This window comes from Salinarchaeum sp. IM2453 (assembly GCF_019693215.1).
In the GTDB taxonomy this organism is placed as follows: Archaea; Halobacteriota; Halobacteria; order Halobacteriales; family Salinarchaeaceae; genus IM2453.
In genome coordinates, this window is record NZ_CP081183.1 from 2,245,107 (window position 1) to 2,360,449 (window position 115,343).

Annotated in this window: 101 protein-coding genes and 2 pseudogenes (2 of these 103 cut by a window edge); 61 read left to right on the plus strand and 42 right to left on the minus strand. The window is 45.9% G+C overall.

The annotated features are described in order from the left end of the window. Positions 1 to 1,292, plus strand: the 3' portion of a protein-coding gene (locus K0C01_RS10715) for an L-lactate permease (protein ID WP_221169689.1). It extends 463 nt beyond the left edge of the window; 1,292 of the gene's 1,755 nt are visible here — the last part of the coding sequence; its start codon lies off the left edge, out of view; its stop codon occupies positions 1,290 to 1,292. Positions 1,293 to 1,470: 178 nt separating this feature from the next. Next, positions 1,471 to 4,551 (plus strand): FAD-binding and (Fe-S)-binding domain-containing protein, encoded by a 3,081-nt coding sequence (locus K0C01_RS10720; protein WP_221169690.1) that lies wholly within the window; start codon positions 1,471 to 1,473, stop codon positions 4,549 to 4,551. A gap of 145 nt (positions 4,552 to 4,696) precedes the next feature. On the opposite strand, the gene K0C01_RS10725 is transcribed toward K0C01_RS10720, so the two are convergent. Beyond that, positions 4,697 to 6,424 (minus strand): L-lactate permease, encoded by a 1,728-nt coding sequence (locus tag K0C01_RS10725; RefSeq protein ID WP_221169691.1) that lies wholly within the window; start codon positions 6,422 to 6,424, stop codon positions 4,697 to 4,699. Positions 6,425 to 6,714: 290 nt separating this feature from the next. On the opposite strand from K0C01_RS10725, the gene K0C01_RS10730 reads away from it, so the two are divergent. The 3 genes from K0C01_RS10730 (at position 6,715) to K0C01_RS10740 (ending at position 11,690) form a co-directional block, all read left to right on the plus strand. Then, positions 6,715 to 7,227 carry an LUD domain-containing protein gene (locus K0C01_RS10730; protein ID WP_221169692.1) on the plus strand — a complete coding sequence of 171 codons (513 nt, stop codon included), beginning with the start codon at positions 6,715 to 6,717 and terminating at the stop codon, positions 7,225 to 7,227. Continuing rightward, on the plus strand, positions 7,220 to 9,421 hold the full coding sequence (locus K0C01_RS10735; protein WP_221169693.1) for an LUD domain-containing protein: 2,202 nt from the start codon (positions 7,220 to 7,222) through the stop codon (positions 9,419 to 9,421). The genes K0C01_RS10730 and K0C01_RS10735 overlap by 8 nt, the downstream gene beginning before the upstream one ends. Positions 9,422 to 10,241: 820 nt before the next feature. Continuing rightward, positions 10,242 to 11,690 carry an RtcB family protein gene (locus K0C01_RS10740; RefSeq protein ID WP_221169694.1) on the plus strand — a complete coding sequence of 483 codons (1,449 nt, stop codon included), beginning with the start codon at positions 10,242 to 10,244 and terminating at the stop codon, positions 11,688 to 11,690. Between the two features lie 110 nt (positions 11,691 to 11,800). Here the strand turns inward: K0C01_RS10740 and K0C01_RS10745 are convergent, their stop codons facing one another. After that, positions 11,801 to 13,057, minus strand: coding sequence for a saccharopine dehydrogenase family protein (locus K0C01_RS10745; RefSeq protein ID WP_221169695.1), 1,257 nt, complete (start codon positions 13,055 to 13,057; stop codon positions 11,801 to 11,803). 563 nt (positions 13,058 to 13,620) lie between these two features. On the opposite strand from K0C01_RS10745, the gene K0C01_RS10750 reads away from it, so the two are divergent. From K0C01_RS10750 to K0C01_RS10760, 3 genes are all read left to right on the plus strand, one after another. Next, positions 13,621 to 13,947 carry a hypothetical protein gene (locus tag K0C01_RS10750; protein WP_221169696.1) on the plus strand — a complete coding sequence of 109 codons (327 nt, stop codon included), beginning with the start codon at positions 13,621 to 13,623 and terminating at the stop codon, positions 13,945 to 13,947. Positions 13,948 to 14,041: 94 nt separating this feature from the next. Then, a complete protein-coding gene (locus tag K0C01_RS10755) occupies positions 14,042 to 14,257 on the plus strand; it encodes a hypothetical protein (RefSeq protein WP_221169697.1) in 216 nt (71 codons plus the stop codon). Positions 14,258 to 14,526: 269 nt separating this feature from the next. Next, a complete protein-coding gene (locus K0C01_RS10760; protein WP_221169698.1) occupies positions 14,527 to 15,114 on the plus strand; it encodes a DoxX family membrane protein in 588 nt (195 codons plus the stop codon). A gap of 178 nt (positions 15,115 to 15,292) precedes the next feature. Here the strand turns inward: K0C01_RS10760 and K0C01_RS10765 are convergent. Continuing rightward, positions 15,293 to 16,690 (minus strand): annotated as a pseudogene (locus tag K0C01_RS10765) (RNA-guided endonuclease TnpB family protein). A gap of 839 nt (positions 16,691 to 17,529) precedes the next feature. Here K0C01_RS10765 and K0C01_RS10770 point away from each other — a divergent pair. Both K0C01_RS10770 and K0C01_RS10775 read left to right on the plus strand, forming a co-directional pair. Further along, on the plus strand, positions 17,530 to 19,704 hold the full coding sequence (locus tag K0C01_RS10770; RefSeq protein WP_221169699.1) for a hybrid sensor histidine kinase/response regulator: 2,175 nt from the start codon (positions 17,530 to 17,532) through the stop codon (positions 19,702 to 19,704). 57 nt (positions 19,705 to 19,761) lie between these two features. Further along, complete coding sequence (locus tag K0C01_RS10775) at positions 19,762 to 20,157, plus strand: hypothetical protein (protein WP_221169700.1); 396 nt, start codon at positions 19,762 to 19,764, stop codon at positions 20,155 to 20,157. A gap of 8 nt (positions 20,158 to 20,165) precedes the next feature. Here the strand turns inward: K0C01_RS10775 and K0C01_RS10780 are convergent, their stop codons facing one another. From K0C01_RS10780 to K0C01_RS10805, 6 genes are all read right to left on the minus strand, one after another. Further along, positions 20,166 to 21,173: an NAD(P)/FAD-dependent oxidoreductase gene (locus K0C01_RS10780; RefSeq protein ID WP_221169701.1), complete on the minus strand. Its 1,008-nt coding sequence runs from the start codon at positions 21,171 to 21,173 to the stop codon at positions 20,166 to 20,168. An 86-nt stretch (positions 21,174 to 21,259) separates the two neighbouring features. Then, on the minus strand, positions 21,260 to 21,808 hold the full coding sequence (locus K0C01_RS10785; protein WP_221169702.1) for a MogA/MoaB family molybdenum cofactor biosynthesis protein: 549 nt from the start codon (positions 21,806 to 21,808) through the stop codon (positions 21,260 to 21,262). Positions 21,809 to 21,865: 57 nt separating this feature from the next. Then, positions 21,866 to 23,107 (minus strand): digeranylgeranylglycerophospholipid reductase, encoded by a 1,242-nt coding sequence (locus K0C01_RS10790; RefSeq protein WP_221169703.1) that lies wholly within the window; start codon positions 23,105 to 23,107, stop codon positions 21,866 to 21,868. Between the two features lie 144 nt (positions 23,108 to 23,251). Then, positions 23,252 to 23,992 (minus strand): bacteriorhodopsin, encoded by a 741-nt coding sequence (locus K0C01_RS10795; protein WP_221169704.1) that lies wholly within the window; start codon positions 23,990 to 23,992, stop codon positions 23,252 to 23,254. After that, positions 23,992 to 25,515, minus strand: coding sequence for a methyl-accepting chemotaxis protein (locus K0C01_RS10800; protein ID WP_221169705.1), 1,524 nt, complete (start codon positions 25,513 to 25,515; stop codon positions 23,992 to 23,994). Before K0C01_RS10800 ends, K0C01_RS10795 begins: the two co-directional genes overlap by 1 nt. Positions 25,516 to 25,636: 121 nt before the next feature. After that, complete coding sequence (locus K0C01_RS10805; RefSeq protein ID WP_221169706.1) at positions 25,637 to 27,085, minus strand: PAS domain S-box protein; 1,449 nt, start codon at positions 27,083 to 27,085, stop codon at positions 25,637 to 25,639. Between the two features lie 311 nt (positions 27,086 to 27,396). On the opposite strand from K0C01_RS10805, the gene K0C01_RS10810 reads away from it, so the two are divergent. Beyond that, on the plus strand, positions 27,397 to 27,819 hold the full coding sequence (locus K0C01_RS10810) for a universal stress protein (RefSeq protein WP_221169707.1): 423 nt from the start codon (positions 27,397 to 27,399) through the stop codon (positions 27,817 to 27,819). 226 nt (positions 27,820 to 28,045) lie between these two features. Here K0C01_RS10810 and K0C01_RS10815 read toward each other — a convergent pair whose 3' ends face one another. Further along, positions 28,046 to 28,786: a DUF429 domain-containing protein gene (locus K0C01_RS10815; RefSeq protein ID WP_221169708.1), complete on the minus strand. Its 741-nt coding sequence runs from the start codon at positions 28,784 to 28,786 to the stop codon at positions 28,046 to 28,048. A gap of 487 nt (positions 28,787 to 29,273) precedes the next feature. On the opposite strand from K0C01_RS10815, the gene rdfA reads away from it, so the two are divergent. From rdfA to K0C01_RS10830, 3 genes are all read left to right on the plus strand, one after another. Then, the gene (rdfA, locus tag K0C01_RS10820; RefSeq protein ID WP_221169709.1) at positions 29,274 to 29,882 is read left to right on the plus strand and encodes a rod-determining factor RdfA; all 609 of its coding nucleotides are present in this window, start codon (positions 29,274 to 29,276) and stop codon (positions 29,880 to 29,882) included. Between the two features lie 126 nt (positions 29,883 to 30,008). Continuing rightward, positions 30,009 to 31,940, plus strand: a complete 1,932-nt coding sequence (locus tag K0C01_RS10825; RefSeq protein ID WP_221169710.1) for an archaea-specific SMC-related protein — start codon at positions 30,009 to 30,011, stop codon at positions 31,938 to 31,940. 352 nt (positions 31,941 to 32,292) lie between these two features. Next, complete coding sequence (locus K0C01_RS10830; RefSeq protein ID WP_221169711.1) at positions 32,293 to 33,045, plus strand: IclR family transcriptional regulator; 753 nt, start codon at positions 32,293 to 32,295, stop codon at positions 33,043 to 33,045. A 3-nt stretch (positions 33,046 to 33,048) separates the two neighbouring features. Here the strand turns inward: K0C01_RS10830 and K0C01_RS10835 are convergent, their stop codons facing one another. After that, positions 33,049 to 33,996: an HpcH/HpaI aldolase/citrate lyase family protein gene (locus K0C01_RS10835; protein WP_221169712.1), complete on the minus strand. Its 948-nt coding sequence runs from the start codon at positions 33,994 to 33,996 to the stop codon at positions 33,049 to 33,051. Positions 33,997 to 34,069: 73 nt separating this feature from the next. Here K0C01_RS10835 and K0C01_RS10840 point away from each other — a divergent pair, with 73 nt between their 5' ends. Then, entirely contained in the window at positions 34,070 to 34,786 is a 717-nt protein-coding gene (locus tag K0C01_RS10840) for a class I SAM-dependent methyltransferase (RefSeq protein WP_221169713.1), read from the plus strand. 47 nt (positions 34,787 to 34,833) lie between these two features. Here the strand turns inward: K0C01_RS10840 and K0C01_RS10845 are convergent, their stop codons facing one another. After that, positions 34,834 to 36,000, minus strand: a complete 1,167-nt coding sequence (locus tag K0C01_RS10845) for an acyl-CoA dehydrogenase family protein (protein ID WP_221169714.1) — start codon at positions 35,998 to 36,000, stop codon at positions 34,834 to 34,836. A 179-nt stretch (positions 36,001 to 36,179) separates the two neighbouring features. On the opposite strand from K0C01_RS10845, the gene K0C01_RS10850 reads away from it, so the two are divergent. From K0C01_RS10850 to K0C01_RS10890, 9 genes and pseudogenes are all read left to right on the plus strand, one after another. Then, positions 36,180 to 36,401, plus strand: a complete 222-nt coding sequence (locus tag K0C01_RS10850; protein WP_221169715.1) for a twin-arginine translocation signal domain-containing protein — start codon at positions 36,180 to 36,182, stop codon at positions 36,399 to 36,401. Between the two features lie 21 nt (positions 36,402 to 36,422). Beyond that, positions 36,423 to 37,751, plus strand: coding sequence for an IS4 family transposase (locus tag K0C01_RS10855; protein ID WP_221169716.1), 1,329 nt, complete (start codon positions 36,423 to 36,425; stop codon positions 37,749 to 37,751). Between the two features lie 24 nt (positions 37,752 to 37,775). Next, positions 37,776 to 38,897, plus strand: a pseudogene (locus K0C01_RS10860) (ABC transporter substrate-binding protein); the annotation flags it as partial. Positions 38,898 to 38,900: 3 nt separating this feature from the next. After that, positions 38,901 to 39,728: an ABC transporter ATP-binding protein gene (locus tag K0C01_RS10865; protein ID WP_221169717.1), complete on the plus strand. Its 828-nt coding sequence runs from the start codon at positions 38,901 to 38,903 to the stop codon at positions 39,726 to 39,728. Positions 39,729 to 39,731: 3 nt separating this feature from the next. Next, a complete protein-coding gene (locus tag K0C01_RS10870) occupies positions 39,732 to 40,568 on the plus strand; it encodes an ABC transporter ATP-binding protein (protein WP_221169718.1) in 837 nt (278 codons plus the stop codon). A 2-nt stretch (positions 40,569 to 40,570) separates the two neighbouring features. After that, complete coding sequence (locus K0C01_RS10875; protein ID WP_221169719.1) at positions 40,571 to 42,616, plus strand: AMP-binding protein; 2,046 nt, start codon at positions 40,571 to 40,573, stop codon at positions 42,614 to 42,616. Further along, positions 42,609 to 43,526: a branched-chain amino acid ABC transporter permease gene (locus K0C01_RS10880; RefSeq protein WP_221169720.1), complete on the plus strand. Its 918-nt coding sequence runs from the start codon at positions 42,609 to 42,611 to the stop codon at positions 43,524 to 43,526. The genes K0C01_RS10875 and K0C01_RS10880 overlap by 8 nt, the downstream gene beginning before the upstream one ends. Positions 43,527 to 43,608: 82 nt before the next feature. Next, complete coding sequence (locus tag K0C01_RS10885; protein ID WP_221169721.1) at positions 43,609 to 44,643, plus strand: branched-chain amino acid ABC transporter permease; 1,035 nt, start codon at positions 43,609 to 43,611, stop codon at positions 44,641 to 44,643. Positions 44,644 to 44,704: 61 nt separating this feature from the next. Continuing rightward, positions 44,705 to 45,568: an amidohydrolase family protein gene (locus tag K0C01_RS10890; RefSeq protein WP_221169722.1), complete on the plus strand. Its 864-nt coding sequence runs from the start codon at positions 44,705 to 44,707 to the stop codon at positions 45,566 to 45,568. Between the two features lie 82 nt (positions 45,569 to 45,650). Here the strand turns inward: K0C01_RS10890 and K0C01_RS10895 are convergent, their stop codons facing one another. Further along, complete coding sequence (locus K0C01_RS10895) at positions 45,651 to 46,817, minus strand: phenylacetate--CoA ligase family protein (protein WP_221169723.1); 1,167 nt, start codon at positions 46,815 to 46,817, stop codon at positions 45,651 to 45,653. A 141-nt stretch (positions 46,818 to 46,958) separates the two neighbouring features. Between K0C01_RS10895 and K0C01_RS10900 the strand changes: the two genes are divergently transcribed. Further along, entirely contained in the window at positions 46,959 to 47,357 is a 399-nt protein-coding gene (locus K0C01_RS10900) for a universal stress protein (protein ID WP_221169724.1), read from the plus strand. 16 nt (positions 47,358 to 47,373) lie between these two features. Here the strand turns inward: K0C01_RS10900 and K0C01_RS10905 are convergent, their stop codons facing one another. The 3 genes from K0C01_RS10905 to K0C01_RS10915 form a co-directional block, all read right to left on the minus strand. Next, a complete protein-coding gene (locus K0C01_RS10905) occupies positions 47,374 to 48,528 on the minus strand; it encodes a CaiB/BaiF CoA transferase family protein (RefSeq protein WP_221169725.1) in 1,155 nt (384 codons plus the stop codon). Positions 48,529 to 48,585: 57 nt separating this feature from the next. Further along, complete coding sequence (locus K0C01_RS10910; protein ID WP_221169726.1) at positions 48,586 to 49,359, minus strand: enoyl-CoA hydratase/isomerase family protein; 774 nt, start codon at positions 49,357 to 49,359, stop codon at positions 48,586 to 48,588. Between the two features lie 128 nt (positions 49,360 to 49,487). Then, positions 49,488 to 51,116 carry an acetate--CoA ligase gene (locus K0C01_RS10915; protein ID WP_221169727.1) on the minus strand — a complete coding sequence of 543 codons (1,629 nt, stop codon included), beginning with the start codon at positions 51,114 to 51,116 and terminating at the stop codon, positions 49,488 to 49,490. Between the two features lie 744 nt (positions 51,117 to 51,860). Between K0C01_RS10915 and K0C01_RS10920 the strand changes: the two genes are divergently transcribed. The 5 genes from K0C01_RS10920 to K0C01_RS10940 all read left to right on the plus strand — a co-directional run bounded on the left by K0C01_RS10920 (position 51,861) and on the right by K0C01_RS10940 (position 59,598). After that, on the plus strand, positions 51,861 to 53,846 hold the full coding sequence (locus tag K0C01_RS10920) for an AMP-binding protein (RefSeq protein ID WP_255568295.1): 1,986 nt from the start codon (positions 51,861 to 51,863) through the stop codon (positions 53,844 to 53,846). Positions 53,847 to 53,942: 96 nt separating this feature from the next. Further along, positions 53,943 to 55,631, plus strand: coding sequence for an acetate--CoA ligase (locus K0C01_RS10925; protein ID WP_221169729.1), 1,689 nt, complete (start codon positions 53,943 to 53,945; stop codon positions 55,629 to 55,631). Positions 55,632 to 55,637: 6 nt separating this feature from the next. After that, a complete protein-coding gene (locus tag K0C01_RS10930; RefSeq protein ID WP_221169730.1) occupies positions 55,638 to 57,386 on the plus strand; it encodes an acetyl-CoA carboxylase biotin carboxylase subunit in 1,749 nt (582 codons plus the stop codon). A 5-nt stretch (positions 57,387 to 57,391) separates the two neighbouring features. Then, positions 57,392 to 59,110: an acyl-CoA carboxylase subunit beta gene (locus tag K0C01_RS10935; protein WP_221169731.1), complete on the plus strand. Its 1,719-nt coding sequence runs from the start codon at positions 57,392 to 57,394 to the stop codon at positions 59,108 to 59,110. Positions 59,111 to 59,130: 20 nt separating this feature from the next. Next, positions 59,131 to 59,598 carry a MaoC family dehydratase gene (locus tag K0C01_RS10940; protein ID WP_221169732.1) on the plus strand — a complete coding sequence of 156 codons (468 nt, stop codon included), beginning with the start codon at positions 59,131 to 59,133 and terminating at the stop codon, positions 59,596 to 59,598. Position 59,599: 1 nt separating this feature from the next. Here the strand turns inward: K0C01_RS10940 and K0C01_RS10945 are convergent, their stop codons facing one another. Then, a complete protein-coding gene (locus K0C01_RS10945; protein WP_221169733.1) occupies positions 59,600 to 61,210 on the minus strand; it encodes a class I adenylate-forming enzyme family protein in 1,611 nt (536 codons plus the stop codon). Positions 61,211 to 61,752: 542 nt separating this feature from the next. On the opposite strand from K0C01_RS10945, the gene K0C01_RS10950 reads away from it, so the two are divergent. Further along, positions 61,753 to 63,453, plus strand: coding sequence for a methylmalonyl-CoA mutase family protein (locus K0C01_RS10950; protein WP_221169734.1), 1,701 nt, complete (start codon positions 61,753 to 61,755; stop codon positions 63,451 to 63,453). A gap of 77 nt (positions 63,454 to 63,530) precedes the next feature. Here K0C01_RS10950 and meaB read toward each other — a convergent pair whose 3' ends face one another. Both meaB and K0C01_RS10960 read right to left on the minus strand, forming a co-directional pair. Next, positions 63,531 to 64,556 (minus strand): methylmalonyl Co-A mutase-associated GTPase MeaB, encoded by a 1,026-nt coding sequence (gene meaB / locus K0C01_RS10955; protein WP_221169735.1) that lies wholly within the window; start codon positions 64,554 to 64,556, stop codon positions 63,531 to 63,533. After that, a complete protein-coding gene (locus tag K0C01_RS10960) occupies positions 64,553 to 64,966 on the minus strand; it encodes a cobalamin B12-binding domain-containing protein (protein ID WP_221169736.1) in 414 nt (137 codons plus the stop codon). The genes meaB and K0C01_RS10960 overlap by 4 nt, the downstream gene beginning before the upstream one ends. 219 nt (positions 64,967 to 65,185) lie before the next feature. Here K0C01_RS10960 and K0C01_RS10965 point away from each other — a divergent pair, with 219 nt between their 5' ends. After that, complete coding sequence (locus K0C01_RS10965) at positions 65,186 to 66,310, plus strand: acyl-CoA dehydrogenase family protein (protein ID WP_221169737.1); 1,125 nt, start codon at positions 65,186 to 65,188, stop codon at positions 66,308 to 66,310. Between the two features lie 54 nt (positions 66,311 to 66,364). Here K0C01_RS10965 and K0C01_RS10970 read toward each other — a convergent pair whose 3' ends face one another. The 3 genes from K0C01_RS10970 to K0C01_RS10980 all read right to left on the minus strand — a co-directional run bounded on the left by K0C01_RS10970 (position 66,365) and on the right by K0C01_RS10980 (position 68,888). Next, complete coding sequence (locus tag K0C01_RS10970; protein WP_221171261.1) at positions 66,365 to 67,228, minus strand: 3-hydroxyacyl-CoA dehydrogenase family protein; 864 nt, start codon at positions 67,226 to 67,228, stop codon at positions 66,365 to 66,367. Positions 67,229 to 67,344: 116 nt separating this feature from the next. Continuing rightward, entirely contained in the window at positions 67,345 to 67,725 is a 381-nt protein-coding gene (locus tag K0C01_RS10975; protein WP_221169738.1) for a Zn-ribbon domain-containing OB-fold protein, read from the minus strand. Beyond that, positions 67,722 to 68,888: a thiolase domain-containing protein gene (locus K0C01_RS10980; protein WP_221171262.1), complete on the minus strand. Its 1,167-nt coding sequence runs from the start codon at positions 68,886 to 68,888 to the stop codon at positions 67,722 to 67,724. Before K0C01_RS10980 ends, K0C01_RS10975 begins: the two co-directional genes overlap by 4 nt. 410 nt (positions 68,889 to 69,298) lie before the next feature. On the opposite strand from K0C01_RS10980, the gene K0C01_RS10985 reads away from it, so the two are divergent. Continuing rightward, positions 69,299 to 70,444 carry an acyl-CoA dehydrogenase family protein gene (locus K0C01_RS10985; protein ID WP_221169739.1) on the plus strand — a complete coding sequence of 382 codons (1,146 nt, stop codon included), beginning with the start codon at positions 69,299 to 69,301 and terminating at the stop codon, positions 70,442 to 70,444. Positions 70,445 to 70,448: 4 nt separating this feature from the next. Here the strand turns inward: K0C01_RS10985 and uvsE are convergent, their stop codons facing one another. Together uvsE and K0C01_RS10995 are read right to left on the minus strand one after the other, a co-directional pair. Further along, a complete protein-coding gene (gene uvsE, locus K0C01_RS10990) occupies positions 70,449 to 71,354 on the minus strand; it encodes a UV DNA damage repair endonuclease UvsE (protein ID WP_221169740.1) in 906 nt (301 codons plus the stop codon). Between the two features lie 193 nt (positions 71,355 to 71,547). Next, positions 71,548 to 72,222: a nitroreductase family protein gene (locus K0C01_RS10995; RefSeq protein WP_221169741.1), complete on the minus strand. Its 675-nt coding sequence runs from the start codon at positions 72,220 to 72,222 to the stop codon at positions 71,548 to 71,550. A 146-nt stretch (positions 72,223 to 72,368) separates the two neighbouring features. On the opposite strand from K0C01_RS10995, the gene K0C01_RS11000 reads away from it, so the two are divergent. The 8 genes from K0C01_RS11000 to K0C01_RS11035 all read left to right on the plus strand — a co-directional run bounded on the left by K0C01_RS11000 (position 72,369) and on the right by K0C01_RS11035 (position 82,744). Next, complete coding sequence (locus K0C01_RS11000) at positions 72,369 to 72,590, plus strand: DUF3311 domain-containing protein (protein ID WP_221169742.1); 222 nt, start codon at positions 72,369 to 72,371, stop codon at positions 72,588 to 72,590. Next, positions 72,587 to 74,134 carry a sodium:solute symporter family protein gene (locus K0C01_RS11005; RefSeq protein ID WP_221169743.1) on the plus strand — a complete coding sequence of 516 codons (1,548 nt, stop codon included), beginning with the start codon at positions 72,587 to 72,589 and terminating at the stop codon, positions 74,132 to 74,134. The genes K0C01_RS11000 and K0C01_RS11005 overlap by 4 nt, the downstream gene beginning before the upstream one ends. An 818-nt stretch (positions 74,135 to 74,952) precedes the next feature. Beyond that, entirely contained in the window at positions 74,953 to 77,823 is a 2,871-nt protein-coding gene (locus tag K0C01_RS11010) for a helicase C-terminal domain-containing protein (RefSeq protein ID WP_221169744.1), read from the plus strand. Positions 77,824 to 78,142: 319 nt separating this feature from the next. Continuing rightward, a complete protein-coding gene (hemQ, locus tag K0C01_RS11015; RefSeq protein WP_221169745.1) occupies positions 78,143 to 79,522 on the plus strand; it encodes a hydrogen peroxide-dependent heme synthase in 1,380 nt (459 codons plus the stop codon). A gap of 412 nt (positions 79,523 to 79,934) precedes the next feature. Then, on the plus strand, positions 79,935 to 80,228 hold the full coding sequence (locus K0C01_RS11020) for a 2Fe-2S iron-sulfur cluster-binding protein (protein ID WP_221169746.1): 294 nt from the start codon (positions 79,935 to 79,937) through the stop codon (positions 80,226 to 80,228). A gap of 566 nt (positions 80,229 to 80,794) precedes the next feature. Beyond that, positions 80,795 to 81,706: a DMT family transporter gene (locus K0C01_RS11025; protein ID WP_221169747.1), complete on the plus strand. Its 912-nt coding sequence runs from the start codon at positions 80,795 to 80,797 to the stop codon at positions 81,704 to 81,706. 55 nt (positions 81,707 to 81,761) lie between these two features. Beyond that, positions 81,762 to 82,067, plus strand: a complete 306-nt coding sequence (locus tag K0C01_RS11030; RefSeq protein WP_221169748.1) for a hypothetical protein — start codon at positions 81,762 to 81,764, stop codon at positions 82,065 to 82,067. Between the two features lie 140 nt (positions 82,068 to 82,207). Then, complete coding sequence (locus K0C01_RS11035; RefSeq protein WP_221169749.1) at positions 82,208 to 82,744, plus strand: cob(I)yrinic acid a,c-diamide adenosyltransferase; 537 nt, start codon at positions 82,208 to 82,210, stop codon at positions 82,742 to 82,744. A 74-nt stretch (positions 82,745 to 82,818) separates the two neighbouring features. Here K0C01_RS11035 and K0C01_RS11040 read toward each other — a convergent pair whose 3' ends face one another. Then, positions 82,819 to 84,372 (minus strand): FAD-binding domain-containing protein, encoded by a 1,554-nt coding sequence (locus tag K0C01_RS11040; protein ID WP_221169750.1) that lies wholly within the window; start codon positions 84,370 to 84,372, stop codon positions 82,819 to 82,821. Positions 84,373 to 84,535: 163 nt separating this feature from the next. Between K0C01_RS11040 and K0C01_RS11045 the strand changes: the two genes are divergently transcribed. The 3 genes from K0C01_RS11045 to K0C01_RS11055 all read left to right on the plus strand — a co-directional run bounded on the left by K0C01_RS11045 (position 84,536) and on the right by K0C01_RS11055 (position 85,835). Then, positions 84,536 to 84,700 (plus strand): hypothetical protein, encoded by a 165-nt coding sequence (locus K0C01_RS11045; protein ID WP_221169751.1) that lies wholly within the window; start codon positions 84,536 to 84,538, stop codon positions 84,698 to 84,700. 314 nt (positions 84,701 to 85,014) lie between these two features. Further along, the gene (gene lysW / locus K0C01_RS11050; RefSeq protein ID WP_221169752.1) at positions 85,015 to 85,203 is read left to right on the plus strand and encodes a lysine biosynthesis protein LysW; all 189 of its coding nucleotides are present in this window, start codon (positions 85,015 to 85,017) and stop codon (positions 85,201 to 85,203) included. A 167-nt stretch (positions 85,204 to 85,370) separates the two neighbouring features. Continuing rightward, complete coding sequence (locus K0C01_RS11055; protein ID WP_221169753.1) at positions 85,371 to 85,835, plus strand: DUF8743 domain-containing protein; 465 nt, start codon at positions 85,371 to 85,373, stop codon at positions 85,833 to 85,835. A 25-nt stretch (positions 85,836 to 85,860) separates the two neighbouring features. Here K0C01_RS11055 and K0C01_RS11060 read toward each other — a convergent pair whose 3' ends face one another. After that, positions 85,861 to 87,246, minus strand: coding sequence for a cryptochrome/photolyase family protein (locus K0C01_RS11060; protein WP_221169754.1), 1,386 nt, complete (start codon positions 87,244 to 87,246; stop codon positions 85,861 to 85,863). Positions 87,247 to 87,290: 44 nt separating this feature from the next. On the opposite strand from K0C01_RS11060, the gene K0C01_RS11065 reads away from it, so the two are divergent. Continuing rightward, positions 87,291 to 87,467: an ArsR/SmtB family transcription factor gene (locus tag K0C01_RS11065; RefSeq protein WP_221169755.1), complete on the plus strand. Its 177-nt coding sequence runs from the start codon at positions 87,291 to 87,293 to the stop codon at positions 87,465 to 87,467. A 184-nt stretch (positions 87,468 to 87,651) separates the two neighbouring features. Here the strand turns inward: K0C01_RS11065 and K0C01_RS11070 are convergent, their stop codons facing one another. Continuing rightward, positions 87,652 to 88,092, minus strand: a complete 441-nt coding sequence (locus K0C01_RS11070; protein ID WP_221169756.1) for a GNAT family N-acetyltransferase — start codon at positions 88,090 to 88,092, stop codon at positions 87,652 to 87,654. A gap of 272 nt (positions 88,093 to 88,364) precedes the next feature. Between K0C01_RS11070 and K0C01_RS11075 the strand changes: the two genes are divergently transcribed. After that, complete coding sequence (locus K0C01_RS11075; protein ID WP_221169757.1) at positions 88,365 to 88,691, plus strand: hypothetical protein; 327 nt, start codon at positions 88,365 to 88,367, stop codon at positions 88,689 to 88,691. Positions 88,692 to 88,913: 222 nt separating this feature from the next. On the opposite strand, the gene K0C01_RS11080 is transcribed toward K0C01_RS11075, so the two are convergent. After that, entirely contained in the window at positions 88,914 to 89,642 is a 729-nt protein-coding gene (locus tag K0C01_RS11080) for a small multi-drug export protein (protein WP_259372370.1), read from the minus strand. A 57-nt stretch (positions 89,643 to 89,699) separates the two neighbouring features. On the opposite strand from K0C01_RS11080, the gene K0C01_RS11085 reads away from it, so the two are divergent. Beyond that, a complete protein-coding gene (locus K0C01_RS11085) occupies positions 89,700 to 90,401 on the plus strand; it encodes an SDR family NAD(P)-dependent oxidoreductase (RefSeq protein WP_221169758.1) in 702 nt (233 codons plus the stop codon). A 48-nt stretch (positions 90,402 to 90,449) separates the two neighbouring features. Here the strand turns inward: K0C01_RS11085 and K0C01_RS11090 are convergent, their stop codons facing one another. Continuing rightward, positions 90,450 to 90,719 carry a hypothetical protein gene (locus K0C01_RS11090; protein ID WP_221169759.1) on the minus strand — a complete coding sequence of 90 codons (270 nt, stop codon included), beginning with the start codon at positions 90,717 to 90,719 and terminating at the stop codon, positions 90,450 to 90,452. A gap of 107 nt (positions 90,720 to 90,826) precedes the next feature. Then, positions 90,827 to 91,840, minus strand: coding sequence for an aldo/keto reductase (locus K0C01_RS11095; protein WP_397541160.1), 1,014 nt, complete (start codon positions 91,838 to 91,840; stop codon positions 90,827 to 90,829). A gap of 128 nt (positions 91,841 to 91,968) precedes the next feature. Between K0C01_RS11095 and eif1A the strand changes: the two genes are divergently transcribed. Both eif1A and K0C01_RS11105 read left to right on the plus strand, forming a co-directional pair. Then, positions 91,969 to 92,250, plus strand: coding sequence for a translation initiation factor eIF-1A (gene eif1A, locus K0C01_RS11100; protein WP_221169760.1), 282 nt, complete (start codon positions 91,969 to 91,971; stop codon positions 92,248 to 92,250). A gap of 98 nt (positions 92,251 to 92,348) precedes the next feature. Further along, positions 92,349 to 92,804 carry a DUF302 domain-containing protein gene (locus K0C01_RS11105; protein WP_221169761.1) on the plus strand — a complete coding sequence of 152 codons (456 nt, stop codon included), beginning with the start codon at positions 92,349 to 92,351 and terminating at the stop codon, positions 92,802 to 92,804. 88 nt (positions 92,805 to 92,892) lie between these two features. On the opposite strand, the gene K0C01_RS11110 is transcribed toward K0C01_RS11105, so the two are convergent. Then, a complete protein-coding gene (locus tag K0C01_RS11110; RefSeq protein WP_221169762.1) occupies positions 92,893 to 93,930 on the minus strand; it encodes a zinc-dependent alcohol dehydrogenase family protein in 1,038 nt (345 codons plus the stop codon). Positions 93,931 to 94,032: 102 nt separating this feature from the next. Here K0C01_RS11110 and K0C01_RS11115 point away from each other — a divergent pair, with 102 nt between their 5' ends. Further along, positions 94,033 to 94,416 (plus strand): OsmC family protein, encoded by a 384-nt coding sequence (locus K0C01_RS11115; protein ID WP_221169763.1) that lies wholly within the window; start codon positions 94,033 to 94,035, stop codon positions 94,414 to 94,416. Between the two features lie 852 nt (positions 94,417 to 95,268). Here the strand turns inward: K0C01_RS11115 and K0C01_RS11120 are convergent. The 4 genes from K0C01_RS11120 to K0C01_RS11135 all read right to left on the minus strand — a co-directional run bounded on the left by K0C01_RS11120 (position 95,269) and on the right by K0C01_RS11135 (position 99,261). Continuing rightward, positions 95,269 to 95,907: a DsbA family protein gene (locus K0C01_RS11120; protein ID WP_255568297.1), complete on the minus strand. Its 639-nt coding sequence runs from the start codon at positions 95,905 to 95,907 to the stop codon at positions 95,269 to 95,271. A 1,469-nt stretch (positions 95,908 to 97,376) separates the two neighbouring features. Then, positions 97,377 to 97,592 carry a hypothetical protein gene (locus K0C01_RS11125; RefSeq protein ID WP_221169765.1) on the minus strand — a complete coding sequence of 72 codons (216 nt, stop codon included), beginning with the start codon at positions 97,590 to 97,592 and terminating at the stop codon, positions 97,377 to 97,379. 253 nt (positions 97,593 to 97,845) lie between these two features. Continuing rightward, positions 97,846 to 98,883, minus strand: a complete 1,038-nt coding sequence (locus tag K0C01_RS11130) for a tyrosine-type recombinase/integrase (protein ID WP_221169766.1) — start codon at positions 98,881 to 98,883, stop codon at positions 97,846 to 97,848. Between the two features lie 6 nt (positions 98,884 to 98,889). Then, complete coding sequence (locus K0C01_RS11135; protein ID WP_221169767.1) at positions 98,890 to 99,261, minus strand: DUF5805 domain-containing protein; 372 nt, start codon at positions 99,259 to 99,261, stop codon at positions 98,890 to 98,892. Positions 99,262 to 99,488: 227 nt separating this feature from the next. On the opposite strand from K0C01_RS11135, the gene K0C01_RS11140 reads away from it, so the two are divergent. Then, the gene (locus K0C01_RS11140; protein ID WP_221169768.1) at positions 99,489 to 100,493 is read left to right on the plus strand and encodes an ornithine cyclodeaminase family protein; all 1,005 of its coding nucleotides are present in this window, start codon (positions 99,489 to 99,491) and stop codon (positions 100,491 to 100,493) included. A gap of 108 nt (positions 100,494 to 100,601) precedes the next feature. Here K0C01_RS11140 and K0C01_RS11145 read toward each other — a convergent pair whose 3' ends face one another. From K0C01_RS11145 to srp19, 3 genes are all read right to left on the minus strand, one after another. Next, a complete protein-coding gene (locus tag K0C01_RS11145) occupies positions 100,602 to 101,729 on the minus strand; it encodes a presenilin family intramembrane aspartyl protease PSH (protein ID WP_221169769.1) in 1,128 nt (375 codons plus the stop codon). Between the two features lie 253 nt (positions 101,730 to 101,982). Then, on the minus strand, positions 101,983 to 102,216 hold the full coding sequence (locus K0C01_RS11150) for an H/ACA ribonucleoprotein complex subunit GAR1 (RefSeq protein ID WP_221169770.1): 234 nt from the start codon (positions 102,214 to 102,216) through the stop codon (positions 101,983 to 101,985). Beyond that, on the minus strand, positions 102,216 to 102,497 hold the full coding sequence (gene srp19, locus K0C01_RS11155; RefSeq protein ID WP_221169771.1) for a signal recognition particle subunit SRP19: 282 nt from the start codon (positions 102,495 to 102,497) through the stop codon (positions 102,216 to 102,218). Before srp19 ends, K0C01_RS11150 begins: the two co-directional genes overlap by 1 nt. 217 nt (positions 102,498 to 102,714) lie before the next feature. On the opposite strand from srp19, the gene K0C01_RS11160 reads away from it, so the two are divergent. The 8 genes from K0C01_RS11160 to K0C01_RS11195 all read left to right on the plus strand — a co-directional run bounded on the left by K0C01_RS11160 (position 102,715) and on the right by K0C01_RS11195 (position 109,519). Beyond that, on the plus strand, positions 102,715 to 102,852 hold the full coding sequence (locus K0C01_RS11160; protein WP_221169772.1) for a hypothetical protein: 138 nt from the start codon (positions 102,715 to 102,717) through the stop codon (positions 102,850 to 102,852). Between the two features lie 127 nt (positions 102,853 to 102,979). Next, positions 102,980 to 103,126 (plus strand): hypothetical protein, encoded by a 147-nt coding sequence (locus K0C01_RS11165; protein WP_221169773.1) that lies wholly within the window; start codon positions 102,980 to 102,982, stop codon positions 103,124 to 103,126. A gap of 682 nt (positions 103,127 to 103,808) precedes the next feature. Further along, complete coding sequence (locus K0C01_RS11170; RefSeq protein WP_221169774.1) at positions 103,809 to 104,711, plus strand: ABC transporter ATP-binding protein; 903 nt, start codon at positions 103,809 to 103,811, stop codon at positions 104,709 to 104,711. Further along, the gene (locus tag K0C01_RS11175) at positions 104,689 to 105,471 is read left to right on the plus strand and encodes an ABC transporter permease subunit (RefSeq protein ID WP_221169775.1); all 783 of its coding nucleotides are present in this window, start codon (positions 104,689 to 104,691) and stop codon (positions 105,469 to 105,471) included. The genes K0C01_RS11170 and K0C01_RS11175 overlap by 23 nt, the downstream gene beginning before the upstream one ends. A gap of 61 nt (positions 105,472 to 105,532) precedes the next feature. Beyond that, positions 105,533 to 106,315 carry an ABC transporter permease gene (locus K0C01_RS11180; RefSeq protein ID WP_221169776.1) on the plus strand — a complete coding sequence of 261 codons (783 nt, stop codon included), beginning with the start codon at positions 105,533 to 105,535 and terminating at the stop codon, positions 106,313 to 106,315. A gap of 276 nt (positions 106,316 to 106,591) precedes the next feature. Further along, positions 106,592 to 107,167 carry a DUF7978 family protein gene (locus K0C01_RS11185; RefSeq protein ID WP_221169777.1) on the plus strand — a complete coding sequence of 192 codons (576 nt, stop codon included), beginning with the start codon at positions 106,592 to 106,594 and terminating at the stop codon, positions 107,165 to 107,167. A 481-nt stretch (positions 107,168 to 107,648) separates the two neighbouring features. Further along, positions 107,649 to 108,074 carry a V-type ATP synthase subunit I gene (locus tag K0C01_RS11190; RefSeq protein WP_221169778.1) on the plus strand — a complete coding sequence of 142 codons (426 nt, stop codon included), beginning with the start codon at positions 107,649 to 107,651 and terminating at the stop codon, positions 108,072 to 108,074. 161 nt (positions 108,075 to 108,235) lie between these two features. Continuing rightward, positions 108,236 to 109,519, plus strand: coding sequence for a CobW family GTP-binding protein (locus K0C01_RS11195; protein WP_221169779.1), 1,284 nt, complete (start codon positions 108,236 to 108,238; stop codon positions 109,517 to 109,519). Between the two features lie 11 nt (positions 109,520 to 109,530). Here the strand turns inward: K0C01_RS11195 and K0C01_RS11200 are convergent, their stop codons facing one another. The 4 genes from K0C01_RS11200 to K0C01_RS11215 form a co-directional block, all read right to left on the minus strand. Further along, on the minus strand, positions 109,531 to 110,226 hold the full coding sequence (locus tag K0C01_RS11200) for a hypothetical protein (protein ID WP_221169780.1): 696 nt from the start codon (positions 110,224 to 110,226) through the stop codon (positions 109,531 to 109,533). Positions 110,227 to 110,370: 144 nt separating this feature from the next. Beyond that, the gene (locus K0C01_RS11205; RefSeq protein WP_221169781.1) at positions 110,371 to 110,898 is read right to left on the minus strand and encodes a DUF2441 domain-containing protein; all 528 of its coding nucleotides are present in this window, start codon (positions 110,896 to 110,898) and stop codon (positions 110,371 to 110,373) included. Between the two features lie 207 nt (positions 110,899 to 111,105). Further along, complete coding sequence (locus K0C01_RS11210) at positions 111,106 to 111,441, minus strand: 4a-hydroxytetrahydrobiopterin dehydratase (RefSeq protein ID WP_221169782.1); 336 nt, start codon at positions 111,439 to 111,441, stop codon at positions 111,106 to 111,108. Positions 111,442 to 111,768: 327 nt separating this feature from the next. Next, positions 111,769 to 112,395: a TetR/AcrR family transcriptional regulator gene (locus K0C01_RS11215; protein ID WP_221169783.1), complete on the minus strand. Its 627-nt coding sequence runs from the start codon at positions 112,393 to 112,395 to the stop codon at positions 111,769 to 111,771. Between the two features lie 1,039 nt (positions 112,396 to 113,434). Between K0C01_RS11215 and K0C01_RS11220 the strand changes: the two genes are divergently transcribed. After that, the gene (locus K0C01_RS11220) at positions 113,435 to 114,691 is read left to right on the plus strand and encodes an RNA-guided endonuclease InsQ/TnpB family protein (RefSeq protein ID WP_221169784.1); all 1,257 of its coding nucleotides are present in this window, start codon (positions 113,435 to 113,437) and stop codon (positions 114,689 to 114,691) included. Positions 114,692 to 114,828: 137 nt separating this feature from the next. Beyond that, positions 114,829 to 115,343, plus strand: the 5' portion of a protein-coding gene (locus tag K0C01_RS11225; protein WP_221169785.1) for a CPBP family intramembrane glutamic endopeptidase. Its footprint extends 289 nt past the window's final position; only the first 515 of its 804 coding nucleotides appear in the window; the start codon lies at positions 114,829 to 114,831; its stop codon lies off the right edge, out of view.

Sequence of the window (115,343 nt, forward strand, 5' to 3'; positions counted from 1 at the left end):
CAACGGTCTTTGGGGCCGTTGGAACCCCTATTATTGTTGGCTACCAACAGCCATTAGAAAGTGTTGAGCCAGAAATCGTTGCAGAAGGGATGAGCGTTGCTGGATATTCGGCGTCGGCAGCTGGATGGGCAGCAGTTTTTAACGGGCTACTCGGTATTTTGATGCCACTGTTTGCCGTCGGAATGATAACATATTTCTTCGGAGAACAACGTTCACTTGCACCGATATGGGGTGTGCTTCCCCTTTGCCTGTTCTCCGGTGCTGCATTCGCGGTCCCATATATGTTGACAGCATGGTTTATCGGGCCAGAGCTGCCATCGCTTTTTGCCGCGATGGTTGGAGGTGCAATTGTTGTTGCTGTCCTGCGGGCCGGGTACCTTGAACCGAGTGATACTTGGACGTTCCCACCACGGAACGAGTGGCCAGAGTACTGGGTCGGGACAATTGAACCAGGGAGTGATGAGACCACAGCTGATGGGTCGGGTTCAATGTCACTGCTTCGAGCTTGGTCTCCATATGTTGTGCTTGTCATCGTTCTTATCGGAACGCGGGTAATCGAACCAGTTGCAGACACCCTACAAGGCGGCCCGATTGCTACCGTTAGTACTCCGATTGGTGACTTTTCATTTGGACCAATTATTGAATGGTCTGGGATTCTTGGCACTGAGCTCAGCGGAGCAGTTGAATGGGCATACGTGCCAGGAACGTGGCTTTTACTTAGCGCGTTGATTGCCATTCCGATATTCAGCATGAACTCCGAAGACATTGTGGATGCATGGCGTGAAGCTGGTAGCAAAATCATATCACCACTAATTGCGCTTGTCTTTGTCATTGCGATGGTTGAGATTATGCTCGAAACAAACGCCCATGTTCAGGCCGGTGTAACAGCCGCCGAGGCAACTCCTGATGGAAGTATGATTGTTATACTCGCTGATGCAACGGCAGCGACAATAGGTCCTGCATATCCGATGATTGCACCAATCGTCGGCGCATTGGGCGCATTTATTGCTGGCTCAATTACAGTGAGTAACATTACATTCAGCGCGTTCCAGTTTGAAGTCGCCCGCAGCCTTGATATGCCAACTCAGATTCTGGTTGGTGCACAGTCTGTTGGTGGTGCGATTGGTAATGTAATCGCTATTCATAATGTCATTGCTGCACTAGCAACAGTTGGATTAGTCGGAAAAACAGGCCGGGTTATTCGTCTAAATCTTATACCAGTTGCGTACTATCTGATTGCTGGTGGTATATTGGCGACCGTATCTGTATACCTGTTCCCAGCTGTGTTTTGAACCAGTAATATCATATATCTACAACCAAAGAAAACGGAAGTTATTAACACGACATAAGTCATTAATTTTTAGCGTAAACTGTATTGCAACACAATCCTAATCCAAATCAGCAAACAAGATAATTCACATTGGTATAGGTCGGGAGAGATACCAAATTAAGCAAAACTCACCGCATCATATGACAGCTACACCACCTCTTTACGACGATCCTGCAGATGATCCGCGCGCAAACTACGATTATCAAAGTAATACACTTGAGCACACTGATCTGGTCGACCAACTCGACCAGCGTATTGACGGAGACGTTCGGTTTGACACGTACTCTCGTCAGCTATATGCGACCGATGCTAGTATTTACGAGGTAACGCCGATTGGCGTTATTTATCCAAAGACAACGGCAGATGTCGCAGGTGTCGTTGAGCTCTGTGCTGAGAAGAATATCCCTGTTCTTCCCAGAGGTGGTGGCACAAGTCTCGCCGGACAGACAGTCAACGAGGCGGTTGTTCTTGACTTTACGAGATATATGGATAATGTCATTGATATTGACGCTGACAATCGCCTTGCAACCGCACAAGCTGGGATTTATCTTGAGTCACTGAATGAGGCACTTGAATCACATAATCTAAAGTTCGCTCCGGATCCAGCGTGGGGGGATAAAAGCGCACTTGGGGGTGCGATCGGAAACAATTCTACGGGAGCACATTCACTCCAATATGGAAAAACAGACGCGTACATCGAAGAGGTTGAAGTGGTTTTAGCTGATGGAACAACTACAACATTCGGCGAAGTCGATATTAGTGATCTTCCCAAGTTAGCTGAAGGGGACAGTCTTGAGTCTACAATATATGCAGAGGTTGCCAGGATTATTGACGAAAAAAGTGATTTGATCGAGGAAGTATATCCAGACCTCAAACGTAATGTTTCAGGGTATAACTTAGATTGGCTGATTGAGGATGCACAGGGAGCCCAGAGAGGTATTGGTGAACCAGATGCAGAAGGCGGCACAGTAAATATTGCAAAATTACTCTGTGGCAGCGAAGGAACATTAGCAATTGTTACCGAAGCAACAGTCTCTCTTGAGCCGATTCCGGAAGAAAAGAGCATGGCGTTACTCGCGTATGATACTGTGCTTGATGCGATGGATGACGTGGCGCCAATCACTGAACATAATCCTGCCGCTGTTGAGGTTCTTGATAATGTAATGATAGACTTGGCGCAGGAAACACCCGAGTTTTCCTCTGTCGCTGATATGCTCCCAGAGGGAACAGCAGCAGTTCTTATTGTTGAGTTTTATGCCGACAGCGTTGAGGAAGGCAAACAAAAAGTCGCAAATCTGTTAGCTGATCGGTGTCCGACTGTTGAGCCGGAAAAGAGTGCTGATTCAGATGAAGATCGCCTCGTTACAGATGCGGAGGCACTTGCATTTGACGCACTTGAGGCATACGACGCTGATCGACAAAAGAAAATCTGGAAATTACGAAAGTCTGGACTTCCAATCCTACTGTCTCGAACCACCGATGAAAAACACGTTGCATTCATTGAAGATACTGCAATTCCACCAGAGAATCTCCGTAATTTCGTTGCGGACTTCCAAGACGTGCTTGAGGATCATGATACCTACGCGAGCTTCTATGCACACGCTGGGCCTGGAGTTCTCCACATTCGGCCCTTAGTAAATACAAAAACACAGGAAGGTGTAGAAATGATGGAATCAATTGCTGACGCTGTAACCTCTCTGGTGGTGAAGTATGATGGCTCTGTGTCGGGAGAACATGGAGACGGACGAGCACGAACTCAATGGAACCGAAAGCTCTACGGTGACGAGATGTGGGAGGAGTTTAAAATATTAAAAACTGCATTCGACCCAGAATGGCTTCTGAATCCAGGACAAGTGGTTTTCCAAGAGAATAACCCAACAGACATGAAGGAAAATCACCGATTTGGACCAGACTATTCATTTGATGCTGGCTTCGACCCTGAACTAGAGTGGGACAATGATAACGGCTTCCAGGGGATGGTTGAGCTGTGTCACGGTTGTGGCGGCTGTCGGGGAGAACAATCAACCACCGGCGGTATAATGTGTCCGACTTTCCGGGCTGAGGAAGAGGAATTACTCTCTACTCGTGGTCGTGCCAATGCGCTACGTGAAGCCATGCGCGGTGGTCTGTCTGAAGAGGAGCAGTTTAGTGACGAATTTGTTGAAGAAGTACTGGACCTTTGTATTGGCTGTAAGGGGTGTAAGCACGACTGTCCAAGTGGCGTGGATATGGCTAAGATGAAAGCAGAGCTCAAATATGAACATCACCAGCAGAATGGAACACCACTTCGGGATCGAATGTTTGCAAATTTCGAGACATTAGCTAAGCTAGGCTCTGCAACTGCACCACTTTCGAACTGGGCAACAAAGGTCCCGGGAAGCGGCTTTATTACAGAAAAGGTTCTTGGAATTTCTCGAGAACGGGATTTGCCAACGTTCCGCCGCAACACATTTGCCAAGCGGACATCTGACTATGAGCCTACAGTACCCCAAGAAGCAGCGGAACACAAAGTTGTCCTTGTTCCTGATATATATACTAACCACGAGCATCCACAGGTCGGAGAAGCAGCACTTTCCGTTCTTGAAGCAGCAAATACCCATGTTGAACTTCTGCAGCCTCGCGATGTGGGCCGTCCAGCATATTCAAAAGGAATGATTGGTAAGGCTGCTGAAAAGGCACGAGAGACAGTCGATGAACTCCTTCCATATGTCCGGTCCGGTTACGATGTAGTGCTAATCGAACCGTCAGACGCTGTTATGGTTCAATCAGATTATCTTGATATCTTCGATCATGATGAAGTCAAGTTGGTTGCTGAGAACACATACGGAATCTGTGAGTACCTTGACCGGTACAAGCTTGATCGGGAAGTCTCATTTGATGCACCAAATGAGCATCTTGCATATCACGGGCACTGCCATCAGAAGTCACATGCAAAAGATCATCACGCTGTTGGGCTTCTGCGACGAGCGGGATATGCTGTTGATCCACTTGATTCCACATGCTGTGGAATGGCCGGCTCGTTCGGATACGAAGCTGAGCATTACTCAATGAGTAAATCCATTGGAGAAGTCCTCTATGATCAAATTAGAGAAAGTTCAGGAGATCGTGTTGTAGCACCGGGCGCGTCGTGCAGAACTCAGCTTGAAGATAGACCAGAAGCGGACGAAAGTCCGCCTACACCTATCGAAGCACTCGCCAAAGCACTTGGCGAACAACAGTAAGACCAGCGTTCGCACTTGAATTAGCGGGGGACGGTCTGTTTTCACATTTAACTTTTGCAGGCTACGTCCCCATCCTCAAGGAACGAACCGCGTCAGCGGTGAGTGAGTAGGCAGGGGTAGTTCACAATAGTATGGCTATGCTTAATCAGAAGACATCAGGGAAGAACACATAGCTAAACAGCAAGGCAAGAACTCCAGTAACAACTGCATAGTATACAAGTGGAATTAAATTCAGCCGCATAACACGACCTTCCTGTCCAACAAGACCCACTGTTGCCAACGCAGCAACAACATTATGAATTGCTACAAGATTACCAATTGCTCCACCAACTGCTTGTGCACCAACAATAATCTGCTTTGGCAAATCAAGCTGATCAGCAGAAACAAACTGGAAATTTGAGAATGTAATGTTCGAAACGGTAGCAGATCCAGCCATTGCAGCTCCGAGCGCTCCGATTAATGGGGCAATAAACGGATACCCATCTCCAGCGATGTCTGCCGTCGTAATTGCAAGTGCCTCAATCATGCTAACACTGGTTTCTTCATCCTCTACAATCATCTGAAGTGCTGCTTCATGTCCACCAGACTGTAACATCACCTGCACCATTGCGATCACAAAAATAAGTGCAATAAATGGTGCGGCGATCTTTCTCCCTGCTTTGCTCCATGCCGCTTTGACATCGTCAGTAGACATTCCGTACAGTGGAATAGCAATAAGAGCACTCAGAATTAGCCAGAACCCGGGGACGTTCATCCACTCAATGCTCTCATCTAGACCAGTACCAAGGATATTCTCATACTGTATTGTGAATACTGACTGAGTGATAAAGTCGGCAGCAGGCTCCCAAATTCTAGTAACAATAAGTAACGCAATTAGCACAATGTATGGGGCCCATGCCTTGAGGATCGGCATATCCAGCGTTTCATCCGCACTATCGTTTGATTGCCCAGGTTCAATGGTTCCAACCCAGTGGTCTGGCCATTCTTCGCGAGCGGGGAAATCCCATTCGTCTTCCGGTCTGAAGTATCCAGCTCGCAGTGCTCCAACAACGATTGCTCCACCAACCATTGCACCGATAAGTGCTGGGAACTCAGCTGTCAAGAACCATGCAGATGCCCAGTATGGAATAGCAAATGCGATCCCCGCAAACAGACATAGTGGCGCTACTTCTAGTGCTGGTTTAATTGACCGTTCTTCACCGAAGAAGTACACAATCATCCCGACAGCAAATAGCGGCATTATAAATCCGGCAATTGCATGATACGTTGCCGCCCATGCCGCAACCTCAATAGCGAAGTCGGCCACTTCAATACCCTCTGCTTGAATTGCCTCTCTTGTCGTGTCAACATCGCCGAGCGGGGACTCAACTCCGACAATAATCGGCGTGCCAACAGCACCGTAGGTGACAGCAATAATATGACCGATGAGGGCAGCAATAACTGCTGCAAGGGCTGGGAAACCAAGTGCAAGTAATAACGGCGCAACAACTGCAGCTGGTGTTCCAAATCCAGCTGCCCCCTCAATAAACGTTGCCATGAAAAATGCCAGTAAGATAATTTGAACACGCCGATCGTCACTGACAGCCGCAAATCCTGCATTGATCCGATCAAACGCCCCTGTTTGCATCAATGTATACAATAACACGAGCGCTCCAAATACAATCCAGAGAATCTCTAACGCGGTCATAACGCCCACAATCGATGCCCCAGCAAGCCATTCCCAGGGCATGTTCCACACTACGTAACCAACAACGAGTGCAGTTACCCATGCAACAGGCATTGCCCGAGTTGCCGGCCAGAAAAAGCCAACCAACAGGACTGCTGCAATTACAAGTGGAATCGTTGCAAGTAGTAATTCTACAGTTCCAACCATACTCTCACCCAGTTATTTACTAAACAATGCATACCGTTATCATGCTTCATATGCATGTCCACTGTTATATGTGGAGAGGTAACTCAAATAAGTTTCCATTTCTTAAGTAATAATTATTATATAATGCGTGTTTGGGTGAAATAAAGATTATGTATAATATATTGGTTCACCGCGCGCGCAAAATTTATAATTTTGTACATTTCGCCCTACTGAGTAAAATATAAGCAATAAGTGTACAACTGTTAGGGGACAGAACGCACAAATACGGTCAGTCAAAACGTACAATCGGAATGAGTCAATCTGCTGTTGAGACCTTTCGGTCTTCATTAAATGATCATGGGATCTCGTTATATCATACTTCTCCTGAAGCATGTGCTGATCTGATTGAGGAGCATTTGGTTCAGCCTGCCACTGGCGTTTCGCTGCCGTTCGACGGTGTAACGCTTCCTGATTCAATTAGTACAGATATCACCGCTGGTGAATTAAAGGAAGCACATACCGGTGTGACGCCTGCTGCTGCTGGTGTTGCAGATTATGGGAGCGTATTAATTGAGTCCACGCCTGAAGGAACCGAGCCGATTAGTCTTTTTAATAACCGTCATATTGTTGTGCTGCATGAGGACGATCTTTTAGCAAGTATGCGGCAGGCGATTACGTGGATTGGTGGTAGAACTCAAGAGAGTGATGCATCCTTTGTCGTTGCCACGGGGCCAAGTGCTACGGCAGACATGGGAGGACTTGTTCAGGGTGCACACGGACCGGAGGAAGTAATCGTTATTATGATCGGGGAAAACAATGAGTAGCAAACGATCTGATATCGCTGAGCACATTCGTAGACACATGGAAGCAGAGGGCGACGCAATTGCTGAAAATACTCGGGGATTCAATCAGGGGAGATATGAAACGACATCCCAACTGGAAGATTATGAATCACTGAAAGATGAAGCCAGAGAGATCAAGGAAGAAGCAATTGAGCAGCTTCCGGAATTGATAGATACAGTAACAGAGACGATTGAACAGCGGGGAGGATCAGTCTACATCGCCGAGGACGCAGCTGACGCAAATCGATATATTTCAGAAGTGTCTACCAATGCGGATCGGGTTGTTAAGTCTAAATCGATGACGTCTGAGGAATTAGAAGTCAATGACGCGTTAGAATCATCTGGTATCGACGTTGTTGAAACAGACCTTGGTGAATGGGTCTTACAGCTTGCAGAAGAAGCACCATCCCACATTGTTGCCCCAGCAATCCACAAGTCCCGAGAAAGTATCAGTGAGTTATTCGAATCAGAGTTTGATCCGGATGAACCTCTTGATACGCCAGAGGATTTGACTGCATTTGCCAGAGAAAAGCTTGGGAATCTGATTGAAGATGCCGACGTAGGGATCACTGGTGCAAACTTCATTGCCGCCGATTCAGGCACAATCGCACTCGTGACAAGTGAAGGAAACGCAAGAAAGACAGTTACTGCTCCAGACACTCATATTGCTGTAGCCGGTGTCGAAAAATTAGTTCCGTCTGTTGAAGATATTGCCCCGTTTGTTGAACTAATTGGCAAGTCTGGAACTGGTCAAGATATTACGTCCTATGTGTCTTTCTTTACTCCACCCGTTGAAACCCCAATTCCTAACTTCAATAACCCAGATAGAAAGCTACAGTCAGAAACAGACCGAGAATTTCATCTTGTGCTTGTTGATAACGGTCGCATGTCGATGCGTGAGGATCCTGATCTCCGTGAAACATTGTACTGTATTCGTTGCTCCGCCTGTTCTAACGTATGCGGGAACTTTCAGAGTGTTGGTGGTCATGTATTCGGGGGTGAAACATACTCAGGTGGGATTGCAAGTGGATGGGAAGCAGGAGTTGAAAGTCTTGATGTAGCGGGCGAATTCAATGATCTTTGTACTGGCTGCTCTCGATGTGTTGAGGCATGTCCTGTGAAGATTGATATTCCGTGGATTAATACAGTTGTTCGTGATCGGCTCAACCACCAGAATCATGATTCAAGCGAATATGGCTGGGTATACGAGCCTTTACTTCCTGACGAGGAACCAGCCAGAATGGATCTAACAAAGCGAGTTGCTGGTAACTACGAACAACTTGTCAAGCTTGGATCGATGTTCGCGCCTGTGTCGAATTGGATCACGGACTTGTCACCTACGCGATCTATAGCAGAAAAAATCACTGGATTTGATAGCCAGCGTGATTTACCTAGGTTTGCAACGACAACATTTACCGAGTGGTTTGAGCAACGGGGAAATGCGAAAGTTCCGGCTGAAGATGCCACTCGTGAGATTGTTTTGTATCCTGATCTATATACAAATTATACGAACCCAGAGCGCGGGAAAGCTGCCGTGTTTGTACTTGAGGCATTAGATGTTCATATCAAAGTTCCCGAGGTTGGTGGAAGCGGTCGTCCACCCCTATCTCAAGGAATGGTGGCTACCGCTCGAAGAAAAGCAGAAAACGTGTATGCTGTTCTTGCTGATCATCTTGACGCTGGCCGAGACATCGTTATCATTGAGCCAAGTGATGTAGCGATGTTCACTTCTGAATACGAGCGTCTTCTTAACAATCGAGACGTAACTCAACTCCAACAATCTTCATACGAAATTATGGAGTACGTCTACGGGCTACTTGAAAATGGTGCCGATCATGATGCTCTTGCCCCACCAACAAACAACTCCGATATCGCGTACCACCCGCACTGTCAAGCCCGTACGATTGGTGTTGCAAAATACACCGATGCTGTGTTCGAACGGCTTGGATATGATGTAATTCGTTCTGATACTGAGTGCTGTGGAATGGCTGGTTCGTTTGGATATAAGTCCGACTATTATGATCTAAGTATTGATGTCGGTGAGCCACTCGTCGAACAGTTTGGAGACACTGACAGAACAATAGTTGCAACGGGAATCTCTTGTTCTGAACAACTACACGCACTAGTTAACCAATCTGTTTCACATCCGATTGAGGTCATTTCTCCCCGTCTATAGGCTAAAACGGACGTTCCACATCTAACCTATGTTCACAGAAAATTAATGAGATGCCAGGGACATGATTCCGAGAGAGTTGATAGCTAAGTCAAATTTCAACGTGTACACCGACCATTTTGGTTAGAAGCCGCATTCACTGTCAGGCCCCATGTCACTGCGCACCAATCCGTTGACAATTGTAGCAGGCTAAGACTGGTAGGCTCTAATTCCCGTTTAATCTCCTTCCCGACTGAAGTCGTGGGATTCCTCCGTGGGTAATCCAACCAGATTGATTACCCCGGCTGTGAACGTGCGGGTTCGCTGATGCACCTCCGGCCCACACGGTGTAGGTGTGGCGTGTTGGGTATCCGCTCGATGTTGCCCTCCAATAATGGAGTGACACTCACAGGCGTCCAGCGCCGTGAGCAGCAGGCCGGGCCATCGGCCCCACTCCCCGTTACAGCCACACGTGGGGAGCGCTTGGGTGACATGCCAACCGCTGCTGGTTGGGCTGCAAAGGTGTGTAAGTTGTGTAAGAGTTGAGACGCACTCGTGGCCATCTTGAGCATGAGTGCGTTCCCCGCAGCAGCATGTCGCATGTCTATCGTTGTATGATAACTCGGATACAATCACTGTTGGGATTACAACCAGCCTATGTCACGTGGTTCGTGGCATATTACGTCGGCTTCAGCCCACGTTCACAAGACCGAAGGTCTTGTGCAGCCCATCAGAACGCGAAGCGTTCTGAGGACGGCGAAAGCCAGTGGGCGTTCGCCTTGCTACCGCTGTAATCACAAGGCTATGGCACACAGTTATTCTTCTCTGACACTAACTATCTTCGATGACAATTATACTCGACGGAGAATACACAACAGCTGAAATACTGGTTGACGATGAGTCTTTGATCGAAGAAAACTGCATAGAGCAGATTAGAGAGCTAGTTAATCACCCTGCATTCACCAAGCCAATACGAATAATGCCCGACGCCCATTGGGGGGCTGGTGCACCGGTTGGATTCACAATGGAACTGCCAGACAAGATCGTTCCAAACATTGTTGGTGTTGATGTCGGGTGCGGAATGACAGCAACGAATATTGGCGATGAATTACCACTTGATGCACCAATCCGTGACCGTTGTATTCGTGAGGCTGTGCCGATGGGACGAGAGGTACATGACTACAATGAATCACAACACCTGATCAAACAGTTCCCATTTAGGCGCGCAAACGCCGTTTTCAGCAGATTTGCGGCCGCATATCAAGATCGATTTGGTTATGAGATTGATCCGCTAGAATTTGAGTTCAATGGTTATGATGGTGAATATTTCAAGGAATTGTGCCGCCGAGTGCTTTCACAGCAGCGTCGAGGGATCGGCCATGTCATCCGTAGCGCAGGGACGCTTGGGGGTGGAAACCATTTTATTGAGTTTGCGCAGGCACGTGAATCAGGTGATTATTGGGTAGTGGTTCACAGTGGATCAAGATATTTAGGAAAGTCTGTTGCTGAATTCTGGCAACATAAAGCCTGTCAATATCGTAGCGCTGATGCAATTCGTGACGCGATTCCAGCAAAATACACTGAGTTTCTTAAGTTCGACCCATATCAGGTTAGCGATCACGATCTTTATGAGTGGGTGACTGGAGGTAAAGGTGAATCTCATCTTCGAAAAGAACGTATAAGAGAGACATTCGATGGTAAGAAGGTTGAAGAAGTGTTTAATATACTTTCACAACCAGAGGAATCTCTGAGAGCCCGAAACGAAAATCTTGACTGGTTAAATGGGAAGGAAGCTCATGGATACTACGTTGACATGTTGTTTGCACAGCAGTATGCTCGCTGGAACCGAGATTTGATAACTGAAGCAATCTGTGACGTGCTTGGGGTTGAGCCTATGGACCAGATTGAGTCGGTTCACAACTACATCGACTTTGAGGACATGACAATTCGAAAGGGAGCAACTCCAGCACGCGAAGGACAGCGACTTATTATTCCGTTTAATATGGCGGAAGGATCGATGCTGGCACGTGGAAAAGGGACTGATGCGTGGAATCATTCTGCCCCCCATGGTGCCGGTCGTATAATCGGGCGAAGTGACGCCCACGAACAATTTAGTGTGGAAGATTTCAAGAAGGCGATGAGTGGAGTCTATTCTGAATCAATTGTCGAAAGCGTGGTTGATGAGGCTCCAATGGCGTACAAATCAACTGAGTCTATTGCAAATGCAATTGAGTCCACTGCAGAGATTATCGACTGGCTCGATGTTGTTCATAACCTCAAGGCTACAAAGTGATTACTGTTCAGCACTTCTTGGGGACTGCTCTGCCTCAGAGTCAATAAGTGTAGCCTAACAATCGGTTACTTTTTGCTGTAGGTCAAAGAGTGGCCAGAAGAGGCGATGAACTATTCGTTGAATTGACCAACACTGACGGTTAATCCAGCATTTTGAAGTCGATCAGATAGTGGCATTCCGATTCCAGATGCAGGTGTTAGAACTCCTCCGGACAGAGGGGATTCAATCTCGTTATTCACCAAGCACATAGCTGCCTCGCTTACCATTCGGGCTGTTGCTCCGTACCCGGGCCCCTGATCAGCGCTAATCCGACCCTGCACGCTAAATGGACCATCAACGGAGACTCCTGATCCAAGAATACGAACAGTAAAACTACCTCGCGCAGTCTCTTCTCTCGTTGGCCCTTTTCCTGGATCTGGAAAGACAAACCGTTGTAGAGCTGATCGAAGTGGCTCGATCGATAATCCCGCCTTTCCAGCTGCAAGTCCGCCAGTAATTATTACCGCTTTGAGAGCCCCTTCCGCTCCATGCCCAGTTGGGACAACTTCACTACATTGAAAATCACGTCCCCATGGATATTCCAAAAGTGCATTACTTCGCCGGATAACCCGTTCATTTACGATTGCCATTGGTGACGGGGCGGTCCATTCTGATGTAATAGAGTCTTTTTGTGGCATCCGCTGTATCCCGGTGTCAATACCGGTCCGTTCATCAGGTGGTGCTAGTGAGTATGGATTTTCTAACGTTGCACGTGCTATCGGATTTTCCGAGACTGCTTTGAAGACTTCAACAGCACTTGCCAGCGTCCCTCCGCTGATTCCGCCTTTTCCATCTTCTATGTAGATTCTTACAATAGTACAGGGTCTGTCGTATGTTTCAATTGCAAATGCTTGAACAAGTAATGTTCCGAGATCGGCCGGGACTGAATCAAATCCGCAACTGTGAATAATTCGTACATCTGCGTCGGCTGCTCTATCATGATATCGATCGACCATCTCTCGTATCCAGTTGACTTCTCCGGTAAGATCACAATAATCAGTGCCAGTAGATATACAGGCCTCCACCAGTGGAGTTCCATACTTTGTGTACGGCCCTACCGTTGTACACACAACCTGTGTTTGTTCGGCCATCTCCTCAAGACTTTCTGGATCTTCAGCATTGCCAAGTATCACTGGCAGTTTGTTCCACTCTGTTTTCTCTACAACATCTCGCCTTACCGCATCCAAGCGATTCTTATTCCTCCCGGCGATGGCAAGTGCAAGTTCAGACGGCGTATATTCTTCGGTAAGGTAATCTACAACAAGTTTTCCTGCTACTCCGGTTGCTCCCCACACAACAAGATCATATGGGCGGGCAGTTACAGACATTGATATTACTAAAGGTATGAGTCGAGGCGATACAACTGTTTGGACGACTACAGTAGATAGTAACAGTATATCCCGATAAACTTGGTAAGTAGATGTAATTTAGTACTCTTCAATGAATACAATGTTCCACCTATTTGAGTCAGAGTTGAATTCACTGACAAGCCCCGCGCCACCGTGCGCGGGGCAGTTGACATTCGGCAGCGCTCGAAAGAAGTATTGACTGCTTGGGAAGCTACATCCTGAGTTGACCGTGTTTGTTGGAATTCACTACCGACGGTCCGAGGGAGGACTCACTCAGATGTGGTGTGGTCCGAATTCCGATATTCCCTATTTCCTTGCTCGACAAAATCCCACTGGTCTGCCAAATATGCATTCTATACGAAAATAATCCAGTCCTGTTGTTTGACTCTTAGTTGTCGAACTTATCAACACTTCTTAAGAAAGAGGTTTTGTCTTGCTACCGCTGTGATTCTCCAAGCTGTAGTTTCCGTGTTGCAGTAAGATATTTTTGTTACCAAGAGTGATATAACATATACCTTATCAGATATGCAGAGGTGTCACTCATGAAACGTAAATTGCAAGCGATTAACCTAGAAGACGAGTTAGTGCAATTAATTGTCAGAGAACTTGTTGAAGCTGGTCTGGATTCACCCCTCCGTGAAACAATTATTGAAGCAGTCGAAGGTGAGGTTGATAGACCATCTGAGTTAATCGGTGATCGACACCAAGACAGCGATCAAGAATCCGATAAGACAATAGAGGAACCGACTGCTGAGCCAGAACATAGCCATCTTACGAAGTTAGTACAAGGAGGAACTGTTTTTGTTATTATGTTCGTTATCCTGTATTTTATATTTCGGCAATTAACGAGAGATAACAACTCTGAGTAGCCTCATACAGATATCCATGTCATTTTACTAGTTTTTAATTTAACCATTACCAGCGCTAATGTTATATATGTGAGACGGTAACACATTAATAGACATGGACTCTGCCGGTCGGTCCCCCACTGACCTGCCTAAGACGTACTGTCTCACAGATGAAAATCAGGAAGAATTGTTAGCAAAAATTCGACTGCTCTCCATCGATGATAACAAAGGATACGGAGTAAAGTACTCCACAGGTAACCGAGTTGTGATAGAGCCAATTGACGAGTACCTCCAAAACGGTCGGCTTCACGAAGATTACTGCTCCGTTTGACTGCCTTCTCCGGTTACAACGTGACCGTTCGTCTTGCTGTGAGATAACTTCCCGTTTTGCTTATAATCCAGATATGAGAGTTTTCTTTGCTACATACTTTATCAATTCTGAGCCCTGACAGTGAGCCGTTTGACTTAGTCTCAAATTGAGTTATTAACTGATTGGGCGTTCAACTACTTGCTGTTAATACTTACAGCAAATGAAATTAAATGATTATGTCCACTAAAGGTGACAAAACATAAGAATTCCCTTGTTATATGGGGTAATGTATGTCAGCTGAACGTGCCTCTGAGAAGAAACAACTTAACACTGAGGTCTTTGGTCGAGATGTATCGTTCGCCTACTCTGAGACGTGGGTTGGATATTCGCTGGTTGGCCTCCGCCTCGTGATGGCATGGATATTTCTGACAGCCGGTTTTGGGAAATGGGCTGAAGACGGATGGAGCGATCCATTAGCGTGGTCCTCTGCCAACTTCCTTGAGAATGCTGTCGCAGACGCAAACCCATTGCACGGCTTATTTATGTGGTTCGCTGAGTATACAGCTGTTGTTGACCCACTAGTTATCTTTGGACAGGTACTCATCGGGCTGGCACTCCTGCTTGGTGTAGTACTACGATTTGCTGCGCTCATGGGTGGATTGCAGATGTTACTGTTTTGGACCGCTGCTTGGGAAGGCGGGGTCTTAGCAGGTCTTCCAGTTGAAAATGGATACGTATTCGACAGTTCATTCGTGTACTTATTATTACTATTCGCTCTTGGTGCATGGGGTGCTGGAAGAATTTTGGGGGTAGATGCAAAACTCGAAGAGACACAATTTGTCCAGAATAATCTATGGTTGAAGTATCTTCTCGGATAGTATTCTGTATAGCTGTCTTGTAGTCTATGTTGTGCTCACGGGGTTCCCATCAAGTCTAGGTTTAGCTTGACCGTCCGAGTCTCTATTCTCGAAGGGGAGAACAAGGATAGCCTACCTTTTTGACCTCCTCCCACGACTGAAGTCGTGGGATTCCTCTGTGGGTAATCCAACCAGACGATTACCCCGGCTGTGAACGTGCGGGTTCGCTGAGGCTGGGTTGGTCGAGTGAACGCGACTGTTCCTCAACATCGGCAGGTATCCAGTCGTGTTCGTTCCACTGCCAGTACGCCCCCTCGTGGGGTGCGTCCCTGCCGCGTTCAGCAGACAGGGCAGCAGGCCGGGCCATCGGCCCTCCTTCTTGCTGCAAGATGTTCCACGCCCCTGCCACGTCACTGTGAGCATCCAATTCACAGTCGTGACACCGGAACGAATCGCCTGTTCGAGTTACATCACTACTTCCACACTCGGGACACTCGCTACTCGAATCGGCTTCGTTCACTTCCTGGAACACAATCCCCACATCACCGAGTGTCAGTTCTACCCGCTCCAGTATTTGTCGGTGTGACCAGAAGGCATGATTCTTCTCGTTCACCTCAGCACTCCAGTGCGTGTTCAACACCCCGGTCAAGTCACCAACGTACACAGTATCGACATTCCGTTCGAGCAGCCAGTCAGCGGCGTGTTTCACCGCCGCATCACGACTATGATCGCGTTTGCGTGATCGAGCGTCGTAGTGTCGCTTGATGCGATTGCTCGTGTATTCATCCTCTGGAAGTTCCGACTGGAGTGTGGCGATTCGCTCGGAATAGCTCTGGAACCGCTCGAATCCCGGGCGGGCATGGTAGACCGCCGTCTCACCAGGTTCAGTGACGACAGCCAGTGTATTGTTTGCACCTACGTCGATGGCGGCTGCCTGCGTCGTGTTCTCGGTGTCGAGCGTGTGAGTGAAGGCATCCTCCCGCTGTTGTTGAAGATTGTCTGGTTGAATGCGGACAGGATGCTGGACACGAAGCTGGTCAGCGTGCTCCTCGTAGATGAGCTCAAGTCGGCTGTCGTCACCGCTCCACTGTGGGTTGCCGTTGACTTCGAGCGTGACACGCTCGTTGTACTCGAAGTCGTAGCGGTCTTCGAGTACATCACCGACGCCAAATTCAAGCGTGCTCTTGATCTCGTTCCAGTCGAGCGTATAGAGGTCGCTTCGGACGAGGCCGTGCAACTCGTAGCCTTCTTTTCGGTTCCCCCAGTAGCCCGGTGGTGACGGTTTCTCAGTTATCGCTGGGTTGGAGTCGTCGTGGTACTGGTCGAGCAACCGGAAGTGACTGCGCTATGCTTTGCTGTTCTTGCGAGCGATCTGCTGGCAGATTGCTTTGCCAAGAATTGACGCGTAGTCGTAGAGGTAGGTGTACTCGGCGTCCCACACGTCACCGTCACCGCTGAAGTATTGGTGTCGGCGTCGGTAGGTGATCTGATTCCAGAGCAGGGCGTGGGCGGCCAGCCAGTCGAACAGACACTGCCGGTACCTGTCGCTGGGTGCTTCAGCAGTGTAGGTATTCGTTCGTTGTGGCCGGTCGCTCAAACAGTTCGTTATGTGATAGATTATCGTAAACGTTGGGATTACAACCAGCCTATGTCAGGTGGTTTGTGGCATATTATGTCGGCTTCATCCACACCCCTGAAGGGGTGGGCTTTCGCCTTGAACTGCTGTAATCTAGCTAATCACGAAGGATTAGACATATACGGTACATAATTGGCTGGACGGTCGAATGGCATATTTGAGCTATAACTAGTGAACGGCCTCAAGGTCAATCCCAAAGGCACTCCGTTCGTCCCGCCTGTGAGATCTCTTGGGAAAGCCCGAGGCTTCACCGTTTAACGTCAGCACTGTACGCAAGTCAACGGCCTCGGGATGAAGCGTCTTGTCATCAGGGGAATCTTCGATCTCTGTACGACCCCGAGGTTTGTCAGTGGACTCTCGCTCTACCAGACCGTAGTTCGGTAGGTCTGGTCTGACCAGTCACGTTCACTGCCCCTAAGTTAAGAGCTAGTCAACTGGTGGCCCATCCACCGCGAGACATCTGCTCGTAATGGATACATCTATCTCCCAAATCACTATCAGATAAACGTTTATACAGTAGAGAGAACCAGCCCCACTGTTGAACGTTGTTGGCGCCATCGAGTATCGGCCGCCTCCACGGGGGTAAGCTCCGTGGCATCCGCCTTGATCCCTCTGTGAACGTAATTCCCTCCGCTCCTTCCATACGGAGTCGACTGGAGTTCACGCCAAAACACAGTGCTATGTCCCTGAAGGTCGGTGGCTCCACCTCCGCCAGACAACTTCTGTTATATTCTTCCGGACTACTGTTGTTATTCTCCGAGTGACAAATTTTTATGTCAGACAGTAACTAATAACAAGTTGTGACTGCCCTCCCGCCTGAAGTAGTTCCCAAAGTTCCTGACACTGTTGAGATACTCCAAGTAGATGACGACCCTCAGTTCCTTGAAGTTAGCTCTGAACTCCTTGAGCGACAACATGACTCGTTTGATGTCCGGACATTTACAGATCCACAGGTAGCCTTAGAACAACTCAACGATGACACTGACTGTATCCTGAGTGATTATGAGATGCCAAACATGGACGGAGTTGAGTTATTAGAGGAGGTACGCAGTATATATCCAGATCTCCCATATATTCTATTTACCGGAAAAGGTAATGAGGAAATCGCCAGTAAGGCCATGTCGGCTGGTGTAACGGACTATTTTCAAAAACGGCAAGGCTCCAGTCGATACAAAATTCTGGCTAATCGTATTGAGAACGCTGTCGAACAATATAATGCACAGCAAGCTCTTGCCAACAGCCAACAGCGACTGTCGTTGTTTTTTGAACAAACCCCGCTTGGGGTTATTGAGTGGAATAAGGATTTTACTGTCCGCCGCGTTAACGATGCTGCAGTCGATATTCTTGGATACACAGAGGAAGAATTACGCGGCGAATCATGGGAAAAAATTGTTCCTGAATCGGATCGAGATGATGTTCAAAAGGTTGTTTCACTAATACTGGAGAATCGAGGGGGATACCAACACACGAATCAAAATCTTCGAAGCGATGGGGAAGAAATTATATGTGAATGGCACAATCGCGTAGTAACTGATGACGGAGAAATCATTGGAGTATTCTCACAGTTTCAGGACATTACAGACTGGAAAGAAGATAAACGCCGGCTTGAAGCCTTGACAGATAATATCCCTGGCTTGGTCTGTCAGTTCTATGACAGACCTGGATGGCCAGTTGAGCTATTGCGTGGTTCCGCAGAAGATGTGTTCGGTTATACAACTGAAGAGATTTTATGGAAATTCTCCCGTTTGAGGACATTAATTCATCCAGATGATCTAAGCCGGGTTAGAAAAGAAGTAAACGAGCAACTAGCTAAACGTGGAGAGTATGAAGTAGAATACCGAATTATCCACAAAGACAACGACCACCGATGGATTTGGGACCGAGGACAGTATGCAAACATTCCAGCGGAAGAAGAGCCACAAATATTGGAAGGTATCCTGATGGATATTACATCACGAAAACAGCAGGAACGGGATCTAAAGGAAACAAATACAATCTTATCAGCACTTCTTGAGAACCTACCGGTCGGGATTCTTGTTGAAAACACGGAGGGAGAAATTATCAATGGAAACGTAGCATTCTGTGAGTTGCATGGAGTTGATGTGCGGCTTGATGAATTTATTGGGGTCCACCGTGAAGATGTAGCCGAGTACCTTGCGGATAAATTTACTGATCCAGAGGCAATCAGAGCAGAGAACAAAGAGCTCATTCAAGACAAAAGTACAACTAAAGGTGACATCGTTGAACTGACTGACGGACGAATGCTTGAACGGCACTATATACCATATGAACATCCAAATGGAACGGCTAATATCTGGATGCTTCGGGACATAACAGAACAGATTAACCGTCAGCAAGAACTTGAAGAGCAGAACCAGCAACTTGAGGAGTTTGCACATACTGTTTCTCACGACCTTCGCAACCCTCTCAATGTAGCCGAAGGGCGGTTGGAAATGGTACAACAGTCCGACAATGCCCATATCAAGGAAGCAAAAGAAGCAATTGACCGTTCACAGAATTTGATCGATGATCTACTTGCGCTGGCACGGGAAAAAGATACACTTCAACAAACGACAACGGTGTCTATTGAAAACGCTGCTTATGAAAGCTGGCAGAATGTATCAACAGGAAGTGCGAATCTTGATGTGACAAGTGACCGATTGATCGAAGCAAATCCTCAACGTCTACAGCAGCTATTTGAGAATCTAATGCGGAATGCCACTGATCACTGTGGTAATTCCGTTACAATACAAATCGGCACAACAACAGACGGATTCTTTATATCTGATGATGGGCCGGGCGTACCTCCAGACCAGCGAGAAAAAGTGTTCGAGCGAGGGTACACTACATCTCCAGAAGGAACCGGATATGGCCTTTCAATTGTTCAGCAAATTGTGAATGAACATGGTTGGAGAATCTCTATAGAAGAAAGCAAGGGTGGCGGTGCAAGATTTCTGATTAGAACGAATGTGTAGTGAGTCAACTCAAGACAAACAATACGATTAACATAGTAGTCTTTCTAATGTACAAGTATGGTGCGGGCTATCTTTGCAATGGTTGGCGCGATCACGGCGCTGTTCCCGGATCGTGTCCTTGACGCTGTTGAACGGTATGCTATTGAGCAGGGTGAAAAGCATCAACGAGAATCCCATGTACGACCAGCAATACAGGTTGAAGGTGTAGCAGTAGCTGCTGCGAGTATTCTCGGTGGCAAAGCATATAGCTGGATGATGAGTCTTACTGGTATATTTGGAGTCCTGATTGTCTTTTTCCCTGATCACTATCTTAATGTAGCAGCAAAATTCGTGTACGAAGATCCTGAAAAAGTTACGTGGAAGAAGCGGTTCATCGCAGGGCTGCGTATCATCGGCATATTCTACCTACTTATATCGTTGAAAGCGCTTATTGACGAACAACAAGAAAAATAAAGAGTCAGCTAGTCATCTGAAGCTGCTGGCGTGGTTGAGTCAGCTGTTTTGTGTGAGAGTTCTTCAAGTGACTTTGGATATGTTCGAAGGTCCTTGTGAATTGCAATACCTGCTTTTGCTCCTTGTCCCATCGCGATCGGAATTTGATTGTGACCTGGTATAAGATCACCAACCGCGTATACCCCGTCAACGGTTGTTTCATTGTGCTCATCTACGACTACCGTTCCATCGTCGTTTAGCTCACAGCCAAGTCCCTCGGCAAGTCCATTATTATATTTAGATCCATACAGTGCGAAGCCGCCAGTATACTCTCGAATCGTTCCATCAGCAAACTCAAACCCGCCGAGCCATGCTGGGTCTTCTTTATCTTTGAACATACCTGTGATCTCTTCATCAATAATGTTGACAGGATGTGCATGTAGTAACTTTTCTGTGTGCTCATCCCATGTTGGCTCGTCTCCTCTGAGTAGCAAATCCACACTGTCGGTAAAATTAAGCATAATCATCGCAACGTATGCCGCTGAATTACTGTGTCCCATCACATATACTGGTTCATCCTGAAACATGTATCCGTCACAGTGAAGACAGTAGTGTAGCCCATGACCTGTCCGAGGCAAAGGCGGATCTGGCTTTTTATCAGCAAATCCAGTTGCAAGCACGACCCGATCTGTGTAGAGCGTTTCTTCATTTAATGCAATCTCAAATTCATATCCTGACGCCTGAGATTTAGAAACGTCTGTTGCGATATCACGATAGAACTCGGTCCCGTAGTACTGTAGTTGATCACGTGCTGTCTGCAGGAATTCATTTCCTGAAGTTTCTTCTGGAACCCCAATAACATTGTGCGTATCAACCATCATTGCTGACCGCCCACCCCCCCGGTCAACCAATGCTGTATCATGATTAAGTCGAGTTGTATATAGAGCCGTGCTAAGTCCAGCTGGCCCTCCACCTATTATGACAACTTCATGTGTCTCACTACTTTCAGACGATGGTGATCCAGAATTTTTTGGCATTGTGTTATATGCACAATAGCGGTCCTGGGTTTAAACGGTTGTTTGTTCACGGCTTTGTTTGCCAGTTTTGAATTTCCGCAACAATGTTATTCTATTTGATGGCTACTAGCTAGTCCAGCAAGGTGTGGTGCCTCTGGCAGAATTAGCTTCGACATGCCTGTTTGAACTGCTCCTTTGCTACCTGGAAGACAGAATACTGGGGTATTGATGACAATTCCAGCAGTTGCTCTGGAAGCCATTGCTCTGTGTCCAATCTCTTCGTATGATATTTGTCGAAATAACTCACCAAATCCAGGGATATCACGCTCAAACAACCGGCTACAGGCTTCAGGTGTTACGTCATCAACTGTAACTCCAGTACCACCGGTTGTCACAACACAATCAACATATTCACTACGAGCAAGCGACTTGACAGTTTTTTGAATTTCTGCAACATCGTCTTGCACAACCTCCCGTCGGGTAACCACCCCGTTTTGGTTATCAACCAATTCTTCAGCCTTGTCTCCCCCCGGGTCATTTTGTATATCTCTGGTACTTGTTACAGTGATAATACCGACATATAGCGGTTGTAATATGTCATGCCCATCTGAGTCGGTTTGTCTGCGTTCATTTGGTGGAAGTAAGTTATCGGACATTGATACACCGTTTCAAAATATAGCACTATAGATATTTGTCTTCGTTGCTGATGTATATCAAATTGAGTTCTCAATGTAATACTCTTTGAGGAATTGCCCAAGTAGCGGTGCGTCTGACATCTGGAATAGTTTTGCCATCCCCAGTGGATTACCTTTGTTTGCTGCCGATAGTGCGTCCACATCAAGATCTTTGAGATCTGCCATCAACTGATCGTAGCGCTCGTTTGGTGCATAATAAAGTAGTTTTGTCATCAGTAGTCGTCGGTCTGCTCGTGGAGCAACACGCTGATGCCAAAGATCCTCATAGAGGGAGATCCGATCTGCTGAGGTGTCAGGCGATGAGAGTGATAAACAGTGGTCAATTGTTGTTGCTGCTGCCCTTGCTGACCTCATCCCTTTGTCGATTCCCTCTCCCCACAGTGGATCAATCGTTGGGACTGTGTCTCCAATAGCAATGAATGAATCTGTTGTCATTTGTTCCGGTTTTTGGATGTGTGCCGAGCCTCGATGATGCTCTTCTTCAATTCGCTCTGCATCAGTAAAGCGAGGGTCTTCGTCAAGCCAGTGATCAAGATAGTCATCAATTCGATCAAACTCATCACTATGCCGCCGATATCGCTCGTTTTGGATATATGTAACTCCGACCTTGGCTGTGTCTTCCCCCGTGTGGAATATCCAAGCATAACCGCCAGGTGCATACCGCTCATCGAGTCGTAGCATCATTGACGATGAAACGTCTGCATAGTCTGGATGGTCTAATTCGACCCCCTCAAATAGGTACTCGACCCCAACTGCCTGATTAGTTCGTTCAAGATCACTCACACCTAGCTTCTGTGCTAGTGGAGCAGCTGGACCTGTAGCATCGATAATTACATCAGCATACACTTCCTGATCCCCGTTATATTTTACACCAACAACGTCTCCCCCGCTGGTTATTGGTGCAGTAACATGTGCGTCAAACCAATATTCAGCACCGTTCTGTTCACTGTCTTCAACAAGGAAATTTTTGAAATCTGCGAACTCAAGGACGGCTCCCGGTTGCTGTTTCACAAAATAGTTATCTGGTGACTCAAGAACAACTTTGTCAGTAAACTTCATTACCACCTCATCTGGGATATTGAATGCAGACATCATCGACGGGAATGTCCCGCCAGTTGACTTATTACTTTGCTGTGGAAATCCGTCCCGAGATTCTCGCTCAAGAACAACAACATCGTAACCTCGTGCTGTGAGATCACGCGCACATTGTGCACCGGCGGGCCCGGCTCCGGCAATGACGACATCGTACTGTTCAGCCATATGCTCTCGTAAGGAGACTACCGGATTAGGAGTATCGATATGGGAAGCAATATAGCGACATATCAATGAAAGCAAGTCGTATGTTGTTGTAGTTTTACTCCTGAGATAGTTAATACGCTTTGTCTGTGAGAATATTATAGCGATTTAGTCGTCTGCTGGCACCGATTGTTTACTCACTGGTTGAGTGGGCTGTTGTTGATCAACTGAGAAGATATCTTTACGTAAGTAGAAGAAAAGTACATATGGTACTTTGGCGATTGCATCAAGAAATGCATACATGAGACTTGCTCCAAGGAAGGACACATATCCTAATCCAGTTGGAGCAAGCATCCAAACAAGAGGATATGCTAACCAGAGCAGGCCAATGTGATGTTTTAGTAGCTGAAAAAATCCGGTTTCTCGCGGAGTATCTGGGTATTTAGGAAGAACCAGATACAGATAGAAGAACAAAATAACATGAAATCCTGCCGACACTGTAAAGAGTACCCACTGCAGTATTCCATCGGCCATCACGGCTCCCGCTCCAACAATAATCATCATAGCATCAGCGGTCATAATCTGCAAAATACGCTTTCTTGGTGCTTGCGCAACATATGCAACTAATCCAACGAGGATTGGGGTTGTCACCAGCCAGTCTACGTATCGCATACCAACGAGTGTCACCTCAGATGAGAGAATACTGATAGTCCCTAGATCAACTGTCCCAATTCCGAGCGCCATAATTAGATATGATATGCCTGCAAATGCTGGAATTATCACAAGCCCTGCTGCAGCAAGCTTATGCTTCTGATCTGCAGACTGATAAACAAAATACGCAATTAAGACCCCCGGGATGAATGCTATTGCGGTGAACAGATACGCTGCTTGTATGATCGGATCCACCATTATTTATCACCTCCTGCAACCATTGGCTGTGTGGGTTGTTCATTTGCTGTTTCAAGCTGCGCTGTATTTGCTGTTGTTTGTGACTCTGTTAATTCGGACTCAAGCGTAAACTGATCGACTGTGGTAAGTAATTGATCGACGGTTGACTGCTCAAACTTTTGTATCCGATCTGCGATTACCGTTACTGTTTTCTGTTGTTCCTCAAGTTGCGATACTGTCTCTGACGCGGTATCTGCTGTCTCCTCCCCAAGCGAAGCAACGCGTTCAACACCTTGTGCTGTTTGTTGTACTGTCGCAGCTTGATTTGATGTTGCGTCACGAATTTCCGCGATAGAAGTTGAAATCTCTTCGACCGATTCAGTGATCGTCTCAATGTCCTCTAGCGTTGATTCAACAGTTTCAGACTCACGCTCAACGCGCCGATCAGTTTCCTGTATTGACGCTGTGACCTCATCGATCTGCGTTTGCACAGTCTCAATTGTCTCTTCGATATCATTTGCCCGATCCTGTGTTCGCTCAGCCAGTTCTTTAATCTCATCTGCAACGACGCTAAATCCAGCTGTGTCTGCTTGTTCAGTTTGTGCTGAATTTCGGGCTGCTTCAATTGATGCGTTCAATGCCAGCATATTTGTTTGTTCTGCGATATCCGAGATCACATCAGCAATTCCTGTAATTTCATCCGCTTTCTCTGAAAGTTGTTCGACCTGATCTACGACCTCTTTGACATCCGTTCGAACGTTTTCCATTTCCTCAAGTGCCTGTTGCGAAGATGTTTGTGCATCTGCACTGGCAGCGGATGCACTTTGGCTTCTATCTGAAAGGTTCTCCACGGTCGCCGCTATCTCTTCAGCTGAAGCACTCACCTGTTCAATATCTTGTGAGATTGAAGACAATTCATCTTGCTGCTGTGTAGCTTGCGTCTGAATCTCGGTTGCTGCGTCAACCGCTTCATTCATTACCTGATTTGCTCGTTTACTCTGTTGTTGAATTGAATCAGTTTCATCTTGGATTGTTTCAACACTCGCAACAACTGTTTGAAGTGTATCCTCAAGATTATCCATCATCCTATTGAATGACGTTCCGATTCGCTGCAGGGCCTCATGCTCCTCGTTGACATCAACTCGCTGTGTTAGATCACCGTTTGCCCCTGCCTCCATCACTTGACTGTAATCCTGTGCAATCTCTTTGTATTCCTGTGCGACATTTTCATACTCTTGTGCTACTTCCTCGTATTCATTTTGTCGGCGAACCAGTGTTTTTCGCATTGTTTCAATAGAATCCGCTAGTTCACCAAACTCATCAACTCGCGTTGACTGAATGTCTGACTCAAAATCACCTTCTGCAATTTGCCTTGTTTGCTGATTTAATTCCTTGATTGAGCCGAGTGTTTCTGCCGCATTGAGTGATCCCAACGCAAGTAACCCAACTATACCAGCGACAATTGTTGCATTCGCTTCTCCAGTAGCGAGACCAACGATGAGTATAAATGATCCAACTGCAACATATCCCAGCCCAAGCTTCACTGCATATGAACTGCGAAGTTCCCGTAACATGGCCTACTTCTAGAATTGTCTGGATACTGAAATTGGTTTTGCAAACAGGGATGCTTTCCCCTACTCAAATAAATATAATATATTTTATCAATCAGTGGCTTATACAAGGTATTTCAATTTCTAATGTATCTGCATCAAGAGTATCTGGAACTTCAATATTACCCCCTATTGCAGTTGTCACGAGACATGCTTGCGCGATATCTAATCCCTCTTCGTGTCGGACAGCTGTTTCCCGGCCAAGTTCTATCAATGCCCGATCAGAGTCTGGTAAAAGAGCCTCGTCAGCTGAGATCGTGACCTCAACATAATGAGGGTTAACGTTAATATCAAGCATTACCGTGGCTACATCTGGCTGGCTGTCAATTCGTTGACCCAGTGCCCTGATGATCTGTTCGCTTTCCCGTGGAACTAAAGTTTCATACCTGTCTTCTGGTTCACTTAGGTGTGTCGTGATCTCTTTGTTACCGGTTACCTCTGTGAAGCTTTCTTCCAGCTCAAATACTGTAGTAGATGTCGACTGCTCCTGAGCGTTTTTGACGAGTTCTCGAGTTTCTCGTGCTTGTTCGCTCAATTCAATCAGCTCATTGACGCCTGCAATGATAGTTTCTGCCGCATCTCGAATCTGCCGCTGTTCGGCTACTTTCATTTCGGCTTTTTCCCGTTCAACTCTATCTATAAGCCATTCTGCAGATCCTTGTACAACATTGAGTTTGTTTCGGAGATTATGCCGAAGAACCCGGTGAAGAACATCGAGCATTCGATTCTGCCTTTTTTTCTCAGTAATGTCAATTGCTGAACCAACAATTCCTGTCAGGACCCCATCTACGTACACTGGCTGCACATATATTTCCACATGTAGAATAGCACCATCTTTTGAGCGATGTATGGTTTCATATCCGTTGATCGGGTTTCCTTCTAACACTCGATCTAGCTGCTTTGTTAGCTCTCCATGATCTGTGAATAACGGATATAGCTCTCCGGCGATTTCGTCTTCTGTATATCCATATGTTTCTTCAGCAGCTTGGTTCCACAATTCAACCGTTCCATCCAGATCAAGGACTGCTGCTGGCAACGGTACTGCATCTAGGAATGCTTCAAACCGGGATGAAAAACGCTTAAGTCTCTGTTCTCGCTTCACCTGCTGTTCGATTTTTCGGAATACTGCAAGAATAATTTCACCCGTCTCGGATTGTATTGATTGTACATTTATTTCGACAGGGACCTTTTCACCTTCAAATGTTTCAATATACAATGGTTGGCCGTCCTGTCTTCGACTAATCTGTTCCTGCTCAAATCCTGATTCAAGCCGACTCTTTATTTCTTCTGCACTATCTTTGGTACACGTCAAGAAGGGATCTGTCTCCTCAAGTTCTTCTGGGGAGCACGCAAATAACTCACCGGCTGCTTCGTTTGCCCGAATCGTCTCTTGATCCTCCAAGTCGATAACAAGGAGAGCATCGGGCACCATTTCGACAATCATATCAGACGAGATACCCTTTTGCGAAGGCTGACCATCAGCAGGGCCATCGGCTTTCGACATACGTTATTATCCAACACAATACATTTGATTGATATTAAACTGTTGGTATAATTTCGATATATGTGATATAAAAAAGGCTATAATAAATGCCGTCTGCCATTTTGTAAATATAATCTATTACAACACTTAACTGAAACCCTCATATGTATTTATTCAGGATTGTATTGAATATTTAATTTGACAGCTGATGTTGTTGACTGAGGAATTATTCTGTATGCACATGCTCATATCTAATAGCTTAAAACAACATATGTGTAATTTTTGTTTCATGATAGAATAGATTTATACTCATCAATGTTGAATAATATTGTATGTACGATAAAATATTGGTGCCAACAGACAACAGCGACCCGTCTCGACGAGCGATTGAGCACGCAGTTCACGCCGCTTCACAGTCTGGCTCAGAATTACATGGGCTTTTTGTCACCGATAGTGGAACTGTTGAGAATCTTGCAGGACGATATCCTCAACAGGAGGATGCATTAACTGCAATCGGCGAGGACGCACTTGAACACGTAAAGGCTGCTGGAGAAGATCATGGTGTGTCTGTTAAAACTGAGATTGTATCTGGTGTTGCTCATGAAGAGATCATCAATTACGCAGAAGAGAATGACATCGATGTTATTATTATGGGGACACATGGACGAAGGGGAATCGAGCGTGTTCTTATGGGATCAGTTACAGAACGTGTTATCAAAACTGCTGACATACCCGTCATGGTAATTGGAGATTAGTGTATTGATCAATGTCCTCGAAGTTGAACCATTGTATCGTCCTTGGCTGTCCTATGAATACATCCATATTCCTACTCCGACTCCACAGTAACTTGTTGAACTCAAAACGCTTGCCCAGTTTACCCACTAACCGTGAAATAAATTAGCTAATTAGTACAAAATTGGTGATAGTAAGGGGCATATCACCGGCACACTAAAAAATGATCTCTCACAGAAGATAATTTCATTACGATTCTGTGTACACAATCTGCATTGGTAATCCAGTCTTGTCCGTAGGTGGATCATCAGGTAGCGTACTAAGATTTTCTGTAGCAAGCTTCGCAGTCACAGCAAGAGCCAGTGCGTCTACCAGGTCATCACGGTTTGATTTTCCAATTCGTCTAGACCACTGTGGTAAACTGGTAATGTATCTATCAACAAAATTTTCGTAAATCGCTGTTGCAGATGTATAGTTATCTAGAATAGCTAGCCGCTGGTCAAAGCCGTCACCGTCAAGCTTTGATGATATCGAGATATTTGATCCACTGCTTAGTGCAGTGAAGCAGACTTCCGGATGTGACTCAAGAATGGTCTTCCTCGCCACCTTGCTGTCCCGTAATAGACAATCAACTTCCTGGATTCGCGGAAGGATGTGCCAGGTTTGACTCGAGATTTTATTCCCCCTACGCTTGTGGTTAATTTGCTTGGCTTCTTCGTATGTCATCGCGTTAAGTACATCCCGGCACGGCGTCCAGAAGACGCTACTTGCTCTATCTGTACCAATATACTCTTTTGCTTGCTGGTCACATACTCGTCGCTGACTCTCAGGAAGCCCAATTGGGATATCAATGAGTATGTTCTGTGCATGTCGATATGAAAACCAAACACTATGAATTGAAGGATGCATTTCAGCTTTCCAATCGCCGTCCTCGTGAACAACAGCTACCCATCCTTTTGAGGCCCAGTCAACACCAACGTAGGTACTCATATTGTACGTTATCAGTATTTATTCCTGAATAAGGCATTTCATTTCTACTGGCAGAACAAACTAGACACATGAGAGTTAAGTCTGGGGCGCTTCACTAAACATGAATCTCTCTGAGTAAATCCCAATAATGAATAAATGTCGAACTATGATCGTATTTTAATTCGAATATAATCCATATGTTTGGAATTAATATATGATATAAGCAATTTATGCGATTTACTAGTTATCTCTGAACTCTTCTGGAGTATTGGTTAAAATACTATTATTACTATCGATAAATATACTTTTACTACTCATATCCGGCGTTTTGAGCGCTTTTAATTCCCAAAAGACATTTTTTATTACCGCATAATATAGTTAGATATAATTAGTATTTTATAACAGTATTCAACGTCTTATCTTGTCCGAGATTGGTTGTCTGATTTCCACAATTTTTCCAGACATATGGTTGGAAAATCTTTTGTATTTGGTTTCTCTACCAAGATACATGAGTGATCGTTGTAAGGTCTGTAACGCGATAGAGAAGTATGGTCTATCTGGATTCGACGAGAAACTTATTAACAAGAGAACTGTTGAAGAAATGAGTCTTCGCGATCTAACTGACTACACAAATAAAGAGATACTCCGCGTCGGTCTCTCAGATTCAACTATTCAATCTACAGCGAATATCTATGGATCTCTTCCAGGAAATAACGCCGTTGAGACTATTTATCAGCTCTTACATGATAAAGACGGGACAGCAGACCAACGTGCCCGTATTCGAACACAGCTGCAACAAGAAGATATCGACATCGGTTCCATAGAATCTGACTGGGTAACCCATCCAACAATACGTAAACACCTTCAGGAGTGTCTTGATGTGGATACAAGCAGGACAGTTGAGATTACCATCTCGGATGGCGTCGATACCATTGAATGGGGACGAACAAGGTGTCGAGGTGTGGTAGACCAGACGATTCAGCGACTTATGTCTGCTGATAAACTGGATATCGATTCTCCTCGAGTTACTGTTGATATTCAAATCACATGTGAACAGTGTAATCGAACATACCGTCCTGATGAGCTACTCGAAAGCGGTACATGTGATTGTCAGTAACTATTAGATTGAGTGTTAAAATAGACAAATACTCCAAATCCGGCCTTAACGTTGTTTCCAGAATCTAGTCTTAACAGCGTTAGATATGTGTATATTTATATGCTTGCGTAATCAGACAGTAGGTGTATGGACAATCAAGAAGCACAAACGTCTAGTGCAGTATCTGGGCCCCTTTCCGTTGATGTTACAAATATTGGAGGGATAGATCAGTGCTCAATTATATTAAAACCGGGTGTAAACGTTTTAGTAGGTCGAAATGCAACAAATAGAACCAGTTTTCTTCATGCAGTTGCCAGCGGCCTTGGAGGAAATAAACCAAATCTAAAAAGTGATGCAACAGAGGGACTAGTAACACTAAAAGCAGATAATCAACAGTATGCCAGACAACAATACCGACGGAATGACACTATTCATGTTGAGGGCAATGGGTACACAACTAAATCATCATTAGTTGATTTGTTTGTTGCAACGCTAGAAGAGAACCCAGTTCGATCGGCGGCACGCCGGGGTGATAATCTTCGGGAAATTATTATGGATCCAATTGACACTGAACAGATTAACCGCAGAATCCGTGACCTTCGGCGTAATAAATCGGATCTAGAATCACAACAGCAAAAAGTGACCCAACGCCGAAGTCAGCTGCCGAAGCTGGAAGAGCGTCGTCAAAAACTCAAAAGCGAACTTGAGTCAATTGACCAGCAAATTGAATCCCATCGGACTGAACTGTCCGAGTACCAATCAGATTTGGATCAAACAGACAATACTGAACTTGTTAATCGACTAGAAAACCGCCGACAGCAACTAAATCAAGCAAAGGATCGTCTCGAAGTTTTAGAGGCTGAGCTAAAAGCATTAAACGAAAAAAGAGACTCATTACTTGAAGACGAAGAATCGCTTTCCGGGCGTTCACAGGGAGATCTTGATCAAGTGCAACGTGACTTGCGGTCCCTCCGCCAGAAGAAACGTGAGTTAGAAGGAACCATTTCGGACTTAACAACGATTGTTGATTTCAATGATAATTTAATTGAAGGAGAAACCGAACTTCCTGACGAAGTCCATCCTTCGGACACGACACTTGACCAACTGGCTCCAGAGGAAGATCGTCCAGTCTACTGCTGGACATGCGGGTCAGAGACAACAATTGGGTCAATAAAGAGTCAACTACAGTCGCTCCGCCAGATAGTACAGGAAAAAAGAGATGACCGCACCAGTATTGAACAACAAATAAATGAATTACAGGCTGAAGAGAAGGAAATTAGAAAGGCAATCGACAAACAGCAAAGCATCGAAAATAATATCGATCAGACAACGCGTAAAATTAGGGAAAAAGAAAACCAGGTAGACCAAACACGTGATCGAATTACAGCACTAAAGGATGAAGTCGCAACGCTTGAGAAACAGGTTGCAGATGTAGAAGCTGTTAATGAGGACGCTGCGCTTGAGATACATGAAAAAATTAGTGAACTTCAATATCAGCGAGGCCAGGTTGAAGAAAATCTCCAGCGCGTAGAAGAAGATATTAATGAAATTGAGGCCCTTCCGGATGAAGAAGAAATTCTGGACCAGATAGGCCAGATACAGGACCAATTAGAGGATGAACGAGCACGCATTCGGGATATCGAGAATGAAGTGGTTGAAGAATTTAACAACCATATGGATGTAATATTGGAGTTATTGGATTATCAAAATATTGAGCGCGTTTGGATCGAACGCCATGTAAGAGATGCAGAAGATACTTCATCCACATTTGAACTACATATTGTCAGAACAGACGCCTCTGGGGCTGGATACGAGGACTCCATCGAGAACCTAAGTGAAAGTGAACGGGAAGTTATCGGACTAATATTGGCTCTTGCTGGGTTCCTTGCGCATGAAGTCTACAAAGATGTCCCATTTATTCTTCTGGATTCGCTTGAAGCAATTGACGCTACGAGGATTACTAATCTTGTTGAGTACTTTGCAAAGTACACTGAATACCTAATTGTTGCACTGCTACCGGAAGACGCAGGTGATATTACAGGAGAAGCCAACTACATCTCAGCAGACAAATTATCGTAAACTGTTCTGATGTTAATCCCTGAAGCAAATCTTTGTATTTAGATTAGATCAACCATCCTAAACACAATCTGAAATGATTCATCTTGTCTGTTCGTCCACATTTCTATGACGCATGTTTATTTCGACTAGGTTCGCTGTTAGGAAAAGTTGAACATAATATTTGAACATTAGATATAGAATTCACTAATTCAAAATAAAAAGAGGCGTTTCAGGGAATATCAGTTATTTTCTGTGTATTTAGGTGACTATCCACTTTCTAATTCACTAATATTGAATGTTTTCTACGGATGAAACTAGATATGGTCCAATTGTGCCGATAAATATATACAAATCGCTCTGTCACGTAAACCAAATGCACTCAAATGACTCATCGCGGCAGATTCAGTCGGTCGCGACAGCGTTTGAAATCCTCTCTTTTGTCCAGAGGCAAGGCAGTGTTACACTTCAGAATGTATCTGATCGCTTTGATATTGCTAAAAGCACGGCTCATAATCACTTGAGTACTTTACATGCGATGGGATATGTTTCATCAGAGGGGAATACATACCGTCTGGGTCTCCGGCTTCTAACACATGGAATGGCTGCTAGAGAAGCTATCCAATCGAAAGAAATGATCAGGGATGTACTTGCAACAGTAGCATCCAGTATTGATTTTCCGGTCTGGTGGATTGTTGAGGATCACGGCCGTGGTATCTTCGTCGAGAAAATGGGAGATGCTGATGAAAGTTATGGACGCGTCGGAAAACGCTCGTATCTCCACACACATGCACCAGGAAAAGCAATCTTAGCTGAACTGTCTGAAAAGCAGGTGCAAAATATTATCGATATACATGGACTTCCGGTTCACACGGCACAGACAATTACAGATCCCGATGAATTGTACGGTGAGCTAAAGTCGATTCGGAAGCAAGGATATGCGCGTTCAAGCGATGAGGCAGCACTTGGAATTGAGTCACTTGGTGTAGCATTTTCAGGAGAATATAACCGAGTTCATGCAATTGGAGTCTTTGGATATTCGCACGGCTTTGGGGAGAAACAGCACAGCACTGCTATTGTTGACGAGTTAGTGCGTGCTAAACAGGAACTAACTGAGAAGCGCTCCTGACTATCAGCTTATTTGTTGCTCAACCGTTTCCATGTCCGGGATTTCCCGGTCAAGATCAAGCTCGTGTTCAAACATCGCAGCTCGCTGTAACTGTTGTTTAGCTGTTTTCATGGTGGCAGTATCGATCATATCACCATTGTACCGAACTGCGCTTTTCCCTTCAGAAATTGCAGCAGAAAGTGCCTGATACGCACCAATCCAATACTCAACTGTTTCCTCCTCAGGCAAAAAAATATCATTTGCGGGCTCCACATGAGACGGATGAATAATCGTATAGCCAGTATACCCTATCTCCCGTGCAAAGTTCATATCTTGCTGTAATCCATCGATATCATCGATGTCAACGTACGGACCTGATAGCGGATATTGGACGCCAGCGGCCTTAGCATCCATTAATACTTTTTCCCGAAGATGTAGTGTCTCAAGTCCTTCTCTTCCAGGGCCAGTCCATTCGAAGCCCAATGAACGAGCTGTGTCAGCCCCTTTTACTGCCCCGCACGCAATGGCGCCAATTCGATTCGATTCTTTACAGATTTCATATGTTTGCTTCATACCTTCGGCTGTTTCGATAAGCACAGCTAATTCTGTCGGAGAAAGGTTTTCTCGTCGCTCGATATGTTTCATTATTGTTTCTAAGCGTGCAATCTCATCAGGAGAGCTCACTTCAGGAACAAGTAGTGCTTCAACTTCGAGTGGTAGAACAGATTCAAGATCTGCTGTTACTTCTAGACTGCTTTCTGGCGTGCCGTTAATTCTGACAAATATGCGCTGGCCCTTATCTTGCAATGTGGGAATTGTATCCTCAAGCGTATCTCGTGCTTGCTGTTTTTCTGCTGGCGGTACAGCGTCTTCTAAATCAAGAATAATAGCATCTGACCCATGCTGATGCGCTGAACGAATCCATTCCTCTCTGTTACCAGGAACATATAGTGCTGATCGAATCGGCTGCATATTGATATACGATATTCTACAGAAAAATATAACTACGGGATTAAACATTGACATATTGTACAGCATTGACAACATGAAAGAAGCAATTGAGAGGAATTTTGATCTCAGTGTTGAGAAATATGTCCAATATGAGCAAACAGCGGGAGTGTTCCAGTCACTCGCAGACAAGCTTGTTCAAGAGGTGAGTGCTGCTTCTACCTCTGCCCCTGAGATAGTCATCGAACTCGGGGCTGGAACAGGGGCTGGAACAAACATCTTACTTGAGCAAGTTGGATGTCCTGTTGCAATAGACCTTAGTGAGAATATGCTTCAGTCAAATCCATCACCGATCCGGATACAAGGCGATTTTGAGCAACTTCCAATCGCAAATTCATCCACCGACTGGACTATATATACCGCCTCGTTGTTTCTCGCTGAACATCCGGATAAAGCAGCAGCAGAGGCTTGTCGTGTCCTCCGACCGTCAGGAGTAATTGGTGCAACTGCTCCAGTTGGATGGTACCGTAATGATCAACCGATATTTGCGAGCTTAGATGTCACATCCCAGTCGCCCAGCTCTGCGGAAGAAATTCATACCACCCTAAAAGAATATTTTGACTTGAGAACTGGTAATTTTGAAATTACTGTATCAGCGGAAAGTTTTCGTGATTTCTTCTCTATTCCAGCACTGGCTGCTCGATTATATCCCAGATTGCCTCCTGACGAACGTGTTAACAAAGCAAATAAAGTATTAGCTGACATTAATGGTCCAGTCAACCAACGCTGGAAATGGTTTGTGGGTAGGAAATAGACGAATACGAGTGCAGAAGTAGCTAACTAAGAAAAGACATACTGCAGTTAGTATGAACGGGGAAATCCAATCTGCTGGCTAATGTGATTGTATGCCATCTGTTGAGTCACTGGTGCAAGTCGGGCAAGATTGATCTCTCGCCACCACCGCTCGACATCGTACTCTTTGGCGAATCCCCATCCCCCAAACGCTTGCATTGACTGTTTAACGGCCTCAATTCCAGCTTCAATGGATGTTGCCTTAGCGACGTTTGTTTCGTAGCCACACTCCTTATCATTATCATATAGCCACGATGCCTTTCGCCGCATCAGTGATGCTGTTTCCATCCGTGCGTACGCTTTGGTTATTGGGAATGAAACTGCTTGATGCGTTCCAACGGGTGCATCGAATACCTCTCGTTCATTCGCATAATCAATTGCTTCACGAGCTGCCAATTTGCCGATTCCTGTCGCGGCGGCAGCGAATCCAATTCTTTCGGGGTTGATCATCTCTAAAAGAGGCTTCCAGCCTTGGTCTTTTTTACCGAGAATATTCTCTTCTGGCACTCGCACATCATTAAAAAACACTTCACAAGATTTTGAATAATTCATGGCATGCTTCGGTATAGGTGACACTTCGATGCCAGGACTATCCATATTAACAATGAATAGACTGATTCCGTCTGTTTTTCGATCTACATCTTCAATCGGAGTTGTCCGGGTGACAGCGATCATGTTATCAGCCCGATCAGAAAAAGTGATCCACGCTTTTTGTCCATTAATTACGTATTCGTCGCCGTCTTTCTCTGCGAACGTTTCAGTGTTTAGCGTGTTTGTTCCTGCTTCTGGTTCTGTGATGCCGATTGAAAAGTTTCGTTCGCCAAGCGCAATATCAGTAAGGTAGTTTCTTTTCTGTGCTTTTGTGCCGTACTCTTTAATGCCAACAGTAGCCATTCCAGCAGTCAGAACTAAATACCACGTCCCAGCCATTCCGCATCCTTCTGCGCAGAGTGTTTCCATCGCTGTTCCCATCTCTTGCATTCCCATACCAGCCCCTTCGTACTCGATTGGCACCATCAACCCGTGAAAACCAGCATCGCTAAGAGCATCCCAGAACTCTTCTGCAAACTCTTCGTTTTCTTCTTTTTCTCGCCAGTATTCCGGGCCATATTCATTCGCAATTTCTGTCGCTGTCGATTCGATCATAGAATGCTCTTCCGAACGGCTAAAATCCATGGTAATTCTAACCAAGAATGTGGGCTTGATGTATTAATAGTTTTTGAACAGCGATATCTCATGGTAATTGTTCAGTTTCACGTCCAAGAAAAAGAAGATTAATCCGAATTTTATTTCATTGAATCTAAAAGTACGGAAAGTTTTAAATATTCATAGCATATTTCTTGTCTTGAGATACCATGTCGAATGGTAACAGTAGATCTGAGACTTCTAGATATAACCGTCGATCCTTTCTAGCAGCTACAGGAACGGCTGCTGTTGGGGCGGGAGTATCGACTGCAGGTTGTATTGATGCTTTGACCAGCGAGGAGATTGAAGGGATCCTTATTCCGGGACTCATTCGTTCTAGTTTAGGCAGCGAACCAGCAGACGTGGCTACGGAAATCGCTGAAGCTACATGAGTAAGGAACCCGGTAGGAGATATGACCTACTCTCCACCGGATTCGGTAGTAGTTGAGCGAATCAAAAGAGCGTTTCCCTCCGATGAATTGCGCGACCGCGGTCGCGCAATGACAGAACGTGACCGAAAATTCGACTTCGTCGCACTGTTCTACACACTCTCGTTTGGATTTGCTGCTGGGTCAGATCGGTCTCTTCAGGCGTTTCTTGAACGCTACGTGGAGATGGCTGACTGTGATTCTCTCTCATATCCCTCCTTCTACGAGTGGTTCTCACCAGCGTTCGTTGCACTCCTTCGAGAGATCCTCGATGACGCTATCGAGGATCTCGACCCCGGCAGAAACGACTTGAGAGGGCGTCTCGAACACTTTCGAGACGTTCTCATCGTTGACGCAACATTCATCTCACTCTACCAAGACGCTAAAGATGTCTACAGAGCAACTGGTGATGACCAAGCTGGGCTGAAGTTACACTTGACCGAGTCGCTTTCGACCGGCCTTCCAACCCGGTTTCGAACCACCGATGGAGCGACCCATGAACGGAGTCAGCTACCCACCGGCGAGTGGGTAGCTGACGCCCTCATCCTGTTCGATCTCGGGTTCTACGATTTCTGGCTGTTCGACCGTATAGACGCCAATGACGGGTGGTTTGTCTCCCGCGTCAAGTCCAATGCTAACCCGAAGGTCGTCGAAGAGTTACGAACATGGCGGGGCAACAGTATCACGCTGGAAGGGAAGTCGCTGAAGGGCGTCCTCGACGACCTTCAGCGACAGGAGATCGACGTTCTCGTGGAATTGGAGTTCGACCGCAAACGTGGTTCTTCAGCCACTGCAACACGTCAGTTCAGATTGGTTGGGCTGCTCAACGAAGACGAAGACGAGTACCATCTCTACTTCACGAATCTACCGCGTAACGAGTACTCCGCGCCCGATATCGCGCAACTCTATCGGGCGCGGTGGGAAGTAGAGCTACTGTTCAAAGAGCTGAAATCGCGGTTTGGACTCGATGAGATCAACACGACTAAACCTTACATCATCGAGGCATTGGTGATCATGGCGGCGATTTCGCTGATGATCAGCCGCGAGATTGTCGATGAACTCCACAAGCTGGACGCGAAACGACGTGAGGCCGCGGACGCCGACGAGTCGGCGTCGCGGCTTCCTCCTCGTCGTGGTTCACTGGCGGTTGAGCGACATTCCCATCTGATTCAGTTGTACTTGATGCTTGAGCTGGGCTACGAACTGCCAGATCTGGACGAATTATTGTTGTGGGCGTCGCAGAATCCAAATCCACACAGGGAACGGTTACGCAGAGAGGTTGAATCGGGTGAGTTCGCCTTTGACCGCGACTAAACTAGAACGAATGTTCCGGGACTATACGATCTCAGTGGTGGAACCGCTGATGTCGGTGAACCAACGGCAATTGGTTCCCGAGATGCAATGAAGTGGATTAACGAAAACGGAGACCTAGAGAACAATTTAGATCACCGCTGGATTGATTATGAATACGAGGAATCTGAAGCTCAGGAACACTATGATGAATACATCGAGGATGATCCACCGGCAATCATCGGCTGGGGAACAGCTGACACCGAATTACTTGCCGGCGATGCTGCTGCCGATGAAGTTGTATACATCTCAGCATCATACAGTGATGAACTGCTTGATCCTGATACTGATTATAATTTCTTCACCAATCTGGACTACACAAGCAAAGCCCGTGCACACATCGATTGGATCGCAGACAATGATCCCGACGCCACAATTGCATTTATTCGAAATGGTACTGCTTTCGGTACTACCCCGGTAGCAGGGGGAGAAGCTTATGCTGAGGAGCAAGGTCTTGATGTCGCTGAAGAAGGAGGTATTGAGCTAGCACTTGATGCCAGCGACGCTGACACAGAAGTATCTAGTGCGGAGAATGCAGGCGTAGATTACCTTATTCACCAGAATACGGGGGCCCCAATGGAAGTACTAATGAACTCAGTTGATAGTCGAGGGTCAGATATTGATGTCATGGGCTTAACTTGGACAGTTGACGAGTATCGTGCTGCGCAGAACGACGATATATTTGAAGGTGTACGCTATGTGAACTCAAACATCTCCTTTACCGAAGCTAGAGAAGACGAGCCAGACGGGTGGGAAATTATTGAAGACTCATTCGAACGAGAGGATCGGGATATGGATGATCTGGAAGTTGCAAATATCAACTATGTTCGAGGAGTTACGCATACACTGCTACTCGCTGAAGCGATAAGCCTCGCAGAAGAAGATGATGACCTCGATCCGTATGATGGATCTGATGTCCGCGAAGCGATGCTTATGCTCGATGATTTTGATGCTTGGGGCTTACTTGTTGACACGGTGGACTTCCAGGATGATGACCGTCGCCCAACGATGACCGGCCGAATGTACGTTGTCGAGGACGGAGATCTCAACCCAGAAGAGGACATCGAGTTATCACGAGACGAAGGATGGATACCACCATTTGATTTCTAAATTATGAGCAAAGCACGAAGACGAGATACACATGAAACTCCGGTTGTTGAGCTTGACAATGCTGAGATTGTCTATGATCGGCACTTCCTTGCTGTCCAAGGAGTGTCGATGAAAGCCCATGAAGGGGAGATTGTTGCACTGCTCGGACCAAATGGAGCAGGGAAGTCGACCATTTTGAAGATGATCTCAGGGATAGGACGCACAGAACGAGGCGAAGTGACAAGAGGGTCAATTCATTATGAAGGCGATGACATTACTAATGCAAAAACCAAGGACATGGTCGACCGGGGAGTAACGCATATTTTAGAGGGACGCCGTGTGTTTCCGGACCTAACCGTGGAAGAAAACCTGCGCTGTGGCCTCTACCGAGAAGGAAGGCGGCTCCGTTACGATGAGTCCGATTATGAACTTGCATTTGAATACTTCCCACAACTTGAGGACCTATTGGATGTGAACGCTGGATACACAAGTGGTGGTGAGCAGCAGATGTTGGTTATTGCTCGAGCATTAATTCACCGTCCCAAGTTATTGCTGCTTGATGAACCGTCGCTTGGACTTGCACCACAGCTTGTCCAAGATATCTTCGAGACGATGCGAGAGATTAACCGCAAGGAAGATATCACGATGATTGTTGCAGATCAGAATGCCAAACGAACACTTGAAATTGCTGATTACGGCTATGTTCTTGAGAATGGACAAATTGAGTTGCATGATCCTGCTGACGAGCTAGCAGAACGCGAAGAGATCAAAGAGTTCTACCTTGGAGCAACAAGCGACGAAAGCAGGTACTCGGATGTTAGACATTACAAGATTCGAAAGCGATACAACTGAATTATGTCGATGGCAAAAAAAGACCCCGATCTACGATCCGGGCCGCATGTTAAGCCTGAAGAGGCTGCTCTGGGTTGCCGAAATGTGACAAAAACATTCGGAGCAATTACTGCAGTCGATGATGTCTCAATTGGAATCGAACAAGGTGAGTGGATTTCAATTGTTGGTCCGAATGGTGCTGGAAAGACGACGCTACTGAATATTCTCAATGGCTTCTATGAGCCCGACAAAGAAAACAATGAGCAAGATGGACGTGTGTTCCTCAAAGGAGAAGATGTCACTGATGATGCTGCATACAAACGAGCAAGAAATGGACTCGGGCGTACGTTTCAAGGCCTTGAGCTATATGAAGAAGAAGATGTTCTTGAAAATATTATGACGATACAGTCGGTGAAACAACGTCCCAGCCTCCTCTCTTCGGTTGCTTACTTCGGATTAGGGAGATCTACCGAAGCAGATAATATGCGCCGCGTTGAGGAGATTATCGACTATTTGGAACTATGGGAATACAGACATAGCAAGGTTGCGAGCTTGCCTCTTGGTATTCAACGACGAGTGGACTTAGCTCGGACGTTGGCACTGGACCCAGATGTAATGCTCCTTGACGAGGCAATGAGTGGTCTTACGTTTGATGAAAAATATGATATGTACCGGTTCTTAGCTGACCTACATGAAGAAGAAGACATTACTCTGGTCATGATTGAACACGACCTTGAGGTTGTAACAGACGTATCGGAACGTATGATTGTACTGGACCAAGGAGGGGTCGTTGCACGGGGAGAGCCTGAGCGTGTCGTCAACGATCCAGAAGTTCAGACAATCTACACGGGGGTCGATTGAATATGAGTGGCCAGCAAGAAACCTCAGAAGCAAGCTCACGAACCGAAGGACCAACGATTGAGCGTATCGTTTCTGCTCCTGAGGGAGATATTGACATAGTTGATGATAAGGCGCTGCCTGAGGTTTTACTTGATCACGTTCAAGAGAATCGGTCAGATATCGCTCTCCGGTGGAAACAGTACGGTGTTTGGAATGAGTTTACGTGGGAAGAATACTATGAGCGTGTCAAGCACTTTTCACTTGGGTTAGAAACGCTTGGTTTTGGTGAAGATGATGTATTGTTTACAATCGGCTATAACCGTCCACATCAGCTCTGGTCTTGGATGGGTGCGCAAGTCCTTGGGGGCGTTGCAGCACCGAACTATGAGGATATGCTACCAGATGCAATTGGAAATCAACTGGAATTACTCTCTCCAAAGGTAGCATATGCAGAAGACCAAGAAATGGTTGATAAGCTCCTTGAAGTGGCAGACCGGGCTCCGTCGCTTGAAGCAATTATTTATCGCGATGAGAAAGGAATGTTCCGGTACGATAATACGTCTCCAAAGGTCATAAGCTACGACGAAATTGAGCGACGGGGGCAGGAACGACTGAGCAGCGGCGAGATAAGTGACTCAACATTTGAGGAGCGGTTGCGAAGCGTGAACCCAGAGTCACCAGCGATTATGCCACCAACATCTGGAACAACGGGTATGCCAAAGCGAGTTAAGCTATCACATGTAAACTTCGTCAATCTAGCACACGCCGCAATTGAAATTGATCCGTTACCAAAGGAATCTGATTACTTCTCGTACCTGCCAATGGCTTGGGTCGGTGAACAGATGATTCTCATGGCAGCTGCCTTTGTTGGTGGTTGGACTGTCAATTTCCCCGAGCAACCAGAAACAGAGAGCGAAGACCTCCGTGAGATTGGTCCTGAGATAATCTTTTCATCACCAAACACATACGAGGGTTGGGTTGCGGATATCAAGGCTAAAATTGAGAACACAACCCGATTAAAACGATGGGCCTACAAGCAAGCTATGAGTATTGGAGAAAAATACGCCGAATACGTTAGTGGTGAAAAACGGGACTCAGATCCACCGCTAACTCTTCGACTCAAACATCGGATTGCACACTGGCTTGTGTACAGACCACTGCTTGATAAAATTGGGTTAAAGAGAGCAAAGAACGTGTACAGTGGCGGTGGGCCACTTGGTGAAGAGCATTTCCAATATTATCATGCCCTTGGTGTTCCACTCAAGCAGATCTGGGGACAGTCAGAAGTCTGTGGGTTCGTAACGATGCACCGCAATGACGACATTCAAGTTGACACCGTCGGAGAAGTGTTCCCAAATGTAGAGGTTGGGATTACCCCTGAGGGGGAACTGGTTGTTCGTGGTCCTGTCGTTACATCTGGATATTTCAATCAGCCGGAAAAAACTGAGGAAGCGCTCGATGGAGAATGGTTGCATACTGACGATTTCGGAGAGATCACCGAAGACGGACACATCAAAGTGCTTGACCGGATGGATGATGTAATGGAGCTAAACGATGGAAGTGCAATTGCTCCGATTAGTGTCGAAACTAAACTGAAATTTAATCCATATGTAAAGGAAGCGCTGATTGTTGGGGATGGTCGGGATTCGCTAGCCGCAGTCTTGAACATCAGATACGATAACGTTTCTGAGTGGGCAGACCAGCGTGACATCCAGTACTCTGGTTACAAAGAACTTACTCAGAAACCACAAGTCCTTGAACTCCTCCGACAGGAAGTACAGGATGTAAACGAGAAACTTGGAGAACATCCAATCGAGAGATTTGTTGTTTTGTTCAAAGAATTTGATGCAGATGACGGCGAACTTACACGAACTGGTAAGATCCGGCGTGAAGTTGTAACAAACAAATACCAGTCTATGATCGATGGCATCTACGCAAATAACGACTTTGTTGAGATGGAGGTCACTATTACATATCAAGATGGTCGTGAATCGGTTGAGAGCGGGAAAATGCAGGTCGTAGATATTGACAAAAAAGTAGAAACGAAGAGAGGTGAAAACAATGGTTGATCCAGCAAATATACTCGAACAATTCGCAATCGGCCTTGGACGAGGGTCACTTTATGCTCTCGTCGCAATTGGATTTGCACTGATCTACAAAGTAACGGGCGTGTTGAACTTCGCACAAGGCTGGTTCTCAGCACTTGGAGCATACGTTGTTGTTTTCCTGTCGACACCTGTGCTGATATCACTTGAAATACCGGCTATCGCGTCCGTTGCGATAGCCGTTGTTATAGGGCTATTGCTTGGAATAATACTTGAACGAGGGATTTTCAGATACTTCATTGGGGAGCCCGTGCTGTCAGTCATTATTGTTACGCTTGCATTAGGCTCGATTATTGAGGGCTTACTCCGGTATCTCGTAGGACCAGGTTTCTACTCATATCCCGACGCTCTTCAGCCAGACTGGAGTGTGCCACTTCCACTAGGCGTTGAGCTGAGTGCCCCATTTGCACTTGGGGTAGTATTTGCTGTTCTTTCTGTCGTGTTATTGATGTTGTTTTTCAAATATACTGTAATTGGGTCAATCTTGCAGGCTGCTTCAAGTGACCAGCAAGCAGCGATGGTACTCGGTGTGTCTATTGAGCGGACGATCGTCATTGCTTGGGCAATCTCGCTGGGAATTACCGCAGTTGGCGGTGTTCTCCTCTCGATGTCTGCCGGTGGAGCAGCAATTGGACCTCTTGAGGCCGTGGGAATCCTTATTTTTGCCGCAGTAGTTTTCGGTGGTATCGACAGTATTCTAGGAGCCTTTATTGGTGCAATCACTGTTGGGGTTGTCGAATCATTTGGAACATTTTATCTCGATGGCATTGTTGGCGGTGGCTTTGGTCAAGTGCTGCCAATGATTTTGTTGCTCATCGTGATTATCGTCATGCCGTACGGACTATTTGGAACAGAACGAATCGAACGATTATAAACAATGTATGTAAATACCAGTCTCAAGGCGACAACGCATCGCGACTTCAAAATAGTTGGATCAAAGAAAGGAGGTGATCGCAATGCCATGTGGTGAATACTTTACGTCATATGAATCCCGAATGGGACTCATCCGTTGGCGAATTGAATGGGCAGCGTTTATACTTGCGCTTCCAATTCCATTTCTTCTACCATTTGTTTTGGGTGGAGGAATGGTATCAACATTAACACAGATATACATATTCATCATTGCTGTGCTCGGATTGAATGTGATTCTTGGATATGCAGGCGAGATTGTTCTTGCACAGGGAGCGTTCATGGCAATTGGGGCATATACTGCTGTTCGAGTGGTCAATGATCTCGGAGCAGGATTAATCCCAGCAATGTTATTAGGAGGAATCTTTACGGCGATGATTGCAGTCATCTTCGGCCTTCCATCTTGGAAGGTCAAAGGATTCTATATTGCGATCTCCACACTTGCATTGCAGTTTATTGCTGAGTGGTTTTTTGCAGAGAGTGCCTTATCGTGGATCCATGGGGGCGTAGAACAGTCGATGCCACGAGAAGTCGGACTTGTTGGCGACTACTTGACAATTGGATCCCTCACTGAACAGTACTTTCTTGCCTTTTTTGTGATGGCTCTGTTTGCTTTGATCTCGCTGAATCTTAGTAGATCCAGTACTGGACGAGTCTTCCGAGCTGTGCATGAAAATGATCTCTCATCTGCTGTCCTTGGGATCAATGTCTTCAAGACAAAATTGACTGCCTACGCTATTGGTGGTTTTATGATTGGTGTTGCAGGAGCGATATACGCATTTTATTTTGGGTTTGTCAGCCCTGATCTTTACACCATTACGCTGACGCTGGAGCATTATGTTATGTTGCTCCTTGGAGGACTCGGCCGCGTTTGGGGAGTTATTACGGGGGTTAGCGTCGTGACATTAGTTGAAGATGAAATCGATTCATTCTTACAGACTTTCTATCCAGAAGCAACAGCCCTTGAGCCACTCTTCTTTGGCGTCGTGATTATTATCGTCTTAGCACTGGAGCCAAAGGGGTTAATTGCTGCATTAGGACAAATTAAAGAATATTTACGAAAGTGGCCATACGCATATTAGCACCCCTAATCAGCAATAACATCTTGTAACTGTCAACATCGACACGAGATAGAGTATACACATGACTGAAAGCAGTAATCCACCACATTGTCCAGCAATCGACGCACATACCCATCTATTTCCTAAACCGCTAAGTGCGGCAATACAGCGAACGTTAAGTCGGCAGATGGACTGGTCGTTTGCTCATCCGCTAGATAGAGAAAATATCGAAGAGATATACAAGCAGGCTGGAGTCGAGCACTATGTTGCACTGCCATATATACACGAACCAGAAGGCGCAAGGGAACTCAACCAGTGGCTCTGCGATCAGGCCAGACAGTCAGACATGATGATCCCATTCGCAACTGTTCATCCAAGTGATGATAATCCAGAAAAAATAGTCCGGGAGGCTTTTCAAAGTGGGGCAAAAGGGTTAAAATTCCATTGCCCGGTCCAACAATGTTACCCAGCAGACACTAGGATTGAACCAGCGTTAGAAGTTGCAACGTCATTTAATCGTCCAGTTACATATCATGGGGGTACTGCTCCAATGTTCAAGGATAGTAAATATGTAGGTATTAAACCATTCAAAGAGTTAATTAGATCATTTCCTGACCTACGGGTTTGCTGTGCACACATGGGAACGTATCAACATGAAGAATTTATCCAGTTAGCTCGCGAACGAGACAATGTATATTTAGATACAACATTTGCGATGTCTGCGCAGGCCAAGCAGACAATGGGATTTGACCCCCGAACAATTTCAAATGAAACCTTCATAGAGCTTTCTGGCTCAATAATGTATGGTTCTGACTTTCCAAATATACCGTACGATTATAGAGAAGAACGTGCTGATTTACTTGATCGAGAATTACCTGATGAAGTATTTCGTGATATATTTTACCATACTTCACAGGATTATCTTTGTCTAGAAAATAACGGCTGATATCACTCCCAATATATCACTTCAATCTTACAAGCTATCAATTTGTACTGTAGCGATTTACGGTTATGTTGTCCTGTACAACTCACTCGTATCGCTTATCAAATACGCCTGTCTCATCAAGGTCGTCAACGAGTGAAACCTCATCTGGTGTAATCAACAGTCGCTCTGCAAGTGCATTAGTTACCTCTTCGGTATTTGCAGTTCCCTCACACGTAATTGAGAGGTAATCTGTTGTATCTGGCTGGGTAACTGTTACTCTATACTCGCCAGACAGGTCATCAAACCCGGCTAAGACTGCTGGAATCGTCTCTGGATATATCTTAACACCTTTGACCTTGAGCCGATTATCTGTTCGTCCAATTACACCGCTCGGTAGGACAAGGTCGTCTCCACGACGTTCTAGTTCTGCAAGATCACCGGTTCGGTATCGGACCAGTGGCAGTCCTTCTTTGCGCCGATGAGTTACTACCAATTCACCGCGTTGTCCTAATTCGAGAGGCTGACCTGTATCTGGATCAACAAGCTCAACGATGACATATTCATCAGCTACGTACAGCCCGTCTTCGTCGGTCGTTTCCGCTGCGATCGGTAGAAATTGTCGGGTGCCAAAGTAATCAATCGCTGTGTTACAGTTCAGCGCTTTTTTGACTTTCTGCCTGTATCCTGGAACGGATGTAAAAGGCTCTCCCGCTCCAACGAATAGATCAACATCTGCCCCTTGTTCAGCGATCTTGAGCGCAAAACTCGGGTTTCCGAGCAGAACGTCAGCATCATATGTTGAAATGATATCAGCCGCCTGCTCCGAGTCACCAGGACCAACGGGTATTACCTCAGCTCCGAGATGTTCAAGACCCCGTTGGAGGATATACCCTGTACCAAATAGGTGGTATCCAAAGGTATTGACAACCCGATCATCAGCCGTAATCCCAGCTTTCTTGAAAAGCCCTGCATGTACTTCCTCTTCATATACAAGATCTTCCGTCGTATCGTAGACTGGAGCTAAATCATCGCCAAGTGGTGAAAATGTAATCATTGCACTGTCGGTATATAGCGAACCTTGAGGAGGGTTATCGTCAAAGTCTTTTTTCAGTTCTTCTGGCTCAGTGAATGGTACATCAGTGAAATCTTCCCAGTCCGTTACATTGCTTGGATTCACGTCAGCATCAGAAAACTTCTGCTTATACAGTTCGTGTGATGCTGCGCGGGATAGTTGCTGCTGAATGTCTGCGAGTGTCTCACTATCGTACATCACATGATATAATGATAAATACATACATAAATCCTGTTCCCTATCACACCACCGTTCGAATCGCTGTATATTCAGCAACAATTGGTTGGCTGAGGTGAGGAACCAAGAATTATTATGGTAGACAATAACGTTAGTGATAGTATGTACCAAGTTTTACTTGGCGTGGACACAGATGAAACCAGAGCACGCACACAAGCAAATATGGTCGCTGATATGCCAGCTGCTAATGAGGATATTGAAGTTTTTGTTGTGCACGTATTTCAAGAGAATCCAGAGGGTGCATCAATTGGCCAGGTAGGCTCTGTTCGGACAGTTACTGAATCATTTGATGAGCATGATATCTCGTATGAACTCGTAGAAGCAAGCGGTGATCCAGCGGATAAAATTCTTGAAATTGCCTCAGAGCGAGATGTGGATATGATTTGTGTTTCTGGGCGGGATCGTACGCCGACCGGCAAAGTATTATTCGGAAGCACAACTCAATCCGTTATTCTTGGAACCAACAAACCAGTCGTTACTGTTGGTCCTGAGACCGCTTGAGCTAAACTCTATACCCTCACTCAGGAAGGATTTTCCTTTGAATAGTATCATCAACACCTGCTTGCTTCAATATCTCCTCAGTATGCTCGCCTAAATCTGGAATCGTTTCGCCTTCCAAAGAGGATGGCAGGTTTGGCATAGGAACCCCAACCCGCGGAGGTGTACCATCGACATTCCGGATCAATCCTCGATCATGCAAATACTCTTTTTCCAGTACTTCGCTCATCATGGTGACCGGTGCAAATGGGACGTCTGTTTTACTAAATTGGTCTTCCCACATCGATAGTGTATCTGACTTTATCTCATCGGCAATTTCATTTCTGACCATGTCTCTGATTTCTGCATTAGACGATCGATGATGTTCGATTAATTCGGGCCGATCAAGTGTTTCACATAATTCTGCCCAGAACTTCTTTTCAAGTGCGGCAATTGCGATGTATCGATTATGAGCAGTCTCATAGACATCATAGCACGGGTATTTCCCAGTCAGAGTTGTTTCTCCAGGACAGACCTTTGATCCTGTAAGTACTGGTTGAGCAATCATTTGCGAAAAAGAAATAAGGGCATCCGTCATTGATATGTCAAGATATGTTCCGTTGTTGTCTGACAGCTCTCTTGACAGCAGAGCGGTAAGAATACTGATAGTTGCATGTGCGCTTCCGGCGGCATCTGCAATTGGGATTGCCGGCATTGTGGGTTTTTCCTCTGAATTTGGTCGGTTCATACTTAGGAGGCCAGAACTCGCGAGATAGGTAAGATCATGTCCAGGTCGATTTTGGTAGGGGCCTGTCTGCCCATATCCAGTTAACGAGCAGTAAATAATCTCAGAGTTATACTCCGTTAATGTTTCATAGTCAACACCAAGTCGGTCAACCACGCCTGGCCGAAACTGCTCAATTACGACATCTGCTGTTTCAGTCAATTTATAAAATGCTTGTCGTCCAGCTTGTGCTGTTAAGTCAAGTTGAATGCTCTTCTTTCCCCGGTTCACAGCATAAAATAGCTCACTCAGCTCGTCGTCTGCATTTTCAGCTAGCTGTCTAGCCGGGTCTCCTCCTTGCGGTCGTTCTACTTTAATAACCTCCGCTTGGTAATCCCGTAGGATCTGTGTTGCGTATGGTCCAGGAAAAAACTGCGTTAAGTCGAGAACACGAATATTGCTAAGATCCATTGCTGTTGAATATTCAACATGCAGTTAATATATATTTATTCGTTAGTGAAGAAGAGTTTACTCAAACTCAGGATTACGATCTTCGAGGAATGCTGTCATGCCTTCTTTTTGGTCATGCGTGTCAAATAGACTGGCAAATGCACGTTTTTCATGTGCAAGTCCTGCTTCTAGAGAGGCCTCATGTGCCTGGTTGATTGATTGTTTTGCAGTCTGCAATGCAAAAGATGGCTTATTGGCTAGCTCTTCTGCGAGACCAAATAATCGAGATTCGAATTCAGCGTTTGGAATTACTTCACTTACTAACCCTCGCTGTTTTGCTGTCTCAGCATCAATGCGTTCACCGAGGTATATCATTCGTCGGGCCATCTCATCTCCAACAATTCTTGGTAGACGCTGTGTCCCTCCCCAGCCTGGAATTATTCCAATCTCGATCTCAGTTTGTCCTAGCATTGCATCATCACTCGCAATACGTATGTCACACGCAAGCGATAGCTCTGTTCCTCCTCCAAATGCATACCCATCAATAGCAGCAATTGTTGGCATCGGATAGTTCTCAAGTTTCTTTGCAACATTGTGTCCTAGATCGCCCCATTCTTCTGCCTCACTTGTTGAAAGATCCTGCATATAGCCAATATCTGCACCAGCAATGAACGCTTCATCACCAGCCCCCCGGAGTAACAGCACATCTGCCTTTTCGTCAGCTGTCTGGTCAATTTTCTTCTCCATCTCACGTAGTGTAGAAACATTGAGTGCATTGAGCGAATCAACACGATCAACAATTACTGATGCAATATTGTTGTGCCATTCTACTCGGACATTTGTCTCAGACATATATCTCACATATTCATGTGATGCCTTGTAAAACATTCCCTCGTTGACGGGATGGCTTCAAAAATATCTCATCAATCCTCCAGATTCCCCTCTGCTAATTTCTGTCTCAGGAAATCCCATCTAAGAACCTAGTCCCCGAACTTTTGTCTCTCTTCCTTTCGGAGTTCAACACGCCGGATCTTTCCGCTTGAAGTCTTTGGAAGCTCGTCAACATACTCGATTCGCCGTGGATACTTGTATGGAGCAGTTTCTTCTTTAACATAGTTCTGAAGATTTTCAGTTAACTCATCGCTGCCTCTGTAACCCTCATTCAGAACGGTGTAGGCTTTCACAACGGCGCCACGTTCGTCATGTGGACTCTCTATCGCCGCTGCCTCGGCGATAGCCTCGTGACTAACAAGTGCGTCCTCTACTTCAAACGGTCCGATTCGGTATCCAGCTGAGATGATAACATCGTCCGCACGACCCTCAAAGAAGTAATAGCCGTCCTCATCAAACGAGGCGAGATCTCCCGTCCGATAGTAGTCATTTGATAATGTCTTTTCGTCAAGATGAGGCTTTTCGTAGTACCCATCAAAAATCGCTGGAGAATCAACCGGGACTGCAATTTCACCAATCTTATTAGGCTCATCAATCTCCTTCTCCTCGTCGAGATCAAGTAGCGTCGCTCCCACACCGGGAGTTGGCTTTCCCATACTACCAGGTTTAATATCAATTCCTGGATAGTTTGTCACAAGCGCAATAGTTTCTGTCTGTCCATACCCGTCTCGTGGAGCAATATCAAAGTGCTCACGCATCTGCTCAATCGGTTCTACGTTCAGAGGCTCACCCGCCGAGAGCAGATCATTGACATCAAGATCGAACTTCGATAGATCTGCCTCATTGGCAAACATTCGGTACTGTGTAGGCACGGCACAGAGTTTGGTAACTCCTTTGTTTTCCATGATCTGGAGGAATGCTTCAGGCTCGAATTCTCCATCGTAGATGAGTTGGCTTGCCCCAGTTGTGAGTCCAACGCCAACTGGACTCCAAAACCACTTTGCCCAGCCTGTTCCGGTAGTTGCCCACAGAAGTTCTTCGTCAAGATTCGTCTCGTCGTTGATTCCCCACCAGTACGGGCCGTTAATCCGGTTAAAGCAGTACATCCACCTATGCTTGTGCAAGACTGGCTTTGGGTTGCCGGTTGTTCCACTGGTGTAATTTATTGACATTGGGTCGTCCGATGTTAGTCCAGAGCTGTCGTATTTAGCCGATTGACCTTTAACAACTTCGTTGAATGTCGGCCATTCACCGTTGGAACCATCCAACACAATTACGTTCTCTATCGGAGTATCGTCTAAGACCGGCTCAATCATATCCGTAAGTGAATTATGGATAACGATAGTTGTAGCACTACAGTCTCTGGACCGGTACTTGATATCTTTGGTCCGCAACATTGGCGAGCACGGAACAACAAGTGATCCTGTTGTGAGTATCCCAAGCTGGATTGCGAAAGCATCGGGATGCCGAGGGAACAAATGCATCACACGATCTCCTTCTTTGATCCCCATCTCTTCAAGACCGTTTGCGAACTTGTTCATGCCGTCTCTAATATCAGCGTAAGTCCGCTTATCCTGATTATCATCTTCGTCTAAAAAGTGAACAGCAATCCGATCACCAAATTCCTCCGCATGTGAGTTAATTACGGATGGTATTGCACACGACTCTGGGATATCCCACTCAAATCCATCGACTGCTTGTCGATAATTAGCTCTCATACAATGCTGAATTCAAACTCATTGGATATATTATTTTTGTAATATTTTTAATACATATCACTATTGCCAGATTAGTCTGCAGGATCTCCGTCTAAGAAATGTAACAACATGTATCGTCAATAGATCGAGAGTTAACAAGGATATACTGGTCTGCAAGCGGTTCAGTGACATATCAAACAGACGAGCCAATGTCTCTGAGAAGTTCTATAATAAGGTCTTACAGAAGTTGACGGAAGTGCTTGTCAGTCCATTATGATCCCTGTCTTAGCTCAAAGACAGTTCGGCTGCCCCGTTTTCCGTAGACTGCCTCATAATCATGTTCTGGATAATCAGCTTGCTCGATCATAGATACACGAGCAAGCAGTTATACAAACACAAGCCATACGAGGTGAATCCATTAAGCATGCAGCAATATCAGACAATTCTTCACCTGACATTATGCAATGAATCTTCGGATTGGTGTGGCCATCACTTGGTGGTTATATAGTCGGAGCAAAACAAGACGCTGCATACGCCGAGCGTGATAAGAGAGATACAGGTAGATTGTAGTCAGAGCATGATACTTACCCGAAACTGCAATGGGATAAAACGCAACATAGATAACACGCGCTAGTGCGCCGGGTATCGGTAAGCACTATATCACACTTAGCAAAACTCAACGCGGTTGAATAACGGAAAGAGTTATACTACCGATGCCAAAAACTACGATAACTACAAGCAATGTCAAAAACAGATTCTGAATTAATGGATAGGGTTCTCCACGAGCCGACAGAAGATTTTGTCAAACAAACGAACATCTGGAAGTTTATGCAGGAGTATGGATTCGAGACGTATGATGAACTCCATACTCGAAGTGTTTCCTCATTTTCAAATGAACCAAAATCAGGACTTGATTGGTTCTGGGATGAGATTGTCGATTACTTAGACATTGAATTTTACACACCGTATGAAGATGTACGGGACGCCTCCCAAGGACCGCAGTTTACCGACTGGTATCCAGGTGGGACAATTAATATCGCTCATAATGTGCTGGATCGACACGCAGATATAAACAACGAAAGCCGTAACAGAGTAGCATGTATCTGGGAAGCTGAAGATGGTGAGATTCGACGAGTAACATATCATGATCTTCAACGTGAAGCAAATCAGGTTGCAAATCTACTAGAACAACGAGGTGTTGGGAAAGGCGATACCGTCGGATTGTATATGCCGATGACTCCTGAGGTAATCTCTATTCTGTACGGGTGTTTCAAGGTAGGTGCAATTGCTGTGCCAATCTTCTCTGGGTTTGGTACCGAAGCAACTGCAACCCGAATTCGTGACTCTGAATGCACGGTATTATTTACAGGAGATGGATTTTATCGCCGAGGAGAAGAAGTTCTACTCAAGGAGGCTGCCGATGAAGCCATTGATGAAGCGGGGTATGTTGAGCATACTGTTGTCGTGGACAGGCTCGGTCACGCTAGCAGCCGAGAAGTTCCATGGAATGATGATCGCGATGAATTGTGGGGCGAGGCTGTCTTACCACAATCAGCAACTTACGATACGAAAGAGGTTCCTTCTGATCACCCAGCGATGCTATTATACTCATCTGGAACAACGGGAATGCCGAAGGGAATTATACAGACACATGCAGGGGCCCAGGTGCAAAGTGCCAAAGAATTGCACTTTGGGTTCGATTTACAACCTTCTGATCGGTTCTTTTGGGTCTCCGATATTGGTTGGATGATGGGACCATGGACGTTGATCGGAACGCACACATTCGGGGCTACAATGTTCATGTATGAAGGTGCTCCTGATTATCCAGAACCAGATCGATTCTGGGAAATGATTGATAGGCATAAAATTACACAATTTGGGATTTCTCCAACTGCTATTAGGGCATTACGTAAACAAGGAGATCACTGGGTGAAAAAGCATGACCTTTCTTCACTGCGTCTGCTTGGCTCAACAGGTGAGCCGTGGGATCCAGAGTCTTGGGAATGGTTCTACAAACACGTAGGGAACAGCGAAACACCGATTATTAATATATCAGGCGGAACAGAAATTTTCGGGTGCTTCCTGATGCCAATGCCTACCCAAGAACTGAAACCATGTACGCTTGGAGGCCCTGGCCTTGGAATGGATATTGACATTGTAAACGAGCGTGGTGAATCTATTGTTGATAAACATGAACGAGGTTACTTAGTCGCTCGAAGCTCCTGTCCTTCAATGACAAATAGCCTCTGGTCTGGTGACCAACGGTATCTTGACGAATACTGGTCAACGTGGGAAAATCTCTGGGACCACGGAGACTGGGCGCAGAAAGATGAAGACGGCTTTTGGTTCCTTCATGGCCGAGCGGATGACGCACTGAATGTTGCTGGCCGCAAGGTTGGCCCCGCTGAAATTGAAGCAGTCGCTATGGAACATTCTGGTATCAATCAGGCTGCTGCGGTTGGTGTGCCCGACGACGTTACTGGGACAGCTGTTGTGCTATATCTTATTGCCGAGGACGGTCATGAGCCTTCAGAAGATTTGCGTGATGAGGTTAGGAAAATGGTGGATGATGAGCATGGAAAGCCATTCCGGCCTCGTGAGATCCTTTTTGTTAATGAGTTTCCAAAAACTCAGTCTGGAAAAGTAGTTCGCCGTGCTATTCGATCAAAACATATTGGCGAGGACCTTGGAGACTTATCAAGTATCGAAAATCCGGAAGCTCTTGAAGCAATTGGGGAAGCAAGTGATTGACCCCTAAAGGACTGTAATATAAAAGTGTAGTTCTAATTATAATTGTAACTCATTACCAAAACAGTTATTAAGGTATATTATCTTTTTCTGCAATGCATGACTGATAGCCACAACCTGCAGGACTACAAGTCATTAGTAGAGGAATTCTCTTGGGACGATATCTATAATAAAGCTGACTGGGATGCTCCTGAACAACTCAATATTGGACATGAAGTGTGCGATCGGCACGCTGGGAACCAGAACCAAGCAGCACTATATCAAGTTGGAACCGACGGATCACTGACAACACTCACATTCACTGAACTCAAGAATCAATCAAATCAATTTGCAAATCTTCTTGATGACCTTGGTATTCACCAAGGTGACCGAGTGTTCTCCTACATGCCAAGAATTCCGGAGCACTATGTGGCACTTGTTGGAACACTCAAGCATGGCGCCGTGTGGGGAAGCGTTAATGAACGATATGGTGCAGATGGAATCTCCTATCGACTTAGTGACTGTGATGCAACTGTTGTTTTAACGACATCTGACAATCGTGACACAATCAGCGAGGCGCTTGAGGATAATGAGACCGTTGAACATGTGATCACCGTAGATCGAGGTGATGCGTTTCCAGCATCGGATACTACATTTCATGATTCGCTGTCAGATATGAACATAGAATACAAGCCGGCATTAACAACTGGCGGGGATAATGCGATGTTATATTATACGTCGGGAACAACCGGTCCTGCGAAGGGAGTCTTACACAAACACCGGTGGATAGCTGGCGTTGCAGCAACACAGCGATATGCCGTTGACCTAAACCAAGACGATTTGTATTGGTCAACGGGTGATCTTGGATGGTTAACGGGAGCAATCAATACACTCGGGGCTTGGTTTTGGGGAGTAAGCCTATTTACATATGAAGGTGAATTTGATCCAGAGATTTGGTCAGGTTTACTTGACGAGTATTCAATCTCTGTTCTTTTCTCGGTTCCCACGGCATACAGAATGCTAAGAGAAAACGAAGAGGTACTCGAAGGCACTGATCTTGATCTGAGACATGCACTCTCAATCGGTGAACCGTTGTCTGCCGGCGTTGTCGAGTGGGGAGAAAAACAGCTTGGTGTTACGATTCATGACACCTACGGGCAAACAGAGACTGGAAATATGATTATCAATAACTATCCAACTGAATCGGTCAAGCCAGGATCGATGGGTCGTCCTCTCCCGGGAATCGAAGCAGACATCGTTGATCCCGATACAGGGGAGGTGCTTGACCCAGGGGAAACGGGCGAGATAGCTCAGCGTGGCCAATATCCGTGTTTCTTTGCTGGATATTGGGAGGCCCCCGATAAAACAGCTAACTGTTTCATTGACGGACCAGACGGGGAATGGTATTTGTCTGGAGACTTAGCACACAAAGATGATGATGGATATTTCTGGTTTGAAGGCCGAGCAGATGATGTTATCCTATCGTCGGGATACCGCATTGGGCCATTTGAAGTAGAAAGCTCATTAGGCGATCATGATACCGTTGCCGAAGCTGCAGTTGTTCCTAAGCCCCATTCTGAACGAGGAAATATTGTTAAGGCGTATATTGTTCCAAGCGGGGACGTAACTCCTTCAGAAAGCGTCAAAAAAGACATTAAGACACATGTGAGATCAGAATTGGCGGCACATGAGTACCCTCGAGAGATAGAATTCCGGGATGAGCTACCGAAGACAGTCACCGGCAAAATCCGTCGAACTGAGCTGCAGGACCAAGCAGCATCTGAGGCAGAGACAAGACAGGAGGACTGATAAAGGATGTTTGATAAATTATTAGTCGCTAATCGAGGAGAAATTGCAATTCGTATCATGGCTGCATGTGAGGAGCTTGACATTGGCACAGTTGCTATATACAGCGATGCTGATCGCGAAAGTGAGCATGTTGCATATGCTGATGAAGCATATCGGGTAGGTCCACCTCAGGCCAGTGAGTCATATCTTGATCAAGAACGAATCATCGAGGTGAGTAAAGAAGCACAGGCGGATGCAATTCATCCTGGATATGGGTTCTTAGCGGAAAACGCTGAGTTTGCTGAGCAGGTCGAGGCAACTGATGGGATTAAGTGGATAGGGCCAAGCAGTGACGCAATGCAGCAGCTAGGATCTAAGACATCTGCCCGAGAAACAATGCAAGCAGCTGATGTTCCAATCGTTCCAGGAACGACAACATCTGTTGATAATCCAGACGAAGTTGTCTCAATAGCAGAGGAATATGGATACCCAATTACAATCAAGGCAGCCGGCGGTGGGGGCGGACGGGGCATGCAAATTGTACAGGATGAATACGAAATTGAAGACGCATTAGAAACGGCCAAACGCGAAGGAGAGGCCTACTTTGATGATGCAGAGGTATATGTAGAAAAATATCTAAGTGATCCAAAGCATATTGAAGTGCAGATATTGGCAGACGAATCCGGAAATGTGCTACATCTTGGTGAACGAGACTGTTCTCTGCAACGTCGCCATCAAAAAGTTATAGAGGAAGCTCCAAGCCCCACGCTCTCTCAGTCTCTCCGTAAGAAAATCGGAAACGCCGCGAAGCGAGGAATGCATAAGGCTGGTTACACAAACGCCGGGACTGTTGAGTTCCTCGTTGAAGATGGAAAATTCTATTTCATGGAGGTAAACACTCGGATACAGGTCGAGCATACCGTAACTGAAGAGATTACCGGGATTGACATCGTAAAATGGCAAATTAGAATTGCGGCTGGAGAAACACTTCCGTACGATCAGTCCGACATAACATTTAATGGACACGCAATTCAGTATCGTGTAAACGCTGAGGACCCAGCAAGTGAATTTGCACCAACGCCCGGCAAATTGGAGACATATCGACCTCCAAGCACTATCGGAGTCCGCATTGATCATGCTGTATTCGAAGGACAGGAAGTGAGCGGCGACTATGATTCGATGATCGGAAAGCTAATTGTCGAAAGTTCAAGCCGAACAGAGTGTATCAACAGATCGAAGCGAGCACTACGGCATTTCGATATTGATGGTATTCAAACGACGCTTCCATTCCACCAGTATATTCTCAATGATAACACGTTCCGTGATGGGGCACATACAACCAAATATGTAGATCAGCTACTTAAAGAGGATTCATTCAAGAAAGCCATTGAGAATCGATCGGATGCATCGGTTGTTAAACCAGAGTCAGATGAGCCAAGCATGGAGACAGTTAGTGTTGAAGTGGATGGAGAACTGTTCGATGTTCAAGTAGAAGGCCTGTCTTCCAATAATACGAGGGCATCGCAATCAACGAGTGAAAATCCAATTGCGAATAAAGCCGATGAGGGCGGTATACAAGCAGATATGGAGGGGACAGTTATCTCAGTTGATGTCGAAGAAGGAGAGCATATCGATCAAGGAGAGACGGTCTGTGTTCTTGAAGCAATGAAAATGGAAAATGAAATTACAGCAAATCACGGAGGCATTGTCTCAGAGATTAACGTGTCAGAAGGTGACTCAGTTAATATGGGAGAACAACTCGTTCAAATGAGGTAAGAATTATGCAAGTTCGTATTTCAGACGATATCACGGAGGAAAAGGCCAAGGCTGTTGCTGAAGCATTTGCCATGGAACTTAACGGAGAAGTGACTGTAATCGACGACGACGGGTCGGAAATAGCTACTGCAGAGCCCTCAAGTCCAACAGCCGACAACCAGCAGAGTGATCTAGACAAGTCACTTGGACCAACAGAACGGGAAGAAGAACTCGTAGCACAGATCGAGGAGATTGAATCAGGTGGGCCAGAAAAATACAAGAAGCAACTACCTGAAGAGGGTAAGCTATTTGTTAGAGATCGTATTGACTTGTGGTTTGATGATGGATTCCTATTCGAGGATGGAAAATTCGCTGAGTTTGACGCTGAGGATCAGCTTCCTGCTGATGGCTTGATCACGGGGGGTGCAGAGTTCGAAGGCAGAGACATCCATTTTATGGCAAACGACTACACCGTGAAGCGCGGGAGTATGGCTGAAAAAGGAGTAGAAAAGTTCCTCCGCATGCAACAACGTGCTCTCAAAACCGGGAAGCCCGTGCTCTATTTGATGGATTCGTCTGGGGGTCGCATTGACCAACAGACAGGATTCTTTGCCAATCGAGAAGGAATTGGAAAGTACTACTATAATCATTCGATGCTATCTGGACGGGTCCCTCAGATTTGTGTTCTATATGGCCCTTGTATTGCTGGTGCTGCTTATACTCCTGTGTTTGCGGACTTTACCATCATGGTCCGAAATATGAGTGCAATGGCTATTGCAAGCCCCAGAATGGTGGAAATGGTAACTGGGGAAGACATCTCCCTACAGGAGCTTGGAGGTCCTGAAGTGCATGCACAGTATTCCGGGAGTGCAGACCTAATTGCTGAAAATGAAGAGCATGCCAAAGAGCTAGCTGCCCAATTAATTAGTTACCTTCCAAATAACAGTGGTGAGGATCCACCACAAACAGCCGGCCAAGAGCCAAAACATCCATCCAGCGAAATTGATGGAGTCGTTCCCAATGATCCGAACAGAAGTTACGACATGCAGGACGTGATCACTCGAATTATCGACAAAGGCTCGTTACTTGAACTCAGACCCCAATATGGGCAAGAAATTATCACTGCATTTGCTCGTATCGATGGTCGACCGATAGGTATCGTTGCAAACCAGCCAGATCAGCGCGCTGGTGCAATCTTTCCTGATTCGGCTGAGAAGGCAGCTGAGTTTATTTGGACCTGTGACGCATATAATGTTCCATTGTTGTACTTATGCGATACACCTGGGTTTATGGCTGGCTCAAGTGTTGAGCAAGAGGGAATTCTTGAACAAGGTAAAAAGATGATTTATGCTACATCATCTGCAACAGTACCTAAACAGTCAGTGATTGTGCGAAAAGCATACGGAGCAGGCATCTATGCAATGTCGGGACCAGCATACGACCCAGAGTCTACCATTGCACTACCCAGTGGCGAACTGGCAATTATGGGGCCAGAAGCTGCAATAAATGCTGTGTATGCAAATAAACTAGCAGAGATAGATGACGAAGAAAAGCGCAAAGAACGGGAACGAGAACTCAGAGAAGAGTATCGTCGTGATATTGATGTCCGCCGTATGGCAAGCGAAGTAGTGATTGACGAGATTATCCCTCCTTCATCACTTCGTGATGAGCTCATTGCACGGTTTAACTTCTATGAGTCAGTCGAAAAGACATTACCAGATAAAAAACATGGCACGATATTATAACCAACAAGTAGGTGATACACATGCCCGGAAAATATTTTGAGGAATTCGAGATTGGAGAAATTATCAAGCATAATAAGCGACGTACGATCACAGAGAGTGACAATCATCGGTTCTGTGATCTTACGATGAACCAGCAACCATTGCACATTGACCATGCTTTTGCCAATGAGACTCAGTTTGAAGAACCACTTGTTAATGGACTATACACAATGAGCTTAGCGGTTGGTATTTCTGTCCCGGACACAACTGAAGGAACAGCCGTTGCTAACCTTTCATATAACAATGTTGAACACCCAGAACCGGTGTTCCACGGGGATACAATCCGTGTACAGTCTACAGTCACGGATAAGCGGGAAACAAGCGATGGGACCCAGGGTATCGTCACTATGCATGTTGAAGCATTCAAAGTTAACACCGACGAAGAGACGCTTGTTTGTGAATTCGATCGTACAGCGCTCTGCCATAAAAAATCCGGAACTAATGAGTGACTTATCGACTAAACTCGTATCCCTGATCTCTATCCCATGCTTCTTTAATTGAGATCTCGTTGAGTACTTCTGTCCTGATCTTTCCGGTTGGAGTTCTCGGAAGTTCTTTCCGGACATCGATGTACCGGGGGATCTTAATGTATGGTAGTCGCTGTTTACAGTATCGATATATCTCTGGAGGGGTCACTTCTTTATTTTCCTGTGGCACGACAACTGCGACAACAGCTTCGGTATCGTCCTGCATACTAACACCAGTAACGGCACACTCACGAACTGGTCCATGAGAATTGATTACGCTCTCAATCTCAAGTGTCGAAATACGCCCAGCAATTTGTCCACGATATATCGAATTTTCTTTGTTTGCAACAAAGAACAGATATCCATCTTCGTCTTTGTACCCGATATCCCCAGTGTGAATCCATTGATTTCTACAATCCCGGACTGCCTGCCCGTGGTTATCATGATACCCTAGCATCATTGTATTGTTCCTTGTCGGACGAACAACGATCTCACCAGTCTCATTTTCGGGCAATGACCAGTCATTCTCATCAACAATGTCGACATCGGCAAATGATGCCACTTGTCCAACACTTCCGATTCGGCGCTGATCAGGGCGGTTATAGGTCGCAATCGTACCTACCTGTGTTGTCCCATAGCCTTCTAAAACCGTGATGTCGAATCGCTGTTCAAAGTTTTTAATGAGATTTTCGTCGTTACGGAATCCGAACCCGTGTCCAATTGCAAAATTAACTGTATTTTCTTCATATTGTTCTAAGTCTTGCTGGTTATACAACACAGAAAGCATACGGCTTAGATACAAAAACACGGATGCATCGTGTTCGCGTATTTTGGACCAAAACTGATGTGGATCAAACTGTTTGAGAAGAACAAATGTTGACCCTGTAATTAGTGCACCCATGATTCCGAGTTGGAATGTGAATATGCTGTATAGCGGTAAGCTTGTGAGTATACAGTCATCTTCGGTAAAGTTAAATAAATTTTGCCCGGATTCCCATCCAGTATTAATGTATGAGAATTGTGGTAACACGACACCTTTTGGTTGGCTTGTTTGCTGTTGTTGGATAAATGTAACCGACCCTGGATCTGTGCTAGAGATAGGACTCCCCTTTGAAAATCGCTGGTCGTTGCCGCGGAATTCGTCAAAGGATCTGTACGGTGTTTTCTGCGGTGGTGTCCCAATATAGTATTCATACGGTGCTGCAGACTGCTGGCCTCGTATTTTTTCGTATTCTGAATGCGTATGTTTGTCAAGGAAAATGGCATCCCCCTTTACTCGGTTGAGAATATTTAGGAGCATATCTCCAGTAAACCGGGTATCAATTGGAACAACAATGGCACCAAGACGCATCGCTGCTAGATACATAAGTAGGTATTCTGCAGAATTGTACAAATACAAACAGACATGATCTCCAGACGAAATACCGATTTCATGGAGCCTATTAGCAATCTTTGCTGTTTTTTGCTCAATATCTGCGAATGAGAGCTCTTTCTGACCGCATTTGAAAAATGTCCGGTCGCCATATGCAGCTGCTTTTCGTTCAAGAAGTTGTGAGACAGTACGTAGTGACTCAGGTGGGGCAGTGTCAGTCATTGTTATTTAAATACTGAGTATAATGGGTATTATTTCCAGTACGGGTGATTCGATGTGTCCCAGTTAACCGGGATGTTGTCCTGTATATTGAAGAGGCGGATAGGCAGTTGGAAAGCATTTTGACCACTTTGATAATTATCTAAATGTTCTGTATACAAATATCTATCATTATCAATGAACATCGTAATTCCAGTGGTCCTACCTGTGTCTAGTGAGTTCCGTATTAGTGAATATCAACGACCGAGATATCTAACTAAATTCGTCATTATTCCTGATTAGTCTATATTTAATTGCTGTTTGAGGTTCATTAACTGAAGTACTTTTGTTAAAATTGTCTAAGCAGGTTCATGATAACTGTAGCTGAATGCAGGAAGGAAATGGCATTGTTTTGACAATGTGTATTTGCGTCCCTGCTGTTTGCCACAGCATCTCGATCCACATTTTAAAAGTCCAGAATTTTGATAATATCGGGGATAAATACCGTATGGTTTGTGAGATTCTGGCGATAGAACTTTATTGATTGATTATAATATTGTCTGATAATGTTTGACGAGGATGAACTTGAGAATATCCGTGAGCAACATGAGCAATGGGAAGAGGATACTCTTCAAGGGTATCTCAATACATATGGAGAACGGAAAGGCCGATTTGCAACTGTCTCCAACAAAGAAGTAGATAGAATCTACACGCCAGAAGATGTTTCCGATCTAGATTATACTGAAGACATCGGTGTCCCTGGAGAGCCACCGTATACCCGTGGTGTATATCCTACAATGCATCGAGGCCGGACGTGGACCATGCGGCAGTTCGCTGGGTTTGGAACTGCCGAAGAAACAAATGACCGGTTCCATTATTTGATCGAAAATGGGCAAACAGGGTTATCCACTGCTTTTGATATGCCCACTCTCATGGGGATTGACTCCGATAATCCGATGAGTAAAGGCGAAGTTGGAAAAGAGGGCGTAGCTGTGGATACTCTCCGTGATATGGAGATTTTATTCGATGAGATTGATATTGGGGAAGTGTCAACATCATTTACAATTAATCCATCAGCACCGGTAATTTATGCAATGTATATCGCACTCGCTGATAAGCAGGGCGTTCCTCGTGAAGAGATTAGAGGCACATTACAGAATGACATGTTTAAAGAATTCATTGCCCAAAAAGAGTGGGCAGTTCCTCCTGAGCCCTCACTAGAAATAGTAACTGATACTATAGAATTTGCCGTTGATGAAACACCACGGTTCCATCCAGTCTCGATTTCTGGCTATCACATTCGTGAAGCTGGATCAACTGCGATACAGGAAGCAGCGTTTACTCTCGCAGATGGATTTGGATATGTCGAAGATTGTCTTAATCGAGGTCTTGATGTAGATGAGTTCGCTCCTCTTCTATCGTTCTTCTTTAATTCTCATAATTCAATCTTTGAGGAGATCGCTAAGTTCCGAGCCGCACGACGGATATACGCGCGGGTAATGGAAGATTGGTATGATGCTGAGGAGCCAGAATCAAAAAGGCTAAAATTCCACACACAAACAGCTGGCCAGTCACTCACCGCTCAGCAGCCGTTAAACAACATTGTCCGAGTAACTGTACAGGCCCTTGCTGCTGTCATGGGAGGTACACAATCACTTCATACCAATAGTTTTGATGAGGCTTTGGCCCTTCCAAGCGAAAAAGCTGTGCGTGTAGCACTGCGAACGCAACAAATCATTGCTGAAGAAACAGGCGCAGCTGATATTGTTGATCCGATGGGAGGTAGTTTTGCAATTGAGAAACTTACAAATGAGATGGAGTCAGAGATCATGGAGTACATCACTGAAATCAAAGAGATGGGTGATGGATCAATTCGAGATGGTATTCTTCGAGGTATTGAGAATGGATACTTCCAGCGTGAAATCCAAGACTCTGCCTACGAGTATCAACAGCGCGTTGAGAGCGACGAGGAAATTGTCGTCGGGGTAAACAAGTATACAATTGAGGAAGATACGGATCCAGATATTCTCAAGGTCGATGAGGAAGTCCGTGATCGACAATTAGAGCGCTTATCAAATGTCAAAGAAGCTCGTGACAACGAGGCAGTCTCTGAGTCGCTGCAAGCACTTGAGAAAGCAATCAGAAACGATGAGAATATCATGCCATACGTGATTGACGCCGTCAAATGCTATGCAACAATGGGTGAAATAATGGACGTACTCAAAGATCAGCACGGAACATATCAAGGTCAAGTTGCAATGACATGACTTACTCCTATTCTATTTGAGTCCCTCGATTAGCCCGAAGATGGATGCCAGGAATATAAAGCCAGATGAATGGATGTTCAAGATGACTGTCCTTTAATTGCATCAAGCAGGTCATCAGCAACAGAATATGGATCAGTTTGCCGTTCCATTACTGCATCAACTTTCTGTTCTATCCCACCAGATTTCTCAATTTGATCCTCAACCAATGCTGCGACGTCTTCCCGGATAAGTCGTTGAATCTCCGCAGCGTATCGTTTTCGCTCTTGTGCTTGCCCCTCTCCGGTGTCTTCAAGCCACTGTGTACGGTCGTCTAGCTCTGATAGAAACGTATCTACACCTTTACCAGATTTTGCGACAGTCTCTACAACAGGAGGTTTCCAGTCATTCTCAGAGGTGTCCATTGCAACAGCACCGTCATTAAATGCATCAACTCCATGATGACCAGCGGCTGGCGCGTCTTCCTGCATGTGAATCATTTCTTGTAGTTCTTTCACTGTTTTATCCGCTCCATCGAGATCTGCCTTGTTGACGACAAAGATATCAGCGATTTCCAAAATACCTGCTTTCAGCATCTGAATATCATCACCAGATGCTGGCGGAACAAGGACTGCAACTGTATCTGCGGTTTTGACGACATCTATTTCATTTTGTCCAGCTCCCACTGTCTCGATGATGATTTTGTCTTTCCCGAACGCATCTAATGCTTTGACGGCATCGGTTGTGGCTGTTGAAAGACCACCAAGTGCTCCTCTTGCAGACATAGAACGGAAGAAAACATCCATATCACCGACCGTTGAGTTCATCCGAATGCGGTCTCCAAGTACTGCTCCACCGGAAAAAGGAGACGATGGATCAACAGCAATAACACCTACTGTTTGTCCTTGTTCACGGTACATTTCGGCCATCTTGTCGACAAGTGTTGATTTTCCAGCTCCAGGTGATCCTGTAATGCCGATAATGTCTGCGTTCCCCGTGTGTGGATGGAGATTTGATACTAATTTCCGATAGCCAGAGGACCGATTTTCAATCGTCGTGATTGCTTCAGCTAATGCCCTGTGGCTCCCATTAAGTATTTCAGGTACCAGCGCTTCAGTTTCGGTCATTTTTCCGGAACGTTCTCCTCAATAAACTCGATCGTCTCTTCAACTGGAGTCCCTGGCCCGAATATCCCATCAACACCTTGGTCATATAGATATTCTTGATCGTCGTCTGGGATAATTCCACCAACGAGAATTAGTGTACTTTCAAATGCGTCATACTCTTTTAATCCATCAACAATCTCTGGAACAAGTTCATTGTGTGCTCCTGAGAGAATAGAGATACCAAGGACATCAACATCTTCTTGAACAGCAGCCTGTACGATGTCTTCCGGGGCATTATGTAGACCAGAATAAATCACTTCAAACCCAGCATCCCTAAATGCTCGAGCGATCACATGTGCCCCTCGATCATGACCATCAAGGCCAACCTTTGCGACCAGACAGCGGATCCTTTCTTGCGTTTCAACGCTCATGGTCTTTACTAATAATATGGTATGTAATGATTTTAACGGAATAACAACCGAAAAATAATATCAGTATTAGAATCAAACGGAGATCGGTTAAGTCCACTCCCTGTTTGTAATCGTGTGTGCTTGACGTCTCTTCGATAGCATACTATATCGAACCTATTATACACCACGTGCTATGTGGTAAATCGTCACATCTTAGTTAATTGATTGTGTGGTAATACTATGGAACTAACCGAGGAACAACAGATGGTTAGAGACATGGTTCGGCAATTTGTTGACGATGAAGTTGTTGAGGCAGCACGGACTGCTGAGAAAGAAAAAACCTTTCCGGAGGATATCTGGGATGAGCTAGCCGAGCTGGACTTGACTGGATTGACCACTCCAAAAGAGTACGGTGGATTTGATGCTGATATGCTAACGTACAGCCTCGTGAATGAAGAATTAGCGAGAGGACACTTAGCGTTAGCTACAGCGCTTTCCGTTCACTGTATGGTAACGTCGTGTATTCGTCAGTTTGGTTCAGAAAGTCAGCGTGATCGATGGCTGCCAAATATGAGGGACGGACGCCCTGTTGGAGCGTTTGCACTCTCTGAGCCTGATGCTGGCTCCAATCCTGCAGAAATGACAACTGAAGCAGTCCGTGATGGCAACGAGTTTGTCATCAACGGGACAAAACAATGGATTACGAACGGTGAACGAGCGGATGTTGTTATTTTGTTTGCTAAAACAGACTCTAATGACCCAGACACTGTGACACAATTCTTGGTCCCGAAAGATACAGATGGAGTCAATGTTGGGAAACACGAAGAAAAGATGGGAATGAAAGCCAGCGATACGACAACACTGAAGTTTGATAACGCTCGCATCCCAGCCGAGAATCAGCTTACCGATGTTGGAAGGGGGCTCAAGGCTGCATTTTCCATCCTTAATGGTGGGCGAGTAGCCATCGCAAGTCAAGCAGTCGGTGTTGCTCAGGCGGCTCTTGATGATGCTATTGAGTATGCAAATGACCGAGAACAATTTGGTACCGAGATTATTAATCATCAAGCGATTGGTCAAAAATTGGCTGATATGCAAACTGACGTGCAAGCAGCACGACTTCTAACCTATGATGCGGCTAAGAAGAATGAAAATAGTGTAGATGCGATGGCGGCAAGTATGGCCAAATATTTTGCAAGTGAAACTGCCGTCAACGTTGCAGATGACGCTGTGCAAGTCCATGGTGGGTACGGATATGCAAAGGACTTTGATGTTGAGCGATATTATCGAGATGCTAAGATTACAACAATTTACGAGGGAACATCAGAAATACAGAAAAAGATAATCGCCCGCCACCTAAAAGAATAAAACAACGGTGTGCTTACCAGCAGCTAACTACGGCGTGTGAGGTCGTGCAGTATTTTACTCATATGTGTAGAATCCTTTTCCTGTTTTCTTCCCGAGCTCATTCGCCTCGACTTTTCGCTTTAGTAGATAAGCAGGCTTGTACCGGTCTCCAAGTTCCTCATAAAGCGTCTGACTAGCATGTAGGCAGATATCTAACCCAATATGATCAGCTAGCTCAAGTGGCCCCATTGGAACGTTAGTACCGAGCCGCATGCCTTTATCGATATCCTCTTTCGTTCCGACCCCTTCATCGTAGGCTCTAATACCTTCATTAATCCAAGGCATTAAAATTCGGTTTGTGATAAATCCAGGCTTATCATCGGACTCCCATGTCTGTTTGTCTAGGTCTTCAGCAAATTGATGAGCAAGATTAACCACTTCGTCCGGCGTTTTTTCACCAACTACAATCTCTACTCCATCCATAATCGGAACAGGATTCATAAAGTGGATCCCGACAACACGTTCAGGGCTGTCAGTAGCACTGGCAATCGAGGTGATTGAGAGCGTACTTGTGTTTGTTGCCAGTACAGTGGTATCATCAGTTAATTCCGACAGCTCAGTAAAAATACTCTGTTTAATTTCCAAGTCCTCAACAGCTGCTTCGATGACTAAATCTATATCCTCAAGATCCTCGAGATCCGTCGTTCCATCTATTCGGCCGATGATCTGCTCTTTTTCTGTCTCAGAAAGCTGATCCTTCTCAACGAACCGCTGAAGGTTCTGATTGATGTTTGAGAACCCCTCTTCAATGAGTTCCTGCTCAATGTCGCGCATTACGACATTGTAACCAGAACTTGCGGCAACCTGTGCAATACCACTTCCCATCGTTCCCGCTCCGACGACTCCCACACTGTCGATTGATTCGACGGTGTATGACATCATTACATAGTCACTTGACCACAGTGATATGTGATTCGGTATTATTCATTAATTTCTAGGACATTCTAATAGTCAGTGATGTTAATGTGCCAAAAAATATGCAAGACCTGATTGCGTTATTTGGGAGTAAATACAACAAGTGGATACTCTAGCTTTTCAAGACGTTCAATTCCAATTTTTACTTGCTGACCGATTTCTGGGTCTGTCTCAAAACCACGGAGCTGACCTGTGATTCGCACCGAACCAAATTCTGCAATTGCAACCGTATAAGGCGACACATGTTCCAATGGAGATGGTGCAACATGAACTTCTGAATAGGTTAGCAATTTACCTGCATTTGGCATTGGTTCTCGTGAGATCTCCTTATTACCAGAAGCAGGATCCACGTACCTTGGAGGAACCATCCCGTGAGTCTCAGTTCCAGACAGATAGTACGGCTCGTCGTTCTCAATTGCACTGAAAAATTCCTGGATTTCAGAGATTTCTTCGTTACTCATTCTTTCACCTCCAATACATGAACAACAGCACTCGCTACAGTCCCTCCAGCATTATGTGTTACCCCGATTTCGACGTCATCAACGTAGGGGCTATTTACATGAGTCCCTCGAAGAAGTTTCGTCATTTCAGTAATTTGCGCGCAACCAGTTGCTCCGACTGGATGTCCTTTCGCTTTTAGTCCGCCAGACAGATTTACTGGGAGTTCTCCATCGGCAGTTGTTTCCCCACGCCTAGCGGCACCAATCGCTTCACCACGCTCATAAATTCCGAGTGCTTCCAAGGCTAAGACCTCAGCAATCGTGAAACAATCATGTGCTTCAATCAAGTCGATATCGTCTGATGTGATATTCGCTTCCTGATACGCGCTTTGGCTAGCTTCATTCGCTGCTTGTGTCCATGTCATTGTCTCACGATCAGTTAATGTATATTTGTCACCTCCTTGGCCAGTCCCGGTGATTGCAATTGGCGCGTCTATCCCCGTTTTTTCGGCATACTCTTCGGACACCAACACAGCCGCAGCGGCTCCGTCGCTAATCGGAGAGCAGTCGTATACACTAAACGGTGAGCTTACCACCGGGGCATTCAGTACATCGTTAATATCAATTTCCCGCTGGAAATGCGCTAGATCATTATTAATCGCGTTTTTGTGATTTTTCACTGCAATGTGTGCCAAGTCTTCTCGTGATCCGCCGAACTCGTGGAAATATCTATTAGCCATCAGAGCGTACGCCCCAGGGAAGGTAACGCCCATATTACTCTCCCAAACTGCATCTGCTGCCGCCGCAAGAGCATCTGTCGTCTCAGATGTTGACAGTGTGTTCATACGCTCTGCACCGCCAACTAATACAACATCTGCTTGTCCAGATTGAATCTGTGTTATCCCATGCCTGACGGCAAGGCCACCAGATGCACAGGCACTTTCAACTCGAGTTGCAGGGGCATCCACACCTGCTGCGTCGGCAACTAGTGGACCTTGGTGGCCTTGGTTCTCTGCAATCTCCCCGATGAAATTCCCATAGAACACATGATCAATATCTTTCTGCTCCAGTTCTGCGTCCTGTATCGCCTCTGTTGCTGCTTGTGCAAACAATTCTCGGGTACGCTTCGCTGACCATTCCCCAAACTTGGTCATACCAACGCCTGCGATGCGAACGTTCTCCATCATTGAATCCTCCGTGCAGCTGATTTTATCTTCTGTGTCATACTCAACTCACGCTATTTACTCAAATGTGTACCTCGTGTCAAGAGGCACAGTGTTCGTTCTACGATATGAGAACAACTGACATGTATTTTTGGTTTTATACTATATCATATTGATTATCAAGCTAAGCAGAATGCTATCAATATAGATTGTAAGTATAGTAGCCGTTTGGCGAATCTGTTTACGAAATATAAGCTTATATTGGTAATAAATATATGATAATGGCTTTCTAACATAATATATCTATTATTATGCAATTCCTTGGCGACGACTTACTTCGAGATAATTTCTATCGACATGTATTAGGTATAATCCCTTGCATGCTTGCTGCAGTGATAATCAATTTGTAGCTACACAAATATAACATTAGTATGGACTTTCAGCTGACTTCCGAGCAAAGGCAAATTAAGGAAATGGTAGCTGAGTTTGTCGATGAGGAGATTGTTCCGGTTGCTGATGAAATTGATCACAAAGATGAATTTCCATGGGAAATCATTGACAAACTTGCATCGTTGGACCTCATGGGGATGCCGTTTCCTGAAGAGTATGGTGGTGCTAATCTTGATTATCACGCCTACCCTGAAGCGTTGCTTGAAATCTCTCGAGGATCTGGTGGCATTGGCACAATTGTTGCGGCACATATCTCGCTTGCAGGGAACATGATTAATCAATTTGGCTCAGATGGGCAAAAAGAAACTTATTTAACACCGTTAGCGAGGGGAAGTGACATCGGTGCATTTGCGCTATCAGAACCCGATGCAGGGTCAGATGTCCCCTCGATGGAAACTACTGCTGAAAAAGACAGTGACGGCTACTGCATCAATGGTAACAAACTCTGGATTTCAAATGGATCGGTCGCCGACACGGTTATTTTGTTTGCAAAAACAGACCCAGAGGCAGGCCAAAATGGGATTTCGTCGTTCATTGTTCGACCAGAAGAGGACAACGGTTTTATCGTAGAAGGTACGGAGGAAAAGCTTGGTGACAAGGGTTGTCCGACTGCGGAGTTACGATTTGATGATATGTGGATTCCGGAGGAGAGGCGTCTTGGAGATGAAGGTGATGGATTTGTTCATGCACTAAAAACGTTGAATGGCGGACGTATTACGATTGCTGCCCGGTCAGTCGGGATCGCACGGGCAGCACTTGACGCTTCAATTGATTACAGTCAACAACGTGAGCAGTTCGGCCAAGAAATATCAGGGTTCCAATCTATTCAACATAAGATAGCCGACATGGACACAAAAGTGCGTGGTGCTAGACTATTGATGCATGACGCAGCAGATAAAAAGATTCGCGGCGATCGCTTCGTTAAGGAAGCAGCTCAAGCAAAACTGTATGCGTCAGAAATCTCTCGCGAAGTAGCTAACGAAGGGATTCAGATTCACGGAGGGTATGGATATACCAAGGACTTCCCAATGGAACGGTACTACCGCGATGCTAAACTCAACGAAATCTATGAGGGGACAAGTGAAGTACTGCGCAATACAATAGCAAGTGAACTGCTTGCAAAATAACGCATCAGACGAACTTATCTGGGGTATATCGTAGTACTGATTGCTCTTTTTGATGGGATTCAATTATAACATCTGCTCGCTTTCGAAGCCAGTCGGGAAGATCAGACACGTACTCTGAGTGGTCTTGTGGCCTGGCGTCAGAATCTCCGTGTAACCGAGATGTTTCAGAATAATGCGCAATTGGCCGGTGATTTCCCCAAGTCGATACTGCCATCTCAAACGCTTCACGATAAGTTAAACCACGGTCAGTAAATTTGTGATGGTGATAATCGAATGTCACTGGGATTCCAGTACGATCGCTGACCTGATTTACAAGCTCCTGAATACTCCATAGTGATTCCTTGTCATCATTTTCAACTACAATTCGACTTTTTGCTTCTGGCGGAAGATCATTGATCACCTCACAAAATCGGTCTGCGGTTGCTTCTTTATTGCCATAGTGAGCACCAATATGCACGTTAATCGCATACCGGGGTGAACGATCTAATTCCATTAGGTCAAGCCATTGGCCGTGACACACTACAGAACGAACGGATCGTCTGACCGTATCTTCGGACTCGCTAGCCAATTTGCACCAATGGTCTGGATGGAACGTTAGTCGCATATCCTCGGACTTGATTAGCTCGCCGCACTGCTGCGCGATTTCCTGAATTGTCTCATAGTTCGGCAACTCATTAAGATCAAACTGAGAGTTCCATGGCACCAGACCTGAGCTACATCGATATAAATTAATATTATGCTTATAATTCCATTGTAAAATCGCTAATAGATCTCGAAAATTCTGTTCAGCTAGCTCCCCAGCATATTTGAGACCCTTTGACTCCCATGTGGATTTACGCATGTCCCGATTGCATCGGCGTGGGGTATCAGAGTCACGAAGTGTGCGATTCATCGCAGCATACCCAAGCATACCGTAATAAAGTGCCCTCAGCAATGTATACCTGGTTGAATATGATGACTGAAATATTGCAAGTCATAAACTCTCCAAGAAAAGATGCAGTCTGTTGAGCCCGGATAAGATCTACGTTGAATATAAAAATAAGGTTAGCCTGTCAGTTAGCTATGCGGTCAACGGGCTCGGGATCAGGCTCCGGGCCCTTGGCCTAATTATCTGCAGACGGGTCCAAAAGTGTTGTTTCGGACGATGGATCAAATGATTCGTAGTGAACAACGTCATCAACTGGCCGTCGGCCTTTGCGCTCGTTTTCTATATCAGAGGTATCAGCCGCTGGGTATCCAAGTGTAATCAGCATAACCGGTTCATACTCATCTGGGATATCAAACGTTTCAACAAGAGCTTCCGAGTCAAAACCTTCCATCGGACAACTTGCAATGCCTTCATCCCAAGCAGCAAACATAAGCGTCATTGCAGCAAGTGCGGTCGACCGGGTGGTCCAAGTTCGCTTATCTGCTTTGGACATTGTGTTCATCTTCTCAACATTGTTGATTAGTGATTCTTTGACATCATTATTGGGAAGGTAGCCTTTCGCCAACCAGTCCTCAAAGACTGCTTCTGAGTGTCGGGTCAAATCGGTAGAACCAAGAACAATTACTGAGGTGTCTGCTTCAACGACATGATCTTGATTATAGGCGACCTCTTTCAGCCTCTCCTTTGATTCTTCCTCGCGTAGCGCAACAAATTCCCAAGGCTGTAGATTGTATCCTGATGGTGCAAGTGTTGTCCTTTTGAAAATACGCTGTAGTGTGTCTTCCTCAATTGACTGGTCACTATATTCGTGAACGGATCTTCTTGTCTGAACAAGTTCAGTAAAGTCCATACATACCATTGTAATCACTTACCAAAGAAAACACTGATTCAGTAATGTTGTGCGCAGATATAGCACAAGCGCAACTTCTCAGTCTTGCTCCGTGCTGGTCGTCCGACACATCAAAAACTATCGAGTAAAATATCAGTAGCAAGAGAATGTCTGTAAACCGAATGTTGGTCGTTTGGTCTATTGTTGGTGCCATTCTGGTCGGACTTGCCATTCCATGGTTTCTTTGGGGGGTTGATCAGGTAGTTGCTGGACTCCCAGTCTGGATTTGGTGGCACATCGTCTGGATGATTGTCGCTGCTATTTTATTTCGCATCTTCGTTAAGCGAGCTTGGGGAATTGGCGTCCGTTGTTCAGGTGATCAGCGATGAGTGAAGCTCTCCAACTAGGCATTATCATAGGATATCTCTTCGTTGCGTTGGGTATTGGTATCGTTGCGTATCGACTCACAGAACGAACTGCAGAAGATTACTACTTAGCGAGCCGAAGTTTTGGTACCATTGTCTTGTTGTTTACTGTGTTTGCGACGCTCTTGTCAGCATTTACCTTCTTTGGCGGGCCAGATGGAGCTTACCAGCATGGACCAGAATGGCTACTGATAATGGGACTTATGGATGGTATTATCTTTGCGATTCTCTGGTATATCATCGGGTACAAACAGTGGCTCATGGGAAATCAGCATGGGTACATTACACTTGGTGAAATGCTAGGTGATCAGTTTAAATCCACCGCCCTCCGCGCGCTTGTTGCCCTTGTGTCGTTAATCTGGCTGTTCCCATATGTGATGTTACAACAGATTGGAGCAGGTGGCGCAATAGAGGCACTGACAGACGGTACTATTCCCTTTTGGTTTGGTGCTACACTGATAACCGTGTTTATGATCCTGTATGTTGTCTTGGCAGGGATGCGCGGAATTGCATGGACAGACACACTACAGGGGATATTTATGCTCGTTGCTATTTGGGCAGCATTTCTTTGGATCCTATTAACAACAGAAGGCATCGGAGTAATTAATAATACACTGGCTATGGAACATCCAGAATTTCTAGCGCTGGGAAGTGAGTTCTACACGCCACAACAGATGTTGACACTCGCTATTAGCATCGCGTTCGGTGTTGCGATGTTTCCACAAGTTAATCAGCGCTTTTTCACTGCAGAATCGGAGGCGGTTCTCAAGCGATCGTTTTCTCTATGGCCAATTCTTGTGCTGTTACTCTTTGTTCCTGCATTTCTACTAGGTACATGGGCACAGGGACTTGGAGTAACCGCAGATATTGGGGCTGGTGAAAATGTACTGCCAATCCTGCTTTCAGAGTATACCCCTGTTTGGTTCGCCGCTCTTGTCGTCGCTGGTGCACTTGCTGCAATGATGTCTTCATCAGATGCTATGTTACTCTCTGGCTCATCGTACTTTACACGAGATGTGTATCAGCCTCTGATCAATCCAAATCTTTCAGAAGACAAAGAAAGTTTTCTTGGTCGAATTATTGTTACTGTCTTTGCTGCCGCTGCATTGGGTGCAAGTCTATGGGTCGAAGCAGGAGGCGTTGCAGCTGGAACAATCGGAGCAATCTTGCTTGATATTGGGGATCTTGCATTTGGAGGTTTTGCACAGCTTGCTTTTCCAGTACTTGTCGCGATGTACTGGCAGCGAACCACTGATAGAGGAATTATTTCTGGTATTCTTGTCTCGCAAGCAGTTTATATGAGCTTTAATTTTGTCTCTGCTACTACGATTGGAATCCCAGTCGTTGGTAACGTTACAATCTTTGCAAGCACGTACTTTGGCTGGGGGATTTCACTGTACTGTATGCTACTAGGCCTTGTCACAACAGTTGTTGGGTCACTTCTAACAACAAAAACAGTAGAAAATACAATGAACACGGAGGTTGATGAGGCGGCATCGAAACAGTAGTTTTCCAAGCACCGAACTGGTAGGCCATTATCCGTTATCCGACGTTCGAAAGAAGGATACGATATCAAGTGTCGTTGTCTCCACGAGAGCGAGATCAATCACCCAACCAAGAGCAGATAATCAAGAATCAACAGCAAACTTCCAGACCATGCGACAGCAATCAAAATCTAAAAAGTAAGTGGTCCTCCCACAAAGATGAACCACAGTGCCCAAATGACTCGAAAAGCAAGCTCATACTCTCCACCGAGCAGCGAATAAATACCAAAAAACACATTGTCACAGCAAAAAGCAGCCCAATCCATCCGGTTCGGAAAAACTAGTCGGGCCCTTGGTCTACAGATTAACAGGCAGAGTGCCTCGGGGCTTGACCCCGGAGCCGTTCACATTGCTTGTCAACATCTGGTAGGTGAATGGAATCCCTACCAATACGAGAATTGCTGCTCCGATGCGTCGTCAAATACCCATCTCGTCAAGTAGATAACGTGCCAACATGTACCACACTGTTGATTAACTCATTGATCAGACCTTTCAATTATCCGAAACACTTGATCGACCACTCAACTCGCTGTCGGCGATACTGGAGGTAATTCTGTCAGTATCCATCTCAGTGTACCTCTAAGTCGTCTCAGATTTATATGACAAGAAAATCAACATCTATATACGTGAACTACCCACTGTCCACATCGTAACACAGCATACAAGCAGGAACACCAATAATAGTGTAATGTGAAAATTAATGCCCCACATTGTTCTGGAGTATCTCATTGCAGGGCTCAAACTAAGCAATCACAAGATACCGTGACTGTTAACTCAACGCTATGACCGAGACAATAACCCGCGAACAGATGGAGAATTTCTGGACAAAATACTTTCCGTACGAACGGGTGTACAATGACCAGGTTGACGGGATTGAAACATTTCTAAATACACTTGCTAGTCGTAATCACATGCTGATGGAGGGTGCATGTGGGACTGGAAAAACACTTATTGGATTAACCGCCGGACTATCGGCGATTCGTGAACCAGCAGAATGGGCCACACATCAACAACAGAAAAGCGGTTGGAACAAGACTGGCTCATTGCCGACATATGAGCGTGTATTCATTGCAACCCCTGTTAAGCAACAGCTGAAGCAATTCGTTGAAGAAATGCGAGTAATTAATAACCAGCAGCCTGCTGATGGAGCAATCTCAACGGTCGTATTGCGAGGAAGGGATGACATGGTTCCTTATTTGTCTGATTCCGTTGGCAAGAATCAGTATGACCGAGACGATGTTGATACCCTGCGGCAGCGATCTCGTGAGCTTGTTTCTCCACACTCAGATTATGACATTAACTGGGGGTTAGTGTCTGCTAGTGCAACGAGGTGGTCGCCACCAGAAAATGCCTCTGTAGTAGAACAGTATGATCCAAATCGCATTCGTGCTATATTGGAACGACTTGAGGAACACGTTGACTCACAGGGGACATCACAGATGAATATTGATGGACAGCGTGTTCCGTATCCTGAATACCTCCCAAAGCTAAGCGACGTGGCCAATGTTCCAGAAATCGCTAATGGCCGGTTTGATCCATTTTATATTGGTTTTCTTGCACATGCACATCCTGAGATTCATGAGTATGAACAACTCACATTTGCCGATCTTCCTGATAGTATTGTTGATACACATTCCCTGTGGAAAAAAGCAATAACGCGAGGAATTTGTCCCCACAGCCAAATGGCACACTTACTAGAAGAAGCTGATGTTGTTATCGGTAACTACTACCATGTATTGGATCCAATGAGCCGGCAGTTGACAAAAAAGAAAGTCGATGTTCTCGATGGAGAGACAGTCCTAATTTTGGACGAAGCACATAACTTGGAAACTATCGCACGAGATGTTTTTAGCTTCGAGTGTAGTCGGGAGACTCTCGAGGAGACACAGCAATCAGTCGGGGCAATTGAATCGATGGTGGAACAGCGATATGAGGACTTTACCACATTAATACCCGGAGAGAACCCATTTGAGCAGATCACTTCGATGGAAGACTTGGAAACATTTCAAAATCAAGTAGTTGCCAACCTCACTGATCAAATTGATTTACAACAACTCCCATTTAATTCAGAAGCTGAGATTTTTGAATTATTCAAGGCAGATGATATCCCAGACGACAAAACATGGGACGACTTGACTGCCGACACAGGAAAGGGACGGCGTGAAGCTGCAAACCGGGCGTTTGGTGGGAGCAGCCAATTAGTAAAAATGATACTTCAAGACCTTACGGACAATGAAAATACTGTCCGTGAACTTCTCCGACCGGTGTCTGGAGCACTACGCCGAGCGCAGTCAAAGTTACGAGAACAGGCTGAAACACTCGTTTCGAATGACTATCCAGATCGTGAGTATCCAACAATTGAAGAAGTAAGTGAGCACGGACTTCAACGGTACGAAAAGAGCATTGACCGACCAAAGAGTACAAACAAAGACGAGATTACTAAAGAAATTGCTGACGCTGTTCGGGACGATTTACCATCCGGCTATCAGACAATATGGTCCCTTCTTGAAGAGATAGAAGGGATCATTACACTTGTTAATCAAATTTTACCAAAAGATAGCCAGCTCACAGCATCTGCTAGCTCATTTCTTCTTACTTGGGGCAAAGCAGATCGTACGCAGTACTTTAGAGAAGTTATTGTTGAACCCACCGTGAGCGAAGACACAACCGGGGAAGCCTCAACATGGCAGGACCTATGGACCGCCAGATATCGAATTCACAATACTCTCCCAACAGAACAACTTCGACATCGGTTTAGCGAAGTCGGAAGTGTACTACTTATGAGTGCAACTCTTGAACCGCTGGAAGCATATCAAGAAACAACCGGAGTTGGAGACAGTCTTTATCCTTCTTCTTTTGATACTGATAATGACCTTGGAAAATTAATGACGGTGCCGAAAAGTACAACCACAGATACACGAGAGATAATTACTCGACAGTATCCACTACGATTTTCGGAAACAAATCGAGGAACATACGCCGTAAAGCTACCCAAGTTTACCTACAAAAACCGAGGAGATCCGGTCACTCAACTTAAGCAGATGTCACGTTGTCGTCAGCAGTACCTGCATGCGCTCGAGGACGCTGTGTGCCGGATCCCGAATGTTTTGATCTGTATGCCTTCGTACCGGGAAGCTCAGTGGGTGGTTGAGATACTTGAGGAGCGGGTTGATAAGCCAATTTACCTTGATCAATCCAGCTCTGCAACAGAAACAAGCGAGTTACTTGATCAGTTTATGCCGGCTAATGAAGCAATACTTGTTACGTCCTCTCTTGGGACAGTAATTGAAGGTGTAGATTACAAAGGAGACGCATTGCATGGGACAATTGTTGTCGGTATCCCGATCAAACCACAGACTGACCGTAGACAAGCGACCATCGATGCATATGACGCACGATTAGACACATTGGACGGCTGGACAGCCGTTAATCAAATCCCGGCAATTAGAAAGGCACGACAGGCAATTGGACGGGTTATTAGAGGGCCAGAAGAACTTGGTGTACGGTTATTCTTCGATGAACGGTATGCTTATACAGAACACCAACGCCGCGATGGCGTTCAAAATTACCTTAGCGAGCAGGAGCAACAGGAAGTCATGGATATCTCACCTGAGTATATTCAACCGGCTGTTGATCGCGTTCTTAAGCAGTGATATCACAGAAGGGGGATAATCTGACTAACTTTCTCACCCGGCTGAATCCAGGAGCGTCGGCTTAACACACGATGGCTTAATCTCTCTATCGGTCGTGCTTCTTAGATCCATATATTAACTTATTTGATACAAGTTAGAGTCCGTACTCAAGGCATCTGAATGTAAATATAATTGCTTTGTATATGAAAAATATTACAGGCATATCACCACATTTCTCTTATTATTAATTCAATTTTTTATCTACAGCATATAATTTTGAACAAGAAGCATAATTTTGTCATACCAGAAAATAAAAGTTACAGAGGTCATAAGACGGAGCATGACATCTGCACCAATCCAGGGGATGGCTCCACCGCAAACTGACGAAGGGTGGTACGCAATGCATGACTTTCGGAAAATAGATTGGCAGCGATGGCGGGAAACATCACCTGAAGAAAAAGAGGCTGTTATCTCAGAGGCAACCGAATTTTTTCAACAGGCTGAATTAGCCTCCGACGCTTCTGAGGGTGAATCCGCAGTTTGTTCGATACTCGGGGCAGATGCCGACCTATTGTTGTTCCATCTGCGTCCAACTATGGACCATCTGTCAGCAATAGAGCGGCAATTCAACCAAACAAAACTAGCATCATATACTACCTCCGCTGAATCGTATATCGCTGTCACTGAAATCTCAGATTATGTCTCTGAGTCGTACTTTGAAGAAGAGAATGTGAGCCCGGGCATGCAGCGTTACGTCAATATGAAGCTATATCCGTCACTGCCGGATGATGAGTATCTTTGCTTTTATCCAATGGATCGACGGCGGAGAGAGAAAAAGAACTGGTATACAGAGTCGTTCGAAAAAAGAGCAGCAATGATGGCAGAACATGGAGACACCGGCAAACAGTACGCAGGACATGTATCACAAATTGTCACCAACTCAATCGGATTTGATGATCATGAATGGGGAGTTACGCTGTTTGCTGACGACCCAGTGAAACTGAAAGATATTGTGTACGAAATGCGATTTGATAAAGCCTCTTCCGAGTACGCCGACTTTCCATACTTTCATATTGGTCGCCGGTTTGCTCCTACGGATCTTCCTGCCTTCCTTTCTGGTGAAGTTGTCCCATCAAACGCATCAGTTGAGCATACCCCGCTAAATGACCACGAAGAGAATATCTCTCCTCCCAACAACGTGAGTAACAAGACTTCTGAAGGTAGCCAAGAAGGGAATAACTCATCAGTAGTGTATGCATGTGCAGCTCAGTCATCTGCAGCATTAGATCATATTGATGATAGTGTAAATGAGTTGTCCGATGATTTTACCGAATACGATTCCCACATTCAGACAACGAGGTATAAGCTTGAATTTACAGATGACAGCAGATTTGTCATATCAATATGGAAGTCTGAAAAAGCAGCACATACCGCTACGGATTTTCTCTCTATTATTCCCAAGTCGACAGTAATCAGTAGCCAGATAAAACAGAACGCACTATACTGGGAGGACATAGATCCTGATCGCATAGAGACATTAAAAGACGCGTCCACATTGCAAGCAGATAACACGGACGGAGCTCGTTTGCTTCACAGCTCCGGGTCTAACAACCACTCTGTTGTCGTGATTGCAGACGAAGACGTTGTAGCGTGCGATTCTGAACAGCAATCAATACAACCTGACCACCATGGTGCGCGAGAGCTACAGTTTATATCATAGTCACAGCTAGGGATATGTTATAGCCTCCTGAAAATTAGAAAATCAATGACTCAAGCGTATGATTCAGAACTTACTCAATGTAACTGGAATATTACACCTCGTTCCGGGAGTCGCTATTGTATTATTAGGTCTAATCTACTCTGATAATACGCTTATATTAACAGGCACTGGTTTGACAGTCGGTGGTATTGTTATTTTTTCAATCACACTGACTGGGTATGGTAGCGTATTGAAAGATTATATTTTTAATAAACTATAACAGAAGTACAGCCCTCCTTTGCAGTGGCCAAGCACAATTTGATGGTCGAACATCACTATTAGTTTGTGTATTAAATATTAGATATATTATAATCTGTAAATTTCATCATGTAGAACATTTTTGTGCACAACGTTACTATACACACGCAATAACATGCCAGTTATTACTTACCAAGGTGAACAAATCGAGTGTGAATCAGGCGATACACTTCGGGAAGTGCTGATTAATCACGACAAAAGTCCGCATAAAGGGATCACGAAGAAAATCAACTGTGGTGGTAATGCAACTTGTGGAACATGCGCTGTTCGGATTGTTGAAGGACCCGTTGGAGAACCGGCTGGAAGAGAAAAAACCAGACTACGGCTTTCGACACACGATGATGTTGAGTCTGTACGACTCGCCTGTCAATATAGCGTATCTGACGATCTGACAATTGAAAAGCCGTAAATATACTGTCTATGACCGGGTAATATGAGTAAACTTCCCCCGCCCTACTCTGCTCGGGCTGCACCCTCGCTTCGTTGAGGACGGGGCTTCCTGTCTCTCGAACAGGACTTCCTGATTGCACGACGGCACTTGCAGACACTTCATGGGTGGCATCCGTGTCCACAGCGGTGCCAGTCTCCGCAGGCGTTGCTTTGGATTGTCCAAATCCTACTTGCTGGTGACGGAAAAATAGCGACTGACCGCGGGTATGATCCCGCTCTAAGCCAGCCTCATGAATGGATTCCGTCACAATGTAGCGTATATCATCAACCGAATTGAATGTTGGTTACAGCGAGCGTGCGGCTGTATCCCCGCCCTACTCGCTCCCGTTGATCGCTCCTTGAGGACGAAAACGTAACCTAAAAGTTAAATCCACGTTTGTGAAGGTAGTCGAGACGATATACTCAATTTTCAGACTACTAATTATACACTTAGAATACATTCGTTTAATTATATCAATTCTATGTATAATGCTGACTGAAAAGCTATATACGAGTTCCTGCCGTTCGATTGAATGCTGCCAATAGATGAATACATATCGGACGATCGGGGTTTTTGCTTTGTTAGCATTTTTCTGGGGGACGGCCTTTGTTGCAATCAGAGCTGGTCTTGCTAATCTTCCGCCTGTTCTCTTTGCTGGATTTCGGTATGATATAGCCGCAGTCATCATGCTTGGGTATGCTATATTCGTCACCGAAGACTGGCTACCGCAGTCGAAACCAGACATTATTGCCGTGGGAATCAGTGCCACTTTCGTTATTGCGTTGTATAATGCATTTCTATTTGTTGGCCAGCAAGAAGTAACATCCGGAGTGGCAGCGATTATTGTTGCGACAAGCCCTATAATTACGACTGCTCTTTCGTGGGTTTTGGTCCCAGAGAATCGTTTGACTGTTACTGGTCTTATTGGCTTAGTTGCAGGATTTATTGGTGTTGGACTTGTTGCAGTCCCTGATCCGACAGCACTTACTACTGGAGAGATAGAGTCTTCCTTGTTGGTCCTGCTCGCTGCATTTTCTGTGGCCTTGGGCAGTGTGCTGCTACAGCGACTCAATCACTCGCTTTCGACAGAAGCCACGGTTGCTTGGGCCTGTGCTATCGGAGCGATTATGCTTCACGTGATTAGTTTTAGCCTCCCCACAGAGTCATTGAGCGAAGCTACATTCACATGGGAGGCAGTTATTGCAACTGTGTACCTGGCTGTCTTCGCAAGCGCAATTGGATATTTCTTCTACTTTGATTTACTTGAGCGCGTAGGCGCCGTTGAAATTAATCTTGTATCATATGCTGCTCCAGTATTCGCTGCACTATTTGGGTGGTTGTTACTAGATGAGCAAATTACAGCTCAGACCGTGCTTGGATTCGGCATTATCTTTGCTGGATTTGTCTTGTTAAAGCGTGATGCGCTCGTACAGCGTGTGCATACACATATACTATGAAACGAACCGAGCCAGGTAAGAACTATTATCCGACACCATAGCGTATCTTCAATTAATGAACCTGCGATCCAAGCCGTACTTCCCAGTATTGATGACGATACTTATCGCCGGGCTTGGCCATGCTTTTCTTGGATATATCCGCAGGGGTATCATCTGGTTTGGTGGATATGTGTTTGCACTTGTTGGGTTGAGCGCATATACACCAATACTATTTGGTGGAGACGTTACATCACCATTCTTATTGCAATTAGTCGAGGGAGAGATTGCTCCAACTGGAGCAGTATTCCCTCTTGTAGTCCTTGTCCTCTGCATAATAGATGTGTATCTGTTACACCGAGCAAATAGTCAGACCTCAGACTGAGGACACTAAGAGCTGACGGCAAGTCTTAGACAACAACGTCTGAAAGTATTCGATATTTAATAATAAATATAGAGATTCATACAAAGAAGCAAGTCACAAAATGACTAAACTTACGAGTCCCTCATCCTGCTATACGAGCAATGGGAAATAAAGGGAAAATACATCTTTACTATGGACCTGGGAAAGGAAAGACAACTGCAGCAATTGGAACTGTTCTTCGGTTTCTCGGTCACGATAGCTCGGCAGTAGTATTGCAGTTTATGAAGGGAAATCAATCCATTGGCAGTGAATACGGAGAGATAACGTATCTTAACGATGTTGAATCAGTTGATATTTTCCAATATCCTACACGGCACTTGACTCCTGACATGAGCCTAACACAGGATGAACAGGGACGTATACAGACAGGAATAAACAAAGCAAAAGATGCTGTTTCTGCTGCTGACACTGATGTTGTTGTCCTTGACGAACTCTCACTTCTATGGGCCTTCGATATCTGCGATGTAAAAACGATTCTAAATATCTGTAGTGCAAAACGCGAACGGACAGAATTGCTCATCACCGGTCGACAAGCCCCGCCGGAACTTGTCGATCGTGCGGATTATGTCACATATATGGCTGAAATAAAACATCCATATCAGAAGGACGTTCCTCCACGAGAAGGTGTCGAACGATAGGCCGCTCTTCCAAGTGACCACCTTACTCGCTCCGGCCGGTCGCTTCTTGACGACGGGGACGTAGCCTGTAGGAATTAAAACTGCTCAAGTGTTGATTGATCATCTGTATGCAATGAAACCTCATCTAACTCAGGAATCGTCTCAACTGGTGTTGATGGTGGGTCACCGTCGGGTAATTCACTTGGTGGAGTATCTAAACGTGCAAGTGACGCTCGACGAGCTATTGATTCTGTATGTAGTGCCTGTCTTGCTGGCACTTTTAGTTGCTCGTATAACTGATGTGCACGCTCACGTGCTTGAGCAAACTCAACGACTGGCTCAGGATAGTCTTTCCCGATAATACAGTTTGCCTCTTGCTGAGTTTGTTCTGGAGCACGTTCTGGTCGCTCTAAGTATCCGACTGGAAAATCCTGAAGCTCCGGAATATATTGCTTGATAAATTCCCCTTCTGGATCATTGTCTTCTACTTGTTTGATAGGATTATAAATCCGCATTAGATCTGTTCCAACGGTTCCAGCTTGGTACTGCCACTGCGTATAATTAATGCCTGGGTCCGAGTCGATAAGGTGGTAATGAAAATAATCTGCCCCGATTTTCCACGGCTGCTGTAAAATATCTGTGAAAAAAGAGACACACATTGCGCGCATTCGGAAATTTAACCATCCTGTTTCTCGCAGGCATCGCATTGAAGCGTCAACCATTGGATATCCAGTTTCCCCGTACTTCCAAGCACGAACATATTCTGAATTATAATTCTCTGACCGAAGGTCTTCCATGACTGGGTTAGCCGCACGCTCTGTCCAGCCAGGCCAGTCGACAAGTTTCTGCAGGTAGTGACGGTTCCAGAACAATCGAGAGATAAACATATCTCGTCCAGTGCAATCTGGACAGTGCTCCATAACGTACTGATATACCTCGCGGAGTGATAGACATCCAAACCGTAAGTATGGAGAAAGCTGGCTTGTACCTGTCCGAGCATCACTTGGCGCAGAAATATTCTTTGGATACGATCGAATCTGCCTGGCAAACGACTGTAATGTCTCTACTGCTGCCTGCCTTCCTCCGACTGGTCGATTCGTTTTTTGCGGCGTAATTGCGTATTTTCCCTCAATTTCGTCAACTGACACTTGCTCATCAAGCTGCTCAAAATTAATATCATTAATATTAGGTTTGCGTTGTTCAGCAGTGAACCACTCCTCTACTTCCGCTTCCCAGTTTCTTCGAGACCAACCATCTGATCGTACGAGACCATCTCCTGAAATAAAGTTAACAATTCTCTTATCAGATAGTTTTTGATCGCGTTGATAGCCATGTCTTGCCGTAGGGTCGGCGGTGGCAATGACTTCCCATCCCTGTTTTGAGAGTCGCTGCAGAAGCTCGACTGGATCTCCGTGCCTGTAAATGAGATCTCCACCGACCGCTGTGTATAACTGCTCTAATGACTGAAGTGAATCATGTAAGAAGGCGATTCTGGAATCACAAGCAAGACCGTCTTCCCCGTAAAACGCCGGGTCAAAAACAAAAAGAGGCATAACAGTGTCGTAATTTTCAGTTGCATACGCGACAGCGGCATGGTCAGATAAGCGAAGCCGCCGTCGGTGCCAGATAATTGCCTTCTCGACCGGCATTATACATCCATTAGTCATCCCCCGTGATAGGCTACCGGAAGCCCGATGACATTGCCCATATTTAAGTAAAATTATATTGGCGATCTCAAGGCATATCTTGAGATCTATACTCTGGATAAAATATAATTAAGGATCGTTATGTTTATAATGGTACTGAACAATAGTGAAGGATACGATGCGAGAAACCGATCCCGCCCCGGTCGTTCCAGTCATGCCGACTGCAAATACTGAAAACAGTGAACGGTCTGATGTAAGTGCCGATGGAGGGAAACGTCGTACCCTCCCACCAAAACCAACAGATGCACCAATTGTACCAGATTGCTCATAAATCCGGGCGGGACAGCTGTGAACTGCCTCGAGGTCAAGCCCCGTGGCATTCGCCTCGATTTTCTGTAAAGGCTGATCCGGCTGTGTGTTTTAACTCTTACAGGCTACGTCCCCGTCCTCAAGGAGCGAACCGCGTCAGCGGTGAGTGAGTAGGCAGGGGTAGTTCACTCGCACTAGCAAGTTACTGTAAACAGACTGTGTTATAGTACACCGGATTGTCTTGAATCTATCTTATTGGTAGGATAACGTAACGATCAGAGTACACTGTGAGTCCAAAGCGATGCCTATTAATCAAGGAAAACGTTATACTAAATCATGACAACCAACGAAGATACTATTACAGCAGAGGACCCCATCACTGGCGAAGAAATTGAGCTTCCAGCTGATCTTGAAGTTGGACAGATTGTTGATAGCCCAGTAACTGGAGCAGAGCTTGAGGTTATCTCCACTGACCCAATTGAACTCGAAGAAGCACCTGACCTCGAAGAAGACTGGGGCGAATAACACATTTCCGAATCTTTTTGAGGAAGTTAATGGAACAGCTACAGCTATTGAGTATGCCGAGATTTATTCATCCCAACTTAATGCCTACTCTTTTTTCCCACCAGAAAGTAATGTGATACTGTTACCTCATCCGATATACACATCTGACTGAAAAAGTACTCATAATTATGGATTTGGACCGTTTTGCAGATGATTCTCCGGAAGATAAGGCACCAGAAGATGCGCGTATCTGTATTGTTGCTACGCAAACAGACACATTTGATCGCTGTCGGGACGGAATCTATCCATCACCGAAGTCATATGATCGAACACGGGCGGATTTCGAGTACATGGCTTTTTACCGAACAGCACCAGTCTCAGCAATTACACACTATGCGACAGTCCAGAACCGTACTGAGCAGACACGTGGAGAACCCGGTCCAATGAATGAAAAAGACTGGCAGAAGCTGATTGATCCGTTTTCCAGTGAACGTGTTGTTGTTGTATTTGAAATCGGGGAACTAATTCCAATAGATAATCCTGTCAAGAATGATATGAACGGGGTGAGAGGTGCTTGGTACTGCACGATAAACGATATTCGTGAGTCAGCAACACTATCTGAGCTGGAGACTGTAGCCAGCACAAGTTCTTGACCAGCCGGGGATAGCTCGCTGGAAACTATCGTTTCCCAAGAGCTTCTTCAAAAACACGCTGTGCCCGCTCATATCCTCCATTTCGGTCAACAATTGGATGTGGGTATTGAGGGGCTAACTGACTTCGTTCACCCGGAGACAGTGTTGGCCAGTCGACAATCTTGTCTGCAGGAACATCTTGAAGCTCTGGAATATATTGTTTGACGTATTTAGCTCCTGAATCATACTTTGCGAGCTGACTTACAGGGTCGAAAATTCGGACATCAACCGAATCTGTTCCCGTTGAAGCAATCCACTGCCAACTTCCATGGTTGGACGCGTAATCATGGTCAATTAGCTGTTTAGTAAAGTATCGAGCTCCTTTCCGCCAATCAATTAGGAGGTGCTTTGTTAAAAAGCTAGCTACAACCTGCCGTGGTCGGTTGTGAATGTATCCTTCCTGCTCTAGCTGACGCATGCCAGCATCGACAAGCGGATATCCAGTCTTTCCGTTAGCCCATGCTTTGAAGTCTTCTTGGTCATTGCGCCAGTCAATATCATTTGGGAACGTCTTGTAGTTTGAGACTGCCAAATCTGGCATATAGTACAGTAAGTGATAGTTTTGTTCACGCCAGCTTAGCTCGTACCGGTACTTATCGACGTTGCGGCGCTCAGAACCATGAACAGCATTGTATACCTCGCTTGCCGCTGCCCAGATCTCTCGAATCCCAATCGCCCCTACAGATATATACGGAGACATCCGCGAGACGGTGGTTTTCGGGGATTCAACAGCGCCCGCTAAGTCATCTCGGTTGTCATTATATGAAGTGATACCTTCGTCAATGAATGTATCCAAGCGCTCGCGAGCCCCCTCGTAGCCTGGTTTGGGTAGTTCAATATCAGACGAAGGTGATGGGACTGTTTTTGCATCAGAGAATTCGATAAAGGCATCTGTATCAGGATCACTGAACGGTGATAGCTTAGGAACGTCTTCCCAGTCGTCATAAAATTGGCTGTGATTAGGATACTTAGCATCCAAACGGCTAGGACTTACGAGGACAAGGTCAGTCAGTGATTTGATATCGATATCTTCAGCACTTAGGGTATCTTTGACTGCTTTCTCACGATTTCGTCGCGCTGGACGGTAGTGTTCATTGTATACAACTCGATCAGCATTGTGCTTGGCCGCAATGTTAGGGAGTACCTCTTCCGGTGATCCGGACCGAACCAGTAAATCACTGCCGAGAGATCGATATTGATCCTGCAGTTCGCGGATACACTGGAAGTAAAATGACCGCTGTCTAGAACCAATCGTACCAAGCAATTCAGTGTCATACACAAACACCGGTAAAACATTACCACTTCGAGTGGCAGCCGTTAGCCCGGCATTGTCATGGATTCGTGGATCACGACGATGCCAAAAAATCTGCATATTACTATATAGCTTAGGTACACAATAGTCTGCTTCGCTCCCGAATGATACAGTATATCATACTCATTCCAAAACAACGGCTTGAGACTCTGCGCTGTTTGTCAGAACAAGATATATGTTTAGAATTAATGGAATTTGTCGGAATAGACGGAAAGACAGTAACTCACCACCTCAATGTACTTGAAGAGGCCGATATTGTCTCATCATGCATGGAAGGGTGACGGCGACATTTTCGGCTTGACCGGAATGTGAGAATTGAAATATCACGTTTTCCTGAACGACGGTTCATCGCACATTCCCCAGAGCAGACGAACAACAGGACAAATAGCCATATCACAGGAGCACTGTTTGACCCCGGTGTGAAGTAACATTCTATTTTGGGTAAAAAACTGAGTGTGCGATAGGCTAGTCAAGTGATCGGTGCATTTTGACATGCTTGATACCCGCATCAAGGAATACATCGCCTGATGCAGTATAACCGAGCTTCTCATAAAATTCGGTCACTCCAACTTGGGCATACAACAGTACTGAGTTGTACCCCTTCTTTGCTGCAAGTTCCTCCATTCGTTCCATCAATTTAGTGCCGATACCATTATCTCGATGGGGATTGCAGACAGCAACCCGTTCAACTTTTGCTGTTGATTGGTCGTACTCTCGGAGTCGCGCAGTGCCGACAGGGGTCTCATCTTTCCACGCGAGTGCATGGTATGCTCCCTGATCATTACCATCCATTTCTTCCTGCACTGGCACCCCCTGTTCTTCAACAAATACCTTCTTTCGTACTTGAAATGCTGGAGCTAGATCATCTGCTGCAGTCCGAACTTCAACAACAATCTGATCTACCATTAACAGCACAATATACCGAATAGAGAGATATGTAGGTATTGGAGCTGCAGTGGTTTTCTTTCATTTCAGAGCATATGAACTGTCCGCGTTCAATCAAATAGTAAAGGTCAGTTATATTTGACCGGAAACCCCCGACTGAGATTCAAGATGTGACTGTAGCCTATGCAAATCAGAAATAGCTACCGGCACAATATCCCAACAAAGAGGCATAGATCCAGTTGAATCTCAGAAGGATTTATACAACATTAGAAACTAACCAAATATTAATGTTGATGTCAGCACTCACGGCCGCCAGTGCAGCCGTTGTCGGAGGGCTTGCAGGCTACGGTATATACAGTGTTGCTAAATCCAGTAGCACTGGTACGTCTGATCCAAAAACTTCGAGTAGCCCTAGCTCCGTGGTTGCTCTCGGTGCTGGATTCTTAACCAGTGCTGCAGTATTCATTTTGGCACTTACTATGCTGCCAGCAGCTGCGGTTGTTGCGGGAGCTATTGCCTTTGTCGCATTAGCGTTGCTCCCGTTTGTTCTTGCAGGCTACGGACTGGCACGACTCATACAGGCGAATCCGGCGGCTCAAACTGAGACGATCGGTAATTGATTCCCGTCAATAAATGCTCATGTTGTGTGAGTGGCCCTCTCAGTCTCGGCTTCGCGGACAGAATTATCCGGAGATGGCTGAAATGACCTAGAGAACCTCTAACGGAGTTAGCTAACCACCTTGGCTTGAAATGATTGAGACAGTGTTGTTAAAAATTTGAGCTCGATACGAATCACAGTAGTTCGAGGCGAACGCCCACCGACTTCAGTCGTGTGGAGGGATTCAATCAAGAAGGATTTGGATCCCTTCAATTCCGTAGTATGTTGCTGCCGTTAACCCAACTGTCCAGATTGCAATCGAGATCGTCATCCAGACTGCTACGGCTCGTTTTGCTGACCCAATTGCAAGCGCAATAAGAGCAGCAACATGAACGCCAGTCAAGATAACTGACGCTAGTGCTAGTCCAGGGAGTCCATAATGGTCCCATAACCGATTAGCCCATTGTCTGCGTTTGGACGGCTCAGATGAACCGTCTGTGTCTGATGATTGTGATCCCCATAAGGATTTGACCTGGGAACAGAACAAAATAACAATATAGACTGACAGGACATTCCCAAGGAATGCAAATATTGCTACAGCGGTTGGATTAATTCCAAGAGCAATGCCTGCGGGGATCACCAGTGCAATTTCAATCCATGGAATCGCCGCCAGAATGGCTACAAGTAAGTACTGAACACCCCCGTCATAATCTTGCAGTATATCCGTGACAACCCCGTTTTCTGTGAAGAGCGGAATTCCTATTGTATGCAACTCATTATTGGAGATTTCAGGGACAGATGTAATTGGTACCAAGAAAGCGCTAATAATCACCGGCAGGAATAGACATCTTACAGTCTTCGGCACTCGGCTTGTTCGCATGCTTTGTATGTTTGCTGGTAGGGAAGCATGGATGTAGTGGCTTTTGAATACTGGTAAGCTTTCTTTGAGGAAGCCCGTTATGAACCGGCTCATTGCGTTTTAGGTCAAACACACAGGAAGCTTAACCTGTCTTGGTCCTCATAAACGAATATGGATATATCGTTGTATGAATCTTTAGATGGTCAAACAGCGCTGGTAACTGGTGCAACGAGAGGGATTGGAAAAATAATTGCCGAAAACCTTGCTGATCTAGGCGCGACTGTCTATGCCGGAGCCCGTGATCCAGATGATATTGTTGCGTCTACACAACGTCCAGTGCAACTAGATGTCACAGTCAACAAGGATGTTAAAACAGCCATCGATGTGGTCAAAGAAGAGGAAGGTGCCCTCGATATTTTAGTTAACAATGCCGGTATATCTCCGGGATTAGGGCCGTTACACACAATTGATTTTGATGAATTTGAACGGACCATGGCGGTGAATCTCCGTGGGCCAACACTTCTCTGTAAACATGCCCTTCCACTACTATTGAATAACAGAGGGGGTCGAGTTGTCAACCTGTCTTCTGGATTGGCACAATACACAACAGATGAACTAGACGGAGGCAAGCCTGCCTATCGAATATCAAAGATTGGACTTGGCGGCCTCACTGCCTATCTTCATGCAGAGTACAACGAGCAAGGCTTGATAGCTAATGCTGTAAGTCCAGGCTGGGTTCGAACTGATATGGGAGGTGAAGCGGCACCACGATCACCAGAGAAAGGCGCTGAGACCCCAACATGGCTTGCTCGCTTTAAGCCTGGGGGTCCAAGCGGTAAATTCTGGAAAGATAAAGATGAGCGCCCATGGTGACCTGAGCAAGGTCAGCTAGCATATATTTGACAGCTCAAAAAGATTCGACTAAAGAACCAATACCGATGCCAAAAGCGTTACTGTAACAAAAACAGCAACGGCTGCCATCCCGTACGTAAGAAGACCATATTCTTCAGGATATTGCTCTTCCTCAGGTTTCCACAGTCGAACCCCTCCAATGCCCAAGATGGCAAGTCCCCCAGCGAACTGCACCAGTGAATTTAGCTCAAATGAAATTCCATAGAAGAGGGCATATTGGGCCATAATCACGAGTCCGATATACACAAAACAATATGTCACAAACCGGGCTGCTTGCATACACGGTGGATAGTAAAGTAAACAGATAACATTACTGATCAAGCCTGTCGACTGGGCCTTATGATGAGAACCTCTGGCGTCAGCTAAGGAGGAGTCAACGTACTTGATTAGAGACTGTCGTATGGGCCTTCTTTTGCCTCTGTTAGTCGACGGACCTGGTCTGTGGATAAGTCAATCTGTGTTGCCTGAAGATTCTCTTTAAGTTGCTCGACCGTTCGTGCACCAATGATTGGGGCGGTTACTCCATCTCGGTGCATGAGCCATGCAAGTGCAACCCGGGCGGGGGTAGAACTTACTTCATCCGCAACCTGATCAAGTACATCATGAACTGCAAAGCTTTGCTCAGTTAAGTATGATTCTTGGAATCGACTTGATTGTCCTGCTTTTGATGATTCTGGAACCTGCTGTGACCGATCATATTTCCCTGTCAAGAACCCTTGTGCAAGTGGGCTCCATGGGCAAACAGCAAGGTTACACCTATGTGCGAATTCAAGGTAATTCCCCTCAATCTCCCTGTCGATCAAGTTATACCGAGGCTGTAGCACGGTAAACGGCTCCCAGCCACGTTCTTGAGCAATTGCATTTGCTCTAGCGACTTTCCAAGCATTCGGACGAAGTGTTGAAGCACCAAGATAGTGTACACGGCCTGATTCTACCAGCCCATTAAGTGTCTTCATTAGCTCTTCTGCTGAGGTCAGATCATCCCATCGGTGGATATATAGAACATCCACATAATCAGTTTGAAGTCGGTCAAGTAGTCGATCAATTCGGTGACGAATATTCTTTCGGTTTGTTCCTCGACTATTTGGATCTCCGTCACGAGTTTGCCAGTAAATTTTTGAAGCGATCGTAAACCGCTCCCGGTCTTGGTCTTCGAGCCACCGTCCTATCCATTTCTCGCAGTCTCCCCCTCCATAGATGTCTGCCGTGTCAATATATCGGCCCCCGGCGTTGGCATATGCGTCAAGCAATTCGTACGCTTGGTCTTCTGAGATTTCTGTTTCTCCAGTTTCAGTTGTGCGTCCAAAGCGCCATGTTCCAAACTGCAACTCGCTGGTCTTAATTCCAGTTCGTCCAAGCTGTACGAAGTCAAGTGAAATATTTGACATTGTAGTGTCCATCATCGTTGTTTTGAGCGAAGCGCGGAAAACGGTTCTGTATACCACATCTCATAATTTACCATTCATCTAAATTTCATGTTATCATGTCTCTCGGATGTATTATCCGGCTGGACCTCCTATATAGATATATGAGTGAAGAATCTACTCGGCGGGCCCTTCGGATGCCCGACGATGACGAAATATTTGGCACTGTAACACGACATGATGGCGGCAACCATGTCCGAGTAAAATGTGAAGACGGTGAAGACCGACTAGGGCGGATCCCTGGTCGAATGAAGTACCGTGTTTGGATCGACGAGGGCGATGTCGTGCTCGTCAAACCATGGGATTGGCAAGATGAAAAGGCGGATATTGAATGGCGGTACTCCGAACAGGACGCCGATCAACTCCGAGCAGAAGGCCACATTTAAACTGGAGTATCCTACGTCTTCGCAGTATTAGTCTCTATCTCTTTATACAACTACGCTCAAGAGAGTGAATCTTATACATCGACAAAACAAGTACAACTATGTCTATTCCGATAGATCCTCGTCAGATCGATCCTGATGACTACGGTGAGAAACAAATTATTCTTGATATGGGGCATGATGAGGCGATTGAACTAGTGCGATCCATCTGTGATGAATGTGGATTCGGTATTCCTGTCGAGTTTTCTCCATCAGAGTTACTCAATGAAAAAGTCGACGCTGATCGCGATTCATACTATGTCCTAGGCGCATGCAATCCATCGATTGCGGATCGAGCACTAAACGAAACACTCCGGATTGGTGGCTTGTTTCCGTGTAATATGATCATCTGGGAAGAAGAACCTGGAATACAACGTGTATATCATGTTTCCATTATGCGTATTGCTCGATTGGTAGGTATGGCTCCGAACAACGAAGCATGGGAAGAGATTGTTGCCGAGACTGGCACAATGGTAGACAAAGTCTTCGATAAACTCGAGACAGAGCAGCAACTGTAACGAACTAGAGTATTCTCATAGTCAACGACCCCGCGCACGGTGGCGCGGGGCTTGTCAGAGACTCGGTAGATACGTGTTAATCTTTAAATTATGGTTTTACAAGCACCTTTATTGCTGTTCGCTCGTGCATTGCCCGGTAACCGTCTGCGATGTTGTCCAGCGAGACCGTCTTATCGAAGATTGGTGACGGATCAAGTGTCCCATCGAGGACATCCTCAAGTAATGGCTCAGCGTAGGCACGAACAGGTGCGATGCCTCCAGCAAGCGTAATGTTCTTCCCAAAACCAGTGCCTAAAAATTCTCCCTTCGTTACACCAGCCGGAACGCCAACATAACCGACGTTGCCCCCAGGGCGTGCAACCTCAAATGCAGTTTTCATGGATGACTCGGTTCCAACGCACTCGACAACATGATTTGCTCCACCATAGGTGAGTTTCTTAGCTTGCTCAACTGCTGCATCTCCACGGGCACTGATTGTCTCTGTCGCACCAAAAGATTCAGCAATCTCAAGCCGATCTTGGTGATGCCCAAGTATAATAATCCGCTCAGCACCTATTCGACGAGCTGCTAACACAGCACAGAGACCAACGGCCCCGTCGCCGACAATCACGGCAGTTGAACCGGGGGCAACATTAGCACTAACTACGGCGTGATGCCCTGTTCCCATTACATCTGATAGAGGTAGGACAGACCGAAGTACAGACTCATTATCAGCATACCGATCAGGGATACGGACTAGTGTTCCATTTGCATGAGGAACACGGATTTTTTCTGCCTGTGCTCCGTCACGTTCTCCAGCCCATGTGTCTCCGTCAATACAGGACGTGTGCAATCCTTTTCGACAGAACTCACATTTTCCACAGCTAATTGCAAAAGGCGCGAACACTCGATCCCCTGGTTGGACACCAGTAACATCATCACCAACGGTCGTAACAATCCCCATTGGCTCGTGACCTGTGCGCCATCCAGATTCATACTCACGCTGCCCCCGATAGAACCAGAGATCAGATCCACAGACAGCAGTGTGTGTCACCCGGACAATGGCATCAGTACTCTCTTGTATCGTTGGCTTGGGGACATCTTCAACGCGAATGTCTTGTTCACCACGAAAAACTGCGGCCTTCATACCTGTACTTACCTACGGAAGTACTAGAGTTGTCGGAATCAAGTTGTGTGATATAACTACACATAGAAGTCACGTATATACCTTCTCAAGCAAAGATAATATATGACAAAGACTGTCTGTGCAACATCTAAATCGGGGTTCAACTCAGAAGTATCGATTCGAGATTTCTCACTATCAGTTGATGCAACTGGATCAGATAGTCCAGATACACTAGAAACTACACTAGCAGCATATGCAGCCTGTTACATTCCAGCACTTCGCGTTGCTGCCGATCAACATGAAATTGGAGAGTTAGGGGAGATTGAGCTTACTGCGGATGGTGAAACAGATGAAGACGGATTTTTGTCTATAATTACCTTTGTAGTTGATGTTGAAAAAACGCTGTCTGATGAGGAGAGAGATCAATTGATCGCTAAGGCTGATGAGCTATGTAAGGTCCATGATGCTCTCAAGCAATCACTACACGCAACAATTGAGATAGCATAACCGTGGTCATTGACCTCCTCCCACGACTGAAGTCGTGGGATTCCTCCGTGGGTAATCCACCCAGATTGATTACCCCGGCTGTGAACGTGCGGGTTCGCTGATGCACCTTTGGCCCCCAAACGGGGGTGTGGCGTGTTGGGTATCCACTCGGTGTTGCCCTCCCAAGAAGGGAGTGACACTCACGGGCGTCCAGCACCGTGAGCAGCGGGCCGGGCCATCGGCCCCACTCCCCGTTGCAGCCACACGTGGGGAGCGCTTGGGTGACATGCCAACCGCTGCTGGTTGGGCTGCGAAGGTGTGTGAATGTAAGAGTTGAGACGCACTCGTGGCCAGCTTGAGCGTGAGCACGTTCCCCGCAGCAGCATGTCGCATGCCTACCAACTCATAGTATTTCGCATAGAATAAACGTTGAGATTACAACCGGTCTATGTCACGTTGTTTGTGACATATCATGTCGGCTTCATCCACACCCCTGAAGGGGTGGGCTTTCGCCTCGCTACCGCTGTAATCCGATTTTCCTTGTTCATTTGTCCTGCTAAATCTCGTCTCAGGCCACCTAAACAGGAACCCGGAGCCTGTGTGTGATCCAACCGTAACTCGACATGTCCCTAAATGCCATCGGACGGGATGATGTGTTGGTGATTTTCAACTAAACCATAGAAAGAGTACCCGGGTTGTACAGAAGACTGTGTCTTCCGTGGTGGAGAGAGACAGGGCCTTTAGAGACACATGACTCCGAAGAGGTTCAACCATTTTTAAAAATATTCCGAGCAAAGGACGAACAATATTATAGAATCGAAGAGAAATGTCTTGTTGCGATCGGAAACTGACTAGGTTTAGCTGTACTCTGGTTTACAGCTGTTCTTCGATTTTTGCCTTGATCTCGTCAAACTCAAGTGGATCATCAATTTCAGTATCTTCAACGATTACTGTCGGGGTTCTCTCAACGTCTGCCTCACTAGCTCGATCCCAGTCGGCACGTAATTGTGGGTAGTAAGTTTTTTCTTCGATATCTAAACGGACAACATTAGAATCTACACCGTGGTCTTCCGCAACGCTGGCTATGGTGTCAGTACTCCAGTTCTCTTTCTCCATGAGGTCACATTTGTATTCAAAAAAAGCACCAGTTGAATCATCAGCATTCTGTGTCGCATCTTGCACAGACCGGGCCGCGCAAGCTAAGTCGAGGGATCTCTCATTAGCCATCACAATAAAATCAACATGTTGATACGAGATACAACCGGTGTCAATGTACTGTTCTTGTATTTTTGGAAAAATTTCAGAATTAAACTCATGACACGGTGGACAACCAATGTCCTCGTATGTCTCAACGACGACTTCACCATCGCCAAGCGTAGGTCGAGACAGTTGATCCTCTGGAGATATGTCTTCAAGTTTATCCGGCAACGGAGAGCTAAATAGAGCTGCACATCCAGCGATTCCAACCGTGCCAATTGTTCCACAACTGCCCAAAAATGTTCTCCGTTTCACATTCATATATTGAAGTACAGCAGCAAAAATTATGACGACTCTCACTTGTACTGAGCAAACAACATTGGCTTCCGTAAGGACAGTTACTCTCAGAAAGAGTTCATATGTATAGGTCTAAAAATCACAATGAGGGAACCTAACCTAAACTTACGTAAATCATGTGCACATCACCCACCTGAGGATTAATTAACTTTTACACCGCCTACATTTAGCAGCTTTTGAATGACACACGATCTCTCCTTGGAATAGTTAGGATTATGCGTGCACTTCTACTATCAAAAGTTTTCAGAGAAGCTAGTAGACATATTATAGTGTTAAGATGTAACCTGCTATAACTGAGTAAGCCAGTATACTATGCTTGGTTCTGAAACGGATCATATACACCTAGAAACTTTGTTCTGTCCTTGTAGTGGATATTGCTAACAGAACATCAAAAGAAATCAATGAAAAAAGGCAGACAATGACGGAAGATGTAGCCCCGATATTAGGTTAGGCGGATATACCGCCTCGGGACATTTGTATGTATTTCACCTTATATAATAAAACTTGTCTTGGTTTTAACAACATTCTCACAGATAAACTCATCCCAGTGACGTAGGACTTGACCCTGAACGGCTTACAATGACTCGTCTGGTAAGTGAATAGGGCACCTTTCTAACTATCAGCATCAGGTGCACAGCCATCACAGAATATCAAGTTCTACAGAAGGAGTGGGCAGCGTGCCTCGGAGCCGTCCGAATATCGGAGACTCTTGTGATTACAGCGGTAGCAAGGCGAACACCCACTGGCTTTAGCTGTGGGATGAAGCCTTTGTGAAAGGCATTTATCGCACCCTCGCCGGATTGAGCGGTATATGGGTTAGATTAATCCTTACAGGATTTACAGGGGGTACTTTGCATGAATCTTATTGGATTTCTTGGTCAGCTTGTATATAGCGAAATATGATTTATATGATGGAAAAAAGCCACTCGCCTGGTTAAAATTGGATAATTAAGTCCACAGGCAGCCACGACATAGTTCAAAAGTAGCCATGCAAAACAGTACTGACTATGAAGTTCGTAGGACGTGCCACATTATTCTTGATATGTTGTAGTAATTCGGGAATCTAACATATGTAATAAAATATTATAGAAATTCAAATAGAATTGCCGTTTCTCCAAAGACAGTCAATTCTGAGATCGAATGTATAGTCCTTCAATAACAAGTAGACAGAGCATTCGATGAAGGTGTGTTTGTCACCAGTTTTTCGACTAAGTTGCTGTTTGTAATGGCTTGCATACACAATGATGGTCAGACAGGTGGTTAATCGAGTAACAGGTTGGTGGTACTGCTAGCTGAGAGCACACAAGAAGCTGATCGGCTGAGAATAGAGGTTACAGCGGTATCGAGACGAACGCTCACCGGCTTTAGCCGTGTGGAGGAGGTTAAAGTGGAGAATAAAACACTAAAAGTGAAATACCCCTGCCTACTCACTCGCAGCAATAGCTGCTTGTTTCTTGAGGGAGGGGGATTTCTGGTTCCACAACGCGCTTTGTAGACACTTCATCAACTGTCGTCTCAGTGTCCACAGAGAACGCAGTCTCCACAGGCGTTGATTCCATATGCCCTTCAGAGAGACGATTCTGAGTTGCTGTAGCCGAGGTGTGGTCCCGCATTGCAGCGTACTTGAACGGCTCTTCCACCACGATTGATTTGTTGGATCGTCTATCACTTAGTTTCCAGAAACTCAGAGAGCGCACGGCTGTACCCTGTCTTATTCTACTCGCCCCTTGAGAACCGGGATAGCCTGTGAGAGTTAAATATCAGCAGGGGACAATAAGAGAACCTACAACAATCGGGGTGATACACTTATTTGAAGTGGATATTGGTATAAATGATTAAACCGTGCCACAGAGGTAGCCAATTCAGATCTTTAGTTTAGCTAAGGGAAGTAGCCGGTCATGTGTGAACAAGTTGATTATTCTGTTTTGTTGGCTCAAATAGCGAGTAAATATTCGAGATATATGTTTCACGAACACGACCCCCCCAGTTGTGCGTATATGTATCGATGATATCTTCTGCAACATCTCCCCGGAGGTACTTTACAATTCCACGGTCACCGGTTCGGTCCCGGAGATGTGTTGTGAAGAAGTGCCGGAAGTAATGTGGTGTTACATTTTCACCAGCACCAGCACCTTGGTTGTACCATCCTACCTCTGTTGCGTGCTGTCGGACAATCGCTCTTATTGCCTCTGGACTCAGGCGGCTTCCCCACTGGTTTCGCGTTGACATAAATAGCGGAGCAGGGTCTGCACTTGTGTCCGGCGAAATCGCAAGCCATTTACGAAGTACAATCGATAACTCTTGATCAACTGGAATAATCGTAGACCGTTTCCGTTTGTTCGCTGCAGTCCTTCCGTTGGGTATTTGATCACCTGACGCGACATAGATTGCTGGAATACGCCCCTCTAGTGCAGGTCGAATTGGATGTTCGTCCAGAGGAGACTTAGCAAGGGCAATGTCCCGTCGATCGAGATTACATAGCTCTCCGACTCGCATTCCGGTCTTGAGTAACATCAAGATCACAGCCTGATCAAGCGGATGAGTAATTGAATTAACAAATGAACGCATTTCGGGGATTGAGATGTCACGCCGAGTTGGGTCACGAGTAATCGTTTCATCCATTTCATCTGTCACAAGTGCCATTGGATTGCTTTCTAACTCACCAACCTGCACCATATAGTTATAAAATCTATGAACATAGGAGGCATACGAGGCAACAGTACTCTGTGAATATGAATCCCGTAATGAATGTACCCACGCCATGCATTCTCGTCGACCAGCGGTCCCTGGTGTTGCCTGTGTTGGACCACGATCTGGATCAGTAAGGAATGATTCAAAATTCCTGAGCACTCGCTCATACGCTGCAAGCGTGCGTGAGCTTTTACCATAATATTCCTGTTCAGTCAGAAAGTACTCAATCGGGTCGTCAGTCATGATCGATCACATCCTGTTGAGTGTGTAACCTTTACGAGGGGCGTACTTGATTTGATTCTGTTCTTGTAATTGTTCAAGTGTCTCCTCAAGACGCGTATCGATTCCTTCGGTCAGTTCATCGTGTAGTTCATCAAATGATTTTGGGCTTTCTCGTAAGCTGTCGAGGACAACTGTTTCAAGGTCGTCACCCCCAGGGTTATCGTCCGAAGAATCCAGTTCCTCGGCATCAATAGAAATGCCACGGTGACCGGCTTGCACCATTGTCCGAACAAACTCACTGAGTGTCATATCAAGCTCAGAAGCGTGGTCCTTCCATGTTGACTTTTGCTCAGCAGATACGTAGGTTTTAACGACTGATCGGTCTGATCCCCCACTCATGTTTGTCTATACGTGGAGGGATACACTAAAAAGTACTAGTTTCATGGATAAGGACTCTTATCATTGAGTCTAGTACCATATACACCGGGGAAATACCCCGTAACAGCGGCATGATTGATGATCTCCAAGTATTGATAGTACTAGAAAAAATCACCAATATGTTTATACTTGTGGCGACTGCTCTGATGAGCACTGGACTTTTTCAACAGGGGATGTGTATTCCCTGTATGGAACGGGTGCCATTTCTCGATAGTAATACAATCCAAAATAGTATTGATTTCTCACAGGCTGTGTCAGCTGTCCGGGATGGATATCGACAGCGAGGAAATGGAGCACCAGCTGAGCCACGGACGCTATTACATCACGAGCAGCCAGCAGGAATATTCACTGGCTACTTTGCTATTCTTCCAGAAACAAGTGTGATGGGGATGTACGTTTACAGTGGTGGGTTTGAATCAGGTGAGGCATGGTTTCTGTTTGGATTATACGATGCAGTTGAAGGCACTCCGCTTGGGATTTTTGATGGAGCTAGTTTAAATCCATACAAAACGGGTGCAACTGGCGCTGTGGGCGTTGATGCACTTGCTCGGTCGAATTCATCAACCGTCGGAATTATTGGTAGTGGTCCGCAGGCGTATGCGCAAATCCATGCAACAGCAGTTGTTCGGGATATTGAGTGTGTTTCCGTGTACTCACCTACAAAAGCACATCGAGAAGCATTTGCTGAACATGTTAACGGAGAGCTATCTGCGACTGTTCAAGCAGTTGATTCTGTGGCTGCAGCAACAATCGATTCTGATGTGGTTATCACTGCAACTCGGTCTCGAACACCTGTGGTCGACTTTGACCACATCTCCCCTGGAACGCACATCACGGCCATGGGACAGTACGGAGCGTTGAAACGAGAACTTGATGCAAAGACAGTCAGTGAATCCGTCTATGTTCCTGACTTACGTTCCCGGATCGAGTATGATGCAGGCTCATACATACAGGCTATTGAGGCAGGGAAAATTGAACCCGACCACATACATGGTGAACTTGGTGAGGTCATCACTGGAACTGTTCCAGGCAGACAGTCACCAGAGCAGATTACCGTGTTTGACAGTGGTGGTATGGCCATAGAAACAACAGCAGTTGCAGCTCATGTCAATGATCAAGTTAGTGATGCTGACATCGACATTGAACTTCCATTTATTTCATCAACAGAAGCATTTGGGCTGGATTATCGGTAGCCCTTTCTCCCTCATTAGACGAATTTCCGATTTTTGCACAGTACTGATTGCAGTAAATAAGAAGATGCCATCGTATATAGAGCAATTAGGGCTTTAGAATAACTGAGGTTATACCAGTAGCGCATCAGCTGGTGTCAACCCTGCTGCGTAAGCTCCGAGGAAGAACCCAATAATTGCACCACCATTAAGCAATGGCAGTCCAGCATGTGCACGACCACGAAGGACCATTGCAAGCAATATGGCAAGTCCAACAAGGGTACCAAGCAGTGTTCCAATTGCTGGGAGATTTAGTGCAACAGCCCCAATGCTGTATACTCCTGGGCCGACAGCACCGTGGAATGCAAGTGAGCTAACGATTAATATCGATGGCATGACAGCGTCACCAAGACCAATAAAGATAGCATTGCGGTCAGCTGGTTCAGTCTGTTTATCTGTCTCTGGAAGAGCATCCTTAGTCGTGTCATCACAATCAGGATCTAATGTAGTTTCTTCATCAGCATCCGACACGGGATTGCTTTCCTCAGCTGGCGTTTCAGCATCGTCAGAAAGTGCAGAACTATCCTCAGATGAATCAGAATGATCATCGTGATCCATCTCGTCCAGCTCCAAGTCTCGCAGCGAGAATGATCGTCGAGTCGGAACAACAAGCATCACTGGAACACGCATTTTCATTACGTTGTCTGCCAGTGTCAGCATGTGCTTTGTTCCATAGACGCTGATCGCATCATACACGGCAAGTAATATGAGAAAAATCACTGCTGGAAGCGGTCCGAAGCTAGATCCAAAAATGGCTACGGCACCTGCTCCAAGGATTACGCCGACAGCATCGATTACGTACCATTCCGGATAATAGACGAGTCCAGCGACTGCTCCGACCGCACCGATAATTGGTATGATCAGGGTTACCGCTGTTAAGACGGCTCCAGCGGTACCTGTTCCTGATGGGAGATGAGTCCTAAGTAAAATATCGAGCACTGTCCAGACAAGAAGCCCGGAAATGCCGATAATAAGCCAGTGAATTAGCTTATCTTTTCCATATTTAAACACAAGCAGCATTCCGCCAGTTGCAAGCAACAAAATGGCAATGAATATGAAACTGTTTGTCGGATCAGTTGGATCCTCAACAGCCTGCATAGCATCGGCCCCAGGGGTCAACATCGCCAGCGCGCCAAACTGAATCAGCAAAAACAGCACAGCCACTCCACCGGCGGCGGCTATATTTCGGTAACGATCCATACAGTAATATCATCAGCCTCAGCACTTAGAGAATTGTGATACATTGTTCTACGGAGGAATAATTTAGTTATTGCCGCGTGTGGTTCCTTTTGTCAGCTACTTCATATAGCAGTAAACATGGTGCATCTCGAGGAAAAGCCACAGACAATTCGTTGTATCTATCAGTCGAAAACTGACTTACAGCGATTAACGGCACAGCAGAGCGAATTACTGCAAACCATAGGCCAGTCCACGATCTCTGTCCTGACAACAACTATGTACCCGGATCGGCATACAACGTCTCTCCAAGGAAAATTGCAAGGTTAGTCTCATCAGATGGCGTAACAGCAGCATACGGATTCGAAACGGGACCAAACACATCAACAACTTTTCCGACAGCCGTTAGCTGTTCATCTACGACAGCAATTCCAATTTCCGGTACAGTATCAGCTAAACGAACGACAAGCAATCCCTGTGCAACTGTTTCAACATCCCCCAGTCGGTACATTATCCACGGAGTGCGTTGATGTATGCAGCCACTGCCTGCAAAAGGTCACTTCGCTTGGCGTCATCCGCGTTTTTAACAATGACTCGTCCTCGGGTTCGCCATGGTTCTCTCGGATATGCTGCATCTCGCTCGATTGTCGCATCATATCCGACTTGTCCTACTGCTTCTGCAACTTCGTCAACTGATGGGTCTGATACTGCGAGATCTTCTGGGACCCGGCGTCCTTTGGCCCTTGTAAGCTCGGCATCGAAATAGGCTGGATAAAGGATATTTTCGACCATTATCAGTGTGTTCGATGTCTTCCGGTAAAACCACTGTGTCTTCGGATTACTAGATCACCCTTTTTACACTCAATCTACGATTACTTCCTCTTTTTCTGGCTATGTACCGGCTTACCCGTATTATTGCCTTTCAAACCAACACCCAGCAATGACTGAGAGAGCACATATAAACTATATTTCGCTATATAGAAATGGGCGGACAGAGTCGTAAACAGCGGTGAACACGTTCACGGGATCGACGCTACTCGGCCAATACCCGATAGAAACAGCTGCAATTATTCTCTACCGATCATCAACAACAGAATTGGTACAATATCTAAACGAAAAGCAGCGTGAGTTCCTCGCCCCACCGTGAGCGGAGGTGAAGCGCGTCACTTCGGGGCGTGTTCTGGGTCTTCGGCATATCGTTCAACCAGTTCCACCGATACCGACCCTGTCGTCACAACCTTGTCCCCAACTTCCAGAATCCCCATCCCGGAAATATGCCTTCTGAATCTCAGAATACCGTTTCTAGCAAGTGCTTCCTTGGAGGACAGGTTGAATTGGTGGGGGCTGTTCGCGACGTCGTTACCTGTCTCTTTGAGGAATCGTATCTACAGAAAAAGCAGGCAAAGTGCCTCGAGGCTTGATCCCGAGGTACTTCACAGGCGAATCGCGCTCAAGAAGCAACTGGCCGATCGATGAAAGCCGTCTACAACGCTATTGATATGTTCTCCGATGACGGAGTCATCGATGTAACCAATAGGAAAGAACAGCAAGGTGTACCGAGCGCAAGACATTCTCGCGATCGTCGAAACACCGTAGCTCGACAGGCTTTCCGTCAAAATGCAAGCCGAGTGCTTCGGGTTTGATATTGTTTGTGTGCTGACCGATTCTTCTCTCTATCAGGATAGACATCGAGAAGCTCCCAGAGCGAGGACATCATGTGCATCGGATCGGCGCCAAGCTCACACTCTCTTTCGATCCATCACGGGGTAGAAGTACAGGACCGTGTATCCTCGGTTCCGGCTCCCTACCGAATAACCGGAAATAGGAGATTACATATATCGCTCCGTCAGTTACGGAGTCCCCGGAATAAGATGTCCTCGAAAATAAGCCAGCGAAAGCGAGATTCCTACGACTATTGCCCTAGCAGACTTTGACTTCCGACTGAGATGCGCCCAAGCGTACCTGCGACCGTGATATTTGCAGCCGTATACGCTTCACAGCTATTCTCGCCTGTATACTCTGGTTGCCGCAGTTTGTCGATTATATTCTTCGTCATTCATTCTTACTGTCACATTTAAATATAAGTATATGTCAAGTATTAACATGTCTGCCATCGAGCTCTCCGGACTAACAAAGCGATACGGAGATATCGTTGCCAACGACGACGTCACATTCGATGTTGAGTCAGGCGAGATATTCGGATATCTCGGGCCAAACGGAGCAGGTAAGACCACGACAATTCGATTGTTGCTTGGACTGATCAATCCGACTGATGGGACTGCACAAGTGCTCGGTGCTGATATCCGGGATCGCCGAGCACTTACATCTGTAAAGCACGACATTGGATATCTTCCAGATACGCTCGGATTCGATGAGCACTTGACTGGTAAAGAAGTCTTGGATTACTTTGCTCGCATGCGGGGTGACGAACGTCGCGAAGAAATGCTTCGTCTCTTTTCCCCACCGCTTGACAGAAAGGTTCGAGAGTACTCGGCGGGGAACCGACGGATGCTTGGGATCATACAGGCGTTCATGCACGACCCGGAGTTGGTAATCATGGACGAACCGACAGCTGGGCTTGATCCACTCAAACAAGATCGTCTTCATCTGTTCTTACAAGAGGAGTGCAAGAACGGTAAGACGATCTTCTTTTCGTCGCACATCCTAAGTGAGGTCCAGCGCATTGCAGATCGTGTGGGGATTATCCGGAATGGTAAGATTGTGACACTCGAAGGAGTTGAGAAGCTGATGAAGCAGGGTGGGAAGCAAGTGAGAGTGCACTTTTCAGATAACGTTAGTGAAGAAGAATTTTTAACCGAAGACATGATTGAAACAGAAATATCTGGGAAGTCAATTCGGTTTACGTATACTGGTGAGGTCAAATCCCTCCTTGAACATCTTGTGACATACAATGTAGAAGACATCGAAATCGCCGACCCACAGCTCGATGAAATCTTCAAGCATTACTACGGAAATAACAACCATGACAGCAATCCTCCGGAATGAGTCACGTCGATTGATACGAGGATCTCTTCTCCTCGGAGGAGCCTATGCGGTGTTACTGCTGTTCATTCTCTCGGTGTTTCCAAGTATGGCTGAGGAGTCAGAACTCATTGAAGAGGCATTTCCAGAAGCAATGCGCGGATTATTTGGGTTCGAAGAAATGCATACGCTGGAGGGATTTATTGGTTCGTACGTATTTTCGTTGATGTGGATAGTCTTCCTCGGGCTATATATCGCTTACCTTACCGGAGGCATGATCGCTGGTGATATCCGTCAACGGCGGATGGATCTTACCCTCTCAAATCCTGTCTCTCGGGAGTCAGTCGTCCTTCAGAAGTTCGCGAGTCTGTGGGTTCCGGTCACTGTCCTTACTATTATTCAAGTAACGATGCTTTACGCTGGATCTATCATTCTCAATGAGTCTCTCAATCCGGTTGCACTCGTACTCCTGCATTTCCTCTCAATTCCATATCTTCTGGTTTGTGGTGCTATTGGGATTCTTCTATCAGTGGTTCTCGATCGGGAAGAGCCAGCACAGGCCGGCGCACTGGGAATTGTGTTTCTACTGTGGCTGCTGGAGGGATTATCGGAGTTCGATCCCGATTATAAGTGGATTGGCGAGATTGCTCCGAGCCGTCACTTTGATTCGGCTAGTATTCTCATCCATGAGGAGTATGCTTGGTTCGACGCAGGAATCCTCTTAGTTACAGCTGCTGTTCTGATTGGTGTTGCCTTATTCCTGTTTACACGGAGGGACATATGAATAGAATAACAACCAATTCCATGATCACAGTGGTTCCAAGAATCCTTCTGGAGGGACACTTATGACAGCAATTCTTCGGACTGAATCAAGGCAGCGAGTTCGCGGACCAATCTACATCACTATTGTACTGTGGATATTTACGGCACTATATTTCGCTGTTTTCCCGGGGTTTTCAGAGGAAGCAGAAGAAATCACAGACGCATTCCCGGAGTATATATTCGATCTATTCGGGCTTGAAGCACTCCACACTATTGAAGGTTTTATTGCTGCCGAACTTTACTCATTCTTCTGGAGTCTACTTGTCGCAATATATTTTGCCTATATCGGGGCGGGAATGATTGCAGGTGATGTTGAAACGCGAAAATTAGATCTCACACTTTCGAATCCAATATCACGGGAATCGGTGCTGTTGCAGAAGGTAGCTTCACTCTGTGTTCCGCTTGTTATCTTGAATGTTGGACTATCTGTTCTAGTATACGTTGGTTCTATCATCATTGGCGAAAGAATAAATCCAGTTGCCATCGCAATGGTGCATTTCCTCTCGATTCCATATCTCTTGGTATGTGCTGCTATTGGACTCTTCCTGTCAGTGATAGTGGATCGTGTCCGTACAGCACGCTCAGCAGCCTTTGGAATAGTAATACTTCTGTGGCTTATTGACGCATTTTCTCGGTTACAAGAAGACTTCAGATGGGTTGGCAGATTCACCCCCAGTCGATACTGGGAAGAAGCAGATATTCTTGTTCATGAGCAATACGCCCTCGTTGATGCCGGTATACTTTTGACTGTATTCTTCATACTCGTCAGCATCGCACTTTTCATATTTACCCGACAGGATATTTGATATACTCACTAGTTTCAGTCAATACGACATGTATGGGAACAGGGGCCAGAACAGTTAAATGCGAGGCGAGCTCCGGCACTCAAATATTCCACAGAGATAACAGGCAAAGTGCTTCGGAGTTTGTTCCTGAAATACTTCACATATATGGAGTGAGATCTTCAGACTTCTTGATATATGCGGCATTGACCTCCTTCCACGACTAAATCCGGTGGATGTTTGACTCGCTACCGCTGTAACCACCAATCCATTTATTGCACTGTCTGACATAGCACGTCCATGTCAAGCATACAAGAGAAAGCTGAACAGGTGCCATACGGTGCTGGAGCAATTTTTGGAGTGGGCGCATACCTGTTTAGCTATATTCTCATATTTGCTCTTGTCTTCATTGGTGAAGACGAGTTATCTGATGATATTGTTGATGCATCTGGATGGATTTTATATAATGCACAGTTTGTAGACATTGAAATCTCCTCTGAAGAGGAAGTCGTCGATGATATCTTCGATGACACAACAATTAATTACGTTACGGAGGCTAGTGTCGAGCTCCCTTCGCTTGTATATCATCTTGTGCCAATTCTAGTACTTCTTAGTGCTGGGTTTATACTGGTCACGTATGCAGATATCGACTCAGAGATCATTGGTATCATGTCAGGGGCCTCGATTGTCAGCGGTACGGTGGTTTTGGCTGTCCTTGGCACGTTTGTATTTGAGATAACAGAAACGGTTGAGTTAGCCGACGTTGACGTAACCTATGCGCCACCACTTCTTGAGAGCATAATTTTTGTCGGGATCCTGTTTCCGGTTATCTTTGGGGCAATTGGCGGGTTAGTTGCTACACAGGTTGAGTCTTAAGCGACACCACTCCTCACCTGACCTCGTTCCACGGCTAAAGTCGTGGTATTCCCGTGGTACCGCACCGGTTAAGTGGAAGTATCAGGGTTGCAGTTTTGTCGCTATGATTAGACTGCTGGTGGAGATAAGCCGCCGTTTTCGACCCCTGACATGGAATGCAGAGATACCGTGCTTCCCAAGAGCCACGGTCAGTGAATCGAAATAGATTCCCTCAGACATGGTGTGATCTGATTACCAAGGCGGTCAAACCGCGTCAGGACAGTCATGTCTACCTCTTGATTAAGAAGGAAAATCTGGCTTGGAGCTCTTATTACTGATTAGGTCCTAATTGTCAGCTTCATCCACTCCACAAATAGGTCTTCGCTTCGCTACCGCTGTAATTGATACCACGTGGAAAGCAGATACATCATACATTCTTGATGAATGGATTACATTGGCAGTCGGCATCAAGTTCATTACCATTGGTAACATATCATAATATATGAGTGACCAAGACAAAGGCCGATTTCAGCAACTCGATTCAGCAATGAACCGGATCCGAGACAGCTTTGACGATATTGTAGATGAATCAAAAGAGGCGGGACAAAAGGCGTTTGTTGGTGCAAGGGAAATGGTCGATTCACTAGAGGATCGAGTCGATCAGCTCCGTGACCGTACTGAGGATGAGCTTGACGATGTTGTCGATGAGTCAAAGGAACTCAGTGATGACGTCGAATCAGAACTCCGGGAAGCAATCAACGATCTAGAGGATGATGTTGAAGAATTGCGATACAGACTTGATGATGAACTTGATGAAGCAGTCGATGAATCAAAAGAAGCTAGCGAAGAAATGCGAACCCGTGTCGAACAAGCAGTCGATGAATTGGAGGATCGTATTGAGAAGCTCCGAAATCGAATTCGTAGCTAACGGTATCGCGTGTCGTTAGTACGAGGTGTTAGTTTTAGAGATATCTGTATGAGAAGGATGTTCAAAATACTGATATTATTAACTATACCTATTCTATTACCAGTATTTTATATGCTGGATAGAATTATTGTTATACAGCGACTTAGGGAGTTCATATAGATATGGGAAAAGATATTCCAGTAACCATTCTCTCAGGCATCCTTGGAGCCGGAAAGACAACGACGTTGAATCACTTACTGAACCAAACTGAAACATCCGATATTGCTGTTTTGGTAAACGATATGGGAGCGGTAAACGTTGATGCTGCAGATATTAAACGCCAATCAACTCTCTCAGAAGGAGAGGTCGTTGAACTGTCTAATGGCTGCATATGTTGTGGTGTTAGAGGTGAGTTTGAGCGTGCTGTTATTGATTTAGCTTTGGAGGAATCATTTTCTGCGCTTATAATTGAGCCATCAGGTATTTCGGAGCCAGAAACACTGATTCAAACGCTGATACAAGGAAGAGCAGGCAGTTTCTATGATCTCTCGAGTGCTGTAACCGTGGTTGATGCGCGTCGTTTTTACGATGCATTCGTCGGCATGGAGCAGCCGGATCTTGGAAGCGAGGGTGACAAATCACTTTCTGATCTTATTGCCTCTGGGATCGAATTCTGTGACACTGTCTTACTGAACAAGACAGACCTGATTACAGAAGAAGAACGTAAAGAGACTACTCGTATCCTCCGGTCAATGCAACCGGAAGCACGGGTTGTAGAGACAACATATGGTGCTGCCGATCCCGAGAACATACTCTGGACTGACCGATTTGATATAAGAACAGTTTCTACATCTGCACACTGGAAACAGACAATCGGAGCTCACCGTCAAGATCCAGATACACCCGATGATGAAGGAACCTTAGAACACAACCATGATCACAACCACTCTCACGGCGAGCATGAGGACCACGACCACCAGCATGCTCACGATGGACACCTGCCGGAAGAGTATGGAGTCAGTTCATTCGTGTTTGAGTCTTGGAAACCATTCCACCCAGAACGATTAGCTGCCTTTTTCGATAATCCACCAGTAACGGTAATTCGAGTGAAGGGGAATGCGCATATTGCTGGTCGACCAAACTATGCGATCAATGTTTCACTGGCTGGTGTTGAGACCCATGTTGAAGCAGCCGGCCGATGGATTGTCTCACTTCCACCAGGAAGACAGGCTGCGTATCGTGAATCACGTGATCCAGACTGGCATTCGGAGTACGGAGACAGAAAGACCGAGCTTGTCGTAATTGGTCAGGAGATGAACGTAAAGCAGATCAGGAATCAATTAGAAGACTGTGTAGTCGGGGAAGGAGAGCTAACAGAGGAAGTTGATCAGCGTAATAATCCATTTCCAAAACGGGAAGACGAAACGGTACAGTTTCAAGCCTTCACCGAGAGCGGAGCAGATTAGCTACCAACAAACTACTCTGTATATCTCCGTTGGATTTCATTCCGAAGATCGTTTGTAATCTGTTGCTCAGCTTCTTGTAGAGCTCTGACCGCCTCATCGGTGAACTCAACTGAAATTGTCGGCAGACCGCGGCCAAATAGTGATCCGACGACATCCGCAGGGTCAATCGTCGTTTCAAAGGTAAAAGCGTGCTTGTGTTCCTGAAATGGTCCAGTAAATGGGAACGCTTCTTCTACTAGATATAGTGCCTCATCAGATTCTAGTGCCGCTGTTGTTGCATCCCAAAATTCATCATTCGAATGTTGAACAATAGGTCGGATACCGTCCGCAAGTTCTTCGAGTCTACTCATCGTTTGCTGAACAACGATAGATTGCTGTTGCTCTGAAACGTCCTCTGCAAGCGCATCAAGGTAATTATCATACTGTAGTAATTCGCGTTGGTACATATCGATTGAGTCTCCGTTCTCTACTGCATCAAGTAGCACTTGGAATTGATTGTTTGTGCGTGTTTGATACTCTTGTAATTCTGGACGAACAATTTCTTCCTCAATAAACGATGAGTTCTTCCGAAGAATGTCAACAAATCGTCCACCTGATTGGAACCCTGATCCCTGTAACACTCGCTCAACGCTAAATTCATCTCGAGTAGTGTTGATTGTTTCTTCAAGAAAATGTTGGAATCCGCGTTCTGCTGCCAAACGACTCATTAATCGTGACGTAAGAGACTGAAACAAATAGGGATGTTGCTCTTCTCCACAGTGCCGAGATCGACAAAGCGAATTAGTCGCCATTCGCAGTTCTGCTTCCTGAAAGCACTGGCGATGATGTTTGCAAAATTATCGTTCAGTTGATCAATCGGAGCTAACTGTATCAACCAGCGAATCGACTGTCACCGGACACTTGAGTAAATATTCTCTCTCTCCGCTTCGGTGGGGGGTCTGGTTCCAGTACTGCTCTGCATCTAACAGAACCTCTGGAATTGTTGTTCCGCGACGATGCTGCGAATAAAATGGTCCAGTCGGGTCGACATCTGAAATCTTGAAGATATCATATCTATCATGAAGCCCAATCTGTCGTGCTGCTCGTTTAGCGCTTTTTACTGTCTCAAACACGACGACTGCTTGAAACCGCGATGGGCACTCCTCGTACTCTCCTCGTCGCGCGATCTCTAGAAGCCATTCCCTGATTGCTTCGATTGATTGATTTGGATTTGTCAGGGTTGCCTCTGCCCATTGACAGCCATTGTATGAAAGTCCATCTGGGAACCACTTAACCAATGGCTTGTGTTGGGTGTTAATGATATCACTATGTGGATCAACGAGTCGCACGGTTTGACCAGGAGACAACTCGTTGACTTTTCGATAGAGATAGGCGTCCATAACGTATAATTACTGTATCGGATCAAAATACTTCGGCTTGTCTTGGAGAAGTTGCTAATAATGCTTACATCGGACTCGTATGTGAACTCAGCTTCAGGATTCAACCCCCGAACAATCGCTTTGTATCGTCTGTACAAACGGTTCAATCAGACCTGCCTGTGAATTAGATAAGCTAAAGTTCAACACAGAGTTGGTCAGAGACTTTTGCTAATCATCAAGCATTGAATGATACCGTTGTTCAATGTTGGCAGCAAGAACAAAATCAAGCTCTTGCAGTCCATCTACGTCATGCGAGTACAATGTAATTGAAACGTTCCCCCATGAGAGATGAATATCTGGGTGGTGCCAGTATTCATCGGCTAATTCTCCTACTTCGTTTGTAAATGCGAGTGCCTCGTTAAAATCTGAAAAATCAAATGAGCCTTCTAAGTGATGTCCATCGACAACTTCCCAAACAGACTCATCAAGTCTTTGGAGGTAAGCGCGTCGTTCAGTTGGGCTCAAAACACCGTCTTGAGGTTCTTTATCAGCTAAGTCTGACATAGTTGTATATATGGCTCTGGTCTCTTGAGTGCTACTACCATAAGTCACAATTACTACATAGATCTTTTAAGCTGAACAGACACTATGAAGTCAAATACACTAGTATAATGTTGGAACTACGAACCAGATTTGTATCCTTCCCTTCACGGAAGGATCAAGTCGGATGACGCGAGGATGGGCATCAAGATTGTTGACGTTTACTGCCTTGGAGCCAATTCCCGTGACATCCGCCTCAATATTTCTGTGAACTATCCTTAACCTACACTCCACCTTCAGCGGGGCTTTGTGGATATTTTAGCCTGTAAAGATTAAGAATCAAGAACAATATTAGGTTGGAGCTGATTCAGACACCGGAGAAGATTCCAGAGTGAGGTGAGTCATAATATAGGCGTCAAGCATATTTCGACCTTCTTCCATCATAGATACCTCAGAAAAAGATACACTACGCATAATAATCCCATACGCGGTTGCGTATATTAGTTCAGCAGTCTTACGCGGATTGACATCAGTGAATATGCTTTGCTCGACTCCATCTTCAATTGCTGCTGTTAACGCCGAAAGCCAAATTTTGTCCGACCGGTCAAATTGTTCCTGATAGGCTTCGTGGTAGGGTGCTTGAGAACGAATTTCTAGAATTACTCGCCGTGATTGGAGTTCTTCCTCGGCTGGATTCCTTGGAAGAATTTGGTCAAGCACTGCCTGTAGCCGGTCTATTGGGTTTTCTGCATCAATCTCTGCGATGTCATTCTCAATTTGGCTGAGAATATGTCGCAAAAAGTCTTCTAATAATTTTTCTTTGTTCTCATAATGATAGTATAGCAGTGACTTGCTCTTATCAAACTCTTCAGCAATATCAGCAATTGTTGTCGTGGGATAGCCGTTATTTGCGAGGGCACGGAAGGTTGCCCCCATAATCTCCTCTGTGGTGGCCTCTTCAGAAGCTGATTTACCCATTAATATGCAACTATGATCGTTCATTAATTAACTCTTAACGGAAAAAGCGCACACAGGTTGTTGAGCTCAGTACATATAGCCTAACCTGAATATAAGTACACGGATAATTGGAGAAATGAATTACCTTGCCTACTCGTTCCCGTTAGTCGCTCCTTGAGGACGGGGACGTAACCTGTAGAAGTTAAGAGAAAATTACAGGGTGTTCTTTGGGGAACTGGTATTTACTCAGACCATTGCCTGTGCTGTCTGTGGTGGAAATATGAGACACACGCGTTGACCGGGGGGTTTCCCCGTATCAACGCAAAAGGCACGTGGAACGCGCCGGTTCCGGGGCAGGAAGATCCGGATGGCGTCCTACGTGCCGTGCCCCATTGCAGTATACGAATATTTCCGGGGCAGGGGAACCGGGTTGCAATTGGTGTTTTGGGCGTATTCACACGACGAGGGGATGGAACCGTCGACGAGATTGTGGTCTGGCGGTCTATGCTGGTTTCACCCAGCATGATATACTGAATGAGCGTTCAACATAAATTTATCGCTATTTCTCGTGCCAGGAAAATTAGTGCGACGGCATAGTGATTATCGACTTGATACTCGGTAACTCGGAGAGGAATCATCGTACCTTGTAGTAGGTGTCAACTGCTCTGCACCACCGTGCACAGAGATTGTCAGTGGACTCGACTCTACCCCCGAAAGCGAGAGAGCCAGTGTATCTGACTAACTCAGGGCCCTCACTCCTGACGTGAGAGGGCATTGACCGACGTCCCTCCGACCAGACGGCTGATGTCCTTGCCCGTAGTGGAACCGGAATCAGCCTTGATACTTATTTGAAAACATTCTCAAAATCAGTATATGTGTAGCTCAACATTTCATTTATCGAGGATTATACGCTGAACAGGCGCAATACCACGGCCTTCAGGCCGTGGATACGCGCCGTCACTCGGTGACACGTTCCACCGACTCCGACAGGCCCGGATATTCTACGCCAAACACAGGTTTTAATCGATTCTGTTCCATAACTAGTTATGAAAACAGCACGATGCTGGAGACGACCCGCACCTACGTCGCACGCATCACGAACCACGAACAGGTTCATGACGATCTTGATGCCTGCGGGTTTGCAGCATCGAAACTGTGGAACGTTGGCCGCTACTACATCCAAGGCCGGTGGGACGACGACGGCGAGATTCCCGACGAGAAAGAATTGAAATCGGAGTTGAAAAACCACGAACGCTATAGTGACCTGCATTCTCAGTCAAGTCAGCGAGTTCTTGAAGAGCTTGCTGAGGCGTTTAACGGCTGGTACAACTCCGACGACGGCAATGACCCACCGGGATACCGGAAACGTGGCGACCGACACCCGCGCTCCACCGTGACGTGGAAACAGAAAGGCATCAAACACGACGCCAAACACAGTCAACTCCGCCTCTCGAAAGGTTGGAATCTGAAAGACGGGCGGTCAGACTTCATCCTCGCAGAGTACGAAACCCGGCCCGACGTAGAAGTCGAGAACATCCAACAGGTGCGTGCCGTCTGGAACGGCGACAAGTGGGAACTTCACATCGTTTGTAAGAAAGAGATTCCCGTTGAGGACGCACCCGGCGAGAATACAGCGGGTATCGACCTCGGTATCAGCAACTACCTCGCCATCGACTACGAAGACGGCCCTTCTGAGTTGTATCCGGGGAACGTGTTGAAAGAGGACAAGCACTACTTCACCCGCGAGGAGTACCAGACCGAAGGCAAGAACGGGCCGTCCAAGCGAGCGCGGACGGCTCGGCAGAAACTCTCCCGACGCAAAGACCATTTCCTCCACACGCTCTCGAAACACATCGTTGAACGATGTGTCGAAGAAGGTGTAGAGGAGATAGCAGTTGGCGACCTCAGCGACATCCGCGAGGATGAGAACGGTGACTCGCGGGAGTGGGGCCAGTCGGGGAACAAGAAACTCCACGGATGGGAGTTCGACCGATTCGCCCGTCTCCTTGAATACAAGGCCGAGGAACACGGCATCCTCGTTGACCGGGTAGACGAGGAGAACACCTCAATGACGTGTTCGTGTTGCGGGCAGATTCGGGACAGCAATCGCGTGGAGCGCGGGCTGTACGTCTGTGAGTCGTGTGAGACGACGATGAACGCAGACGTGAATGGCGCGGTGAACATCCGTAGAAAGATAACTCAGAGTCCCCCAACAGGGGATATGAGTAACGGCTGGTTGGCACAGCCCGGAGTCTTCCTGTTCGACCGCGAGAGCGGACGGTTCACACCGAGAGAACAGGGAGTCTGCAAACCCTAATATCCCAACGCTCGGGATTCCTCCGCCTTCAGGCGGAGGAGGATGTCAAGTGTAATGGCGCTAGATTTTGTCTTTTATCACAAGTAAAATTACAATAATGACAATCCAAAAGAGGTGATAGTATATATATATTATATATGCAGCATTCAGAGGCGAGTTCACAAAAGAATACTAAAAGCCCTCTTCGAACGGCACTTGTTGGGTTTGGGTTAGCGATTCTTGGCATCCTCGTTGCAGAGATTATGATAGCTCCTGCAGCAGTGGTTGACCCAAGTCTTGCCGATGGAATTGGGGAAGCGACAATGACAGGTCAGAGTCTCGCGTTAATCTTGAATTTTGTTGGAATGGCACTGGCCGGAATAGCATACCTCATATTCACCGACCGCGGGCTATCTTGGATCGATCTTCGCCAGCCGACCCGTTCGGACTGGCGATATGTGGTTCTCGGTAGTCTAGCAAGTCTCGGACTTCTAGTTTTATTTCAGGTTATTGTCTGGCTTGGGGTGCCAGCTGCAGACAGTCAGGTAATCGATATTGTCGGAGATAGTCAGACAATGATCTTGATTATGATCGTTATTGTATTCTTATTTAACGCGCCAGCGGAGGAGTTTCTGTTTCGGAATGTGATCCAGAAACGCCTATACGAAGGGTT

Bases quoted from the DNA above. Each gene is read 5' to 3' on its own strand.
- K0C01_RS10720 (WP_221169690.1), top strand. From the start codon at position 1,471: ATGACAGCTACACCACCTCTTTACGACGATCCTGCAGATGATCCGCGC.
- K0C01_RS11215 (WP_221169783.1), bottom strand. From the start codon at position 112,395: ATGGGTAAATCAGCTTCTGAAGAGGCCACCACAGAGGAGATTATGGGG.
- K0C01_RS10970 (WP_221171261.1), bottom strand. From the start codon at position 67,228: ATGTCATACACCGTCGAATCAATCGACAGTGTGGGAGTCGTCGGAGCG.
- K0C01_RS11150 (WP_221169770.1), bottom strand. From the start codon at position 102,216: ATGTACCGACTGGGGGATGTTGAAACAGTTGCACAGGGATTGCTTGTC.
- K0C01_RS10945 (WP_221169733.1), bottom strand. From the start codon at position 61,210: ATGACTGACACTGCCCCACCTGAGTCACTACGTACTGTCTCACAACTT.
- K0C01_RS11180 (WP_221169776.1), top strand. From the start codon at position 105,533: ATGACAGCAATTCTTCGGACTGAATCAAGGCAGCGAGTTCGCGGACCA.
- K0C01_RS10805 (WP_221169706.1), bottom strand. From the start codon at position 27,085: ATGTCGAAAGCCGATGGCCCTGCTGATGGTCAGCCTTCGCAAAAGGGT.
- K0C01_RS11220 (WP_221169784.1), top strand. From the start codon at position 113,435: ATGCTGGAGACGACCCGCACCTACGTCGCACGCATCACGAACCACGAA.
- K0C01_RS11190 (WP_221169778.1), top strand. From the start codon at position 107,649: ATGAGTGACCAAGACAAAGGCCGATTTCAGCAACTCGATTCAGCAATG.
- K0C01_RS10760 (WP_221169698.1), top strand. From the start codon at position 14,527: ATGTCAGCTGAACGTGCCTCTGAGAAGAAACAACTTAACACTGAGGTC.
- K0C01_RS11010 (WP_221169744.1), top strand. From the start codon at position 74,953: ATGACCGAGACAATAACCCGCGAACAGATGGAGAATTTCTGGACAAAA.
- K0C01_RS10965 (WP_221169737.1), top strand. From the start codon at position 65,186: ATGGAACTAACCGAGGAACAACAGATGGTTAGAGACATGGTTCGGCAA.
- K0C01_RS10755 (WP_221169697.1), top strand. From the start codon at position 14,042: ATGGACTCTGCCGGTCGGTCCCCCACTGACCTGCCTAAGACGTACTGT.
- K0C01_RS11185 (WP_221169777.1), top strand. From the start codon at position 106,592: ATGTCAAGCATACAAGAGAAAGCTGAACAGGTGCCATACGGTGCTGGA.
- uvsE (WP_221169740.1), bottom strand. From the start codon at position 71,354: ATGCTTGGGTATGCTGCGATGAATCGCACACTTCGTGACTCTGATACC.
- K0C01_RS11145 (WP_221169769.1), bottom strand. From the start codon at position 101,729: ATGGATCGTTACCGAAATATAGCCGCCGCCGGTGGAGTGGCTGTGCTG.
- K0C01_RS11085 (WP_221169758.1), top strand. From the start codon at position 89,700: ATGGATATATCGTTGTATGAATCTTTAGATGGTCAAACAGCGCTGGTA.
- K0C01_RS10825 (WP_221169710.1), top strand. From the start codon at position 30,009: ATGGACAATCAAGAAGCACAAACGTCTAGTGCAGTATCTGGGCCCCTT.
- meaB (WP_221169735.1), bottom strand. From the start codon at position 64,556: ATGACCGAAACTGAAGCGCTGGTACCTGAAATACTTAATGGGAGCCAC.
- K0C01_RS10985 (WP_221169739.1), top strand. From the start codon at position 69,299: ATGGACTTTCAGCTGACTTCCGAGCAAAGGCAAATTAAGGAAATGGTA.
- K0C01_RS11055 (WP_221169753.1), top strand. From the start codon at position 85,371: ATGGATTTGGACCGTTTTGCAGATGATTCTCCGGAAGATAAGGCACCA.
- K0C01_RS10785 (WP_221169702.1), bottom strand. From the start codon at position 21,808: ATGTCCGATAACTTACTTCCACCAAATGAACGCAGACAAACCGACTCA.
- K0C01_RS10725 (WP_221169691.1), bottom strand. From the start codon at position 6,424: ATGGTTGGAACTGTAGAATTACTACTTGCAACGATTCCACTTGTAATT.
- K0C01_RS10730 (WP_221169692.1), top strand. From the start codon at position 6,715: ATGAGTCAATCTGCTGTTGAGACCTTTCGGTCTTCATTAAATGATCAT.
- K0C01_RS10750 (WP_221169696.1), top strand. From the start codon at position 13,621: ATGAAACGTAAATTGCAAGCGATTAACCTAGAAGACGAGTTAGTGCAA.
- K0C01_RS11040 (WP_221169750.1), bottom strand. From the start codon at position 84,372: ATGCCGGTCGAGAAGGCAATTATCTGGCACCGACGGCGGCTTCGCTTA.
- K0C01_RS10930 (WP_221169730.1), top strand. From the start codon at position 55,638: ATGTTTGATAAATTATTAGTCGCTAATCGAGGAGAAATTGCAATTCGT.
- K0C01_RS10960 (WP_221169736.1), bottom strand. From the start codon at position 64,966: ATGAGCGTTGAAACGCAAGAAAGGATCCGCTGTCTGGTCGCAAAGGTT.
- K0C01_RS10925 (WP_221169729.1), top strand. From the start codon at position 53,943: ATGACTGATAGCCACAACCTGCAGGACTACAAGTCATTAGTAGAGGAA.
- K0C01_RS10975 (WP_221169738.1), bottom strand. From the start codon at position 67,725: ATGAGTAACGAAGAAATCTCTGAAATCCAGGAATTTTTCAGTGCAATT.
- K0C01_RS10885 (WP_221169721.1), top strand. From the start codon at position 43,609: ATGCCATGTGGTGAATACTTTACGTCATATGAATCCCGAATGGGACTC.
- K0C01_RS11070 (WP_221169756.1), bottom strand. From the start codon at position 88,092: ATGGTAGATCAGATTGTTGTTGAAGTTCGGACTGCAGCAGATGATCTA.
- K0C01_RS10940 (WP_221169732.1), top strand. From the start codon at position 59,131: ATGCCCGGAAAATATTTTGAGGAATTCGAGATTGGAGAAATTATCAAG.
- K0C01_RS11020 (WP_221169746.1), top strand. From the start codon at position 79,935: ATGCCAGTTATTACTTACCAAGGTGAACAAATCGAGTGTGAATCAGGC.
- K0C01_RS10875 (WP_221169719.1), top strand. From the start codon at position 40,571: ATGAGTGGCCAGCAAGAAACCTCAGAAGCAAGCTCACGAACCGAAGGA.
- K0C01_RS10735 (WP_221169693.1), top strand. From the start codon at position 7,220: ATGAGTAGCAAACGATCTGATATCGCTGAGCACATTCGTAGACACATG.
- K0C01_RS11165 (WP_221169773.1), top strand. From the start codon at position 102,980: ATGCCTTCTGAATCTCAGAATACCGTTTCTAGCAAGTGCTTCCTTGGA.
- K0C01_RS10790 (WP_221169703.1), bottom strand. From the start codon at position 23,107: ATGGCTGAACAGTACGATGTCGTCATTGCCGGAGCCGGGCCCGCCGGT.
- K0C01_RS11205 (WP_221169781.1), bottom strand. From the start codon at position 110,898: ATGGACGCCTATCTCTATCGAAAAGTCAACGAGTTGTCTCCTGGTCAA.
- K0C01_RS10835 (WP_221169712.1), bottom strand. From the start codon at position 33,996: ATGCAGCCGATTCGATCAGCACTATATGTTCCTGGTAACAGAGAGGAA.
- K0C01_RS10890 (WP_221169722.1), top strand. From the start codon at position 44,705: ATGACTGAAAGCAGTAATCCACCACATTGTCCAGCAATCGACGCACAT.
- K0C01_RS11060 (WP_221169754.1), bottom strand. From the start codon at position 87,246: ATGCAGATTTTTTGGCATCGTCGTGATCCACGAATCCATGACAATGCC.
- K0C01_RS10935 (WP_221169731.1), top strand. From the start codon at position 57,392: ATGCAAGTTCGTATTTCAGACGATATCACGGAGGAAAAGGCCAAGGCT.
- hemQ (WP_221169745.1), top strand. From the start codon at position 78,143: ATGACATCTGCACCAATCCAGGGGATGGCTCCACCGCAAACTGACGAA.
- K0C01_RS10920 (WP_255568295.1), top strand. From the start codon at position 51,861: ATGGATAGGGTTCTCCACGAGCCGACAGAAGATTTTGTCAAACAAACG.
- K0C01_RS10870 (WP_221169718.1), top strand. From the start codon at position 39,732: ATGTCGATGGCAAAAAAAGACCCCGATCTACGATCCGGGCCGCATGTT.
- K0C01_RS11130 (WP_221169766.1), bottom strand. From the start codon at position 98,883: ATGACTGACGACCCGATTGAGTACTTTCTGACTGAACAGGAATATTAT.
- K0C01_RS10995 (WP_221169741.1), bottom strand. From the start codon at position 72,222: ATGGACTTTACTGAACTTGTTCAGACAAGAAGATCCGTTCACGAATAT.
- K0C01_RS11195 (WP_221169779.1), top strand. From the start codon at position 108,236: ATGGGAAAAGATATTCCAGTAACCATTCTCTCAGGCATCCTTGGAGCC.
- K0C01_RS10855 (WP_221169716.1), top strand. From the start codon at position 36,423: ATGACCTACTCTCCACCGGATTCGGTAGTAGTTGAGCGAATCAAAAGA.
- K0C01_RS11030 (WP_221169748.1), top strand. From the start codon at position 81,762: ATGAACCTGCGATCCAAGCCGTACTTCCCAGTATTGATGACGATACTT.
- K0C01_RS10950 (WP_221169734.1), top strand. From the start codon at position 61,753: ATGTTTGACGAGGATGAACTTGAGAATATCCGTGAGCAACATGAGCAA.
- K0C01_RS11005 (WP_221169743.1), top strand. From the start codon at position 72,587: ATGAGTGAAGCTCTCCAACTAGGCATTATCATAGGATATCTCTTCGTT.
- K0C01_RS10980 (WP_221171262.1), bottom strand. From the start codon at position 68,888: ATGGAGAACGTTCGCATCGCAGGCGTTGGTATGACCAAGTTTGGGGAA.
- K0C01_RS10895 (WP_221169723.1), bottom strand. From the start codon at position 46,817: ATGTACGATAGTGAGACACTCGCAGACATTCAGCAGCAACTATCCCGC.
- K0C01_RS11210 (WP_221169782.1), bottom strand. From the start codon at position 111,441: ATGTCAGACTTAGCTGATAAAGAACCTCAAGACGGTGTTTTGAGCCCA.
- K0C01_RS11095 (WP_397541160.1), bottom strand. From the start codon at position 91,840: ATGGACACTACAATGTCAAATATTTCACTTGACTTCGTACAGCTTGGA.
- K0C01_RS10915 (WP_221169727.1), bottom strand. From the start codon at position 51,116: ATGAGAGCTAATTATCGACAAGCAGTCGATGGATTTGAGTGGGATATC.
- K0C01_RS10815 (WP_221169708.1), bottom strand. From the start codon at position 28,786: ATGAGTACCTACGTTGGTGTTGACTGGGCCTCAAAAGGATGGGTAGCT.
- K0C01_RS11170 (WP_221169774.1), top strand. From the start codon at position 103,809: ATGTCTGCCATCGAGCTCTCCGGACTAACAAAGCGATACGGAGATATC.
- K0C01_RS10810 (WP_221169707.1), top strand. From the start codon at position 27,397: ATGTACGATAAAATATTGGTGCCAACAGACAACAGCGACCCGTCTCGA.
- K0C01_RS10845 (WP_221169714.1), bottom strand. From the start codon at position 36,000: ATGGATTTTAGCCGTTCGGAAGAGCATTCTATGATCGAATCGACAGCG.
- eif1A (WP_221169760.1), top strand. From the start codon at position 91,969: ATGAGTGAAGAATCTACTCGGCGGGCCCTTCGGATGCCCGACGATGAC.
- K0C01_RS11065 (WP_221169755.1), top strand. From the start codon at position 87,291: ATGATACAGTATATCATACTCATTCCAAAACAACGGCTTGAGACTCTG.
- srp19 (WP_221169771.1), bottom strand. From the start codon at position 102,497: ATGGTCGAAAATATCCTTTATCCAGCCTATTTCGATGCCGAGCTTACA.
- K0C01_RS11090 (WP_221169759.1), bottom strand. From the start codon at position 90,719: ATGCAAGCAGCCCGGTTTGTGACATATTGTTTTGTGTATATCGGACTC.
- K0C01_RS10740 (WP_221169694.1), top strand. From the start codon at position 10,242: ATGACAATTATACTCGACGGAGAATACACAACAGCTGAAATACTGGTT.
- K0C01_RS10865 (WP_221169717.1), top strand. From the start codon at position 38,901: ATGAGCAAAGCACGAAGACGAGATACACATGAAACTCCGGTTGTTGAG.
- K0C01_RS10910 (WP_221169726.1), bottom strand. From the start codon at position 49,359: ATGTCTGAGACAAATGTCCGAGTAGAATGGCACAACAATATTGCATCA.
- K0C01_RS11105 (WP_221169761.1), top strand. From the start codon at position 92,349: ATGTCTATTCCGATAGATCCTCGTCAGATCGATCCTGATGACTACGGT.
- K0C01_RS11175 (WP_221169775.1), top strand. From the start codon at position 104,689: ATGACAGCAATCCTCCGGAATGAGTCACGTCGATTGATACGAGGATCT.
- K0C01_RS10775 (WP_221169700.1), top strand. From the start codon at position 19,762: ATGGTGCGGGCTATCTTTGCAATGGTTGGCGCGATCACGGCGCTGTTC.
- K0C01_RS11075 (WP_221169757.1), top strand. From the start codon at position 88,365: ATGTCAGCACTCACGGCCGCCAGTGCAGCCGTTGTCGGAGGGCTTGCA.
- lysW (WP_221169752.1), top strand. From the start codon at position 85,015: ATGACAACCAACGAAGATACTATTACAGCAGAGGACCCCATCACTGGC.
- K0C01_RS10880 (WP_221169720.1), top strand. From the start codon at position 42,609: ATGGTTGATCCAGCAAATATACTCGAACAATTCGCAATCGGCCTTGGA.
- K0C01_RS11140 (WP_221169768.1), top strand. From the start codon at position 99,489: ATGGAACGGGTGCCATTTCTCGATAGTAATACAATCCAAAATAGTATT.
- K0C01_RS11200 (WP_221169780.1), bottom strand. From the start codon at position 110,226: ATGAGTCGTTTGGCAGCAGAACGCGGATTCCAACATTTTCTTGAAGAA.
- K0C01_RS11110 (WP_221169762.1), bottom strand. From the start codon at position 93,930: ATGAAGGCCGCAGTTTTTCGTGGTGAACAAGACATTCGCGTTGAAGAT.
- K0C01_RS10900 (WP_221169724.1), top strand. From the start codon at position 46,959: ATGTACCAAGTTTTACTTGGCGTGGACACAGATGAAACCAGAGCACGC.
- K0C01_RS11080 (WP_259372370.1), bottom strand. From the start codon at position 89,642: ATGAGCCGGTTCATAACGGGCTTCCTCAAAGAAAGCTTACCAGTATTC.
- rdfA (WP_221169709.1), top strand. From the start codon at position 29,274: ATGAGTGATCGTTGTAAGGTCTGTAACGCGATAGAGAAGTATGGTCTA.
- K0C01_RS10850 (WP_221169715.1), top strand. From the start codon at position 36,180: ATGTCGAATGGTAACAGTAGATCTGAGACTTCTAGATATAACCGTCGA.
- K0C01_RS11035 (WP_221169749.1), top strand. From the start codon at position 82,208: ATGGGAAATAAAGGGAAAATACATCTTTACTATGGACCTGGGAAAGGA.
- K0C01_RS10840 (WP_221169713.1), top strand. From the start codon at position 34,070: ATGAAAGAAGCAATTGAGAGGAATTTTGATCTCAGTGTTGAGAAATAT.
- K0C01_RS10780 (WP_221169701.1), bottom strand. From the start codon at position 21,173: ATGCCAAAAAATTCTGGATCACCATCGTCTGAAAGTAGTGAGACACAT.
- K0C01_RS11000 (WP_221169742.1), top strand. From the start codon at position 72,369: ATGTCTGTAAACCGAATGTTGGTCGTTTGGTCTATTGTTGGTGCCATT.
- K0C01_RS11135 (WP_221169767.1), bottom strand. From the start codon at position 99,261: ATGAGTGGGGGATCAGACCGATCAGTCGTTAAAACCTACGTATCTGCT.
- K0C01_RS10795 (WP_221169704.1), bottom strand. From the start codon at position 23,992: ATGGTGGATCCGATCATACAAGCAGCGTATCTGTTCACCGCAATAGCA.
- K0C01_RS10905 (WP_221169725.1), bottom strand. From the start codon at position 48,528: ATGGATCTTAGCAATATTCGTGTTCTCGACTTAACGCAGTTTTTTCCT.
- K0C01_RS10745 (WP_221169695.1), bottom strand. From the start codon at position 13,057: ATGTCTGTAACTGCCCGCCCATATGATCTTGTTGTGTGGGGAGCAACC.
- K0C01_RS10830 (WP_221169711.1), top strand. From the start codon at position 32,293: ATGCACTCAAATGACTCATCGCGGCAGATTCAGTCGGTCGCGACAGCG.
- K0C01_RS11025 (WP_221169747.1), top strand. From the start codon at position 80,795: ATGAATACATATCGGACGATCGGGGTTTTTGCTTTGTTAGCATTTTTC.
- K0C01_RS11115 (WP_221169763.1), top strand. From the start codon at position 94,033: ATGACAAAGACTGTCTGTGCAACATCTAAATCGGGGTTCAACTCAGAA.